Origin of the sequence: Flavobacterium hiemivividum, from assembly GCF_004349145.1 — a bacterium.
Classification (GTDB): Bacteria; Bacteroidota; Bacteroidia; order Flavobacteriales; family Flavobacteriaceae; genus Flavobacterium; species Flavobacterium hiemivividum.
The window spans coordinates 1-115343 of the sequence record NZ_SMFO01000010.1; the positions used below are offsets into that span (position 1 = coordinate 1).

General features: G+C 33.9%; 94 protein-coding genes, 1 tRNA gene and 2 pseudogenes (1 of these 97 running past the window's edge). 76 read left to right on the forward strand and 21 right to left on the reverse strand.

Annotated elements, in window-relative coordinates; translation table 11 throughout:
* The 5 genes from E0F98_RS12375 to E0F98_RS12395 all read left to right on the forward strand — a co-directional run.
* Window positions 1-3707, forward strand: a 3707-nt coding sequence (locus E0F98_RS12375; RefSeq protein WP_132111930.1) for a gliding motility-associated C-terminal domain-containing protein, incomplete at its 5' end; no start/stop codon positions are given.
* Between the two features lie 135 nt (window positions 3708-3842).
* The gene (locus tag E0F98_RS12380; protein ID WP_132111932.1) at window positions 3843-4751 is read left to right on the forward strand and encodes a PorP/SprF family type IX secretion system membrane protein; all 909 of its coding nucleotides are present in this window, start codon (window positions 3843-3845) and stop codon (window positions 4749-4751) included.
* Between the two features lie 8 nt (window positions 4752-4759).
* Window positions 4760-5701 carry a hypothetical protein gene (locus E0F98_RS12385; protein ID WP_165929316.1) on the forward strand — a complete coding sequence of 314 codons (942 nt, stop codon included), beginning with the start codon at window positions 4760-4762 and terminating at the stop codon, window positions 5699-5701.
* A gap of 27 nt (window positions 5702-5728) precedes the next feature.
* Window positions 5729-6097 (forward strand): tetratricopeptide repeat protein, encoded by a 369-nt coding sequence (locus tag E0F98_RS12390; RefSeq protein WP_132111936.1) that lies wholly within the window; start codon window positions 5729-5731, stop codon window positions 6095-6097.
* Between the two features lie 49 nt (window positions 6098-6146).
* Window positions 6147-8084 carry an OmpA family protein gene (locus E0F98_RS12395; protein ID WP_132111938.1) on the forward strand — a complete coding sequence of 646 codons (1938 nt, stop codon included), beginning with the start codon at window positions 6147-6149 and terminating at the stop codon, window positions 8082-8084.
* A 393-nt stretch (window positions 8085-8477) separates the two neighbouring features.
* Here E0F98_RS12395 and E0F98_RS12400 read toward each other — a convergent pair whose 3' ends face one another.
* Both E0F98_RS12400 and E0F98_RS12405 read right to left on the reverse strand, forming a co-directional pair.
* Window positions 8478-9188, reverse strand: coding sequence for a DUF3307 domain-containing protein (locus E0F98_RS12400; RefSeq protein WP_132111940.1), 711 nt, complete (start codon window positions 9186-9188; stop codon window positions 8478-8480).
* Complete coding sequence (locus E0F98_RS12405) at window positions 9182-9787, reverse strand: transcriptional regulator (RefSeq protein WP_132111942.1); 606 nt, start codon at window positions 9785-9787, stop codon at window positions 9182-9184. The genes E0F98_RS12400 and E0F98_RS12405 overlap by 7 nt, the downstream gene beginning before the upstream one ends.
* A 344-nt stretch (window positions 9788-10131) precedes the next feature.
* Here E0F98_RS12405 and E0F98_RS12410 point away from each other — a divergent pair, with 344 nt between their 5' ends.
* The 7 genes from E0F98_RS12410 (at window position 10132) to E0F98_RS12440 (ending at window position 22174) form a co-directional block, all read left to right on the forward strand.
* A complete protein-coding gene (locus E0F98_RS12410) occupies window positions 10132-10467 on the forward strand; it encodes a cupin domain-containing protein (protein ID WP_132111944.1) in 336 nt (111 codons plus the stop codon).
* A gap of 13 nt (window positions 10468-10480) precedes the next feature.
* On the forward strand, window positions 10481-12700 hold the full coding sequence (locus tag E0F98_RS12415) for a nitric-oxide reductase large subunit (RefSeq protein ID WP_207917106.1): 2220 nt from the start codon (window positions 10481-10483) through the stop codon (window positions 12698-12700).
* 235 nt (window positions 12701-12935) lie between these two features.
* Window positions 12936-15041, forward strand: a complete 2106-nt coding sequence (gene recG / locus E0F98_RS12420; protein WP_132111947.1) for an ATP-dependent DNA helicase RecG — start codon at window positions 12936-12938, stop codon at window positions 15039-15041.
* Between the two features lie 305 nt (window positions 15042-15346).
* The gene (locus E0F98_RS12425) at window positions 15347-16405 is read left to right on the forward strand and encodes an efflux RND transporter periplasmic adaptor subunit (RefSeq protein WP_132111949.1); all 1059 of its coding nucleotides are present in this window, start codon (window positions 15347-15349) and stop codon (window positions 16403-16405) included.
* A gap of 76 nt (window positions 16406-16481) precedes the next feature.
* Window positions 16482-19577, forward strand: coding sequence for an efflux RND transporter permease subunit (locus tag E0F98_RS12430; protein WP_132111951.1), 3096 nt, complete (start codon window positions 16482-16484; stop codon window positions 19575-19577).
* A gap of 4 nt (window positions 19578-19581) precedes the next feature.
* Complete coding sequence (locus E0F98_RS12435; RefSeq protein WP_132112122.1) at window positions 19582-20892, forward strand: TolC family protein; 1311 nt, start codon at window positions 19582-19584, stop codon at window positions 20890-20892.
* A 364-nt stretch (window positions 20893-21256) separates the two neighbouring features.
* Entirely contained in the window at window positions 21257-22174 is a 918-nt protein-coding gene (locus E0F98_RS12440) for an AraC family transcriptional regulator (RefSeq protein WP_132111953.1), read from the forward strand.
* 1 nt (window position 22175) lies between these two features.
* Here the strand turns inward: E0F98_RS12440 and E0F98_RS12445 are convergent, their stop codons facing one another.
* Window positions 22176-22550: a DUF779 domain-containing protein gene (locus E0F98_RS12445; RefSeq protein ID WP_132111955.1), complete on the reverse strand. Its 375-nt coding sequence runs from the start codon at window positions 22548-22550 to the stop codon at window positions 22176-22178.
* Between the two features lie 106 nt (window positions 22551-22656).
* On the reverse strand, window positions 22657-24162 hold the full coding sequence (locus E0F98_RS12450; RefSeq protein WP_132111957.1) for an aldehyde dehydrogenase family protein: 1506 nt from the start codon (window positions 24160-24162) through the stop codon (window positions 22657-22659).
* Window positions 24163-24455: 293 nt separating this feature from the next.
* On the opposite strand from E0F98_RS12450, the gene pheT reads away from it, so the two are divergent.
* On the forward strand, window positions 24456-26876 hold the full coding sequence (pheT, locus tag E0F98_RS12455; protein WP_132111959.1) for a phenylalanine--tRNA ligase subunit beta: 2421 nt from the start codon (window positions 24456-24458) through the stop codon (window positions 26874-26876).
* A 125-nt stretch (window positions 26877-27001) separates the two neighbouring features.
* Here pheT and E0F98_RS12460 read toward each other — a convergent pair whose 3' ends face one another.
* Window positions 27002-27556 (reverse strand): fasciclin domain-containing protein, encoded by a 555-nt coding sequence (locus E0F98_RS12460; RefSeq protein ID WP_132111961.1) that lies wholly within the window; start codon window positions 27554-27556, stop codon window positions 27002-27004.
* A 548-nt stretch (window positions 27557-28104) separates the two neighbouring features.
* Here E0F98_RS12460 and E0F98_RS12465 point away from each other — a divergent pair.
* The gene (locus E0F98_RS12465; RefSeq protein ID WP_132111963.1) at window positions 28105-28503 is read left to right on the forward strand and encodes a DoxX family protein; all 399 of its coding nucleotides are present in this window, start codon (window positions 28105-28107) and stop codon (window positions 28501-28503) included.
* 132 nt (window positions 28504-28635) lie between these two features.
* Here E0F98_RS12465 and glmM read toward each other — a convergent pair whose 3' ends face one another.
* Entirely contained in the window at window positions 28636-30039 is a 1404-nt protein-coding gene (glmM, locus tag E0F98_RS12470; RefSeq protein WP_132111965.1) for a phosphoglucosamine mutase, read from the reverse strand.
* Between the two features lie 98 nt (window positions 30040-30137).
* Between glmM and E0F98_RS12475 the strand changes: the two genes are divergently transcribed.
* From E0F98_RS12475 to uvrA, 6 genes and pseudogenes are all read left to right on the forward strand, one after another.
* Window positions 30138-30722, forward strand: a complete 585-nt coding sequence (locus E0F98_RS12475) for an acyl carrier protein phosphodiesterase (protein WP_132111967.1) — start codon at window positions 30138-30140, stop codon at window positions 30720-30722.
* A gap of 87 nt (window positions 30723-30809) precedes the next feature.
* A pseudogene (locus E0F98_RS12480) lies at window positions 30810-31079 on the forward strand (gamma-glutamyltransferase); the annotation flags it as partial.
* A 32-nt stretch (window positions 31080-31111) separates the two neighbouring features.
* Window positions 31112-32800, forward strand: a complete 1689-nt coding sequence (ggt, locus tag E0F98_RS12485) for a gamma-glutamyltransferase (protein WP_132111969.1) — start codon at window positions 31112-31114, stop codon at window positions 32798-32800.
* Window positions 32801-32883: 83 nt separating this feature from the next.
* Window positions 32884-33036, forward strand: a pseudogene (locus tag E0F98_RS16320) (DNA alkylation repair protein); the annotation flags it as partial.
* A 22-nt stretch (window positions 33037-33058) separates the two neighbouring features.
* Window positions 33059-34843, forward strand: coding sequence for a chloride channel protein (locus tag E0F98_RS12495; RefSeq protein WP_132111971.1), 1785 nt, complete (start codon window positions 33059-33061; stop codon window positions 34841-34843).
* Between the two features lie 100 nt (window positions 34844-34943).
* Window positions 34944-37775 carry an excinuclease ABC subunit UvrA gene (gene uvrA, locus E0F98_RS12500; protein ID WP_132111973.1) on the forward strand — a complete coding sequence of 944 codons (2832 nt, stop codon included), beginning with the start codon at window positions 34944-34946 and terminating at the stop codon, window positions 37773-37775.
* A 153-nt stretch (window positions 37776-37928) separates the two neighbouring features.
* On the opposite strand, the gene E0F98_RS12505 is transcribed toward uvrA, so the two are convergent.
* The 4 genes from E0F98_RS12505 to E0F98_RS12515 form a co-directional block, all read right to left on the reverse strand.
* The gene (locus tag E0F98_RS12505) at window positions 37929-38138 is read right to left on the reverse strand and encodes a hypothetical protein (protein WP_132111975.1); all 210 of its coding nucleotides are present in this window, start codon (window positions 38136-38138) and stop codon (window positions 37929-37931) included.
* A 130-nt stretch (window positions 38139-38268) separates the two neighbouring features.
* A complete protein-coding gene (locus E0F98_RS16060; protein ID WP_165929317.1) occupies window positions 38269-38430 on the reverse strand; it encodes a hypothetical protein in 162 nt (53 codons plus the stop codon).
* 5 nt (window positions 38431-38435) lie between these two features.
* On the reverse strand, window positions 38436-38909 hold the full coding sequence (locus E0F98_RS12510) for a hypothetical protein (RefSeq protein WP_132111977.1): 474 nt from the start codon (window positions 38907-38909) through the stop codon (window positions 38436-38438).
* A gap of 150 nt (window positions 38910-39059) precedes the next feature.
* Window positions 39060-40079, reverse strand: a complete 1020-nt coding sequence (locus E0F98_RS12515) for a hypothetical protein (protein ID WP_132111979.1) — start codon at window positions 40077-40079, stop codon at window positions 39060-39062.
* A gap of 536 nt (window positions 40080-40615) precedes the next feature.
* Here E0F98_RS12515 and porX point away from each other — a divergent pair.
* The 34 genes from porX (at window position 40616) to E0F98_RS12685 (ending at window position 74306) form a co-directional block, all read left to right on the forward strand.
* Window positions 40616-42169: a T9SS response regulator signal transducer PorX gene (gene porX / locus E0F98_RS12520; protein ID WP_132111981.1), complete on the forward strand. Its 1554-nt coding sequence runs from the start codon at window positions 40616-40618 to the stop codon at window positions 42167-42169.
* Window positions 42170-42216: 47 nt separating this feature from the next.
* Entirely contained in the window at window positions 42217-42624 is a 408-nt protein-coding gene (gene tsaE, locus E0F98_RS12525; protein WP_132111983.1) for a tRNA (adenosine(37)-N6)-threonylcarbamoyltransferase complex ATPase subunit type 1 TsaE, read from the forward strand.
* A 15-nt stretch (window positions 42625-42639) separates the two neighbouring features.
* Window positions 42640-43110, forward strand: a complete 471-nt coding sequence (locus tag E0F98_RS12530; RefSeq protein WP_132111985.1) for a GNAT family N-acetyltransferase — start codon at window positions 42640-42642, stop codon at window positions 43108-43110.
* Between the two features lie 95 nt (window positions 43111-43205).
* Complete coding sequence (locus E0F98_RS12535; protein WP_165929318.1) at window positions 43206-44405, forward strand: alanine dehydrogenase; 1200 nt, start codon at window positions 43206-43208, stop codon at window positions 44403-44405.
* 35 nt (window positions 44406-44440) lie between these two features.
* Complete coding sequence (locus tag E0F98_RS12540) at window positions 44441-44815, forward strand: DUF4258 domain-containing protein (protein ID WP_132111987.1); 375 nt, start codon at window positions 44441-44443, stop codon at window positions 44813-44815.
* 516 nt (window positions 44816-45331) lie between these two features.
* Window positions 45332-46060, forward strand: a complete 729-nt coding sequence (locus E0F98_RS12545; protein ID WP_132111989.1) for an LOG family protein — start codon at window positions 45332-45334, stop codon at window positions 46058-46060.
* 198 nt (window positions 46061-46258) lie between these two features.
* Entirely contained in the window at window positions 46259-49006 is a 2748-nt protein-coding gene (locus tag E0F98_RS12550) for a gluzincin family metallopeptidase (protein WP_132112128.1), read from the forward strand.
* Window positions 49007-49192: 186 nt separating this feature from the next.
* Window positions 49193-51601 carry an alpha-ketoacid dehydrogenase subunit alpha/beta gene (locus E0F98_RS12555; protein WP_132111991.1) on the forward strand — a complete coding sequence of 803 codons (2409 nt, stop codon included), beginning with the start codon at window positions 49193-49195 and terminating at the stop codon, window positions 51599-51601.
* Between the two features lie 68 nt (window positions 51602-51669).
* Window positions 51670-51936: a hypothetical protein gene (locus tag E0F98_RS12560; protein ID WP_132111993.1), complete on the forward strand. Its 267-nt coding sequence runs from the start codon at window positions 51670-51672 to the stop codon at window positions 51934-51936.
* Between the two features lie 96 nt (window positions 51937-52032).
* A complete protein-coding gene (locus tag E0F98_RS12565; protein WP_132111995.1) occupies window positions 52033-52713 on the forward strand; it encodes a peptidoglycan DD-metalloendopeptidase family protein in 681 nt (226 codons plus the stop codon).
* A 2-nt stretch (window positions 52714-52715) separates the two neighbouring features.
* Window positions 52716-53231: a hypothetical protein gene (locus E0F98_RS12570; RefSeq protein ID WP_132111997.1), complete on the forward strand. Its 516-nt coding sequence runs from the start codon at window positions 52716-52718 to the stop codon at window positions 53229-53231.
* A gap of 460 nt (window positions 53232-53691) precedes the next feature.
* Window positions 53692-55056 (forward strand): NAD-dependent succinate-semialdehyde dehydrogenase, encoded by a 1365-nt coding sequence (locus E0F98_RS12575; RefSeq protein WP_132111999.1) that lies wholly within the window; start codon window positions 53692-53694, stop codon window positions 55054-55056.
* 478 nt (window positions 55057-55534) lie between these two features.
* The gene (locus E0F98_RS12580; RefSeq protein WP_132112130.1) at window positions 55535-56095 is read left to right on the forward strand and encodes a helix-turn-helix domain-containing protein; all 561 of its coding nucleotides are present in this window, start codon (window positions 55535-55537) and stop codon (window positions 56093-56095) included.
* A gap of 14 nt (window positions 56096-56109) precedes the next feature.
* Window positions 56110-58761, forward strand: coding sequence for an ATP-binding protein (locus tag E0F98_RS12585; protein ID WP_132112001.1), 2652 nt, complete (start codon window positions 56110-56112; stop codon window positions 58759-58761).
* The gene (locus tag E0F98_RS12590; protein ID WP_132112003.1) at window positions 58761-59198 is read left to right on the forward strand and encodes a response regulator; all 438 of its coding nucleotides are present in this window, start codon (window positions 58761-58763) and stop codon (window positions 59196-59198) included. The genes E0F98_RS12585 and E0F98_RS12590 overlap by 1 nt, the downstream gene beginning before the upstream one ends.
* Window positions 59199-59680: 482 nt before the next feature.
* Window positions 59681-59851, forward strand: a complete 171-nt coding sequence (locus E0F98_RS16280; RefSeq protein ID WP_317126202.1) for a Thivi_2564 family membrane protein — start codon at window positions 59681-59683, stop codon at window positions 59849-59851.
* A 61-nt stretch (window positions 59852-59912) separates the two neighbouring features.
* A complete protein-coding gene (locus E0F98_RS12600) occupies window positions 59913-60107 on the forward strand; it encodes a hypothetical protein (RefSeq protein WP_132112007.1) in 195 nt (64 codons plus the stop codon).
* A gap of 224 nt (window positions 60108-60331) precedes the next feature.
* Window positions 60332-60544, forward strand: a complete 213-nt coding sequence (locus E0F98_RS12605; protein ID WP_132112009.1) for a hypothetical protein — start codon at window positions 60332-60334, stop codon at window positions 60542-60544.
* 50 nt (window positions 60545-60594) lie between these two features.
* Window positions 60595-61038, forward strand: a complete 444-nt coding sequence (locus E0F98_RS12610) for a hypothetical protein (protein WP_132112011.1) — start codon at window positions 60595-60597, stop codon at window positions 61036-61038.
* A 300-nt stretch (window positions 61039-61338) separates the two neighbouring features.
* Window positions 61339-62241, forward strand: coding sequence for a YihY/virulence factor BrkB family protein (locus tag E0F98_RS12615; protein WP_132112013.1), 903 nt, complete (start codon window positions 61339-61341; stop codon window positions 62239-62241).
* Between the two features lie 256 nt (window positions 62242-62497).
* Window positions 62498-62881 (forward strand): hypothetical protein, encoded by a 384-nt coding sequence (locus E0F98_RS12620; protein ID WP_132112015.1) that lies wholly within the window; start codon window positions 62498-62500, stop codon window positions 62879-62881.
* 222 nt (window positions 62882-63103) lie between these two features.
* Complete coding sequence (locus E0F98_RS12625) at window positions 63104-63553, forward strand: PA2169 family four-helix-bundle protein (RefSeq protein ID WP_132112017.1); 450 nt, start codon at window positions 63104-63106, stop codon at window positions 63551-63553.
* Between the two features lie 94 nt (window positions 63554-63647).
* A complete protein-coding gene (locus E0F98_RS12630; RefSeq protein ID WP_132112019.1) occupies window positions 63648-64406 on the forward strand; it encodes an MlaE family ABC transporter permease in 759 nt (252 codons plus the stop codon).
* Window position 64407: 1 nt separating this feature from the next.
* Window positions 64408-65187, forward strand: coding sequence for an ABC transporter ATP-binding protein (locus E0F98_RS12635; protein ID WP_132112022.1), 780 nt, complete (start codon window positions 64408-64410; stop codon window positions 65185-65187).
* A 23-nt stretch (window positions 65188-65210) separates the two neighbouring features.
* On the forward strand, window positions 65211-65954 hold the full coding sequence (locus E0F98_RS12640; protein ID WP_132112024.1) for an MlaD family protein: 744 nt from the start codon (window positions 65211-65213) through the stop codon (window positions 65952-65954).
* A 231-nt stretch (window positions 65955-66185) separates the two neighbouring features.
* Window positions 66186-66371, forward strand: a complete 186-nt coding sequence (locus E0F98_RS12645; RefSeq protein WP_132112026.1) for a hypothetical protein — start codon at window positions 66186-66188, stop codon at window positions 66369-66371.
* Between the two features lie 161 nt (window positions 66372-66532).
* Window positions 66533-67165 (forward strand): porin family protein, encoded by a 633-nt coding sequence (locus E0F98_RS12650; protein ID WP_132112028.1) that lies wholly within the window; start codon window positions 66533-66535, stop codon window positions 67163-67165.
* Between the two features lie 55 nt (window positions 67166-67220).
* Window positions 67221-67373, forward strand: a complete 153-nt coding sequence (locus tag E0F98_RS12655) for a lmo0937 family membrane protein (protein ID WP_132112030.1) — start codon at window positions 67221-67223, stop codon at window positions 67371-67373.
* 47 nt (window positions 67374-67420) lie between these two features.
* Window positions 67421-67726: a YtxH domain-containing protein gene (locus E0F98_RS12660; protein WP_132112032.1), complete on the forward strand. Its 306-nt coding sequence runs from the start codon at window positions 67421-67423 to the stop codon at window positions 67724-67726.
* A gap of 41 nt (window positions 67727-67767) precedes the next feature.
* Window positions 67768-68124, forward strand: coding sequence for a hypothetical protein (locus E0F98_RS12665; RefSeq protein ID WP_132112034.1), 357 nt, complete (start codon window positions 67768-67770; stop codon window positions 68122-68124).
* Window positions 68117-68446 (forward strand): hypothetical protein, encoded by a 330-nt coding sequence (locus E0F98_RS12670; protein WP_132112036.1) that lies wholly within the window; start codon window positions 68117-68119, stop codon window positions 68444-68446. Before E0F98_RS12665 ends, E0F98_RS12670 begins: the two co-directional genes overlap by 8 nt.
* A 680-nt stretch (window positions 68447-69126) precedes the next feature.
* Window positions 69127-70917 carry an Ig-like domain-containing protein gene (locus tag E0F98_RS12675; RefSeq protein ID WP_132112038.1) on the forward strand — a complete coding sequence of 597 codons (1791 nt, stop codon included), beginning with the start codon at window positions 69127-69129 and terminating at the stop codon, window positions 70915-70917.
* 72 nt (window positions 70918-70989) lie between these two features.
* Window positions 70990-73020, forward strand: coding sequence for an OmpA family protein (locus tag E0F98_RS12680; protein WP_132112040.1), 2031 nt, complete (start codon window positions 70990-70992; stop codon window positions 73018-73020).
* Between the two features lie 197 nt (window positions 73021-73217).
* Complete coding sequence (locus E0F98_RS12685) at window positions 73218-74306, forward strand: alkene reductase (protein WP_132112042.1); 1089 nt, start codon at window positions 73218-73220, stop codon at window positions 74304-74306.
* A 193-nt stretch (window positions 74307-74499) separates the two neighbouring features.
* Here E0F98_RS12685 and ccsA read toward each other — a convergent pair whose 3' ends face one another.
* Window positions 74500-77688: a cytochrome c biogenesis protein CcsA gene (gene ccsA / locus E0F98_RS12690; protein ID WP_132112044.1), complete on the reverse strand. Its 3189-nt coding sequence runs from the start codon at window positions 77686-77688 to the stop codon at window positions 74500-74502.
* A 477-nt stretch (window positions 77689-78165) separates the two neighbouring features.
* Between ccsA and E0F98_RS12695 the strand changes: the two genes are divergently transcribed.
* The 12 genes from E0F98_RS12695 to E0F98_RS12750 all read left to right on the forward strand — a co-directional run bounded on the left by E0F98_RS12695 (window position 78166) and on the right by E0F98_RS12750 (window position 91356).
* On the forward strand, window positions 78166-78939 hold the full coding sequence (locus tag E0F98_RS12695; protein WP_132112046.1) for a Rossmann-like and DUF2520 domain-containing protein: 774 nt from the start codon (window positions 78166-78168) through the stop codon (window positions 78937-78939).
* Complete coding sequence (locus tag E0F98_RS12700) at window positions 78923-79450, forward strand: KdsC family phosphatase (RefSeq protein WP_132112048.1); 528 nt, start codon at window positions 78923-78925, stop codon at window positions 79448-79450. The genes E0F98_RS12695 and E0F98_RS12700 overlap by 17 nt, the downstream gene beginning before the upstream one ends.
* 192 nt (window positions 79451-79642) lie before the next feature.
* Complete coding sequence (locus E0F98_RS12705) at window positions 79643-80569, forward strand: geranylgeranylglycerol-phosphate geranylgeranyltransferase (protein ID WP_132112050.1); 927 nt, start codon at window positions 79643-79645, stop codon at window positions 80567-80569.
* Window positions 80562-81146 (forward strand): Maf-like protein, encoded by a 585-nt coding sequence (locus E0F98_RS12710; RefSeq protein ID WP_132112052.1) that lies wholly within the window; start codon window positions 80562-80564, stop codon window positions 81144-81146. The genes E0F98_RS12705 and E0F98_RS12710 overlap by 8 nt, the downstream gene beginning before the upstream one ends.
* Before the next feature lie 11 nt (window positions 81147-81157).
* Window positions 81158-81688, forward strand: a complete 531-nt coding sequence (locus tag E0F98_RS12715) for a mechanosensitive ion channel domain-containing protein (protein WP_132112054.1) — start codon at window positions 81158-81160, stop codon at window positions 81686-81688.
* Window positions 81689-81863: 175 nt separating this feature from the next.
* Complete coding sequence (locus E0F98_RS12720; protein ID WP_132112056.1) at window positions 81864-83060, forward strand: AI-2E family transporter; 1197 nt, start codon at window positions 81864-81866, stop codon at window positions 83058-83060.
* Between the two features lie 110 nt (window positions 83061-83170).
* The gene (locus E0F98_RS12725) at window positions 83171-84991 is read left to right on the forward strand and encodes a BamA/TamA family outer membrane protein (RefSeq protein ID WP_132112058.1); all 1821 of its coding nucleotides are present in this window, start codon (window positions 83171-83173) and stop codon (window positions 84989-84991) included.
* A 168-nt stretch (window positions 84992-85159) separates the two neighbouring features.
* Window positions 85160-85462: a hypothetical protein gene (locus tag E0F98_RS12730; RefSeq protein WP_132112060.1), complete on the forward strand. Its 303-nt coding sequence runs from the start codon at window positions 85160-85162 to the stop codon at window positions 85460-85462.
* Between the two features lie 159 nt (window positions 85463-85621).
* Window positions 85622-86107: a hypothetical protein gene (locus E0F98_RS12735; protein WP_132112062.1), complete on the forward strand. Its 486-nt coding sequence runs from the start codon at window positions 85622-85624 to the stop codon at window positions 86105-86107.
* A 172-nt stretch (window positions 86108-86279) separates the two neighbouring features.
* Window positions 86280-86834, forward strand: a complete 555-nt coding sequence (locus tag E0F98_RS12740; RefSeq protein WP_132112064.1) for a hypothetical protein — start codon at window positions 86280-86282, stop codon at window positions 86832-86834.
* Window positions 86835-86987: 153 nt separating this feature from the next.
* Window positions 86988-89519, forward strand: a complete 2532-nt coding sequence (locus tag E0F98_RS12745) for a PIG-L family deacetylase (RefSeq protein WP_132112066.1) — start codon at window positions 86988-86990, stop codon at window positions 89517-89519.
* Window positions 89520-89640: 121 nt separating this feature from the next.
* Complete coding sequence (locus tag E0F98_RS12750; protein WP_132112068.1) at window positions 89641-91356, forward strand: sodium:solute symporter; 1716 nt, start codon at window positions 89641-89643, stop codon at window positions 91354-91356.
* A gap of 215 nt (window positions 91357-91571) precedes the next feature.
* Here E0F98_RS12750 and E0F98_RS12755 read toward each other — a convergent pair whose 3' ends face one another.
* The 5 genes from E0F98_RS12755 to E0F98_RS12775 form a co-directional block, all read right to left on the reverse strand.
* The gene (locus tag E0F98_RS12755) at window positions 91572-92414 is read right to left on the reverse strand and encodes a DUF2911 domain-containing protein (RefSeq protein WP_132112070.1); all 843 of its coding nucleotides are present in this window, start codon (window positions 92412-92414) and stop codon (window positions 91572-91574) included.
* Window positions 92415-92488: 74 nt separating this feature from the next.
* Window positions 92489-93142, reverse strand: a complete 654-nt coding sequence (locus E0F98_RS12760) for an HAD family hydrolase (protein ID WP_132112072.1) — start codon at window positions 93140-93142, stop codon at window positions 92489-92491.
* Between the two features lie 113 nt (window positions 93143-93255).
* Window positions 93256-93972, reverse strand: a complete 717-nt coding sequence (locus E0F98_RS12765) for a tRNA threonylcarbamoyladenosine dehydratase (protein ID WP_132112074.1) — start codon at window positions 93970-93972, stop codon at window positions 93256-93258.
* Between the two features lie 32 nt (window positions 93973-94004).
* The gene (locus E0F98_RS12770) at window positions 94005-94667 is read right to left on the reverse strand and encodes a TatD family hydrolase (protein WP_132112076.1); all 663 of its coding nucleotides are present in this window, start codon (window positions 94665-94667) and stop codon (window positions 94005-94007) included.
* Window positions 94667-95269, reverse strand: a complete 603-nt coding sequence (locus tag E0F98_RS12775; RefSeq protein ID WP_132112078.1) for a DUF1684 domain-containing protein — start codon at window positions 95267-95269, stop codon at window positions 94667-94669. The genes E0F98_RS12770 and E0F98_RS12775 overlap by 1 nt, the downstream gene beginning before the upstream one ends.
* Before the next feature lie 516 nt (window positions 95270-95785).
* On the opposite strand from E0F98_RS12775, the gene E0F98_RS12780 reads away from it, so the two are divergent.
* The 8 genes from E0F98_RS12780 (at window position 95786) to E0F98_RS16210 (ending at window position 102788) form a co-directional block, all read left to right on the forward strand.
* Window positions 95786-97003 (forward strand): MDR family MFS transporter, encoded by a 1218-nt coding sequence (locus E0F98_RS12780; RefSeq protein WP_132112080.1) that lies wholly within the window; start codon window positions 95786-95788, stop codon window positions 97001-97003.
* A 298-nt stretch (window positions 97004-97301) separates the two neighbouring features.
* Entirely contained in the window at window positions 97302-97670 is a 369-nt protein-coding gene (locus E0F98_RS12785) for a BlaI/MecI/CopY family transcriptional regulator (protein WP_132112082.1), read from the forward strand.
* A 34-nt stretch (window positions 97671-97704) separates the two neighbouring features.
* The gene (locus E0F98_RS12790; protein ID WP_132112084.1) at window positions 97705-99489 is read left to right on the forward strand and encodes a M56 family metallopeptidase; all 1785 of its coding nucleotides are present in this window, start codon (window positions 97705-97707) and stop codon (window positions 99487-99489) included.
* Window positions 99490-99549: 60 nt separating this feature from the next.
* Entirely contained in the window at window positions 99550-99690 is a 141-nt protein-coding gene (locus tag E0F98_RS12795; protein ID WP_132112086.1) for an SsrA-binding protein, read from the forward strand.
* A 329-nt stretch (window positions 99691-100019) separates the two neighbouring features.
* Window positions 100020-100093 (forward strand) — tRNA-Arg (locus tag E0F98_RS12800).
* Between the two features lie 826 nt (window positions 100094-100919).
* Entirely contained in the window at window positions 100920-101180 is a 261-nt protein-coding gene (locus E0F98_RS12805; protein ID WP_165929320.1) for a hypothetical protein, read from the forward strand.
* A gap of 49 nt (window positions 101181-101229) precedes the next feature.
* Entirely contained in the window at window positions 101230-101730 is a 501-nt protein-coding gene (locus tag E0F98_RS12810) for a (R)-mandelonitrile lyase (RefSeq protein WP_243699241.1), read from the forward strand.
* A complete protein-coding gene (locus E0F98_RS16210; RefSeq protein WP_243699242.1) occupies window positions 101730-102788 on the forward strand; it encodes a carboxymuconolactone decarboxylase family protein in 1059 nt (352 codons plus the stop codon). Before E0F98_RS12810 ends, E0F98_RS16210 begins: the two co-directional genes overlap by 1 nt.
* A gap of 382 nt (window positions 102789-103170) precedes the next feature.
* Here E0F98_RS16210 and E0F98_RS12825 read toward each other — a convergent pair whose 3' ends face one another.
* A complete protein-coding gene (locus tag E0F98_RS12825) occupies window positions 103171-104067 on the reverse strand; it encodes a DUF6607 family protein (protein ID WP_132112090.1) in 897 nt (298 codons plus the stop codon).
* 106 nt (window positions 104068-104173) lie between these two features.
* Here E0F98_RS12825 and E0F98_RS12830 point away from each other — a divergent pair, with 106 nt between their 5' ends.
* Entirely contained in the window at window positions 104174-106318 is a 2145-nt protein-coding gene (locus tag E0F98_RS12830) for a TonB-dependent receptor plug domain-containing protein (RefSeq protein WP_132112092.1), read from the forward strand.
* Window positions 106319-106329: 11 nt separating this feature from the next.
* A complete protein-coding gene (locus tag E0F98_RS12835; RefSeq protein ID WP_132112094.1) occupies window positions 106330-107742 on the forward strand; it encodes an HmuY family protein in 1413 nt (470 codons plus the stop codon).
* A gap of 1351 nt (window positions 107743-109093) precedes the next feature.
* On the opposite strand, the gene E0F98_RS12840 is transcribed toward E0F98_RS12835, so the two are convergent.
* The 4 genes from E0F98_RS12840 to E0F98_RS12855 all read right to left on the reverse strand — a co-directional run.
* Entirely contained in the window at window positions 109094-110008 is a 915-nt protein-coding gene (locus E0F98_RS12840) for a glycerophosphodiester phosphodiesterase family protein (protein WP_132112096.1), read from the reverse strand.
* Between the two features lie 100 nt (window positions 110009-110108).
* The gene (locus E0F98_RS12845; protein ID WP_132112098.1) at window positions 110109-111683 is read right to left on the reverse strand and encodes a calcineurin-like phosphoesterase C-terminal domain-containing protein; all 1575 of its coding nucleotides are present in this window, start codon (window positions 111681-111683) and stop codon (window positions 110109-110111) included.
* 18 nt (window positions 111684-111701) lie between these two features.
* Window positions 111702-113135, reverse strand: a complete 1434-nt coding sequence (locus tag E0F98_RS12850) for a SusD/RagB family nutrient-binding outer membrane lipoprotein (RefSeq protein WP_132112100.1) — start codon at window positions 113133-113135, stop codon at window positions 111702-111704.
* Window positions 113136-113146: 11 nt separating this feature from the next.
* Window positions 113147-115343, reverse strand: the 3' portion of a protein-coding gene (locus E0F98_RS12855; RefSeq protein WP_132112102.1) for a SusC/RagA family TonB-linked outer membrane protein. It continues 1253 nt past the right edge of the window; the window shows 2197 of its 3450 coding nt (coding positions 1254-3450); the start codon falls outside the window, past its right edge; the stop codon is at window positions 113147-113149.

Genomic DNA, 115343 nt, shown 5'->3' on the forward strand with positions numbered 1-115343 from the left:
GTACCGATGCAAGTATTAGCATTGCGAAAACAAATGACATTACTGTAGGGGAAAACGGATGTGCAACACTTGTTGTTGGAGATCTAGTGACCTATACCTTTACTGTGAAAAATTCTGGTAATGTGAGTTTGAATAATGTGAATGTAGTTGATAATCATATTGGCTTATCTGCTATCGCATTGATAAGTGGAGATACCAATAACAATAGCATTCTAGAAGTTACCGAAACTTGGGTTTACACTGCAACATACGCTGTGAATCAGACCGATATTGACAATGGTAGAATCACCAACCAAGCTTCTGTTAATGCGGCTACTCCTGATGCGTCAAGTGTAACGGCACAATCAAATAACAATATCCCGGATGTGATTACTATTTGTACCGATGCAAGTATTAGCATTGCGAAAACAAATGACATTACTGTAGGGGAAAACGGATGTGCAACACTTGTTGTTGGAGATCTAGTGACCTATACCTTTACTGTGAAAAATTCTGGTAATGTGAGTTTGAATAATGTGAATGTAGTTGATAATCATATTGGCTTATCTGCTATCGCACTGATAAGCGGAGATACCAATAACAATAGCATTCTAGAAGTTACGGAAACCTGGGTTTACACTGCAACTTATGCGGTAAATCAATCCGATATTGACAATGGTAAAATAACTAACCAGGCTTCTGTTAATGCGGCTACTCCTGATGCATCAAGTGTAGCGGCACAATCAAATAACAATATCCCAGATGTGATTACTATTTGTACCGATGCCAACATTAGTATTGCGAAAATAAATGACATTACTAAAGGAGAAAACGGATGTGCAACACTTGTTGTTGGAGATGTGGTAACTTATACTTTTACTGTGAAAAATACCGGTAATGTGAGTTTGAATAATGTGAATGTAGTTGATAATCATATTGGCTTATCTGCTATCGCACTAATAAGTGGAGATACCAATAAAAATAGCATTCTAGAAGTTACGGAAACCTGGGTTTACACTGCAACATACGCTGTAAATCAATCCGATATTGACAATGGTAAAATAACTAACCAGGCTTCTGTTAATGCGGCTACTCCTGCTGCGTCAAGTGTAACGGCACAATCAAATAACAATATCCCAGATGTGATTACTATTTGTACCGATGCCAACATTAGCATTGCGAAAACAAATGACATTCCTATAGGAGAAAACGGATGTGCAACACTTGTTGTTGGAGATCTAGTGACCTATACCTTTACTGTGAAAAATACCGGTAATGTGAGTTTGAATAATGTGAATGTAGTTGATAATCATATTGGCTTATCTGCTATCGCATTGATAAGTGGAGATATCAATAACAATAGCATCCTAGAAGTTACGGAAACCTGGTTTTATACTGCAACTTATGCGGTAAATCAATCCGATATCGACAATGGTAAAATAACTAACCAAGCTTCTGTTAATGCGGCTACTCCTGACGCCTCAAGTGTAACGGCACAATCAAATAACAATATCCCAGATGTGATTACTATTTGTACCGATGCCAACATTAGCATTGCGAAAATAAATGACATTACTATAGGAGAAAACGGATGTGCAACACTTGTTGTTGGAGATGTGGTGACCTATACCTTTACTGTGAAAAATACCGGTAATGTGAGTTTGAATAATGTGAATGTAGTTGATAATCATATTGGCTTATCTGCTATCGCATTGATAAGTGGAGATACCAATAACAATAGCATTCTAGAAGTTACGGAAACCTGGGTTTACACTGCAACATACGCTGTCAATCAATCCGATATTGACAATGGTAAAATAACTAACCAAGCTTCTGTTAATGCGGCTACTCCTGATGCGTCAAGTGTAACGGCACAATCAAATAACAATATCCCAGATGTGATTACTATTTGTACCGATGCCAACATTAGTATTGCGAAAACAAATGACATTACTATAGGAGAAAACGGATGTGCAACACTTGTTGTTGGAGATGTGGTGACCTATACCTTTACTGTGAAAAATACCGGTAATGTGAGTTTGAATAATGTGAATGTAGTTGATAATCATATTGGCTTATCTGCTATCGCATTGATAAGTGGAGATATCAATAACAATAGTATTCTAGAAGTTACGGAAACCTGGGTTTACACTGCAACTTATGCGGTAAATCAATCCGATATTGACAATGGTAAAATAACTAACCAGGCTTCTGTTAATGCGGCTACTCCTGATGCGTCAAGTGTAACGGCACAATCAAATAACAATATCCCAGATGTGATTACTATTTGTACCGATGCAACTATTAGCATTGCGAAAACAAATGACATTACTATAGGAGAAAACGGATGTGCAACACTTGTTGTTGGAGATGTGGTAACTTATACATTTACTGTGAAAAATTCTGGTAATGTTAGTTTGAATAATGTGAATGTAGTTGATAATCATATTGGCTTATCTGCTATCGCATTGGTAAGTGGAGATATCAATAACAATAGCATTCTAGAAGTTACGGAAACCTGGGTTTACACTGCAAATTATGTGGTAAATCAATCCGATATTGACAATGGTAAAATAACTAACCAAGCTTCTGTTAATGCGGCTACTCCTGATGCGTCAAGTGTAACGGCACAATCAAATAACAATATCCCAGATGTGATTACTATTTGTACCGATGCTAAAATTACTGTTACTAAAGATGGAATTTATGTTGATACAAATAACGATGGAATTACAAATGTAGGAGATCATATTAATTACAGTTTTGTAGTAACTAACACTGGAAATTTGACCCTTTCGAATATAATTGTAACTGATAATCGAGTAACGGTTATTGGTGGTCCTATTACATTAACTGCTGGTATGAGCAATGGAACTGCATTTACGGCTAGCTACACCGTAACCCAAGCAGATATTGATAAAGGTTACGTTTATAACTTGGCAACAAGTACTGGAACCCCACCATCCGGAGATCCTGTAAGCGCTACCTCTACAGACCCAACCCCCTGCTCTAGCTGTCCAGTTGATCCAAGTTGTACAGATTGTACAATAACTCCTTTAACACAAACGCCAAGTCTTACAGTAGATAAAATTGCCACTCCTGACAGTAACTATACTTTTGTAGGAGATGTAATAAATTACACAATTCAAGTAACTAACAGTGGTAACTTAATTTTACATAAAATTGAAATAAAAGACCCTTTAACTGGATTGAATGTGACTATTGAGAGTTTAATTCCTGGGGCATTCCAAATCTTTAATGTAAGTTATACGGTAACTAAAAACGACCTAGTTGTGGGTTCTGTTACAAATATTGCAACAGCAACTGGATTGACACCGAAAGATGTGCCGGTAAATGCTACCGACACTGAAGTAGTTGATAAATCAGAAGTATTTGGCTGTAGAAGTATCTTAGTCCATAACGCCTTCTCTCCTAATGGAGATGGAATTAATGAATCTTTTGTTATTGACAATATTGATGATACAGATTGCTATCCTGATAATACAGTTGAAATATACAACCGTTGGGGAGTACTTGTTTTTGAAACCAAAAACTATAGTAACACAAGCAATAACTTCAATGGGTATTCAAGTGGTAGAACAACAGTAAGCCAATCATCAGGACTACCATCTGGAGTTTATTTCTATATCCTAAAATATACTTCAGTTGATGACCTAGGAAATACCCGAGTTAATCAAAAAGATGGTTATTTATACCTAACGAGATAAAGTATTAATGACATTAGTATTAATGATTTAAACGTTATTACTCTTAAATGGAGAAAAAACATATATTTTTTAATCTGACCTGCCGAACTAAAAAATAACTCGTTCGAAAGATAATTTATCTAATAAATATCTACTATGAAAACAATTATATACACAATCGTTTTACTGTTTACTACAATTGTGAGTCTAGCCCAGCAAGATGCTCAGTTCACACAATATATGTACAACACGATTAATATCAACCCTGCTTATGCAGGATCCAGAGGTGCTTTAAGTATTTTTGCGCTTCATCGGGCTCAATGGGTTGGGTTAAATGGTGCACCAGTTACCAATGCGTTATCAGTAAACACACCTTTAAAAAATAGCCGCGTTGGACTGGGGTTAACCATAATAAATGACAAAATAGGACCTGTTCAAGAGAATATGATCTCAGGAGATTTTTCATACACAATACCAACCTCTGATCAAGTTTCTTTATCATTTGGTATAAAAGCCACAGCAAACTTATTTGATTTAGACGTAGCCAAATTAAACCCTGTGGATGACGACCCTGCCCTACATGACTACAACAATAAATTTTCTCCTAATATTGGTGTTGGTGTTTATCTGCATTCACAGAAGGCTTATGTGGGATTGTCCGTTCCTAATTTTATCGAAACCAACAGGTATGATGATAATGAAGTTGCTATTTTTAAAGAAAAAATTAATTATTATTTAATCGCGGGATATATTCTCGACTTAAATAGTACTCTAAAATTTAAACCTGCTTTACTAACTAAATTAGTAGAAGGAGCTCCACTACAGGTAGATCTCTCAGGAGCTTTGATGTTCAATGAAAAATTAACGATCGGTCTATCCTATCGATGGAGTGCCGCTGTTAGTGCTATGGTTGGATTTCAAATTTCTGATGCCATATATATTGGCTACGGTTATGATTTAGAAACTACACGCTTAGATAACTACAATTCGGGATCACACGAAATATTTTTACGATATGAATTATTCAAAAATAATGATAAAATAACTACTCAAAGATTTTTCTAAAAACTTCTATGAAACCGCTAATTCAAATAGTAATAACTTTAGTTAGTTTGATTTACATTAATATGTATAGTCAAAGCACGACCTTGAATACTATAGATAGTGCAATTAAGTTTAAAAATCAAAAAGATACTACATCTGAAATACCTATAAAGACTCGAATAGTGAAATCATATTATGTCGAAGAGAAAGTAAATATGAAATTTGGAGGTTATACAACAACGTATAAAGTTTCTAAACTAAGCATGGTAAACAAATATGATTTAGGGCCAAATAATACTAGGGTCGTTACTCCTACATATGTAAATGTTTATGTAACTCCTGAACATTTGAAAAAATTAAAATTAGACTCCATTAATGCAATTTCAAAACCGATTGTTGTAAAAAAAACAAAAATAGCATCACAAGATTTAAAAATTAATAAAGCTGCGGTACTTCCAAAACCCCCAAATTTAAAAAAAAACGAAGTATCAATTAAAAATTCTGCACCCGTATTACTATCAAAAAGCGTAGTTGCAAATATACCTGAACCTATAATAAATAAAGAACAAAATTATCAGGAAGCATTAAATTCAAGTGCAGCAAAAAATTCAACAGGATTAGCTAAAAATAAATTAGAAGAATTACAAATCAACAATCCGGTTAAAACTACTATTAATACCTCAATTACTGTAAATAAGCCCAGTGGTGTTGCTTATGTATATTATTTAAAAACATATGAAAGAATTGCTGAAAAAGGATATCGATCCGAAGAGATGCTAAAGAAAATCGGGAATGCTTTTTTTTATGATGGTGAGTATGAAAAGGCGGCAAAATGGCTAGGCGAGTTATTTGAACTGAAAACTATTTTAGAACCTGAGTATTACTATAGATATTCTAAATCATTATCTGTTATTCATGAAAATGAAAAAGCAGAACGAATGATGGAGCTTTTTAAGGAAAAACAAAGATAAAATTCGTCAATTAATAAATTATAAATTATGAAAAAGAGTCTACTTCTGTTAATATTCCTTTTCTGTTTTATTTCGCACAACATCTACTCACAGCTTGCATCAGAATATATTGCAGATAAAAATCAGGACAGTTACGTAAGTGTTGATGTTTTAAAAACTTATGAAAGAGTCTCTGATAAAGGATATAAATCCATAGATATGTTAAAAAAACTAGCTAATGCTTCTTTTTTTAATTCCAATTTTATAGAAGCAGCCAAATGGTATGATCAATTATTTTCAATGACTTCTGATTTTGAAACGGTATACTATTATCGCTATGCACAATCTCTAAAATCAGTTAATAATCCAAAAAAGGCTGATGAAATGATGAAAATATTTATAGAAAAATCGAAATAAAGGAATATAAAAAACGAAAATTAATTGATTCATTATAAAAACAATTATTATGAAAAATAAAATACTTTTTTACATAGCTATAATAAGCGTTTTATCAATCAGCATGTATTCACAAGAAGCTAGAGTAGCGAAAGCAGAAAAAAAATACGATAACTATGCTTATGTAGATGCTATAAAAACATACGAAAAGCTTGCTAACAAAGGCTATAAGTCTGCCGATATGTTTAAAAAATTGGGAAACGCATATTACTTTAATGCAGAACTTGAAGATGCCGCTAAATGGTATACCGAGTTATTTACTATGGAGGCAGAAATCGAACCAGAATATTACTATAGATATGCTCAAACATTAAGATCCATTGGCGAAAATAAAAAAGCAGATGAAATTATGGTCAAATTTAATGCTTTTGCACAAAATGATGATAGAGGAAAACTGTTTATGGAAAATAGAGATTATTTGTCGGAGATAAAAGCAAACTCTGGCAGATATGACATTGAACCAACTTCTCTTAGCACCCCTTATTCTGATTATGGAACGGCTATTTATTTAAATAAATTAGTATATGCTTCAGCAAAAGATACCGGCAGTATACAACAAAGAAAACACTCTTGGAATAATCAATATTTCACTGATTTATATACTGCTGAGTTAGGAGATGAGATGGTAGTAGGTAAAACGGCTAAATTTGATAAATTAGTAAATACTAGGTTTCATGAATCTACTGCCGCCTTTACCAAAGATGGAAAAACGATGTATTTTACCCGTAATAATTTTAATAAAGATAAAAAAGGTTTTGATGGTAATAATATCACACTTATAAAAATATATAAAGCCACTTTTGAAGATAATAAATGGATAAATATTACTGAACTTTCTATCAATAGTGACAATTATAGTAACGCTCACCCAGCCCTAAGTCCAGATGAAAAAACGTTATATTTTGCTTCAGATATGCCTGGTACAGTTGGTTTATCTGATATATTTAAAGTAGCGATAAATGAAGATGGTAGTTTAGGCAATCCCGTTAATTTAGGAAATTTGATAAATACGGCGGGGAGAGAAACATTTCCTTATACCAGTGCTGATAATGAACTTTATTTTTCTTCTAATGGACATCCTGGTCTAGGAGGTCTTGATGTATTTGTCTCTAAAATAAATTCCGAAGGCAACTTTAATAAAGTACAAAACGTAGGTGCTGATATTAACTCTCCGCTAGATGATTTTGCCTACATGATTGATTCTAAATCAAGACGTGGTTTTTTTAGTTCGAACAAAGACGGAGGTCAAGGGTTAGATGATATCTACCGTTTCCTCGAAACAAGGAGGCTAACTTGCGAGCAAGAACTCTTTGGAAAAATAACAGACATTGAAACTCATGAAGTATTATCAGATACTAAAATAACTGTTTTTGACAACATGTTTAATGAACTAGGAACAACACAATCAGACAAAGACGGAAACTATTCTTTAATAGTGGAATGCGACATGAAACTATATGTGCGAGCTGAAAAAATGGATTATACCACCAAGGAAGTGAAAGCAACTACCTTAGATGAAAACGGAAAAACAGAACTAAATATTGAGTTAGAAAAAGCCCGATGCAAAGTGGTTGTAGGCGATGATTTAGGGAAATGTTTCGGGATTACAAATATTTATTTTGATTTCGATAAATCCGATATCCGCTATGAAGCAGCTATTGATTTAGAAAAAATATTAGATGTATTGATAGAGTACCCAGCGATGAAACTAGATATCCGTTCGCATACTGACAGTCGAGGATCTTCAAAATATAATGAGGCTTTATCAGACAGAAGAGCAAAATCGACTATCAATTGGCTTATAAAAAATGGTGTAGCTAAAGACCGATTAACCGCTAAAGGATATGGGGAATACAAACTCATAAACAAATGTATTGATGGCGTAGAATGTACTGAAAAAGAACATCAACTAAACAGACGTAGTGAATTTATAATTACGGACTTATAAAAAAAAACCAAGGTATCATTTAATACCCTGGTTGTTTCAAACCAAACAAACTTAATAATTTTAGTTAATGTGTCCTTGAAGAATTTAAGATTAATAGAAAACTACTAAATTAGGTACATAATGTAAATTTGCGCTCATAATTTAGTAGTTTAAGTTTAAAGTAGATTGTGGGGCAAAATTCTTTAAATATGGTTTTAACAATTATCTAATTCTTTTCGAATATAAAAACAATTCCGTTAAAACAACAAAAATAATCGACAAAATACATAGTATTTAAAATAAAATAGTATTTAACTTACTTTATTGTTCTTTTTTAAGTTGCAGGTAAATAAAAAAGACTGAAGTAGGCTAAATAGAAATAATAGTATAAATAAATTTATCTTTCTACCCTTGTTAGATCAAATATTTAAAGGCCATCGCACACAAAATACCCAGCCCAAAACTCAATAAAGTCCCTATCAAGATATATTCAGTAAGTTTGACATCCTTAGACTCTTTAAGGTCTCCAAATCTGAAAATAGATTTGGCTGCCAATAAAAAACCGATTCCTTCCCAAAAATTAATTACCACAAAAAAGAAAATAAACAAGCGTTCCAGAATCCCAATAAATTTTCCAGCATTATTTGTGTCATCCCTATTATTTTTAGTGATTTGATCACTCCATTTGGACAGTAATAATTTTAAAACTATTGCGCTCACATAAGTTACCGTGATTAAGGCTGTAAATAACGCAAGGCTTTGGGTTGAATACAGTATTTCAAAGTCAATTTCGTACGGATAATAATTACGCACCACGGCTGCAATCACTGACAAGTGTAATATTTGGTCGATAAAAAACCATGTTTTTAGCGTTTTCTTTTTCTCGAAATATAATTTGGCACAATCAATAGTAAAATGACTTCCAACAATAACAAACAATGCAAAGAGGTATTCTTTATTAAATTTTGTGATCAACAATAAGAGTACAAAATGCACTAACAGATGAAGATATAGGTATTTTGATTTTATTTTATTTTTCTTTTTATCCTTAACCCAAGATGTGGGCTGCAACAAAAAGTCACCTACTAAGTGAGCTAAAACAAGCATGAAAGATAATTCTACCATTGGTTTTTAATTTCTTGTTTATAATATTCAATCACATTTTTTAACTCCTCATACCCTGCCCTCTTAAGGGATGCACTTATCGAACTTTGGCTTTTTCTATTTAAAGCAAGAGCCAATTCCTTTTGATTAACACCTGGATTTTCTAACGCTTTTTTTATGATTTCGGCAGAGGTCGTGGTCCAATTATCAGCAAACAAAACAATTAATTGAAAGATAATCGTAAAATTCTCATTAAATCCAGACCAAGGCGATTGTATTCCCAAAGTCTGCTTTTTTAATCTTTCAAAGCATTCCCCTGAGTTTACAAAAGCAATTCCGTTAGATTCTGTTACCTTGTCAGCAGTATAATCGACGGTGCCTATTCCTATTGCAATACGCACATCTAGTTTTTTGTGTTGTTTGATGGTGGCCTTGATTAATAAGGCGATTTCGACTGTATCAATAGGATCGACAAGCAACTGAAAACTGTCACCTCTATATATTTCCCAATGCTTGGGTTCATTTCCGTAGGTGCTTAAAATGCCTTTTAAATCCCCCATCCATAATGCCGAAGCTACTTTTCTAGAGTTTATTATATCACCAGTGATTACTGCCTTCATATCTTGAAATTTTAAGCAAGATACTAAAAATATCGCTTAATATAACGATATATTATATTATCGTTAAATAAAGCGATAATATATATAATCGCCTTATTAGACGATATAGTAAATTATCGTTTAATTTACATTTTTCGTGGGGCAAATTACAAATCATTATGATCAGCCTAAATAAAAAAATAATAAAGGACATTATTGTCCGTTATTATTTTTTTTTACTACTTTTGTGCTATATTTTATTTAGATCAAGTACAAATAACATTACTTGGACTTTAAAATTATCAGAATAATATTTTAACAAAAAAGCGAAACTTTTGTTTCACACAAATTAAACACCCAAACTCATGCAAAAAGCATCTCTATTTGAAAACCTAGAATTTAATGAAACTAAGGTTGCAGTAAGCGTATTATTAAAAACTTCTAACTCTAGCGAAGTACGGATTTTACTAAAAAAAGATCAAGTGATGAAGGAGCACCAAGCACCATTTCCGATAGTTATTGAAGTTTTTGATGGCGTCATACAATTTGGAGTCAACGGAGAAAACCAAACTCTTAATCGAGGAGATATAATCTCGTTAGACGCCTCAGTTCCTCATGATTTAAAAGGTATTTCTGATTCCATAATCCGTCTTACAATCCACAAGAATGATACTATTGAACGCATAAATTCTATAAAATAATATAAAAAACAAAATGAAAAAAACTTGGTTAGCATTTATAAGTGTGGTGGTAATCTCATTTATAGTCCTTATTGGTGTTGGTGTAGAAGTGTATCAAACGCAACCTCCAATTCCAGAAAAAGTAATCATAAAAGGAACCGGAGAAATAGTTTACACAAAAGAAGACATACAAATTGGTCAAAACGTATGGGAATCCATTGGCGGAATGGAAGTTGGTTCCATTTGGGGACATGGGAGTTATGTAGCACCCGATTGGACTGCAGATTGGATCCACAAAGAAGCCGTCTTCATGCTAGACACTTGGGCAAAAGAATACAACATGCCTTATTCTGAATTGGATGTTGAAAAGAAAGCGGCTCTAAAAGCACGTTTGATTCAAGATATTAGAACCAATACATTTGACGAAACAACTAAAACAATTAGTATTTCACCAGAACGTTTAAACGCGATTAATGAAAACATAACGCATTATACAAAAATTTTTTCAGAAGGTAAAGAAGAGTACGCTATTCAAAGAGGCGCTCTAACAGATACTAAGAAATTATCACAATTGAATGCCTTTTTATTCTGGACTTCTTGGGCGGCAAGTACAAACAGACCGAATGAAGATTATACGTATACCTCAAACTGGCCACACGAACCTTTAATTGACAATAATATTACGGATAGTTCTATTATTTGGTCCGGTTTATCTATCGTTTTGTTGTTATTATTTATTGGAATATTGACTTATTACTATCTTCTTAATCATGAAAAAGGAGATTTATTAACCAAGCCTGAATCGGATCCTTTAGAGAATATGAAATTATTGCCTTCGCAAAAAGCCGTATTAAAATATTTCTTAATCATTTGTTTCTTAATCGCATTACAAGTTGTTTTAGGGATATTAACGGTGCATTATACCGTTGAAGGACAATCTTTCTTTGGTTTCGAATTATCACAATATTTACCTTATTCTATTACGCGAACTTGGCATACCCAATTGGCGGTTTTCTGGATTGCTGCAACTTGGTTGGCTACCGGATTATTCTTAGCGCCAATGATTTCGGGTAAAGAAATCAAAAACCATATTTTAGGAATTAATTTCCTTTTTATAGCCTTATTAGTTATCGTTTTGGGTTCTATGTTTGGTGAGTGGTTGGGAGTACACCAATTTTTAGATTTAACGACTAATTTTTTCTTTGGACACCAAGGATATGAATACATGGATTTAGGCCGTTTCTGGCAGATATTATTGGGTGTAGGTCTTGTTTTATGGGTATTTATGGTTAGTCAACACATTTTGTTTGCTATTCGTAAAAATGATAATTCTAAATCATTGTTAATCATATTACTGATTTCGGTTATGGCAATCGGAATGTTCTTTTTCTCTGGTTTAATGTATGGAGAAAACAGTAGTTTACCTGTAATTAATTACTGGAGATGGTGGCTGGTTCACCTTTGGGTTGAAGGTTTCTTTGAAGTTTTTGCCACGGTTGTTATCGCTTATATTTTCTCTCAATTAAAGATTATTTCTGCTAAGACGGCTGGTAGAGTTTCGGTAGCATCGGCTACTATCTTTTTGGCTGGTGGAATTTTGGGAACTTTACATCATTTGTATTTTTCTGGAACACCGGTAAAAGCAATTGCTCTTGGTGCTACGTTCAGTGCGTTAGAAGTGGTGCCTCTTACTTTAATGGGTTTTGAAATTAGAGAAAACTGGAGTCATTTAAAAAGCACTCCTTGGATGCAAAAATACAAATGGCCTATTTTCTTCTTTATCGCAGTCGCTTTTTGGAATTTCTTAGGAGCTGGAGTATTCGGGTTTATAATTAATCCGCCTATTGCTTTGTACTATATTCAAGGATTAAACACAACTGCAGTTCATGCTCATACTGCACTATTTGGAGTTTATGGAATGTTAGGAATGGGATTCATCTTAATTTGTTTGCGTTTTTATTCTGATAGAGTTTGGGAAGAAAGTAAATTGAAAAAAGCGTTCTGGGCATTAAATATTGGTCTTATCGCAATGGTAGTGTTGAGTTTATTGCCAATAGGAATTATTCAAGCATATACTTCTATCACAAAAGGATATTCGTTTGCAAGAGAGTCTGAATTGTTATATTCACCTACAATCCAAACATTAAAATGGATGAGAATGATTGGAGATATTATTTTTTCAGTGGGTATTTTTTACTTCTGTTGGTTTACAGTAAGTGAAACTATTTATAATTTAAAGAGAAAAAGTATTTAGTTGTTATAAACATTGACTCATAAATAAAGCCTGTTAGAAGATGTGAAAATCTTTTTACAGGCTTTTTTTAAAGCATAATTTAGGCATTCTGCAAATTTATAAAACGACTCATTTTCTAAATTCCCAATTAAAAACTATCTTCGTCTTTTTAAAAGAATAAAGAAATTCGAAGAAAATGTAAAGAGTTCTGAGGTCTATATTCTATTCTCTTGATTCTGTTTTCTAAAAAACCCAAATGAGCAATCTCCTACTTACTCCTATCGAATACCTAAAAGGCGTTGGCCCTAACCGTGGCGAATTGTTACGAAAGGAACTAGGGATTCATAAGTACAAAGATCTAATCAATTTGTACCCGAACCGCTACATTGACCGAACGCGTTACTACAAAATCAACGAGCTGCAAAACAATGTTGCCGAGGTACAAATCATTGGGAAAATCATCAATATCAAAACTGTCGAATTTGGTAAGGGCAAGAAACGTCTCGTTGCCACTTTTGTGGATGATACAGGCCAAATGGAATTGGTATGGTTTCAGGGACAAAAATGGGTTCGGGAATCGTTGAAACTAAACGAAATTAGCGTAATTTTTGGAAAATGTACTTCTTTTAACGGCGCATACAATATGGCGCATCCTGAAATCGAAGCGATGAGCGAGCACGAAAAAAGTTTGCGTTCTGCAATGCAAGCTGTCTATCCTTCGACAGAAACGCTGAACAATCGCGGAATTTCAAATCGGGTAATCAATAAATTAATGCAGCAGCTGTTTCTAGAAACCCAAACCTTATTTACAGAAACACTTCCGGATTATCTATTGCAGGATTTACAATTAATTCCTAAAAAAGCAGCCTTATTCAACATCCATTTTCCCAAAAGCGCAGAAGCTTTGGCAAAAGCCCAATTCCGATTAAAATTTGAAGAATTATTCTTTATCCAATTGCAATTAATCACTAAAAATCTAGTTCAAAAACACAAAATAAAGGGACATCCGTTTACTAAGGTGGGCGAACTTTTTAATGATTTCTACCAAAATCACCTGCCTTTTCAGCTCACCGGAGCTCAAAAAAGAGTGATTAAAGAAATCAGAACAGATATGGGAACTAACGCCCAGATGAACCGATTATTACAAGGTGATGTAGGATCTGGGAAAACGATTGTGGCTTTTATGAGCATGTTACTAGCACTTGATAATGGCTTTCAAGCTTGCTTGATGGCTCCCACAGAAATCTTGGCCAACCAGCATTTTATCGGGCTTTCAGAATTAGCTAACAAATTGAATATAAATATAAAAATACTGACTGGTTCAACTAAAACTTCAGCCCGAAAAATTATTTATGAAGAGTTAGAAAATGGAAGCTTACAAATCCTAATCGGAACACATGCTTTATTGGAAGACAAAGTGAAATTTCAAAATTTAGGTTTAGCTGTAATTGACGAACAGCACCGTTTTGGGGTCGAACAACGTTCTAAATTGTGGAAGAAAAACGAAATTCCACCACACATTTTAGTAATGACCGCAACTCCTATTCCGCGAACGCTGGCAATGAGTTTGTACGGTGACCTCGATATTTCGGTTATTGACGAACTGCCTCCGGGCCGGAAACCCATTCAAACTGTACATCGTTTTGACAGCAACCGTCTGAAAGTTTGGAAATTTATTCGAGATGAAATCGGTTTAGGACGCCAAATATATATTGTTTATCCGCTGATACAAGAATCAGAAAAAATGGATTTCAAAGATTTAATGGATGGTTATGAAAGTATTTCTCGTGACTTCCCTTTGCCAGATTATTCCATTTCTATTTTGCACGGAAAGATGAAACCAGCCGATAAAGACGCTGAAATGAAACGTTTTTCGGATGGGAAAACCAATATAATGGTTGCTACAACCGTAATTGAAGTTGGGGTAAATGTTCCTAATGCCTCAGTAATGATTATCGAAAGTGCTGAGCGCTTTGGACTCTCGCAACTCCACCAACTGCGCGGTCGTGTGGGTCGTGGTGCTGATCAGAGTTACTGCATCCTGATGACGAGTCACAAATTAAGTTCTGACAGCAAAACTAGGATGGAAACCATGGTGAGTACTAATGATGGATTTGAAATTGCCGAAGTTGATTTGAAACTTCGCGGCCCAGGAAACCTCATGGGAACTCAGCAAAGTGGTGTACTTAACCTTCAAATTGCCGATATTGTTCGCGACAGAGATATTTTGGCCTTAGCCAGAGAGAAAGCGATAAAAATCCTAACCGTGGATGCCCCTTTACAAAAACCAGAACACGCTACTTTAAGAAGTGTTTATATCGAGTTGACTAAAAAGAAAAACATTTGGAACTACATCAGTTGATTCCTTTTTTATAAAATTTGACTTTTTTTCAAATCCAATTAAACCTTTGCCCTTTTTTACGGTCTTATGTCAGAGACTTTCAGTCTCTGGAAAACTTATTTGCTAGAATTTTCAGTTTTATTATTTGATAGAATTCCCTAATCGTTAGTAAATGAACGCTTAGGAGTTTTTATGTGCTATTTTCGAAATAGTTGTATGTACAACTGTTAAATAAAAACAAACCTATTATTTATTCCAATTGTAAAACCTAAATTTGTCATTTAACAAAAAATATTGAAAACTAATCCTACTTCATAAAAATAAACATGAAAATAAAATACATCGTTTACGGCTTACTCATTGTTGGTTTTGGTGCCTTTATAAGCTACCGAATAATCGAAAATAAAGGAGATTCAAAAGCAAACAACAGCAAATCAGGAAAACCAGCGGCGATGCGTTTAGCTGGAATTGTAGTTCAGCCTCAAACTTTTGAAAATAATTTATCCCTTTCTGGTTCTATTGAAGCAAATGAGCAGGTAGAAATTCGTTCTGAAGTTTCCGGTATTGTAGAAAGCATCAACTTTCAAGAAGGAAGTAATGTTAGTAATGGACAATTACTTTTTAAAGTAAACGACAGAGAATTAAGAGCCCAATTGAGTCAGGCAAATACTAAGGAAAGTTTAGCATCAGAAAATGAAAGACGAGCCAAACTTTTACTGGCAAAAGAAGCTATCAGTCAAGAAGAATATGATGTTGCTAGAGCAGAATATGCTTCGATGAAAGCACAAAGCCAGTTAATAAAGGCGCAAATTGCCAAAACGGCTGTAAGGGCTCCGTTTTCAGGAAGAATTGGGTTGCGTTCTATTTCTGTGGGAACCTACATCACCCCTGCTGTGTTAGTGGCTAATTTAGTTAATATTGGGAAGTTAAAAATCACTTTTTCGATTCCTGAAAAATATGTAAATGAACTAAAAAACAAAACTACTTTGAGTTTCAAAGTAGCGGGATCTACTGAAAAATATACTGCTACTGTCTATGCAATTGAACCTTCAGTAGAGATTTCGACTAGAACCTTAAAAGTTCGTGCCATTGCCGAGAATAAAGATGGAAAATTATTACCAGGTACTTTTGCAGATGTTGAATTACCACTAGCTGTTATCAAAGACGCCATTGTAGTACCAACACAAGCTATAATTCCGGTTCAAAACGGAAAAAAAGTATTTATTTCTGATTTTGGCAAAGCCAAAGAAGTCATGGTCGAAACGACTACAAGAACAGATGCTTCACTCTTGATTTTATCTGGACTAAAAGCAGGAGATACATTAATCACAACAGGTGTTATGTCTTTGAAAAATGAAACTCCCGTTAAAGTAATCATCAAGTAATTTAAAGTTATTTAGAAAGGAGAAATTATTAGCATACTCCTAACCCCATAACAATATTTTATTAATCCCACAAAAAATGAGTTTATCTACATTAAGTATAAAAAGGCCAGTATTGACTATTGTTATGAATTTAGCAATTGTACTATTTGGTATTATAGGATATTCCTATCTTGGCGTTCGTGAATTTCCCTCGATAGATCCTGCGCAGGTTTCGATTAGAACTAATTATACGGGTGCCAACTCTGATATTATTGAGTCCCAAATCACGGAACCTTTAGAAAAAGCGATTAATTCCATCGACGGAATAAGGAACATAACTTCCTCTAGTTCTCAGGGAAGCAGTTCGATAACTGTAGAATTTAACTTGGATAAAAACCTTGAAGAAGCCGCAAATGATGTTCGTGATAAGGTGTCGCAAGCCATCCGAAGTCTACCGCAGGATATTGATGCTCCGCCAGTAGTTTCTAAGGCTGATGCCGATAGTGATGCGATTATTTCCATGACCGTGCAAAGTGATACACGCAGCCCGCTAGAACTGAGTGATTATGCTGAGAATGTGATTTCGCAAAGACTAGAAACCATTCCTGGTGTGAGTGGTGTTCAAATTTGGGGACAAAAAAAATACGCCATGCGTTTGTGGATTAATCCTGTGAAACTAGCTTCCTATGGACTGACTGTAGCCGAAGTACGAACTGCATTGGGAAAACAAAATGTAGAGTTACCCTCTGGAAAACTGACTGGAGCTAACACAGAATTAACCGTAAAAACAGTAGGGAACTTATCTACTGCCGAAGAATTTAATAACATCATCATTCGATCTGAAGGAGAAAAGATTGTCCGCTTAAGCGATATTGGTTCTGCCGTTCTTGGTCCAGAAAATATTGAAACTAAATTAAGTCAGTCCGGACTTCCACTTGTTGGTCTGGCAATTGTTCCTCGTCCGGGTGCAAATTATTTAGACATTTCAAAAGCTTTTTATGAGCAATACGAAGACTTAAAAAAAGACCTTCCCAGTGATATCAAGTTAAATATAGCGCTCGACAATACTATTTTCGTAAAAAAATCAGTACTTGAGGTAGCTGAAACACTTGGAATATCTATATTCTTGGTAATTTTAATTATCTATTTATTCTTTAGAGACTGGGCGATTGCTTTCAGGCCATTAATTGACATTCCAGTTTCTTTAATAGCAACCTTTTTTATCATGTGGTTGTTTGGTTTCTCCATCAACGTTTTAACGCTTCTAGCAATTGTTCTTGCTACCGGTTTAGTAGTCGATGACGGAATCGTTGTAACCGAAAACATTTATAAAAAAGTAGAAGAAGGCATGTCGCCAATGGAAGCAGCGATCAAAGGCTCTAATGAGATATTTTTTGCCGTAATTTCGATCTCTGTTACACTAGCAGCAGTATTCCTACCAGTTATTTTCCTCGAAGGATTTGTGGGACGTTTATTTAGAGAATTTGGCGTCGTCATAGGTGCTGCCGTTTTGATATCGGCTTTTGTGTCCTTGACATTAACACCTATGTTAAATGCCTATTTGATGAAAGGCGGCGAGCAAAAAAAATCAAAATTCTATAATTTAACTGAACCTTATTTCCAAAAGCTAAACAGCACTTATGCCGATGCATTAGCTCGTTTTATGGATAAAAAATGGTGGAGCTTCCCTATCCTATTCGCTTGTTTTGGATTGATTTTTGTCTTTTATAATTTGATCCAAAAAGAGACGGCACCATACGATGACCGAAGCTCTTTGACGCTAAGAATGACAGCTCCAGAGGGATCTAGTTATGAATACACTGATCGTTTCATGCAGGAAATTTCGCGATTAGTTGATGATTCTATTCCAGAAAAAAAAGTAAGCTTAGTGATTACCTCTCCAGGTTTTGGATCATCGTCTGTAAATAGTGGTTTTGTGAGGTTGTCTTTAAAAGAATCCAGTGAACGCGAGTTATCTCAAGCAGAAATTGCGGAGAAACTTACTAAATGGACCAAACAATATCCAGATGCTAAAACATCTGTGACCCAGCAACCAACTATTGCTGTAAACAGACGTGGTGGTTTACCTATACAATACATAATTCAAACTCAAAGTTTTAGTAAATTAGAGGAGAAAATTCCGTTATTTATGGAAGAGGTAGATAAAGACCCTACTTTTTCAATGTCAGATGTAAACTTAAAGTTCAACAAGCCAGAGCTTAACGTAACTATTGATCGTGAAAAAGCAGAAAGCTTAGGAATATCTGTTATTGACATTGCACAAACCTTGCAACTGTCATTAAGCGGACAACGTTTTGGTTATTTTATGAAGTCAGGAAAACAATACCAAGTAATTGGACAATTTGATCAAGCAGATCGTTCAAAACCATTGGACTTGACTTCTATGTATGTTAAGAACAACAAAGGAGAACTAATTCAGATGGACAATATTGTAAGTATTGAGGAACAAAGCAAGCCACCGCAGTTGTACCACAACAACCGATTCATGTCTGCTACCGTTTCTGCAGGTCTTGCTCCTGGAAAAAGTATCAATGACGGAATTGACGCTATGGAAAAAATTAGAGCCAAAGTCCTTGACGATACATTCACAACTGATTTGGGCGGAGAATCAAGAGATTTTGTAGAAAGTAGTTCTAATACTACTTTTGCATTTGGACTAGCCTTATTATTAATATTTTTAATTCTAGCAGCACAGTTTGAAAGTTTTATCGATCCATTTATCATTATTTTAACCGTTCCTATGGCTGTTGCCGGTGCATTATTTTCATTATGGTTGTTTGATCAAACTTGGAATATCTTTAGCCAAATTGGTACCGTGATGCTAATTGGGTTAGTTACCAAAAACGGTATTTTGATTGTAGAATTTGCCAACCAGCTGCGAGAACAGGGCAAACCGAAACTAGAAGCCGTTCTTGAAGCTTCAGAGGCACGTTTAAGGCCTATATTGATGACCAGTTTAGCAATCTCACTTGGGGCATTGCCTATTGCACTTTCGCTTGGAGCTGCTTCTATAAGTAGAATTGGTATGGGAGTCGTTATTGTTGGAGGAACTATTTTCTCTTTAGTTTTAACATTATTTGTTATACCAGCACTATATTTTATGTGGTCTAAAGCTAAAAAACACTATCCTGAATTTGATCACATCGAAGAATATGAAAATGAAAGTAAATAATACTATGACAACTAAAACACTATTTCAAAGTATGTTAGTCTTCTTTTTGTGTATTCTAAACGGAAATGCACAAGAACTATTAACACTTAAAGATGCAGTACAAATAGCTTTAGAAAACAATTACGAGATTAAGATTGCCAAAAACGAATTAAAGATTGACGAAAGTAATGTCACGCCTGGAAATGCGGGAATGTTACCTAGTGCAACAGCTTCCATTACCAATAATAACAGTATTCAAAATCTTTCACAAACACGTGCAGATGGTACAGTAAACAGTCTAGATAATGCTAAAAACAACAGCCTAACTTATGGAGTGAGCTTAGGTTGGACTATTTTTGACGGCTTGAGAATGTTTGCGATGAGAGATCAACTACAAGAGTTACAAAAACTTGGTGAAAACCAATTGAAGCTTACGATCATTACAAAAATTAGCGATGTACAAGTGGCTTACTTTGATTTGGTACAGCAGCAACAGCAATTGATTGCGCTCGATAGTACCCTTGTTATTTCGAATCAAAGAGTAAGCTTGGCACATAATAGATTTACCATCGGGAAAGCATCAAAACTAGAAGTATTAAATGCGCAAGTAGACATTAATACTGATAAAGTAAGCCTATTGAGACAAAAAGAAAGATACATCAATGCTAAAATTTTACTGAATCAAATTCTAGCCAGAGATATTACTCTTGATTTTAAGGTAGCAGATAACTTTATCATGGAACAGCAATTAGATTTTACTGAATTGAAATCTTTGGCCGAACAACAAAATCCACAAGTGGCAGCTTTAATTATAAGTAAAAAAGTAGCAGAATTAGAACTCAAAAAAATAAAATCAGGTCGATACCCTACCGTAAGGCTAAACACAGGATATAACTTTTCTGATAGTGAGTCAAGTCTTGGATTTACAACACAATCGGCAGCTAGAGGTTTTAATTACGGCTTTACTGCTGCTTTGAATCTCTTTGATGGTTTCGCTCAAAAACGCAATGAAAAAATTGCAAACTTGCAAATTGACAATTCTAGTATTTTAATTGAGCAACAAAATCTAGAGTTAAATGCACAGCTAGCGACAGCGTATCAAACGTATGTGACAAATTTAGAATTAATTGAATTAGAAGAAAAAAATGAGGCTATTGCCAAACAAAATCTCAACATTACCTTAGATAAATTCCGAATTGGTACTATAACAACATTAGAGTTTAGAACTGCACAGTTGAATTATGTGAATGCTACAGTACGATATAGCAACGCACAATTTCAAGCAAAACTATCAGAAATTACTTTAAGAGAGTTGGCTGGAACTATTACCTTATAAATCCAACATTTTAGACTCAACAATATATCGATTTGTTTTCGAATTAATTTTGTTTAGTTTGTAGGATGAACAAGAGTGTCTAGTCCTACATAAATGATACAGATTATTAGATAAAAATATTTAATTAAACACTTGTAAAAACGTTTTTACAAGTGTTTTTTATTTTATTTATTCTCATTTTAAGTTGATTCTGTAAAGGCATTGATTTGGAGTTAGCATATGTTTCCACTAGCACAATTATTGAAATAATATATTGTGTAATTTTATCCTGTTGATTAAAATTATATCCTTTTTAACAAAGTAAGATTTAACTAATTAGTATATTTTCATTAAGTTTATAACTCTTTCTTTATAAACTATTTCTATGAATCGCAACTACATCAATCCTCCAGATTTATCGAGTGAAAAATCGTTAAAAACCTTAGTCGAAAATAGAACTGTTTACAATTTGAATCATTGTGAATTAAATCTGTTTGAAACGTACAAAGAATCACAATTAGTTCCTTTGAAATTCAATGATTTGGTAGTAACCAGCATGTTGCGAGGAAAGAAAGTAATGCACCTTTTTGAAGACCCAGCTTTTGAGTACTTGCCGGGTGAAACTGTAGTGATACCTTCTAATGTGGAAATGAAAATTGATTTCCCTGAAGCAACTAAAAATAATCCTACGCAATGTTTGGCATTAGCGATAGACCAAACCAAAATAAATGACACTTTACAGTTTTTAAATGAACGCTATCCCAAAGAAGGTCAAAATCAATTTTGGCATTTAAACTACCAGAATTACTACTTCTATAACAATGTAGAATTAGCCACAACCATCAATAAATTGATAAAAGAATGCATGAGTACTTCCATAACAAAAGACGTTTTAGCTGATTTGACCTTACAAGAATTGCTCATTAGAATTGTGCAGACACAAACGGCTAAATCTATTGAAGACGGTCTCTATTCAGATCCTAATAGCCCTATTACACAAGTATTAGAATACATCCGAGTAAATATTAAGGAGAATATAAGTCTCAAAAACTTGAGCGAAAAAGCTTGTATGAGTACAACCTCTTTTTATCGTTTTTTCAAAAAAGAATTAGGTATGACTCCAATAGAATTTGTGATTAGAGAAAAAATAAAATGTGCGAAGCAATTATTAAAAAATCCAGCGATTCAAATTAATGAAGTATGTCATTTATCTGGATTTGAAGATAGCAATTACTTTATTCGTTTATTTAAAAAACACGAAGGCATCACGCCAAAACAATACCAGTTGCTGTGCGTCAATTAACTTATTCAATATATTTCAAGGGTTCTAAATCTTTTTCTTCCTCTGGAGTAAAAATCCTATATTCGATTCGGAATGTCTTTTTCAATGGCGTTTCTAATGAAAATCCGCCTACTCCGAAAGCATCTATTACATCCAAAGTAAAGTGCGTATGTTTCCAATATTCGAATAAATCCTTGTCTACCCAAAATTCAGTATTTTCGATAGAGCCAATGCAAACATCACCCAGTCTTTGATAGAAACCGCCTTTTTCAAAACATTGCGGCTGCGTTCCTTCGCAACAACCTCCGGCCTGATAAAACATCAAGTCGCCGTGTTTTTCTTGCAATATTTTTATTAATTCTACTGCCTTTTCAGTTGCATCAATTCTTCTTATCATCTTTTTTTTTGTATAACGTGAATATTACTTCTGTATTTATTTTTTTTCCCTTAAAATAAAAAAGGCAAGTCTTTCAACTTACCTTCTCTATTTCTAGTTTCAAATTCTAAAAGAAACCTAACTTCTTCTTATCGTATGAAATTAACATGTTTTTAGTTTGTTGATAGTGAGCAAGCATCATTTTATGATTTTCACGACCAATTCCCGATTGCTTATACCCTCCAAACGGAGCTCCTGCGGGATAAGAATGATATTGGTTAATCCAAACACGACCCGCTTGAATCGCTCTAGGGACCTGATAAATCTCATGTGCATCACGTGTCCAGAGTCCGGCACCTAAACCATACATGGTGTCATTTGCGATTGCGATGGCTTCCTCAGTTGTTTTAAAAGTGGTAACCGCCAAAACAGGCCCGAAGATCTCTTCCTGAAAAATCCGCATTTTATTATTCCCTCTAAAAAGAGTAGGCTTGATATAATACCCTGTGGTAAGATCTCCTTCTAAGTTATTATCCATGCCACCAGTCAATACTTCAGCACCTTCTTCTTTTCCTAACTTAATATAGTTAAGAATCTTCTCTTGTTGAACAATTGATGTTTGAGCTCCCATCATCGTAGTTTTGTCTAATGGGTTACCCATTTTTATAGCCTCAGTTCTTTCAATAACTCTAGCTATAAATTTATCATATATATCTTCATGTACTAATAATCTTGAGGGACAAGTACAAATTTCTCCTTGATTCAAAGCAAACATTACCGCGCCTTCAATAGCTTTATCGAAGAAATCATCGTCGGCATCAGCAACAGATTTCATGAAAATATTTGGTGACTTCCCTCCTAATTCTAATGTTACAGGTATAATGTTTTCTGTGGCATATTGCATCACTAAACGTCCCGTAGGAGTTGAACCTGTAAATGCAGCTTTTGACACTTTTTTGTTTGTAACTAAAGCTCTTCCCAACTCTGCTCCAAAACCGTTAACAATATTAATAACTCCTGGTGGAAGTATATCTCCTATCAGTTCCATCAAAACTAAAATTGATATTGGGGTACTTTCCGCTGGTTTCAATACCACAGTATTTCCTGCCGCCAAAGCTGGTGCTAGTTTCCAAACCGCCATTAAAATTGGGAAATTCCAAGGAATAATTTGCGCTATTACTCCTAATGGTTCGCTTAGCGCTATGGAAACCGTTTGAGAATCGAGCTCAGCAATCGAGCTCTCTTCAGCACGTATAACTCCTGCGAAATATCTAAAATGGTCAATTGCCAAAGGAATATCTGCTGCCAATGTTTCTCTTATCGCTTTTCCATTATCAACTGTCTCTACTGTAGCGATATACTCTAAGTTATCTTCTATTTTCTGAGCAATTTTATTTAATAAATTGCTTCTTTCAGTAGCCGAAGTTTTTCCCCAAGTTTGAAAAGCTTCATGGGCACTATTTACCGCTAACTCTAAATCTTCCTTAGTCGAATGTGCCGCTTGTGTAAAAACTTTTCCGTCAATTGGGGATACAACATCAAAGTATGTTCCTTTGACAGGTGCTACAAATTTTCCACCTATATAATTATCGTACTTTGCCTTAAACTCAGGTCTTGAAACTATGTTACTCATATCTTGCTATTTTTAATTTTATCAAAAATAATTTAATACTTTCCATCACTATAGCACTATTCTACCAATCAATAGCATTAAATTTTCATATCTATTTTTTTATAGTTATTATTCTGCATAATTAACAAAATATTTGTTTTATAGTGTCAAATCATCAGAATCATTTCTTTCAAAATATGTCAATTCTTCGGTAAAAAACAAAAAAAATAGTTTCTTACTACAAACTGCAATCCTTATATTTGCACCCGACACCAAAGTTCGAACTAACGAAGTAATGTTATTAAAATTGACAGATGAAAATATCCTATAATTGGTTAAAACAATTCATAAAAATAGACTGGAAATCAGAAGAAACAGCTGCATTATTAACAGATCTAGGTCTGGAAGTAGAAATTGTTGAAAAATACCAATCTATAAAAGGCGGCTTAGAAGGTATAGTTGTAGGACACGTACTTACTTGTATCCCACATCCTGATGCCGACAGACTAAAAATAACGACTGTTGATTTAGGAAATGGCGTACCTGTACAAATTGTATGTGGCGCGACTAATGTAGATGCAGGACAAAAAGTCCCTGTAGCAACTATAGGAACCGTTTTATATGACTCCACAGGAGTAGCTTTTACCATAAAGAAAGGAAAAATTCGTGGACAGGAAAGTCACGGAATGATTTGTGCCGAAGATGAGTTAGGTCTTGGACACAACCATGACGGTATCATGATATTAGACAATGAAATTGCGGCTGGAACAAAAGCAGCTTCTGTATTTAAAATAGAAAATGATGAAGTTTTCGAAATCGGACTTACACCTAATCGTGCCGATGCGATGAGTCATCTAGGAACAGCGCGTGATTTAAGAGCGGGTTTAATACAAAGCGGAGTAAACGTAGAACTTATCACGCCTTCTGTCAGCAATTTTAGAGTTGACATGAGAACGCTTAGAATTGATATAAATGTAGAAGAAACCACGCTAGCACCGCGTTATTGCGGTGTTACAATATCAGGAATTGCTGTAAAACCATCTCCTAGCTGGTTACAGCATAGATTGAAAGCAATAGGAATTACACCTAAAAACAATGTCGTAGACGTTACTAATTATGTAATGCATGAATTAGGGCAGCCATTACATGCTTTTGACGCTACAAAAATTAACGGGAAAATAATCGTAAAAACATTAGCTTCAGGAACTAAGTTCACAACATTAGACGATGTGGAGCGAACACTTCATGAAGAAGACCTAATGATTTGCGATGAAAAAGGACCTTTGTGTATTGCCGGTGTTTTTGGCGGTAAAAACTCAGCTGTTTCAGATCACACTACTTCTATTTTCTTAGAAAGTGCTTATTTTAATCCCGTAAGCATACGAAAAACAGCAAAAAGACACCAGCTAAATACTGATGCTTCTTTCCGTTTTGAAAGAGGAATTGATCCTACCATTACAGCATATGCTTTAAAACGCGCTGCTCTTTTAATTCAAGAAGTGGCTGGTGGTGATATTACATCTGATATAATTGATGTTTACCAAAAGAAAATGGAAGATTTTGCCGTATTCTTAAATTTCGGTAATGTTGCCAAAATTATTGGGCAAGAAATTCCAAAAGATACGATCAAACAAATCTTAGTTTCTTTAGACATTAAAGTAAATAGTTTTTCAGAAACAGGACTAGGCTTAACAATACCAGCTTATCGTGTTGATGTACAACGAGAAATTGACGTAATCGAAGAAATCCTAAGAGTTTACGGCTACAACAACATCATTTTTTCTAAAAAACTAAATGCAACAGTATCAAATTCTCCTAGAAATGAAGATTATAAATTACAAAATATAATTGCCGCACAATTGAATTCGCAAGGATTTAATGAAATAATGGCAAATTCATTGACAACGGCTTCTTATATTGAACTTTCTGAAACATTAAAAGAAGAACACAATGTGACAATGCTAAACCCATTAAGTAATGATTTAGCAACCTTGAGACAATCTTTATTATTCTCAGGGCTTGAAGCAATATCTTATAATATCAATCGTCGAAATAGTGACTTGAAATTATTCGAATTTGGGAAAAGCTATCATAAATATTTAACGGGTTTTGAAGAGCACAAACACATGACATTATTTCTTACAGGAAACAAGTCTAAGGAAAGCTGGACTAATGCACAAAAACCTTCCGATTTCTTTTTGTTCAAAGGTTACGTAGATGCTGTTTTGGCTAGGTTTGGAATTCAAAAAACACAAAGTACTCCTGTAACATCAGATATTTTTTCAGAAGGAATTGCAATTGCTACTGGTCATAATGCCTTGGTTGAATTTGGAATTGTAAAAAAATCAATCCTTAAACACTTTGGAATCAAACAAGAAGTATTTTATGCTGATTTTAATTGGACTGTCATTATTAAAATGATCTCCAATAAAATTAAATTCACTGAAATTCCAAAATACCCAGAAGTAAGAAGAGATTTGGCTTTGTTGATTGATCAAAATGTGTCTTATGACAGTATCTATGCGATTGCAAAACAAAGCGAAAAAAGCCTTTTGAAAGAAATCAATTTATTTGATGTTTATGAAGGAAGTAATTTACCCGAAGGTAAGAAATCATATGCATTAAGTTTTATCATACAGGATAATGCAAAAACTTTGACCGATGCTCAAATTGATAAAATTATGGGTAAACTTCAAAAGAATTTTGAAACAGAACTAGGAGCCACTCTTAGATAAATAATTCCTATTATCCATAAATTAAGCCCAATTCTAAAGTTTAGAATTGGGCTTTTTTAATATAAAAAAAGTCCTGTGAAACACAAGACTTTTTAATAAACAAAAAACCAACCTCTTATTTAATACTATGATTTAGGTAATACTACAGTATCTACAACATGAATTACACCGTTTGATTGGTTCACATCGGCAATTGTAACTTGCGACATTGATCCGTTTTCATCAGTAATGTATAATTTTTTCCCTTTCATCCAGGCAGTTAATGTACCACCACTTACTGTTTTCAATTTTGCTATTCCGTTTCCAGCTTTAATTGCTTTAGCAATATCCGAAGCATTCATCTTTCCAGCTACAACATGATAAGTAAGTATTGTTTGTAGCATTTTTAAATTTTCTGGTTTCAATAAGGTTTCAACAGTTCCCATTGGTAATTTAGCAAAAGCTGCATTTGTAGGTGCAAAAACTGTAAAAGGCCCTTTCCCTTGCAATGTTTCTACTAAGCCAGCTGCTTTAACTGCCGCTACTAATGTAGTATGGTCTTTTGAGTTTATTGCATTCTCAATAATGTTTTTCGAAGGATACATTGCTGCTCCACCTACCATTACTGATTTTTGAGCGAAAGAAGTTGCTCCAAATACTAATGCCAAAAAGGCTACTGATAAAAATTTTTTAGTTTTCATAATTCTATTTATTAAGTTATATAAAAGCATTTACGGAGATTAAGAACAAATAGTTTTAAATTATTATAATTATTTTTGTGAAAATCATTTTATAAAATACTAATCACTGATAATTAGTTATTTATATAATAATTGAATGTTATTTTATTTATTTTATAGAGGATTTTAAATCGTGACTATTAACTAAACCACTATCGAGTGAAGTTTCATAGATTTGGTTTGACTGACTGAAAATCGGCGAGGTTGGGAAACAGATATCGACCACAAATTCGAAAATTATTCAAGATATAAGTGTTTTTAAATTTATGAATTTGTGGGCTAAAGTTTTTAGAATTTAAAGCGAGATAGACCTAAAGTATATAGTTTCAAAATGCAAAAATCTAATAAATAAACTTTGAGAATAGTTCTGCTGCCTTAAAAATCATTCTAACTAAATTTATAAGTAAAAAATTACATCTGCTTTAATAAATAGAATATATTTGAATAGTAAAATAGGATCTACGCTTTCCTATAATTACATAATCATCCAAAAAATTAAAACAAAAATTATGAATAAAAATAATGATTTGGGATTGTTAATCCTTCGTATTGCAATTGGGGCAATGATGTTACTTCACGGAATCGCTAAATTAGGAGACGTTTCTTTTATAGAAGGTATGTTAGCTGGAAAAGGAATTCCTTCATTTATTGCTTATGGAGTGTACATCACTGAAATTGTTGCGCCAATACTATTAATTATTGGATACCGAACCCGATTAGCGGCTGTTGTTTTTATTATCGGTACATTAACAGCTCTCTTTTTAGTTCATTCAGCAGACCTGTTTTCATTAAACGATAATGGCGGTTGGAAAATAGAATTGTTGGGCTTATTTACTTTTGCTGCATTGACATTATTCTTTACTGGCGGTGGAAAAATAGCGGCGTCTTCATCCAATAAATGGGATTAAATACCTGATAATCATTTGCAAAGCAAATTTTACTTGCATCATATATTGTGCACTTTAATACATGAATAGCAAAACAAAACCCCTTTCAAAGATTTTCTTGAAAGGGGTTTTTGTCTATTAAATACAGCTAAATTAAATTCCAGCGATTTCTTTTATTTCATCAATTATACGCAATGCCAACGTATCAGCTTGCTCTTGCGTAGGTGCTTCAGTATAAATTCGAATAATAGGTTCTGTATTAGATTTTCTTAAATGAACCCAGTCATTTTCAAAATCAATTTTCACTCCGTCAATCGTGGTGATATCTTCGTTTTTATATTTATCAGTCATAGCAATCAAAATCGCATCAACGTCAATTTGTGGCGTCAACTCAATTTTGTTTTTACTCATATAGTATTGAGGATAGGAAGCACGTAAAGCCGAAACCGACATTTTTTTATTGGCCAAATGTGTCAGAAATAAAGCAACTCCTACCAAGCTGTCACGACCATAATGTGACTCTGGATAAATGATTCCTCCATTTCCTTCACCTCCTATAATTGCATTATTCTTTTTCATTAAATGTACCACATTCACTTCACCTACAGCGCTAGCTTCATAACTTCCGTTGTGTTTGTTAGCAATATCTCTTAATGCACGAGAAGAAGACATGTTAGAAACAGCATTCCCAGGCGTTTTACTCAAAACATAGTCTGCACAAGCCACTAATGTATATTCTTCACCAAACATTTCTCCGTCCTCACAAACAAAGGCTAAACGGTCAACATCTGGATCAACAACAACTCCTAAATCAGCTTTTTCCTTAACCACTAATTCTGAAATATCGGTTAAATGCTCTTTTAATGGCTCTGGATTGTGTGGGAAATGACCTGTTGGGTCACAGTATAATTTCACTACTTCGACACCCATTAATTCTAATAATTTCGGAATAATAATCCCTCCCGAAGAGTTTACACCGTCCACAACTACTTTGAATTTGGCCGCTTTTACGGCATCTACATCCACTAAAGCTAAGTTTAAAACCTCGTCAATATGAATGTCCATGTAGGCATCATTTTCTGTGATTTCGCCTAAACTATCCACATCTGAGAAATCGAATGCTTCTTCTTCAGCGATAACAAGGATCTTCTCTCCTTCGATACTATTAAGAAATTCCCCTTTTTCATTTAATAACTTTAAAGCGTTCCATTGCTTCGGATTGTGTGAAGCCGTAAGGATAATTCCACCATCTGCTTTCTCCAAAGGAACAGCAACCTCAACTGTTGGTGTTGTTGACAAACCTAAATCAATAACGTCAATACCTAAACCAATTAGAGTATTCACCACTAGATTATGAATCATAGGTCCAGATATACGAGCATCACGCCCCACTACAACTTTTAATTTTCCAGTTCTAACAATTGAAGAATCTTCATAGTTTTTTAACCATGTTCCATAAGCCGATGCAAATTTGACAGCATCTACTGGTGTCAAGTTGTCTCCTACTTTCCCTCCTATTGTACCACGTATTCCTGATATTGATTTTATTAGAGTCATTCGTCTAGTTTTTATTATTTAGTTAGTTCCTTTTAATTTCTCACAAATATAATAATTGAGATTTTAAATAAGTCGTTTAGAATTCATAATTTAGGCGAATGAACTTCTTAGCACACATCTATCTTTCTGACGACAATGATTTAATAAAAATTGGCAATTTTATGGCCGATGGGATTCGCGGTAAACATTATTTAAATTACCCTCCTGATGTTCAGAAGGGAATTGTGCTTCATCGCGCAATTGATACCTTTACTGACGCCCATCCCATTTTTAGACAAAGCACTAAAAAACTACATGCCAGATACCATCATTATGCGGGTGTGATTATTGATATTTTCTATGATCATTTCCTGGCAAAAAACTGGGTTAATTACTCGAATGAAAGTTTAGAAAACTATGTTACAGCCTTTTATAAATCTTTATCAGACAACATTCCCATTTTGACCGAAAAAACAATTGGTATGATGCCTTATATGTTAGAAGAAAATTGGTTACTTATTTACCAAACTGTTGAAGGTATCGAACATATATTGACACAAATGGATAAGCGAACAAAGAATCAATCCAAAATGCGCTTTGCGACAGAGGAACTCACAGAGTTCTATACTGAATTTGAGCAGGAATTCACAGTGTTCTTTGAGGAATTGAGAGTACATGCGCAACAAAAATTAATAGAGAAATGAGTTTTATTTCTTTCGAAAAACACTAAGATCAAACCTATTTCTGATATGACTTAAATGTTTAAATAAAATTGCAACAACTAATAAACCAAAACAACCTACAATGTTGAAAAAGATATGAGCATGCAGGAAGCTGTAAATACGCCTCGTTTTCATCATCAATGGCTTCCTGATGAAATCACTTTTGAACCTAATTCTTTTTCAAAAAAAACTATAAAAGAACTAAAAGAAAAAGAGTACAAAATAAACGAAGCTAACAAATAGATAATCAGGCAGTTTGATGCTATCTTAGTCATTCCAAATGGTAAACTGGAAGGTGGTGCTGCTAATAGAAATGACAATAAAGCGGTAGGTTTCTAGAATAAATTATTCCTTTATAAATTGAAAGAAAGATGAAAAAAATCGTTTTACTGTCGTGTGCCGTTATTATTTTTAGCTGTAAATCAAAAAATAGTATTGTCAAGCCTACAGGACTAATAGCAAATAAGGCAATGGTTGTTTCGGCACGTGAAGAGGCTTCTGCAATAGGTGTCGAAATCATGAAAAAAGGCGGAAATGCATTTGATGCCATGATCGCAACCGAATTGGCATTGGCCGTAGCCTACCCCTACGCTGGAAACATTGGCGGTGGCGGATTTATGGTCTATAGAAAAGCAAATGGCGAAAAAGGAACTTTAGACTATCGTGAGAAAGCGCCATTAGCAGCCACAAAAGATATGTTCTTAGATGCAAATGGAAACGTTATTCCAGGAAAAAGTACTAAATCTCCATTAGCTATAGGAATCCCTGGAACAATAGCTGGAGTTTTTGAAGTTCATAAAAAATTAGGTTCTTTACCAATAGCTGTAATTCTTAAACCAGTCATTGAACTGGCAGAACGAGGCGTTGTGGTTACCCAGAAACAAGAAGAGCGCTTGAACAGCTTCCGTAAGGAGATTAATGCAGTTAATGGTCCGAATTCGGTTTTATCGAAAGTGTATATAGAAAAAGACACTATAAAATATCCAGCACTAGCCGCAACATTAAGAAGGATTGCCAAAAATGGCCGCGACGAATTTTACAAGGGCGAAACTGCAAAAACACTAGTGAATTATCTTCAAGAAAAAGGAGCGATTATCACAATGGAAGATTTAGCTCAATATGAAGCGAAATGGAGAACGCCGCTTAGTTTTAAATACAAAGATTTAAACATCATTTCGATGGCACCTCCTAGCAGTGGCGGAATTTGTCTGGCGCAAATATTTAATATGATCGCTCCTTATGATTTGGCTGCAATGGGACATAATTCCTCACAATCGATACAAGTAATTGTGGAAGCAGAACGAAGAGCCTATGCTGACCGAAGCTACTTTCTGGGAGACCCTGATTTTGTCAAAATACCTTTAAAGGCATTAATGGACGACAATTATCTAAAGCAAAGAATGTCTGATTTTAGTTTTGACAAAGCCACTTTATCATCAGATATCAAGGAAGGAAACGTGAATTATAATGAAAGCATGGAAACCACCCACTACTCTATTGTAGATCAATATGGGAATGCTATTGCTGCTACAACCACTTTAAACGCAGGTTTTGGGTCTAAATATTACTGTGATGAGTTAGGCTTTTTCTTAAACAATGAAATGGATGATTTCAGCGCAAAACCGGGAGTACCTAATATGTTTGGACTCGTAGGAAATGAGGCAAACAGTATTGCCCCGCAAAAAAGAATGTTGAGTTCCATGACACCAACTATTGTAGAAAAAAACGGTAAACTATTTATGACTGTCGGCTCTCCTGGAGGTTCGACCATTATCACATCCGTTTTGCAAACGATCTTAAATGTTTATGAATACAATTTAAGTATGCAAGAAGCGGTCAATGTGCCCCGATTTCACCATCAATGGCTACCGGATTTGATCACATTCGAGCCTAATACTTTTAGCACACAAACCTTCGATACATTAAAATCGAAAGGCTATCTAATTAATGAAAAAACAACTCCCGTTATTGGAAAAGTGGATGCTATTTTGGTACTTCCAAACAATAAACTGGAAGGTGGTGCCGACTATAGAGGAGATGATACTGCAGTTGGATTTTAGAAAAATGGGATTCATGAGTGATTTAGAAACTTTATTACAAGAAAACCGCAACGGTGATACAGTAATAATCATCATCCAAATTCTTTATTAGGAAGGCAATTAGATGGGTATTACGGGAATACATAAAAACAAAACTTAGTAAAGTAAAAGAATTTCAAGCTACGCCAAATCTAAAGCTTTTAGGCAGAAAAGAAGCACTTAAAATTTATGGGATCATTAAAATAATAGTAATTTAGCATTTTCAAAAAAAAAAAATTAATGTTCAAAAAGTACCTCACTAAATTAGAAAATATTATTGGCTGGTCGCAATCGATGCTAACCGAAAAGCAATTCATTTTCCTATCAAGTGTATTAGTAGGTATTTCTTCAGCATTTGCGGTGATTGTACTTAAAACATTTGCCCACCAGGTTTACGTATTTGCGACATATATAAATGGAATTTTAAAACTAAGTTTCATAAACAGTGTCTTACCTATTGCGGGTTTACTTTTAACTGTATTTGTGGTAAAACGATTGTTAGGCGGTTCTATCGAAAAAGGGACTTCCCAAATATTATATTCCGTTGCCAAGAAAGCCAGTATAGTTCCAAAAAAACAGATGTATGCCCAGATTGTAACAAGTTCGCTTACTGTTGGACTTGGAGGATCGGCAGGTTTAGAGAGTCCAATTGTTATTGCTGGTGCCGCTTTTGGCTCAAATTATGCACAACGTTACAAACTGAGTTACAAAGACAGAACGCTACTTATAGGTTGTGGTGTTGCAGCCGGAATAGCTGCGGCATTTAACGCTCCCATTGCCGGTGTTCTATTTGCTGTCGAATTCTTACTAGTAGATGTAAGCATCGCTGCTTTTACACCAATTATGATCGCTGCCGCCACGGGTGCTTTGGTTTCAGAAATTATTTTGGATGAATCTATTTTATTAAATTTTAGACAACAACAAGTTTTCGATTATTATAAAATTCCTTTTTATATCCTACTCGGAGTGTTAACAGGTTTTATGTCTGTCTATTACACCCGATATTTTCAAAGAACAGAGCATTATTTTGCCAAAATGAAACTGGGGCCGTACAGAAAAGCAATGGTCGGAGCCTCTATTCTAGCCGTTTTAATTTTTATCTTTCCTACACTCTTTGGTGAGGGATATGAAAGTATTAAAATCTTATCAGAGGACAATCCCGGTGTTATGTTAGAAAACACACTCTTTAGTAGTTTTAAAGACAACAGCTGGGTTTTATTGGTATTTGTTGGTTTAACGATGATGGTAAAAGTTTTTGCGACTGGAATTACATTAGGTGCTGGTGGAAACGGAGGCAACTTTGCGCCGTCTTTATTTATAGGATCCTATCTAGGATTTGTATTTTCGAAAGCAATAAATCTTACTGGATTAACCCACCTACCCGTTAGTAATTTCACTATAGTAGGTATGGCCGGTATTTTGAGCGGATTATTCCACGCTCCACTAACCGCCATTTTCCTGATTGCGGAGATTACCGGCGGCTACAGTTTAATGCTTCCCTTGATGATTGTGGCATCGATAAGTTTTGCCATTTCAAAACGATTTGAAAGACACTCTATGGATGTCAAAGAACTGGCTAGAAAAGGACATGCTTTCACTAGTAATAAAGACACTAACATCCTGGTTACCTTAGATACTAGCTCGATTATCCAAACGGATTATTTAACGGTTACACCTGATGAAAATTTAGAGAAATTAGTAGATTTAATTTCGCATTCGAATCAGGTCATTTTTGCGGTTGTCGATACAGATAAACACTTATTAGGCGTTGTTCATTTCAATAATATTCGGGAAATAATTTTTAATACCTACCGAGTAAAATATACTTTGGTCAAAAATATCATGACCGTTCCTACTGAAATCATCTATCCATTCAATACAATGGAAACGGTGATGAACAAATTTGAACGCTCTAAAATGGCCTTTTTACCTGTGGTGAAAGATGATAAATACTTTGGTTTTATATCTAAATCCGTAGCGCTAGAAGCCTATCGTACCAAATTGAAATCAATGACAATAGAGTAGAAAAACAGCCTACTTTTAACATAAACTTCTACATTGTTCTATCGAAAGAATAAATCAAAATGGTAACTTTGCTTCCGACTATTCGGAATTTGCAAAACTTATGTTAGATAAAGACAATACCATTGAGGTTCAAGGCGCTCGCGTTCACAATCTAAAAAATATAGATGTTTCAATTCCCCGCGAAAAACTAGTAGTAATTACTGGTCTTTCAGGGTCTGGAAAATCATCCCTCGCATTTGATACTATTTACGCCGAAGGACAGCGTCGCTATGTAGAAACTTTCTCTGCTTATGCCAGACAATTCCTTGGAGGCCTAGAACGTCCAGATGTCGATAAAATTGATGGACTATCGCCTGTTATTGCCATCGAACAAAAAACGACCAGTAAAAGTCCGCGGTCAACTGTGGGAACTATTACTGAAATATATGATTTCTTGCGTTTACTGTACGCACGAGCAGCCGATGCTTACAGTTACAATACTGGAGAGAAAATGGTCAGCTACTCTGATGAACAAATCAAAGACCTGATTATTGAAGATTTTACGGGAAAACGAATCAATATCCTAGCTCCCGTTATTCGAGCTAGAAAAGGACATTACGGAGAATTATTTCAGCAAATAGCTAAGCAAGGTTTCTTAAAAGTGCGTGTAAATGGAGATGTTCTCGACATTACCCCAGGAATGAAGTTAGATCGTTACAAAACCCATGATATTGAGATTGTTGTGGATCGTATGGTAATCGAAAATACTCCTGATAATGAAAAACGATTAAGCGAAAGCATCAATACTGCCATGCATCATGGTGAGAATGTATTAATGGTCCTAGATCAAGATTCGCAGGAAGTTCGCTATTTTAGTAGAAATTTGATGTGTCCCACAACCGGAATATCCTATCAAAATCCAGAACCGAATTTATTTTCTTTCAACTCTCCAAAAGGAGCTTGCGATCATTGTAAAGGACTGGGAACAGTAAACGAAATCAACACCAAGAAGATTATTCCAAATCCTAAATTGTCTATAAAAGCGGGTGGTTTTGCGCCTTTGGGCGAATACAAATCGTCCTGGATTTTTAAGCAATTAGAAATCATTGGCGAGAAATATGGTTTCAAAATCACTGATGCTATCGAAAAAATTCCGGAGGAAGCAATGGAAATGATTTTGAATGGAGGGAAAGAAAAGTTTACCGTAAACTCTAAAGATTTAGGTGTTGCCCGAGATTACAAAATTGACTTTGAAGGTATATCCCATTTTATAAAAAACCAGCACGACGAAAGCGGTTCTACAACTATCAAAAGATGGGCTAAGGAATTCATGGACGAAATTCCATGTCCTGTTTGTGATGGTTCTCGTTTGAAAAAAGAAGCACAATTCTTTAAAATCGACGAGCAAAATATCACCGAATTGTGTGCGATGGACATTTCTGACCTGACCGCATGGTTTCATGATTTAGACAGCCGACTATCTGATAAACAGCAGCGTATCGCCACTGAGGTAATCAAAGAGATTAAGGACAGACTAAACTTTTTAATGAACGTAGGTTTAGATTATTTGGCTTTAAGCCGAAGTTCAAAATCACTTTCTGGTGGTGAAGCACAACGTATTCGACTAGCAACTCAGATAGGTTCTCAATTAGTAGGTGTCTTGTATATTTTGGATGAACCAAGTATCGGTTTACACCAAAGAGACAATGAAAAGCTGATTCATTCACTCGAACAGTTACGCGATATAGGGAACTCAGTTATTGTGGTCGAGCATGATAAAGACATGATTGAACAAGCCGATTATGTTATCGATATTGGTCCGAAAGCCGGAAAATATGGAGGCGAGATTATCAGCATTGGTACACCAGCCGAAACTTTGGCTTCTGATACTATCACAGCTCAATATCTGAACGGAAAAATGAAGTTTGAAATTCCGAAAAAGCGACGAGAAGGTAACGGAAAATTTTTAAAATTATCGGGTGCCACAGGAAACAACTTGAAAAATGTTACTATCGAGCTGCCGTTGGGGAAAATGATTTGCGTTACTGGAGTATCGGGAAGCGGCAAATCGACCTTGATCAATGAAACGCTCTACCCTATTTTGAACGCCTATTATTTTAATGGCGTAAAAAAACCGCAGCCCTATAAAAAAATCGAAGGTTTAGAACATATTGATAAAGTTATCGATATTGACCAAAGCCCAATAGGAAGAACACCGCGTTCTAATCCTGCTACTTATACTGAGGTATTTACCGAGATCAGGAAATTGTTCACCATGACTTCAGAGAGTATGATTCGTGGCTACAAAGCGGGACGTTTTAGCTTTAATGTAAAAGGCGGACGATGCGAAACTTGTCAGGGTTCTGGTGTGCGTACCATCGAAATGAACTTTTTACCAGACGTTTATGTAGAATGTGAAACCTGCCAAGGAAAACGTTTTAACAGAGAAACTCTGGAAATTCGTTTCAAAGGAAAATCCATTTCTGACGTGTTGAATATGACCGTGGATGAAGCAGTTCCGTTTTTCGAAATGATTCCGAAGATTTACCGCAAAGTAAAAACCATCCAAGATGTAGGTTTAGGATATATCACTCTTGGCCAGCAAAGCACCACACTTTCGGGCGGGGAAGCACAACGTATCAAATTAGCAGGAGAATTATCCAAAAAAGATACGGGAAATACCTTTTACATACTGGACGAACCCACTACTGGACTACATTTTGAAGACATTAGAGTATTGATGACTGTTATCAACAAATTAGTTGACAAGGGAAATACCATCCTGATTATCGAACATAATATGGATGTAATAAAACTAGCGGATTATATTATAGATATTGGTCCTGAAGGCGGAAAAGGCGGCGGAAAAGTCGTTGCTAAAGGAACTCCCGAAGAAATAGCAGACAATAAAAAAAGCTATACGGCGAAGTTTTTGAAAAAGGAATTGCAGTAAGAGTTTTTAAACACAGCATTCACAGATTTTTTAGTTAAAAACTAATCCATAAAATTTTATTCCATATTCCGATAGCGATCGGAATATGGAATTTTACCAAGTGTTAAGTATCTAGATTGTTTAAGATAACTTCTTCACTAAAATCAGATAAAATTAATCCGCCGTTTTCTTCTCCTCTTTTTTCATATCTAAGTAGGATTTCATAAATAGCACAGCTACCGCCAACCTAAACAGTCGATAAACCCAAATATTCACTTCCCAAAAGAAGATTTTAGGAGTGATTCTAGCATCAAATAAGGATTGAATAAAAGAGAATAAAAAGATAAGCGCTAATATTAAATATACGGTCTTAGAGATTTTCATAGTGAAATAGTTAGGTGTTTTTTCTTTCTATTGTTTTTAATATACCCCCGCAAACCTGGCCTCCGAAAGCTGCAGGAAGAAGGGATAGTATTTTTTTTTGGTTAGAGATTACTTTCATAGTTTTTTCTATTTAGTTGGTCTTTTTCAATTTAAATTGTCCAGTAAATAACAAAGTTACTCCACCGCCAACAAAAGCTCCAGTTAAAAAATCAATTCCGTCATTCTCGAAAGAAAGGTGCAATATAATTCCAATTATCACCAGAACTAACCCAATAATTCTAACTCTATTCATATTCTTTATTTTTTAATTTTCTCATACATAATTCCTTCACAGTTATCTCCGTCACCAATAGTTATCGATATTGCAAAATTATTGTTTTTTTCAAATAAAGGCTCTACAGTCAGTCCTTCAAGTTCAATCAAGCAATACTTGTCTTTTTTGTTAAAATAAGTTGACCATTTACCTATAACATTCTTTTTAGTTTCATTTAAGTCTCTATCATTTGAAAAGATTGTGTCTCCCAAACTACTCGGATTTTCTTCAAATAATAATTTGTATTTCATATTTTCAGTAAGTTCAATTCTTACTGGCCAAACGTCGTAGCTATCATTTAAAAATGATTTAGATTTCCTGCTTAGCTCATATTTCCCGATTAAACTTTCCTTAGTTGGTTCCTCGATTAATGCGGAATATCCGTTTTGCCACCTACAAAATAATGGATGGCAACTTGTAAATAAAAACAATAATACAATTACTACTCTGAATTTCAAATCTGTCTTTTTTCTAGCATTTCTGCCAATGGTTTGCTATTTTTAGATAGTTTGTGATTGGCAAATTCTAAATTTTCGGCTTTAAGAAAACTTGATGTGAAATACTAATTTTATTAAACCCATAATTTACCAAACGAAGGGTGAACGTTCTTAATTTTTTAAAATAAGTTCAAGTATAAATCCGATTAAAGCAGTCAATCCATTAATTGATAAACCAATTAATAATGTTACAAATAATCCATTAATCAGCTGTTTGTTTTCTTTTCTAATTTCTGTAAACCTATTTTTATCACCTTTGGTAAATTCAAACATAGGATTTCTTTTCAATTTATTTATTTGCTTATGCATCATTCTATTTGATAATAGTTGACCGAATTTATAAAACATATAAAAAACCCCTATAGAAAGAGTGATAAAAAAGAACATCTTCTGATTTATATCCTTTGGTAATATTTCAATTTCATTATTAATACTTATGCTAAATAAATAATTAAGTAATATGATGGCTGAAGTAAGGAAAGAGAAAACTATTAAATTCTGAAATTTGACTTCATGTTTTAATATAAATTTAATTAATTTATGCTCTTCGCTGTTTTTTGGCAAAGCTTCATACCACTCACTTACTGTTATTTTTAATTGATTACAAATTTGAGCATTTATAAAATCAATTTTACAAGACATTTGCGCTTGAGCTTCTTCTAATTCATATTCATCACCACCTTGGAAAACTACTTGAATCATTTCACTTGGTTTTAAACTATTTCCAATTCTAACTCGCATTGTATGAGTTTGAGGAACATTATGAAATTGATTTTGAAATAATAAATTAAAGTCCCATTCTATACTAATGTATTTTGTTCTTGCAGAAATATTCCAATCTGTATTTTTAAATTCGTTCCAATTGCCAAATGTTTTTATTTCTTTATTTTCTAAACCTACATTTACATTTACGATATCTGTAATCAATTTATGCACTTCTAATATTTTGTAAACTTTATCATTTAATTCTAAGACATCTTCAAATGAAAATTGCTTAAATTCTGTAAACAGCTTAATATCAGTGTCTCTTTTTCCTTTTATTAAATAATATAACGATTGAAATTGTTTAATTTGCGATTCATCAATAATCGCTATATCATTTGCAGCTTGACTTGGTGTACTGTTTTTCATTTATTAGTTTTTTTTATAAAATTGTTTACAAATTTTCTATAACATCAAATATATACTTCTTTTTCACTCCGTCAACTTAGTAATTATGTTTTTTCTTACTATTTTTTTTTAAGACTTATATAGATCTGGCGTGTCCCAGAGTTTCGCGAGACAATCCTTCATTGTGTTATTTAATCTAAAAAGATTGTAACAACCGGATAATATATCAAGAGCCACTGCCGTTGTGATTAAAGAAGTAGAACAGTGCAATCACAAAGAAAACGTTGTTAGAATTTAGTATAAAATCAGCTGAAAGACGTCATCTTTTTTCATTATAAACAGTTTTAATTTCTAAATTTATCGCCCAATAAACTCCCCTCCTTTGGCCGTATAATTTATCAAGAAAAATTATCATAATATTAGCAAGTTAAAGCTTCAAAAATCTGTAAATTGGCAGAATAAAACTGCGGTTATAGCGTGCTAAAGCAATCAATTGTGAGCTTCCTATTTCTTAGTGATGACAGCAAAATAACAAGACAAATACGAATTATACATATATGGATAAGATAAAAATACTTTGGGTAGACGATGAAATCGATTATTTAAAACCACACATATTATTCCTAGAAAAGAAAAATTACAGTGTTACGACCTGTAATAACGGCCGTGATGCCATTGATATTTTCGATAATGAAAATTTTGATATCGTTTTTCTAGATGAAAACATGCCCGGAATGAGCGGTCTAGAAACACTGTCTGAAATGAAGGAGAAAAAGTCGGCTGTTCCCATGATTATGATTACTAAAAGTGAGGAAGAGTACATCATGGAGGAAGCAATAGGTTCTAAAATTGCCGATTACCTGATTAAACCAGTGAACCCAAATCAGATTTTATTGAGTTTAAAGAAGAATCTCGATCACTCGCGACTAATTTCGCAAAAAACCACTTTAGACTATCAGAAAGAATTTCGTAAAATTTCTATGGAAATGGCGATGGTGAATTCTTATGAAGACTGGGTGGAATTGTATAAAAAATTGATTTTTTGGGAGCTTAATCTCGAGAATATCAACGATCATGGGATGATTGAGATTTTAGAATCTCAAAAAGCGGAAGCTAACTCGCAGTTTGGAAAATTCATCGAGCGCAATTATGAAGATTGGTTTTTACCAAAGGCTGACAAACCCATTCAATCGCATACTTTATTCAGAGAATTAGTCGTTCCTGAAATTGTAAAGAAAGAGAAACCCATTTTGTTTGTGGTGATTGACAATTTGCGCTACGACCAGTGGAAAACATTTGAAAGCGAAGTCGCTAACTATTATAAACTGGAAAAAGAAGTGCCTTACTTCTCTATTCTTCCCACCGCAACGCAATATGCTCGAAACGCTATTTTCTCTGGTTTGACACCACTGGAGATGGAAACTAAGTTTCCACAATACTGGAAAAATGATCCGGAAGAAGGCGGTAAAAACCTATATGAAGCTGAGTTTTTATCAGCACAATTAAAACGTCTTGGATTAAACATCAAAGAGGATTATTTCAAAATAACCAACTTGGCTGCCGGTAAAAAGCTGGTAGAAAATTTCAAAGGACTTAGAGACAACGACCTGGTTACCGTAGTTTATAATTTTGTAGATATGTTATCCCACGCCAAAACCGAAATGGACGTGGTAAAAGAGCTCGCTTCAGATGATAAGGCGTACCGCTCTTTGACATTGAGCTGGTTCAAGAATTCTCCACTGCTAGAAATCATCCAGCAAGCACAAAAACTAGGTTTCAAACTGATTATAACCACAGACCACGGAACTATAAATGTAAAAAACCCGTCCAAAGTCGTGGGCGATAAAAACACCAGCCTTAATTTGCGTTACAAAACTGGACGCAGCCTGACCTATGAATACAAAGATGTTTATGCGGTAAAAGATCCAAAAAAAATAGGTTTACCTACCATTAATATGAGTAGTTCTTATATTTTTGCAAAAAACGATTTGTTTCTGGCCTATGTAAATAACTTCAATCATTATGTGAGTTATTATAGAAATACCTATCAACACGGTGGAATTTCATTAGAAGAAATGATTATACCGTGTTTAATTTTTAATCCGAAATAGTCAATTCAAAAAAACTTGAAACCTTAAACTTTAAACAAATTTTTAAAATGGAAATTACTTTTTCATTAGATGAAATCGAAAACGCTGCACAAGCCGTTGTTGCTAAAAAACCTAATAAAGTGATCCTTTTTCACGGAGAAATGGGTGCTGGAAAAACCACTTTTATCAAACAACTAGCCAAAGAACTTGGGGTTACAGAAGCGACGAGTAGTCCAACCTTTTCTTTAGTTAACGAGTATCATACTACTAACAATCAGGTTGTTTACCATTTTGATTTTTACAGATTAAAAAACGAAGTGGAAGCACTAGATATGGGTGTTGATGAATACTTATATTCTGGAAACTGGTGTTTTATCGAATGGGCCGAAAATATCCCAAACCTAATCCCAGATTCCCACTCTGTTATTACAATCCAAGAACTAGCCGGCGGCAAACGACTATTAAAATTAAGCTAAAGAAATACAAAAAATATGAACGCCGAGAATACAGTTGCAATCATCCCTTTTTCTTCAGATTTGAAGGAACCTATAAAAACTTTAAACCTAGAATGGCTTAACAAATATTTTAAGGTCGAGCCCAAAGACGAGCTCGTGCTTTCTAATCCGCAAGAAGAAATCATTGATAAAGGTGGAATGATCTTTTATGCTAAATACAATGATAAAATTGTAGGTACTGTTTCCTTGCTAAAAATGAACGAATCTGAATTTGAGCTGAGCAAAATGGCCGTTACTGATGGCGTTCAAGGTCTAGGAATAGGAAAAAAACTCATGGAACACTGCGTTAAAACTGCCGAAGAAAAGCAACTTAAAAAGATAATTATCTATTCGAATAGAAAGCTAGTTCCCGCCATCACTTTGTATGAAAAATTCGGTTTTAAGGAAATTCCTTTAGAAGCTGGTGTTTATGAAAGAGCCGATATAAAAATGGAAAAAATAATTTAAGGTTTCAAAATCATTCTTGTTCGAATATTTAAACCCGTTTAAAGCCTGTTTTTTAATCTTTTTACGTAATTTTACCTCTAATAATCACTTTATCAATGTCAATAGCAATAACTCCTTTCACTAAACAACAGTTGTTACCGCAGGAAGAAAAACTCGAGCTAAGCCGAAGAAAAAGCGATCTTTTTATTGGTATCCCAAAAGAAACCAGCTATCAAGAACGCCGTATCTGCCTGACTCCAGATGCTGTTAACTCATTAACTTTCAACGGACATCGCGTAATGATAGAATCAGGAGCGGGTGAAAGTTCTAGTTATTCTGATAAGGAATATAGTGCTGCTGGTGCCGAGGTGACACAAGATACCGCCAAGGTTTTTGGTTGTCCAATGGTTTTAAAAGTTGGTCCTCCTACCCTCGCTGAGATTGCCTTAATGAACAATCAAACTATTCTTATCTCATCGATTCAGTTAAAAACGATGAAGAAAAATTATTTTGAAGCTTTGAGCAAAAAAAAGATCACCGCCTTAGCTTTCGAATACATAAAAGATGAAGACGATAGCTATCCGGCAGTAAGATCTTCTAGTGAAATTGCAGGCACTGCTTCAATTTTAATTGCCGCAGAACTGATGATTACTAACGAATTCGGAAAAGGATTACTGTTTGGGAACATCACCGGAGTTCCACCTACAGATGTCGTTATTTTAGGCGCTGGAACGGTGGGAGAATTTGCCGCTAAAACCGCCCTTGGATTAGGAGCAAGTGTAAAAGTTTTTGATAATTCAATCACTAAATTACGAAGATTACAAAACAATCTGAACCAACGTATTTTTACCTCCACCATACAATCTAAAGCCTTACTAAAAGCATTAAGACGTTGTGATGTCGCCATTGGCGCGATGAGTGGCGTAGAACGCTGTCCAGTTATCGTAACAGAAACTATGGTCGAACACATGAAAAGCGGCGCGGTAATCGTCGATGTCAGCATTGATACTGGAGGTTGCTTTGAAACCTCAGAGGTTACCACTCATGAAAAACCAACGTTTATAAGAAGTAATGTCGTTCATTATTGTGTTCCTAATATTCCTTCGCGTTATCCAAAATCTGCTTCATTGTCTATAAGTAATATAATCTCGCCCTTTTTAATGCAAATTGCTGCCGATGGAGGCATTGAAAGCGCCATTCGATGCGACAGCGGATTAAAACACGGCGTTTATTTTTACCACGGTATTTTGACAAATAAAGTCATGGGAGATTGGTTTGATTTACCTAACAACGACATCAATTTAATTGTGTTTTAAGTAAACTTCCGCTACCTTTGCACAAAAAATAATTCATGAAATTCTTCCATCGTTTTGCCTACTATTTAGTGGGATTAGTTATAGGTCTTTTTTTTGTATCCATGATATTTAGCGGAAAAGATACCCGCTGTAATTATTTTCCAAATGCCAGAGTTTTAAATGATTTGAGAACAAAGCCTTTTCACTATTCTGATAAAGCAACTCAGATACTAGCCGAAAAATGGATCGATACCGCTGATATCAAAAACACACTTGAATTTGGAGATGTTGATTTTGATAATAGCAACACTGAGTTTAGAAAAGCAAAACTTTATGTAATCGAAGGTAAAACAACTAAAGGACAAGAGATTATATTAAAAATAAGCAACCGGGAAGACAGAGCTACTCTAGAAGATATTATCAAAAAATAGACAGCTTAAAAAATAAGGCAGATTCATTATTTGGGCGTGCCACCATCTTTAAAAAGGGCTCCTTACTTTGCGGTAAGGAGCCCTTTTTAAATATGCTGTCGGGCTTTACGCTCCGCTGTGGCGGACTGCTTCAATCCCTCACGCGGTCCAGAATTACATCAAAAAAACAGCAATAAACAAACCCTTATAGACTGCAAGTCTACACCGCTCGATTACGGATATTGACCGCAAATTCAAAAATTATTACTATTTATAAATTTGCGAATTTACGTTTTGAACATTTTAGCTTCTAAATCCAGTACAGGCGACAACTTCGAGAAATTAATTAAAATAAAACCACTATTCACTTACATATTTGAAAAAAGAGTTACATTAGTATCACGGATTGCTAGACCAGATAGAAGCGGTATCCTTTTTAATTTTTATCTTTAAAAAAATTAAAAAGATAGAAGCGTCCCGAAGCATCGGGAGCTGGAGAAAGCTCCAGAAAATAATAGTTAAAAATAAATTACCATTATGAGATTAGAAGATTTTGACAATGACGAGGATAAAATAATCCAAGACCGCTTAAAGCAAAAGAACTGGAATGAGATCAGGACTAATGACAGCTGGGCGATTTTTAAAATTATGGCCGAATTTGTAAATGGTTATGAGGCGATGGGACGTATAGGTCCCTGTGTATCCATTTTTGGATCAGCGCGAACAAAGCCCGAGGATCCTTATTATTTACTTGCCGAAAAAATAGCTTTCAAAATCAGTAAAGCCGGTTACGGTGTTATTACTGGTGGAGGTCCTGGTATTATGGAAGCGGGTAACAAAGGCGCACACCTAGGCGGAGGAACTTCGGTGGGATTGAATATTGTATTGCCATTCGAACAACATTTCAACCCTTACATTGACGCCGACAAAAACCTGAATTTTGATTACTTCTTTGTTAGAAAAGTTATGTTTGTCAAATATTCCCAAGGATTTGTGGTCATGCCAGGCGGATTCGGAACATTAGATGAGCTGTTTGAAGCGATGACTTTGATTCAGACGAAGAAAATTGCAAAATTCCCGATTATATTAGTCGGAACTCAATTCTGGTCTGGATTAATTGATTGGGTCAAAAAAGTGTTAATCGAAAGAGAAAAGACAGTGAGCCCAGAAGATTTAAACCTAATAAAAATTGTTGACACCGAGGACGAAGTCGTTCATGTTTTAGATAATTTCTATAAAAAATACAATTTGAAACCAAATTTTTAAAAACGAAAGCTGTTCTGAGGAGCAGCTTTTTTTTTTGTCCTAAAAAAATTATTTCTTTTTTACCCAAGTAAATGGATTAAGTGTATATTGTAGACTACTAACGAGTTGAATTTACAATTGAGAGTATTTTATAAAATTACCTTTTGTATTTTAGTTTTATTGACATCAATAAAGCAGTATGCCCAGCACCATTCCCAAATGTTTGTTGAGGTAAATACTGTGGAAAAAACCTTGAATATACAGCAGGAACTAACCTTTTTTAATGAGTCTAATGACACTCTGACTTCAGTTACTTTAAACGATTGGAACAATGCTTATGCTAATGTGAATACGCCTTTAGCGAGACGATTTTCGGACGAGTTTTATCGCGGTTTTCATTTAGCTAAAGAAGACGAACGCGGTAGCACTAAAAATTTAACAATCATTGATGCCGATAAATTATTCCTTTCTTGGATAAGAACTGATGAAAATCCTGATATTATTAGCGTAAAACTAAGAGAAAAACTAGCCCCCAATCAAAAAATAAAACTGCAACTCACCTATACCGCAAAAATTCCAAGTGATGCCTTTACTAAATTTGGTTACAATGCAACGGGCGGTATGAATCTAAAAACATGGTACCTCACTCCTGCCCGCTATGAAAACCATTCTTTTACAAAATACAGTAATGCCAACTTAGATGATATCGCAAACGCCGTCTCAGATATCGATATCAATTTAAAAGTTCCAAAAGGCTTTGAAGTGACAACTGATTTAAATACCGCGGAAACAATTGAAAAGGAAAATCATTCCATTTATAAATTATCAGGAAAAAACAGAACTAATTTCAGTCTTTTTATCGAACCCAAATCCAGTTTTTATAGCTATAGATCTCATGATCTTGAAGTAATAACAAACGTAAAGGAGGATAAAGTAGGTGTCAAGAAACAAGCGTATGCAATTGATTGCATTGTTAATTATGTCGATGGTTTAATAGGGAAATACCCCTTTGATAAAATTGTTGTTTCTCAGGCTGATTATGAACGAAATCCTTTTTATGGATTAAATCAGCTGCCCTCGTTTATCAGTCCTTTTACAGATGAATTTACTTATGAGATTAAGTTTTTAAAAACCTACTTAAATGCCTATTTGAAAAACAGTTTACGACTAGACAGCAGGAAAGACAGCTGGATTTATGATGGAATTCAGGTATATGCTATGATGAAGTATATTGACGAGAATTACCCAAACACCAAGATGCTAGGGAGCGCTTCTACCTTTCTACTGCTGAAAAGCTATAATCTCACCAATCTAGATTTTAACCAGCAATACAGCTATTTCTATATGTTGATGGCTAGAAAAAACCTCGATCAACCGCTAGGAGACCCGAAAAACTCACTGATAAAATTCAATGAACAAATCGCCAGTAAATACCGTGCGGGACTAAGCTTTAGGTATTTGGACAAGTTTCTAGGACACGATGTAGTTACGAATAGTATTCGTCAATTCTATACAGAAAACAAGGAGAAACAAGTATATAGAAACGATTTTGAATCCATTTTAAAAAGCAATACAGACAAGAATATCAATTGGTTTTTTAATACAATTATTGATTCTCGGGAAATTATTGATTTTAAATTTGGTGACGTCATAAAAACCAAAGACAGTATTTCTTTCAGTCTTAAAAACAGAACCGGAGTAATTGTTCCCGTACCTGTTTATGGAATTAGTAAAGGTGAAATTGTATTTAAAAAATGGTTGGATCCTCAAGTAGCAGACAGTGTGTTTTCTTTCGAAAGACAAAATGCTGATAAGATTGTTTTGAATTATAAAAATGAAGTTCCTGAATACAATTTAAGGAACAACTGGAAATCACTAAAGCCTTTCTTCCCAAACAACCGTCCCATTAAATTTGTTTTTATGAAGGATTTAGAAGATCCTTACTACAATCAGGTTTTATACGTACCTACCTTAGGCTACAATTTATATGATGGCCTTATCCCAGGATTGCGTTTACATAACAAAACAATTTTAGACAAACCTTTTATTTTTGATGTCAATCCAGCCTATTCCACAAATGCCAAAACTTTGTCTGGATCTGGTTCTGTTGTCGTAAATCAAAATTATCGAAACAGTGCCCTTTATAACGTGCGTTATTCTTTTTCTGGTTCCTATTTTCACTACGCACCAGATGCTGCTTATTTAAAAATTAATCCAACGGTGCAGTTACGATTCAGGGAAAAAGACTTTCGAGACAACAAAAAACAATTAATCTTATTGCGCCAAGTATTTGTGAACAGAGAAAAAAGCAAAATAATTACGGACAAGTCCACAGAAAACTTTTCAGTATTTAATGCCAAATACTTCAACACAACGACAGAAATCACAAAGCATTTCAGCTTTTCATCTGATCTTCAACTAGCAAGTAAATTCGGAAAAATGGCCGCAGAAGTCGAGTATAGAAAGCTTTTCGAAAATAACCGCCAAATAAGCTTGCGTTTTTATGCTGGAAGTTTTCTATACAACAAAACTAATTCTGATTATTTTAGTTTTGCATTAGACCGGCCAACAGATTACTTATTTGATTACGGCTATTATGGCCGATCTGAAAGCAGCGGTTTTTTTAGTCAACAGTATATTGTTGCCGAAGGCGGTTTTAAATCAAAACTCTCCATTCCTTATGCTAATCAATGGATAACAACAGTGAATGGAAGTTATACAATTTGGAATTGGATCGAAGCCTACGGAGATGTCGGATTCTTGAAAAATAAGTCCCAAAACGAGAAATTTGTATATGATAGTGGAATCCGATTAAATTTAGTTCCTGACTACTTCGAAATGTACCTTCCACTCTATTCTTCTAATGGCTGGGAAATTAGCCAAGGCAATTACAATGAAAAAATTCGATTTGTTATTACTTTATCGCCAAAAATATTAATCAATTTATTTAATCGAAAATGGTTTTAATCGAAAGAAAAAATATAATTGCATTAAACTATTCTCTATAATTCACTTATTTAATTACGAATATCTAATTTTATAATAAATTTAAAGTGATTTAATTGACAATCCTTAAATTATATTTCTTTCAATGAATTATGATAATAGATTGTTTTTGAGTAAATTTGTCTCCTTAAGTGATACCTTTTAATTATGATAAAAGAAAAAACCAATACAACACTGACATTCGACGATTTTAAAACCGAAGTCTTAAACGATTACAGAATCGCTATGATAAGTAGAGAATGTAGTTTATTAGGTCGTAGGGAGGTTTTGACTGGAAAGGCAAAATTCGGAATTTTTGGCGATGGAAAGGAAGTGCCTCAATTAGCGATGGCTAAATTTTTCAAAAACGGTGACTTTCGCTCTGGATATTATCGTGACCAAACATTTATGATGGCTATCGGTCAAATGACGGTTGAACAGTTTTTTGCGGGGCTTTATGGCAATACCAATTTAGAACAAGAACCTATGTCTGCCGGTAGACAAATGGGAGGCCATTTTGCTACTCATAGTTTAAATGAGGATGGTTCTTGGAAAGACTTAACAAAACAAAAAAATTCTAGCGCTGACATTTCTCCTACCGCAGGACAAATGCCTAGATTATTAGGATTAGCGCAAGCATCAAAAATATACAGACAAGTAAAAGGAATTCCCAATAAAGCAAATTTCTCTGTAGAAGGAAACGAAATTGCCTGGGGAACCATTGGAAACGCAAGTACTTCTGAAGGATTGTTTTTCGAAACAATAAATGCAGCAGGAGTTTTACAAGTACCTTTAATAATCAGTGTTTGGGATGATGAATATGGTATTTCAGTTCATGCAAAACATCAGACTACTAAAGAAAGTATTTCGGAAATTTTAAAAGGATATCAAAGAGATGCTACAGGAAAAGGATATGAAATACTGAGAGTAAAAGGATGGGATTATACCGAACTTATCGCTACATATGAGAAAGCATCTACTTTATCACGCGAACAACATGTTCCCGTACTAATACATGTAGATGAACTTACTCAGCCTCAAGGACATTCGACTTCTGGATCACATGAAAGATATAAAGATGCTGACAGACTAGCTTGGGAAAGAGATTTTGACTGTATCAGACAAATGAAATTATGGATGATTGCAATTAATATTGCTTCTCCGGAAGAATTAGCTGAAATAGACGCAAACGCTAAAAAACAAGTTCTAGAAGGAAAAAAAGCCGCTTGGAATGCTTTTATCGGACCTATTGTCGAAGAACAAAAAGAATTAGTTTCCTTATTGAAAGAAATTGCAGATTCTAGTACTCATAAAGAGGCGATATTAAAATATGCAACGAGTTTAAGCAGTGTAAAAGATCCTATTAGAAAGGAACTTCTAATTGCAGCGCGTAAATCTTTACGTCTTGTAATCAACGAAGATGTAAAAAACGAACTTTCAAACTGGATTACTGCTTACACTAAAAAAACGCAAGAAAAATTTAGCAGCCATTTGCATTCTGATTCTGATCTAAATGTATTTTCAGTAAAGGAGATTCTTCCAGAATATACTGAAAATGCAAAAGAGGATACAGACGGCCGAATGATTCTACGTGATAACTTTGACGCAATATTCACAAAATATCCTGAAACTTTGATTTTTGGAGAAGACGCTGGAGCCATTGGTGATGTAAACCAAGGTCTAGAAGGAATGCAAGAGAAATATGGAGAATTGCGTGTAGCCGATGTAGGAATACGTGAAGCCTCTATAATAGGACAAGGTATCGGGATGGCATTAAGAGGTTTACGTCCTATTGCCGAAATTCAATATTTAGATTATTTACTTTATGCCATTCAAATCATGAGTGATGATTTGGCAACCTTGCAGTACAGAACAGTAGGAAAACAAAAAGCACCATTAATCATACGTACCAGAGGTCATCGTTTAGAAGGTATTTGGCACTCCGGTTCTCCTATGGGAATGATTATCAACGCCATTAGAGGAATTCATGTATTAGTTCCAAGAGATATGACAAAAGCGGCAGGTTTTTACAATTCGCTTTTAGAATGTGATGAACCGGCTTTAGTTATCGAATGTTTAAACGGATATCGATTAAAAGAGAAAAAACCACTTAATTATGGAGAATTCAAGACACCTATTGGAGTTGTTGAAACCATGAAAGAAGGTGCTGACATTACTTTGGTTTCTTATGGATCTACCTTAAGACTAGTGGAACAAGCCGCTACAGAACTTCTTGAAATAGGTATTGACTGCGAAATTATAGATGTACAATCTTTACTTCCATTTGATATTAATCATGACCTTGTAAAAAGTATAGCTAAAACAAATCGACTTTTGGTAATTGATGAAGATGTTCCAGGAGGAGCCTCAGCTTATATTTTACAACAAATTATTGAGCAACAAGACGGTTACAACTATTTAGACAGTAAGCCGCAAACCTTAACAGCAAAAGCGCACAGACCGTCATACGGAACTGATGGTGACTATTTCTCTAAACCATCTGCTGAAGATATTTTCGAAAAAGTGTACGCTATGATGAATGAGGTAAACCCAACTAAATATCCAAGTTTATACTAAAAAAAGTATTGTAATAAAAAAAACAGTATATTGTCAGTTAATTAGTTATAAACTTAAATACAATAAAAATGAAAAAAATATCAATGTTAGTAGGCGTTTTATCAGTTATGGCAATCGTTTCTTGTAAGGAAAAAGAAGAAACTCCAGACACTACCACAAACCAAACAATTGAAGTTACAAATGAGGCTCCAGCACCAGAAGTTGAAGAAAAAAATCCTGATGGAACATCGGTAAGTGTTGGTTCTGATGGTATCGATGTAAACACTAAAAACGGCGAAAACCAAACGAAAATTAATGTTTCTGGCGGTGATGCAAAAGTTGAAGTTAAAAAATAATTCTATTTTTTAATTCTTATAACCATAAAGCCAATCTGAACTAGTTCGGTTGGCTTTTTTTTATTAAATTGAAATTAAAATACAAAAAAGGAATAAATGACAAGTTTAGAAACCATTTTAATAAACATCCAAGATGCGAAAGTAATTGCCGATTCTATTACTTTAAAACAATATATACCTTTAGATTTATCGGTTTCAAATCAAAATCTAACTAAGGAATCTTTAGCTAACGCGGCCACATTCGAAAATTACATTGAAAATTATTTGACTTTAAATAATTCGAAAGTTGCTTATGGAGGCTACAATGAGGAACGAAACCTTTATAAACGTAGTAGTATGTTTAAAGATTTAGAAACAGAAGAGCGAAACATGCATATAGGTTTAGATCTATGGATTAAGGCCGGAACACCCATTTTGGCAGCTCTCGACGGAACCGTTCACAGCTTTAATTTCAATGCTGGTTTTGGTGATTACGGTCCCACTATTATCCTTGAGCACCAAGTAGAAAATCATCTCTTCTATACTTTATACGGACATTTGTCGTTAGACAGTCTAGAAAACATTGCAATTGGTAATGTAATTAATAAAGGGCAGCAAATAGGTCTATTGGGAAATTCAACCGTGAATGGTGATTATTCTCCGCATTTGCATTTTCAAATTATAAAAAATATAGGTACAAATCTGGGTGATTATCCTGGCGTTTGCACTAAAAGTGATTTGGATTTTTACTTAGACAATTGCCCAGATCCTAACTTATTACTAAAAATAACATCTTAAAAATGAAAAGAATTATTCTCCTACTCAGCTTAATTGTACTTATTGGATGTAAGTCAAAAAAAGTAGACCAACCTATTGAGACCAAACCAGAAGAAGCGAAATTCATGAAACTTGCTATAACAGGAGTTGACGCCGGTCAAAAGGCGAAAGCGTATGATTTAGGAAAACGAATTTTAATGACATGCAACACTTCTAAGTTCAAGCCTTTTAATGAAAGTGAAGCTACGAGATCAGTTATCAACAACATTACTTTAGAAAAGCTTTCGAAAACCTGTGCTAAATTCAGACGATTCTATGGTCCCTTTAAGGATCTTAAGTTAACAGAGATTTACAAAGACAATGAAACCCGTACAACTATTTTTCGCTACAAAGCTCTTTATACAAAACCTGTGGCCAATAAAGAACTTCGAGTTTATATGAACGATCAAAATCAAGTGTCAGCAATAAAATCGATGGACTGGTCAGATACTTTCGAAAGAAAATTATTTACAAATACCGATACAGATACTGACAAATAATTGCGCAAGCTAACTCAGTTTTCAATAGTAATCCAAATAGAAAAAGGACTTCATTCATTCTCTATTTGGATTTTTTATTTCCAATTCACTTTACTATAAAAACCATCTTCAATTCCTATTTCATAACGAGATAATTTCACGCACAATTACTATCCATATTTAAAACTTCATCTTTCACAATAAACATAATCCATTGAATATTTGAGCGATATATAATGATTTCTTAAAAATATTGAGCTAATTAATAGTAGAAAAATTTTATTTTAACTTTTATTTTCGAAGAGTTGACAAGAGTTGTTCTTAAATTTATGAATCTTAATTTAATCTACACTTTATCTGAATTGTAATCATCGAAACTGTCTTTTAGATAAAAATCAAATCACAGTGTTTGTTACTAATTATATTTTTTCAGTAAGTAAATAAGATTAAATCTATTTTTAATTTAAATAAAAATAATTCTATGTCTATTCAAACAACAAATCCTGCCACAAACAAAGTCTTAAAATCATTCGATGAAATGACTGACAAACAACTTGAAACTGCTATTGAAAAATCGAATTCCGTTTTTCAAGAATGGAAGAAAATTTCTTACGGTGATCGAGCGAAAATTTTGCATAAAGTAGCTGAGCTAATGCGGAAAAAGAAAAGTGAATTAGCTAAGTTAATTACCCTTGAAATGGGGAAAGTGATTGCACAAGCAGAATCAGAAATCGATTTAAGTGCTAGTATTCTGGATTATTATGCTGATAACGCAGCCGACTTTCTTGCGGACAAAAAACTAAACCCTGAATCTGGTGAAGCTTTTATTCGAAATAGCCCAATAGGTGTTCTATTTGGTGTCATGCCTTGGAACTTTCCTTTTTATCAAGTGGTTCGATTTGCTGCTCCTAATATTATGGTGGGAAATACTATTTTATTAAAACACGCTTCGATAGTTCCACAATGTGCTATCGCAATGGAAGAATTATTTAAAGAAGCAAAAGCTCCAGAAGGTTTGTATATTAATTTAATGCTTTCTGGAAAACGAAGTAGCGCACTAATAAGTGATGATAGAATTAAAGGAGTGTCCTTAACAGGTAGCGAGGGCGCCGGTTCCAGTATCGCTGCAGCTGCAGGTAAAAATTTAAAAAAATCAGTACTTGAATTAGGAGGTAGTGATGCTTTTATAATACTTGAAGATGCAGATATCGACACAGCAGTCGAAATGGCAATTGTAGGAAGAATGAACAATAACGGACAAAGCTGTGTTGCTTCAAAAAGATTTATTGCTGTGGAAGCTATAGCAGATGAATTTTTAGAAAAATTTGTCGCAAAAGTGGCTGCTCTTAAAGTAGGAGATCCTATGGATCGAGACACGCAGGTAGGTCCACTTAGTAGTGAAGAAGCTTTAATAAACATATTAGATCAGGTGAAAAGATTTGAAAAAGCAGGTGCTAAAATTCTAGTCGGTGGTAAAAGAGCGTTTGATACCGGTGCATTTATGCAACCTACAATTTTAACAAATCTAAAACGTGGAGTCCCTACTTTTTATGAAGAGTTATTTGGACCTGTAGCCTCTTTTTACAAGGTCAAAAATGAACAAGAAGCTATCGATCTTGCAAACGATTCTCCTTTTGGCTTAGGAGGGTCTATCTATACAAAAGATATAAAACGAGCAATACAATTAGCAGATCAAATTGATAGCGGAATGGTTTTCATAAATCAGCCTACTTCTACTCAACCAGACTTACCATTTGGAGGAACTAAAAATTCTGGCTATGGACGTGAATTATCTCAACTTGGAATTGATGAGTTTGTAAACAAAAAACTAATAAGAGTTAGCTAATTAGAGCATTGTAACTTATTCAAGTAGAAAAATAGTTAAAACTATAAGCAATCAGCCAGAATCTGATCAGTTACCTACCGCTTTAGTGGGTTTGTTTTAAAGTGATCATTCTGGAAAAATAATCGTGAAAGCTTAAGTTTTTCTTTATAATACAATTACAAGACTAAAAACCGTTAGTAGTATTTTTTTAATACTGTTAACGGTTTTTAAAGTATATTTTCGCATTTAAAAATTAGTAGCAACCCATTTGTCTATAAAGAGTAAACAACAATATTGAATAATAAAGCTTAAGTCCAAAATCTATATTTAAAACAGATACTCTTATCTCTTTCTACATTGTGTCTCTTTAAAAAAGAAGAATAAAATCTGTGAATTATACAACTTATTTAAAAGTTATGTAATTCATAATTGAGAAAAAAGTGCAAATTTTACACATTCAGTTAAAAAACAAAATAATTTGAAGCTATATATCAAATACATGGTCAGCAATCGCTGCAAACTAGCAGTTAAGGAGGAATTAAAAAAACTTGGATTGCATTTTATTGTTGTCGATTTAGGAGAAGTAGATGTCATGGAAAACATTACTATGGCACAAAGAGAACTTCTTAAAGCAGGGCTGTTAAGCGCAGGTTTTGAGTTGATGGATGATAAAAAGTCGATGCTCATAGAAAAAATTAAAAATGTTATTATCGAAATGGTTCACCATTCGAATGAAGTGATCAAAGTAAATTTTTCTATTTATTTAAGCGAGAAGCTAAGTCATGACTACACTTATTTGTCTAACTTATTTTCTGAAGTGCAAGGAACTACCATCGAGCATTTTATAATTTCTCATAAAACGGAGCGCGTAAAGGAATTGATTATATATGGTGAACATAATATTACTGAAATAGCATGGAAGATGGGATATAGTAGTGTAGCTCATTTATCAAGTCAGTTTAAGAAAGTAACAGGACTCTCTCCTTCCCACTTCAAAAATTTGAAAGATAAAAGAAGAATGCCTCTTGAAGAAATTGGGAATAAAATTAATAGTAAATAAGTTCTACATACATTATGAGATTAATTTCAGAAAAAAGATTTCAAATTTATTATATCCTAGTTGCGATTATCCTAGTCGCTGTATTGGGTGTTTTTTACTACAATAACCTAAAATTAAAGTCAACTAGTGACTCTGCAGTTCACGCGCACGAAGTTTTGCGTAAAAACGATAATATTCTTTTAGACATTCTAGATATTGAAACCGGCGTTAGAGGGTATATAATCTCTGAAAACGATCTTTATATTGAGTCTTACAACAAGGCAGTAAAGGCAATGAGTAATAACCTGTCTGATTTGTCAGTACTTACTCAAAGTAACACTGAGCAAAATATACAGGTAGATTCTTTAAAAATGATGACTGCCAAGAAGTTGTTTTTATTGCAAAAAATTATCGATGACAAAAAAGTAGACCTTTTAGCAGAAAATGAAAAAATCGCAATTCTTGAAGACGGTAAAGTGATCACTGATAGTATTAAAAGCATCATTTTTAAAATTAATGTTGACGAATATACTGCTCTTAAACTTAAAAAATCAGAAAATGAAAATAGTGCTCAATACTCGGAAATACTATTCTTTTTACTTTTGATTCTAATATTTGTAATTTTTACACTTGTCTTTATTATTGTTAAAAATTTAAAAATTAGAAATGACGAATTAGAACTATTTACTTCTTCACAAAAATTACTTTCTAATTACTCTCTAAGTCTTATCGAGGCCAGTTTAGACCCCTTGATCACAATAAATATAAAGGGTAAGATTACAGACATGAATGAGGCCACGGTTAAAATTACTGGCGTAGAACGCGAAAAATTAATAGGCTCTGACTTTTTCGAATATTTTACAGAACCAAAAATGGCACGTGAGGTATATAAAGAAGTATTTGCTGCAGGCTCTGTCGCTGATTCTCCATTAACAATTCGTCATGTAGATGGAAAACTTACCGATGTTTTATTTAATGGGTCAGTTTATAAAGATCCGCAAGGAAAAGTACTTGGAATCGTGATTGTTGCCAGAGATACCAGCGAGCAAAAAAGGATTGAAACCGAGCTAATAGAAGCAAAAGTATTTGCAGAACTTGCGACTGGAATTGCTGAAGAGGAAAAACGAATTGCTGAAAATGCTACTTTAATTGCCGAAAATGCTGTAAAAGCAAAACAGCAATTTTTGTCTAATATGAGTCATGAAATTCGCACACCTATGAATGCCATCATAGGCTTTACAAAGGTAGTTCTGAAAACAGATTTGACTACGAAACAAAAAGAATATCTCGATGCCATAAAAATGAGTGGCGATGCGCTAATTGTTCTTATAAACGACATTTTAGATCTAGCCAAAGTAGATGCGGGCAAGATGTCTTTTGAAAAAACACCTTTTAAAATGAAGGCTTCCATTGCTTCGATGCTTCACTTATTCGAAACAAAAATTCAAGAGAAAAATTTACAGCTTATAAAAGAGTATGATTCTAATATACCTACGGTACTAATCGGGGATCCGATACGTTTGCATCAAATCATTTTAAATTTGGTTAGTAATGCCGTAAAATTTACATCCAAAGGAAAAATAACAGTTAATGTGCGTTTAGTTGATCAGGATACTGAAAATGTCACAATAGAGTTTGCTGTTAGTGACACTGGAATAGGTATTCCAAAGGAAAAATTAACAACTATTTTCGAAAATTTTCAACAAGCTTCAAGTGGTACTTCCAGAATTTATGGCGGAACCGGACTAGGGCTGGCCATCGTGAAACAATTAGTAGAACCTCAAGGTGGTAGTATTAAGGTCGAAAGTATTGTGGACGAAGGAACTACTTTTAGTTTTAGATTGAAATTCGAAAAAACAAATGCCGAGGCAGAACTGGAAACAGAAATACTTGAGGTAGACAAACAGCCAAAAATTATTAAAGTTTTAGTTGTAGAAGATATTGCGTTGAATCAGCTACTGATGAAAACCCTATTGGATGATTTTGGGTTCGAACGTGATATAGCCGAAAACGGAAAAATTGCGATCGATAAACTACAAAACAATTCCTATGACGTAATTTTGATGGATCTTCAAATGCCCGAGATGAATGGATTTGAAGCTACTGAATACATTAGAAAAACAATGAATTCTGACATCCCAATTATTGCATTAACCGCTGATGTTACTACGGTAGATTTAGCTAAATGTAAGGCGGTGGGAATGAACGATTACATTGCAAAACCAGTCGATGAACGATTACTATACAGTAAAATAGTAAGCATCGTGAGAAAATATACGTCGAAAAAAGAAAAAGAAATTAAACAAATTACAATGCCTAAAACTCAAAAGTATGTTGATTTGAGTTATTTAGAATCTCGAACTAAATCAAATCCTAAACTAATGATGGAAATGATTGCTGCTTATTTACAGCAAACGCCGCCACTAGTTACTGCAATGAAAGAAAGCCTTGTAAACAAAGATTGGGCATTACTTCGTGCTTCGGCACATAAGATGGTTCCCTCCTTTTCAATAATGGGTATCAGTCCAGAATATGAGGAAATGGCAAAAAAAATCCAGAGCTACTCTGGTGATTTAGACAATCAAAAAGAAGAAATTGATAATTTAGTCTTGCAACTATCAACTATTTGCAATCAAGCGTGTGAAGAACTAGAAATAGAATTTAATTATATAAAAAACAAAAACTGATGGAAAACGAAGCAAAAATAAAAGTTTTTTTAGTAGATGATGATGCCGTTTTTCTAAAGTCCTTAGAAATCGAATTTATTCATCATACAGATTATATCGTAGAAACATTTGCAACTGGGGAACTTTGCATCGCAAATTTAGACAAAAAGCCAGATGTAATTATTCTTGATTACCAACTTGATGGAATAGATAAGAATGCAATGAATGGTATTCAAACTCTAGATCAAATTAAGCAATTCAATGCTGATATTCCGGTTATTATGTTGTCTTCTCAAGATAAAATTGAGGTAGCTGTGAGTTGTATGCACCATAAAGCATTTGATTATGTGGTAAAAAGTGAAACATCATTCTTACGACTTCAAAAAGCCATCACTGCATTTTTCAATTTCGAAAAAATAGAAAAAGAATTAAATTGGTATATGTCCAGAATGTCATAAACGAATTATAGTACAACTTTAAACTAAACCACTATAGACTGAAAGTTCATCGATTTACTTTGGTAGATTTAAAGTTGGCAAGTTTGTACTAGCTTTATTGACTGCAAATTCGCAAATTATTTAAAATATAATTATTTTAAAATTTCCGAATTTACGGTGTAAGAGTTTATAAAAGCTAAAGCGAGATGTACTAAAAGTATATCGTCTTAAACTCTCATTTTAAGACCCATAAAACAACATAAAAGCGCCAAGCCTTTCAAATTGAAAGGCTTGGCGCTTTTGTAAATACAGCTATTTCCAAATTTAAAAATAATAGGAAAAATCAAAATAAACCTTAAGTCTACTGACAACTAGTATTTTATTTTGTTAAAACGAAGTGTATTTATCGAAATGTGTGAATGATGAAACTTTTCTTTCAAATTGTGTAAAACATACTGTATATAAGATCTTTATCTTTGAATACAATACATTTACAAATTACTATGATATCATTAGTCAGCATACTGATTGTTGTAATTATTACTGGAGCAATTCTTTGGTTGATAAACACCTATGTTCCCATGGATTCAACAATAAAGAATGTATTCAATTCAATAGTTGTAATTGTTACGATCCTATGGGTACTTAATTCTTTGGGGCTATTTAGTTCTTAATTCAATACATTCTATCAAAATACGTAAGCTGTAAAAATTATAAATCTTAAAAAATAAAATTATGAATCTTAAAAGAATCTTTGGGGCATTACTTACAGCCCTTGGAATTGGCGCACTAATATATACTGCAGTATTATTCTCTGGTACTTCAGGTAGTAATCAAGATATTAAAGGCCTAATTATTTATGGAATACTGGGATTAGTGTTCTTTACTTCTGGAATTAGTTTAGTTAGAACTACAAAGGATGAATCTTAAATCAGATAAAAATTTGAATTACGCTTTCAGCAATAATCAAAAAAATAATTTAAAATCCCATTAATTACAATTAAGTCAAATGGGATTTGATTGCTATTCGAAATTTGCAACAAATACAATTATACAGTTGGTTCTATTTTTTTAGACCCGATTTTTAAATTATTAAAAAGCACATATCGAATAGATTATAAATAGTAACTATCAACTTTTAACATTAAAAAATTATGAACGCAAAAAACATAGGAATCTTATTAGTAGTTATTGGAGCCATTATGGTTTTTTACACAGGATTTAATTACGTGACTAAAGAAAAGGTTGTTGACATTGGTCCGATAGAGATAAACAAGCAAGAAAGTCATCCCGTGAAATGGTCGCCCATTGTTGGTGTCGTTTTACTAATAGGTGGAGTTGTTCTTGTGGTAAAAGATAAGAAATAATTATTTTTATAATTTTGATCTATTCAAATTACTAGATAAAAACAAAAAAAATGAAAAACATTACTGTAAATAGAATTACACGAAATCTGTTTTTAGGCCTATTCGTATTGGTTTTAACAGCGTCGTTTACTTCTTGTTCGAAAAAGGTGACTTTTCAAACTTCGACAATTGTTCCTGCAGCTCGTGGAGATGTAAAAATAACTAAGGATGAGAATAAGAACTATCTAATTGCTATTAAAATAGATAATCTAGCAGAAGTAAGCCGACTTGATTCATCAAAAAAGGCTTATGTTGTTTGGATGGAAACGGAAGAATCAATGGTTAAAAATATTGGGCAAATAAAAAGTGATTCCAATTTTTTATCATCAAAACTAAAAGCAACTTTTGAAACGGTGAGCCCAGTAAAGCCAACGAAAATTTTTATAACCGCCGAAAGAGATCCTCAAGTTCAATATCCTGATAGTGAAATAATTCTTACTACAAACAGATTATAATGTTTCTAAAAATTCAAATTATTAAGAATACGATAGGAAGACATTAATTTTTAATGATTGTTGTTCGTTTTCGATTCTATCACTTAGAAAGAAAACGTTTTTCAATAATTGTTATTTTGGTTTGGTTTAGTGAAAGGCTGTAGTGAAATACAGCCTTTATTTTTTTGGAAAAGAGTTTTTGAATCGAACGTATATTAGTAGGAACCAAAGAGATAAATATTTTAAAATACGATAGCAATTTCATAGAAAAAACTTTAAAATTAGAAATAGCGCTCTGAATAATTTAGATAAAAGATAAATATGCAATTTAAGACTAAAGATACAGCCACATTATTATCAAAAACTTTCTCTTCATGGAACGATAAAGATCCCTTTAGACAAAGTGCTGTTATTGCGTACTATGCCATTTTCAGTATTCCTGGATTATTGGTTTTAATTATTTCAATTGCTGGGTATTTCTTTGGCAATGAAACTGTAAATCAAAATATTTTAGAACAAATTTCTACTACAATGGGTTCCGAAACTTCGAAGCAAATCAGTCAGATTCTCATCAAATCAACCCAATCTAAATCGACCGTTTGGGGTTCAATCATTGGAGTGATCATCTTACTTGTAGGATCCACTGCAGTGTTTGTAGAACTCCAAAAATCATTAAACTTAATCTGGCGAGTGGAAATTGCTCCACAAAATGGATTTTTTACTATCCTAAAAGCGAGACTATTTTCATTTGGATTAATACTTGCTATTGCATTTTTATTATTGGTGTCGCTAGTTGTTAGTACGGCCTTATCCAGTATGGCAGATTGGGTGAAAGATCATACTGACGAATCTACAATCGTATTTTTCAACATTATCAACTTTGTATTTTCTTTTGCAGTAATATCAGTACTATTTGCTTTAATGTTTAAAATTTTGCCTGATGCAAAAATAAAATGGAAGCATGTTTGGCTAGGAGCTATTGTAACTGGAATATTATTCACTATTGGTAAAACGATCTTAGCCTTTTATTTCAGCACTGCCGATCCCGCCTCCATTTATGGCGTTGCAGGTTCTGTGGTTATTATTTTATTATGGGTTTCATACTCTTCAATGATTCTGTTTTTTGGAGCTGAATTTACAGCGGTTTACGCTAAATTTTACTCGGGTACTATTCCTCCTACCGAAATCGCAAAAAAGGAATCGGTTGCTAGTAGAAAAATTTAAATCATCTCAACAATCTGAACCTCAAATTATTTAAAACCAAAATCAAATTAGTAACTATTTAAGAGTAATTAACTAAATCGCGCTCAAATTTATTATCATGGTAATTCTTAATCTTAGTATTTCAAATGCTTAAATTACATAAAATTTCGCTAAAGTTCTATAACACAGATGTAGATTAAATAGTTCAATTTTAAGGTATTACAAAAAGAGCAATACAAATACTTGCTTTATAATTTCCTTAAAATACATACATAACATGAAGAGAGCAAAAAAATTAGGAATATGGATGGATCATTCTATCGCCTACTTAATGGAGTTCACGAACAATCCTTTTGAAATTAGAACAATTGAATCTGAATTTCCAGAAAATAAGAAAGAACTGAATTTTGATAAAGGAGCCAATCCATCTATTAATACGGACAAACATATTTTATATGCCTATTATAACAAAATAGGTGAAGCGATTAAAAACTACAAACAAATTGTTCTTTTTGGTCCCACAGATGCCAAAGTGGAGTTATTTGATGTTTTAAGCGAAGATCATCGATTTGTTAAAATAAAAGTTGAAATAAAAGAAACTGACAAAATGAATCTACACCAGCAGCATGAGTTTATCAGTAAATATTTTGCCAAAAATTAATAAAACAAGTAACGAGCTGTATTTGCTTTTAAACGTGCGTGAATAAAAAATGGATTGTGAAAAATTAATAATGAAATAGCATATTTATCCCAGCTTCATTCTTATAAAAAACCGTGAAAAATATAAAATTATTCAAAGATTATACAACAGTAATCTCCAAGATAGTAGAGACATTTACATTGTAATAAGTTAGATATTATTTAATTTTAAAAAAATATTGAAATGGATACAGAAAAATCAATTAACTTATTGAATTCGTTTATTATAATTAATAATGCTAGAATCAAACGTTATAAAAATGCTTCAAAAGAGGCAAAGCAAGCTTATTTAAAAAAAGTATTTGAAAATTTTCAGATTACAAGTCAGCGATGCAAATCTGAACTGAAACAAGAAATTATAAAATTGGGAGGAACTCCTGCTAAAGACAGAAGCAATCAAGGCTATTTTCATTCGATTTGGTATTATTTCCTTAATAAACTAATAGAAAAAGATTTACACGATGTGATTTATTCCTGTGTAAGAAATGAAACTATTGTTATTCAATCGTATTATGAAGCGATATACAATAATTTAGAATGTCTTTCTATACAGCAGCAAAACATGCTAAATGAACAATATTTACGACTAAATGTTGAGCGGGACAAAATGCAGTCCTATAGAAGTGCTTTCTAAAAATAGAAAAAAAAATAAAGTTAGCATAAGTCAGTTATTTATTTCCTAATATTACAATAGATCTTAATTATTAATCCACATAAAACATGAAGCTTTGACTGTGTACCTAAAAAATATTTTTAACGATGTGGGTAATGTAACATTATTTGCTTCAAAGTTTTTCAAACAGGTGTTTACGCCCCCATATGAATTTAAAGAATTCATAAAACAATGCTATGTTATAGGGTATAAATCTATTCCCTTAGTAGCTATAACTGGTTTTATAATGGGATTAGTACTAACGCTTCAATCACGCCCTACTCTATCTAAATTTGGAGCTGAATCTTGGTTGCCAGGTATGGTTGCTCTTTCCTTAATTAGAGAAATAGCACCAGTTATAACAGCTTTAATTTGTGCTGGAAAAATTTCCTCTGGTATAGGTGCTGAGTTAGGCGCTATGAAGGTAACAGAACAAATAGACGCTATGGAAGTGGCAGCTATTAATCCCTTTAAATACCTGGTGGTGACCAGAATATTAGCGACAACCCTTATGATTCCACTGTTGGTAATACTTGCTGATGGAATCGGAATGATGGGAGGTTTTATAGGTATCAATATGCATGGCGACATTAGTTTTTATAGATACCTAGCAAAGGTTTTCGACTCTCTGGCCTTTATCGATATTGTTCCAGCGACAATTAAAACCTTCTTTTTTGGTTTCTTTATAGGATTGATAGGCTGTTATAAAGGATACAACGCTGAAAATGGAACAGCCAGCGTAGGTCAAGCTGCAAATTCGGCTGTAGTAACGGCCTCATTGAGTATTTTTATTATAGATATGTTAGCCGTTCAAATAACTGATTTATTTTATTAAAATGGAACAAGAAACAATAACAATACTTCCGCAAGCTAAAATTGAAGAAAAAGGACCTGTTATAGAAATTACAGGACTTGTAAAATCCTTTGGTGAGAACAATCATGTTTTAAAAGGAGTTAATCTTTCTGTAAATAAAGGAGAAGATTTAGTAATATTAGGTAGATCAGGATCAGGAAAATCAATCACTATAAAATGCATCGTGGGTTTGGTTTTGCCAGATGAAGGCGAAATAAAAGTATTTGGTGAAAATGTATTGAACCTACCTACTAGCAAACTGAATGAAGTTCGAATTAGAATTGGTTTCCTATTTCAAAATTCTGCTTTGTATGATTCAATGACAGTCAAACAAAACTTGGCCTTCACCTTACAACGACATGCATCACATTTAACAGCAACTGAGGTTGAAAACGAAATCAACGCAGTTTTAGAAAGTGTAGGTCTAGCAGAAGCCATAGATAAAATGCCCTCAGAATTATCAGGCGGAATGCGAAAAAGAATTGCGCTTGCACGAACCTTAATCTTAAAACCTGAGATTATTTTATATGATGAGCCTACGACTGGTTTAGACACCATTACATCAAAGGAAATCAGTGAATTAATTTTAGATATAAAGAAAAACAATAATACCACATCGATTATTATCACACACGATATGGCTTGTGCTAGACTTACAGCCGATCGGATTATGATTCTAAAAGATGGTGTAATTCACGCAGAAGGCAGTTACCTAGAATTAGAAAAGAGTGAAGACGAATGGGTTCGTTCCTTTTTTATATAATTATTTAATTTAAGAAGTTAGTTATGAACAGTAAATCAACGGGCACTTGGAAAGTAGGAATGTTTGTTTTAATAGGACTATTGGCCTTTACAGCAACCATTTACTTTATTGGAAAACAAAAAAATATGTTTGGTTCTACATTTAGTATCAACTCCCATTTCAAAAATGTTAGTGGGTTGGAAATTGGAAACAATGTACTTTTTTCTGGAATAAATGTGGGTACAGTAAGCGAAATTCAATTAGTAACTGATACTTCAGTAGTTGTGCGATTAATTATTAAAAAGGAAGTGCAAAAATTTATTAAAAGCGATGCAGTTGCCAGTATTGGATCAGATGGGTTGATGGGTGACAAAGTCCTTGTTATATCTCCAGGGAATAATTCGAAAAGTATAGTAAAAGATAATGCGACTATCACATCAATTCAAGCAATTGAAATGGACGAAATTATGAGAAGCGTAAAAGTGAGTATGGATAATGCTGCTGTGATCACAAATGAACTTGCTGAATTTACCTATAAAATGAATAATGGCGAAGGTGCATTATCTAAATTAATGACGGATGAAAAATTTGCAAACAGTCTTACCAAAACAATGACCAATCTCCAAACTGGATCTAAAGGGTTAAGTGAGAACATGGAAGCGGCAAAATCTAATTTTTTATTGAAAGGTTATTTTAATAAAAAGAAAAAAGCAGAAGAAAAGAAAATTAAAGAGGCCGAAAAAGCAAAGGAAAAGGAATTGAAAGATAAGGAAGACGAGAAAAAGTAAATTAACTTAACGAATTATCAATCCTACACATTTGTTTTAAAACCATACTATATCAAAGACCTCAATTTAAAAAAATTGAGGTCTTTTTTTTTATTCTAAAATCTTCTTTACAGCTTACTTTATAAAAAACAAGTAAATCATATAACTTCTTCTAAAAGTTATGTAACACATTAAAGCTCAAAACGGCTCACCTTTGTATGGTACTTAATAGAAAGTATTAATTAGAATAAAATGAAAATGAAAGATCTAAAAAAGACATGGGGAGAGCAAAAGCAACATCTAAAATTAAAGTTTGCCGCATTAACAAATACTGACGTATTATTTCTTGAAGGCAAGGAAGAAGAAATGATGGCAAAGCTCCAAATAAAACTTGGTAAAACAAGACAGGAATTATACCAGATCATTACTGCCCTTTAATAAAGTAATAGTGTAAATAAGAATTACTACTCAAATTATTAAACAGCAATCATCTAACCGTAAATAATACAACATTTATTAAAAGTTATATAAGAACTCCCTTAATTATGTTGCCGACATTTGTAAGACAAAAGAATAAATATAAATTAAAAACAATTAAAATGAAAAAAACAAAACAACTTACGTTAGCTACTCTTTTACTAACATGCTTCGCATTTAACGCTTCCAACGCGCAAGACATAAAATCGAATACTCCAGCATTTGGATTCAAAGGTGGACTAAACTTTTCTAATATGTACACTGATAATGTAGACGACAATAATGTACTAACAGGATTTAATGCAGGTTTATACGCTAAATTCCCTATTGCGAATTCTGTTTCCATACAACCTGAAATCTCGTATACTACTAAAGGTGCTGAACTTACTTACGATAATGCTTTTGCAAATGGAACAGCAACATTCAATACAAACTACATAGAAGTTCCTGTACTACTAGTTTTTAATGTTACAGAGGCATTTAACTTACATGTTGGACCATATGCAGCTTATATGGTAAGCGGTAAAACAAAAAACGATTCAAACCTGTTTACCTCAGAAACTCAATTAGACACTGATGACTTCAATAGGTTTGACGCTGGTCTTTCAGGAGGTTTGGGTATTGATTTAGAAACAGTTAACTTTGGAGTACGATACAATTATGGTTTAACAAAAGTATTCAAAGAAGGAAGCTTCGGAGATTCTGATGCTAAAAACAGTGTCTTAAATGTATATGTTGGTCTTAGACTTAACTAAAATTAAAATAAGTTATACAAATTAAATTATCAATTAACATAAAAAACTAGAAATCATGGGCAATCTTCTTTACACAGTAGCAGTAATTCTAATCATCTTTTGGGCAATCGGATTCTTCGGTTTTGCAGCCGGTGGAATCATTCACATTCTTCTAGTAATTGCAGTAATTGCAGTTTTATTAAGATTAATCCAAGGTAGACGATTATAAATCGAGTTAATCAAAAAATATTAATAAATTTCTTAAAAAAATAAATTATGAAAACAGATAAAGTAATATTAGGAGTTTTAGGTGGAATCGCGGCAGGTGCATTAATGGGAATATTATTTGCTCCAGACAAGGGAGAGAAAACCAGAAAAAGAATTAAAGATGCAGGCGGAGATTATGCTGGTGATTTGAAAGGAAAGTTTGACTCTACAGTAGAAACACTTTCAAAAAAATACGATACCCTTAAAGACACTCTTAAACAAGAAGGACAAGGTCTTTACAATGAAGGGAAGTCAAAATTTGACACGGCTAAAAGAGACGTTGAAAATTTAGATATTAAAAATCTAAATTTATAACAAAAACAATTTTTAGACTTTAAATAGCTTAAAATAAAATTATGAGTAGCAAAGCAACAACAATAGAAATTCTTTTCGAAAAAGTAGAGGATTACACACGTACAACGGTAGAATTGGCAAAACTAAAAGTTATTGACACTTCTGCAGATGTCCTATCTTCTCTGCTTTCAAGATTAGCAATTGCTATTGTTTTTGCTATGTTTATTCTACTTCTCAACTTTGGTCTTTCCATTTGGCTTGGCGAAGTCCTAGGAAGCATGTATTACGGTTTTTTCATTATGGCCGCTTTGTATTTAATATTATCAATTGTACTATATTCTTATAAAGATAAATGGATAAAAATGCCGATCAGTAATTTTATTATTACCAAAATGCTAAAAAACCAAAAGCATGATTAAAATTAACTCAACAGAAACTTTGGCTCAAATGATCTCGTTACTAGAGCATAAAAAAGCCGTAGAACTACAAGCATTACGTCAACAATATAATGTTGTATATGAAAGTGTAAAACCTCTAAACATAGTAAAAAGTGCTTTAGACAACGTAATAAGCTCCCCAGATTTAAAACACAATATACTAAACACCGTAGTAGGATTAGCCTCTGGCTTTATATCAAAAAAACTACTAGTGGGCTCTACCAAAAATCCATTAAAAACAATACTGGGTACAGTACTTCAATTTGCAGTTACAAACTTTGTTGCAAAGCGCACCGATATCTAGGTGTCGTAAATTAAATTATTCTACAATAAATTACTCTGCTGTAATTTTAACAATCACGCTGTTTTTTAGCCCTTTCTAAATTCTCTAAAAAATCAGCCAACCCATTGGCCATTTTCTAGATACTCTTTGTATTTTATTTTTTGATCTTTCGAAAAAAACAAAGGCCGATATTAAACAAAATTTAAGTTTCTTAAGATTATCTCTTCACATCCTTTATCCTTTTACTAAGCAGCTTATTTCCTTCTCTCGTCAAAAATTTTTAGTCGAATGCAAAATTTATGCACCAATGAAACATTTAGTATCAACCTCCTACTCTAGAATTCATTAAAAATGAACACTTAGTATAATGAAACTATTTTTCTAAAAATAAGAAACTGACAATTCCTAGAGTAGATATTATATTTCAAGTTTCCTATTTCTTAAAATACCCCCTACTTTCCCTCTTTTTATTGATAGTTTCCTGACAATTTTTTATTTATTCCTCTTCCCTAAAATAGGCCAAATAACATCCCCTTAACAAACTTTATTCCGTAACAACTTACTGTAAAGTATCTTAAGTAAATTCTTAAGATTTCATATAAGTGAATTATACAAGTATCGCTTTTAATAGTATAATACTTCTACATGCTTTATAATCAACCTTTGCTTCATAAAATAATTAATCCCTAAATTTCAATAAAATGAAAACTAAAAAATTACTATCAACCTTTGCAATACTGTTTATTGCGTTACTATCAGGTTGTGCCACAGATGATTTTGTAGAAGTCGATGGCGTTTGCCCAATCGTGACAAATACCACACCCACAAATGGATCTACTAATGTTCCTTTGGATCGTGTAATAACAGTAACCTTTAATGAAGAGATGAATCCCGAGACTATCAATCAGTCTTCTTTTACTTTAAACGGTACTTCACAAGTAGCTGGTTTAATTACATATACCGCTAAAACAGCAACATTTCAACCGTCGGCTTTACTTACTCCTAATACCACTTATACTGCTACTATAAAGAGAACAGTAAAAGACCTTATGGGTAACGCTTTACAAACAGAAACAAATTGGACTTTTAGTACTGGCTTAACAGTTACTCCAATGGTAGCATCTACTGATCCAGAAAACAACGCTACTAACGTGTTTTTAAATAAATTAGTAATTGTAAACTTCAATATGGCGATGAAAGCATCCACTATAAATGGAACTACATTCACATTGAACCAAGGAACTAATACTATTTCAGGAATTATATCATATAGCGGAACAACAGCTATTTTCACTCCTGCAGTACCATTAGCACCAAATACAATTTACACTGCTACTGTTACAGCAGCTGCAACAAATCTAGACAACACACCTTTGCCTAGTGATTATGTATTCAAGTTTACAACTGGGGCGATAGTTGCTCCAACGGTAACTTCTCACGATCCTATTAACAATTCGACAGGAATTAGTCTTGACAAAACCATTACAGCTACTTTTAGTATGCCAATGGATGCTGCAACAATTAACGGTAATACTTTTACTTTGAAACAAGGTACAATCATTATTCCGGGAGCTGTTACATACTCAGGAACTACTGCTTCTTTTAAACCTACTAATATGTTATTAGAAGGTAAAATATATACTGCTACAATAACAACTGGTGCAAAAAATATTGCTGGAGTACCTTTAGCAAATGAATTTGTATGGAACTTCACAACTTTAGTTACACCTGTAACACCAGTTGTTCCAAGTACGTCAAATTTATTCTTCGGAATTTTTGGAGGAAATGCAGGAATAACAAATCAAGGACTTAATACTAGAGTTAACGGAGCAATAGGTACTACTGCAGCTTCTTCTTTAATAACTGGATTCACCGATACTATGGCTTCTCCGTTTGAAGTGTATAATATTACTCCTCTTAATAATGGTTTAGTTAATGGTGGTATTTTTGCTGCAGCTCCCGCACCAGGAAATGCTTTAAAAGCGCAAAAAGCACTAGAAGGATTGAATGCAGCAAGAGACTTGTTCAACAGTATTTCTCCAGCTAATAAACCAGGTGGTAGCGATCAAGGTTCAGGCGAGCTAGGAGCGTTAACTTTAGCACCAGGTACTTACAAATCAGCAAGTGGTACTTATAAAATTACCAATGGCGATCTTACATTAGATGCTCAAGGTAATCCAAATGCAGTTTGGTACTTCCAATCAGCCTCTTCATTAACAGTAGGTTCTCCAGCAGCAGCTAGAAGTGTTAAACTAATTAATGGCGCTAAAGCAAACAATGTATATTGGTATGTAGGTAGCACAGCAGTAATCAACTACGGAGGTGGTGGTGTAATGGTAGGAAACATTATTGCCGAGAATGGTGTGACTTTATCAGCACCGGCAAATAGTACCACATTACCTGGTCAAGAAACGGTACTAAACGGAAGAGCAATATCATTAGTTTCTTCAGTTACTATGGTAAATACCATAATCAACGTTCCTGCTAATTAAATAAAAACCCTAAGTTTTATATATCCCGTTTTAGGGCGGGATATATTTAATAAAACCTAATAATAAAAATAAATGAAATTAGAATCAATTTATACTGAAAAATCATGTACTCCATGGTGTCCTTCTCCACTTACAATGAAAAGCATCGGAATCGTTGCTTTGGCATGGTTAAGTCTTCAAACAGCTGTTCAAGCGCAAGAAACTATCGAAGTGAAATATGCAAAACCGTCTTGGTACTTTGGTGCCGCAGCTGGAGCGAACTTTAATTTTTACCGTGGTTCAACACAACAAATGAACGAAAGTTTTAGATCACCAAAAACATTTCATGATGGATTTGGAGCTGGACTTTTTATCGCACCACTTTTAGAATATCGTCCTGCTGATTCAAGATGGGGTGTTATGTTACAAGCGGGTTATGATAGCCGTAAAGGTGATTTTGACCAAGTACTTACAGCTTGTGACTGTCCTGCTGATTTATCAACTAACTTAAGTTATATTACAGTAGAGCCAAGTTTGCGTTTTGCTCCTTTTAAATCTAATTTTTATGTATACGGTGGTCCACGTTTGGCTTTCAACTTGGATAAATCTTTTACGTACCAATTAGGAGTTAATCCTGCGTTCCCTGAACAAGAAGCTAATGCGGCAGTAAAAGGTGATTTTGATAATATCGAAAAAACAATTATCTCAATGCAAATTGGAGCTGGTTACGATATTCCTTTATCAACAGCTGCAAACAAAACACAATTTGTATTGTCTCCTTTTGTCTCTTTCCAACCTTATTTTGGTCAAAATCCACGTTCAACAGAAACATGGAATAATACCACTGTAAGAGCTGGTATGGCACTTAAATTTGGACAAGGAAAAAACATCCAAGAAGCTACTGATATCAAAGCTGATAAAGAAGTTTCGTTTTCTGTAGATTCTCCTACTAATGCACCTGGAGAAAGTAGACTTACTGAGATATTTCCTCTTAGAAACTATGTGTATTTTAACACTGGTTCGAATGAAATTTCAAACCGTTATGTTTTATTGAATAAAGATCAGGTAAAAGATTTCAAAGAAGACCAATTGGAAGTTTATGCTCCAAAAAATTTATCAGATCGTTCGAAAAGACAAATGACTGTTTATTATAATATTTTAAACATTCTTGGTGATCGTATGCAGAAAAATCCAAATGCAACAATTACTTTGGTAGGTTCATCAGAGCAAGGACCAGCAGATGGTTTAGCAATGTCAGAATCAATCAAAACATACCTAGTTGATGTATTTGCAATCAATCCGTCAAGAATAAGCACTAAAGGGCAAACAAAACCAAATATTCCTGGGGAACAACCTGGTGCAACATTAGAACTAGAACTTCTTCGTGAAGGGGATCGCAGAGTATCAATCGAAAGTACTTCTCCAGACCTATTAATGGAATTTCAAAGTGGTGCTGACGCACAGTTGAAACCAGTAAAAATTGTTCCACTTCAAGAAGCGCCTACTTCTAGTTATGTAACATTCAATAATAAAGGAGCTGGTGAAGCTTTATCTACATGGTCATTACAAATGACGGATGAACAAGGTAAAACACAATCTTTTGGACCTTATACTGAAGAGGAAGTTAGTATTCCTGGAAAAGCGATTTTAGGTAGTCGTGCTGAAGGAGATTTCAAAGTAAAAATGATAGGTCAAACTAAAAGCGGTGTTGTTGTAGAACAAGAAGCTCCAGTACACGTAGTACTTTGGACACCAGCTAAAACTCAAGAAGGACTTAGATATAGCATTATCTATGAATTTAATAAAGCAAAAGCTATTGCCATCTATGAAAAATATTTAACTGATGTGATTGCGACAAAAATCCCAGTCGGAGCGACAGTTATTGTTCACGGTCATACGGATGTTATCGGTGGAGAGGATCACAATAGAGATTTATCATTAGCTCGTGCAAACGATGTCAAAAATATTATCGAAGGTGCACTTTCTAAAGCGAACAGAAAAGATGTGAAATTTGAAATAAATGGATTTGGAGAAGATGAAAACAAAGCTCCTTTTGAAAACAAAACTCCAGAGGAACGTTCTTATAACAGAACTGTTATAATTGATATTGTTGCTACAAAATAATAAGTGAAGTAAGTAAAAGCTTATTTTTAGAAGTAAGAAAGAGGATAGAAACTGAAAAGTGACTATCCTCTTTTTTTTGTTCAAAATGGGTTTCATATGCAATTATAATAAAATTACAATTAGCTTCACATCTATTTTTAAATTCGTAAATCAATAAATATAATTATCTTTATAATAACCATTTAACAGTTTAAAAGATGAAAAAATATCAATTATTTACTCCTGAAAATATAGGCTCTATCGAATTACAAAATAGGATTGTAATGGCACCTATGACGAGGTGCAGAGCTATAAAACACATTCCAACCGACATGATGGTCGACTACTATAAACAGCGATCTAATGCAGGCTTAATTATTACTGAAGGGACATCGCCATCGCCAAACGGTCTTGGTTATGCTAGAATTCCAGGTATATTTTCGGAGCAACAAGTCAGCCATTGGAAAAAAATAACTACTGCCGTACATGAGAATGGCGGAAGGATCATTGTTCAACTCATGCATTCCGGGAGAATAAGCCATCCTTTGAATATGCCCGAAGGAACAGAAATTTTTGGGCCTTCTGCCATCAAAGCTGCCGGTCAAATGTGGACCGATCAAAAAGAGCTGCAAGATTTTGTTGTGCCAAAGGAAATGAATCTACAAGATATCATTCATGCAAAAACAGAATATGTTAGTGCTGCACAAAATGCTTTGTTTGCGGGATTTGACGGCATAGAATTGCATGGAGCCAACGGTTATTTACTAGAAGAATTTTTATCACCTGTAAGTAATGTTAGGAACGATGATTATGGTGGGACTATTGAAAATCGATGCCGATTTGTAATTGAAGTAGTAACTGCCGTAGCTACGGCTATTGGAAAAGAAAAAACTGGAATTCGCTTCTCTCCTTATGGTGTTGCTAGCGATATGCCACATTATCCAGAAATAGACGAAACCTATGATTACTTATCAAAAGAGCTAAATAAAATTGGGATTGCTTATATTCATCTTGTAGATCATTCAGCCATGGGAGCACCTGCCGTGCCATTAGAAATAAAAAAGACAATTCGGAAAAACTTTAGAAATAAAATTATTCTTTGTGGTGGTTTCGACAAAGAAAGCGCTGAAGCAGCTATTGTTAGTGGACTAGCTGACGCAGTAGCATTTGGAAGACCTTTTATAAATAATCCAGATCTTGTAGAACGGTTTAAGAATGACTGGCCGCTTTCACAAAATTTAAATGCTGATTTGTTTTATACCGCTGATGAAAAAGGATATACAGATTATCCTGCATATAAATCATAAATGTGAATGACTGGAAATACTGGATTGTTATAAAAAGCGTTGACCTACAATACTAACTGGAATCATTCAAGATTTCAAAAGTGCATTTTAAAATAAAACGATATTAGACTTACAAAACTGTCACATTACTTTCGAATAGAAAACAAAAAAGGTCCAACTTAACAGTTGGACCTTTGTGTTATAATGAAAAATTTTATTTCTTGTAATACTTTCTATATTTCGGATATGAAATTGCGCCTATTAAGGTTATCGATCCTAATGAATACCAAATCCAATCTAATGAATGTGCTTCACCACTAGCGTAAGAGTGTAATCCTACCAAGTGAAAATTCACTCCATAATAAGTAAACAAAATAGAAATAAAAGCAAACATACTCATAAGGTTAAACACCCATTTTCCGCGCAATGCAGGTACAAAACGAGAGTGAATTACAAACGCATAAACCATGATACTGATTAGTGCCCAAGTTTCTTTTGGATCCCATCCCCAGTAACGTCCCCAACTTTCGTTAGCCCATTGTCCTCCAAGGAAGTTTCCAATGGTAAGCATAATAAGTCCTATCGTTAGAGCCATTTCATTGATATAGGTGATTTCCTGAATATTCAAATCCATTTTAGCCTTGTTTTTTTCATTGGTAAAAAAGATCAATAATAAAGAAACAAAACCTAATATCATTCCCAGTGCAAATGGACCATAACTCGCCACAATAACTGCAACATGTATCATCAACCAATAAGAATTAAGTACCGGCTGTAAATTAGCAATTTCGGGATCAATCCAGTTTTGGTAAGCAGCCCATAGAATCATAGCCGTTACAAAAGCGGATGAAGCAACAGTAAGTTTTGATTTTATATCGAAAGCCAAACCAAAAAACATTGTTGCCCAAGCAATATATATAATGGATTCATAAGCGTTACTCCATGGAGCATGACCTGAAATATACCATCTAGCTATTAAGCCCAAAGTATGCAAACCAAACAACAATCCTATAATTACATGCATTGTATTTATAGCATAAACTAATACTTTGCGTTCTTTAAATATCGCTAAAATTGTTAAAAATAGCATCACTATAGCCGAAAGAATATACCATAAAATCAGATTTTGAAAAACATCATATTTATTATATAATATCTCTGTAGTTACTTTCTCTTCGGTAGGTAATACGTTACTTCCAAATTTTCTCTGGAAACCGTGAATACTTTCTAGTAAATCATCGGCGTTTTTATAATCAGTCGAGATGGAAGCATTATTTAAAGAGCCAAAATACAATGGCAAGACGCTTTTAGTATAAGTAGAATCCATTCCTTTTAATCCTGAATTACCAACTTCTAAAGCCGAAATCCATTTGTGATTTGCATCATTAGGAATTGGGAAAATCTTTAAAATTCTTCCACTTAATGCAGATTCCATTAGGTTTACTTTCTTATCCGTTTCAATAAAGTCTTTCTCAAATTGATTCGGATTTGCTGCTTTGTAAGCGTTATCTAAAAATGGAGATAATTTATAATTCCCTTTTTCATCGAAAAATGAAATAAATGGAGCCGTCTTTGCTTTCACATCAACACCTATTATTTTTCGAATACTATCATTTCCACTTCTTAGATGTATTAATGGAATTTCAATCCAAAATTGTGCGTATTGCGACATGGATAAAAATACCTGATCAGAATTCATTCCCTTATAATCATTAGAATGACTTACTTTTCTCAATAATTCAGAAGAAAAAGTGTTAATAGGTTTCATTCTACCACCAGCATCTTGAATAATAAGTCTCCCAAATTTTGCAGCATGTTCTTTAGAAACTTTAAACTTACTTAGTAAGGAATCTATCTGTGTTTCTGTTGGAGCAATTCTAGTATGCATACCGTTTTCGGCATGATCGGCATGATCTCCGTTTGCATCATGCTCATGATTGTGTGTCTGAGCAAAACCACTCATACTGATCATCAAAACCAAAATTGTAATCAATTTTGATTTTTTATTTTTCACTACATCTAATTTTCGTTTCAAATCAGCAAAACGAGAATGCTTAGTAAACATAATCGCCATCATGGCAAAATATAATAGGAAGTACCCAATGTAAGTAATAAGTGATCCCCAGTAATCATGATTTACAGATAGTACGGTACCCTTTTCGTCTGGATCAAATGAAGATTGAAAGAATCTATATCCTTTATGATCTAAAATATTATTCATATAAATTCTGGCATCAAATGGTTTCTCGTCTTCAACTGTTACTTTACTCTCAAAAGAAGAGTAGCTTTTCTCAGTACCCGGGTATCTCTCAGCGATAAAATCATTTAGTTTAATCTTAAATGGTAAAACGTAAGCTTTACTTCCGTAGAAAAAAGTATAATCCATTTTTCCTATTTTAATCGTTTTAGGCTCACCTATTCGACCTTTAGAACCTAAAATCGTTATTTCTTTTTCCTCACCATCGGCAGTTAATTTTAATACTAAGGCATCTTCATGGTTCTTAGCTTTAAAATCATTTTCAGATTCATAAGCAATCACACCTTTTACAGCCGGATCAGGAAAAACAAATCGCATTTCTCCAATGCTGTAAAGCGATCTCATCATCAAAGGTTGTACGTTATCTTTAGTTACGGCTCCTTCTAACTTGTCAGCCATACGCATAAAATTTCCTTCAAATGGTGTTTTAATTGTGTATGAATCTCCAGTGGTGTTAATATTAATCGCACCCTCAGTTGGCACATTCAAAGCAAATAAAACATTGTGAATGTTTTGAACTTCGCCTTCTACTAGAAAGTGTTCATGACGTTCCCCTTCACCCGCTTCAACAATTTTTAAATGCAAAACCCCTTTAGGATCGGCCTTAACATATTCTTTAGCTCCCATTATAAAGTTTTCATACTCCACTTTAAAAGGAGTGTCAGCAAACTTCTCTGAGATAGAAAAATTATTATTGGTAACTGGCGAAAGCAACAAAGGTTTTTCAAAAACCCTACGTTTCATTTCCCCTTGATATTCTCCGTCCACAAAAACGGTAAGGAATGTTTTATCTGAATAAAATTGATTTTCAGCAGCACCTTCACGAATAGGCATCATTCCTTCATAGCTGATATAACGCGTTACGAAAGCACCTAAAAGGATAAACACAAAAGACAAATGAAGTATTAAAGTAGCCCATTTTTCTTTTTTCAATAATTGGTAACGCTTAATATTCCCAATAAAATTAATCAAGAAAAATGCCATTATCACTTCAAACCACCAGGCATTATAAACTAAAATTCGGGCTGTATCTGTATTGTACTTACTTTCGATGAAAGTTCCTACCCCCATGGCTATTGAAAAAGAAAGGAAAAGCACCGCCATTAATCGTGTAGAAAATAAAAAGGAGTATATTTTTTTATCCATTTGTAAGGAATTACGTTTTATAAAAGTGCGACAAAAGTACTTAAAATTGTTGACTTCCTTCCTGCATCAATTGTTAATTAAATCCAAAATTAAAGCTTCAAATCCAGTTACATTGACATTTTTTTTGGAGCCCTGCCAGTGTCGGCAAAAAAAACTATTTTAGTTTCAAGTTATGTTAGTTTTTTTCCAAAATTCACATGATTTCGACGCTTGACTACTTTATTGTAGTAAGCTGTACTGACTCGAAATTACAAACAATTAAAATGAGTTCGAATAGATAGAATATCTGTATCTAAAAGAAATCTTCACAGTAAAAATTCTCGAATCACTTCTAAAAGTTAAATAGTCATTTATATGCTATTTTACAGCGATCTCGTACTAAAGACTAGCTACCAATCCATTACAAGCTCTTTTATCAAAGAATCTTCTATCCCTTTATTTCCCGCGCCACTTCATTTTTTTTGCTAATTTTGCCAAATGGTTAAAGTTATTATTATAGGCTCCGGAAATGTAGCACAACATCTAATTGCCGCTTTTCAAAACTCCAAAAATTCTGGAGATGATATTGAATTAGTCCAAGTATTTTCAAGAAAAAAGAGTACGCTGGTAAACGTGCTAGATCCTGATCTCATCACGACGGACATAGCTGATTTATTGGAGGCCGATTTGTATATTATCGCCGTCTCAGATGACGCTATTGCCGCTGTTGCCGCACAATTGACTTTTAAAAACCGATTGGTGGTTCACACTTCAGGTAGTGTAGGACTGGATGTTTTATATGATAACAATCGAAGAGGTGTTTTCTACCCACTACAAACCTTTACTAAAAATAAAGCAGTCGATTTTAAGTCGATTCCTATTTGCCTTGAAAGCGAAAACTCCACTGATTTTCGACTATTAGAGAAAGTAGCCAAAGTGATTTCAGATAAAGTATTTGCGATCAACTCTGATCAACGAAAAGCATTGCACGTAGCAGCAGTTTTCGTAAATAACTTTACCAATCATTTGTACCAAATAGGCAACGAAATTTGTCAGGAAAACCAAGTTCCTTTCGATATTTTGAAACCTCTCATTATGGAAACGGCACAAAAAATAATGACAATTTCGCCAGAAGAAGCGCAGACTGGACCAGCAAAGCGAAATGATATATCTACAATTGAAACACATCAATTGTTTTTAACAGACAAGAATCAATCAACTATTTATAAAATCATAACACAATCTATACAAGATAATGGCAAAAAGTTATAAAGAAATAATGAACGACATCACCACTTTTATTTTTGATGTGGATGGCGTTCTTACAGACAGTTCCGTATTTGTAACCACAGATGGAGAAATTCTTAGAACAATGAATATCCGTGACGGTTATGCTATGAAAGCGGCTGTAGAAAGCGGCTACAATGTATGCGTTATTTCGGGTGGAAGTAATGAAGGTGTTCGTGTACGATTGAGAAACCTTGGAATCACTGATATTCATTTGGGAACACCAGACAAGGTAGAAACTTTTAAGGAATACACCGAGTTGTATAATATCAATCCAGAGCAAGTTTTATATATGGGCGATGATATTCCTGATTATCATGTGATGAAATTGGTAGGTTTGCCAACTTGTCCACAGGACGCTAGCCCAGAAATAAAAGGGATTTCGACCTATATTTCCCATGTAAATGGTGGAAAAGGAGCGGCTCGTGACGTGATCGAACAAGTAATGAAGGTACAAGGAAAATGGATGTCTCATTTTGATGGAAAATTGGATTAATTTTTTTGACTTGACAGTTACCAGTGTCCAGTTTACAGCAATCAGTACTATAATATAGTAACAAGTAAAAACAGTAAAGATACATTCTTGAATTATTCCATATGGAAAAAGCTAAAGGATGCGGGAAAAGAAGCCAAATCACATTCACGAAGGAAATATTTAACTGAAAACTGAATACCGAAAACTGAATAAATGAAATACCTAAAACTCATTCGATATAAAAACCTATTGATGCTTGCTTTTATGCAGTTCATCTTTAGATACGGATTTTTAGAATTGCAAAATATTCCTTTGGCGTTAAGCGATTGGCAATACGGATTATTAGTACTAAGCACCGTTTTAATCGCGGCAGCTGGTTATGTTATTAATAATATTTTTGATCAGGATACAGATTTAGAAAATAAACCTGAGAATGTAATTATTGGTAAACATATTTCTGAAGCCAGCGCTTATAACATTTATGCAGCTCTAAATATAAGCGGAGTCACAATAGGTTTTTATTTATCTAATGTAATTGTAAAGCCTTCTTTTGCTGCTATTTTTATTTTGATCGCTGCTAGCCTTTATATCTATGCAACCAGTTTAAAGCAAATACTGATATTGGGCAATGTAATTGTCGCGCTTTTGCTTTCCATAAGCGTGGTAATCATCGGTATTTTCGATTTGTATCCTGTAGTTGACGCTAGAAACCAAGCTTTAATGGCTAATCTGTTTTCTGTGCTTTTAGATTATGCCGTTTTTGCTTTTATTATTAATTTTATTCGCGAGATAGTTAAAGATTTAGAGGACATGAGCGGAGACACGAACCAAGGCATGAAAACTCTTGCTATAGTTTTAGGCGTCGAAAAAACTACAAAATTAGTTTTCGCATTAGGAATTCTGTCAATAATTGCGCTCTTTGTTTACACTAACAACTATTTTATAGCCAATAATTTATTTATTGCTACCCTTTACACCTATCTTTTTGTTTTGGCTCCGCTCCTACTTTTTATCATAAAAATTTGGACAGCAAAATCAAAAGAAGAATTTCGCATCTTGAGTACCCTACTGAAATGGATTTTGTTTTTCGGAATTGTATCCATACTAATTGTTACCTTAAATATAAAATACAATGCTTAGAGATAAATTAAAACAATACAAGCTGATACTAGCATCTGGATCACCTAGAAGACAACAATTTTTTAAAGATTTAGAATTAGATTTCGAAATTCGATTAAAAGAAGTTGAAGAAATATATCCGCCAAATTTAAAAAGAGAAGAAATAACAAATTTTTTAGCCGAATTGAAAGCCGGTGCTTTTGAAGGTGGCTTGCAGGAAAATGAAATTCTTATAACTAGTGATACCATTGTTTGGCATAATAATAAAGCATTAGGTAAACCAACGGATAAACAGGACGCGTTTGCTATTTTAAAATCACTATCAAGTGCTACACACGAAGTAATCACTTCTGTTTGTTTTAAAACTAATTCTACAACCCATTTGCTACATGAAGTAACAAAAGTTTCCTTCAACGAACTCAGTGATGAGGCTATTAGTTACTATATTGACAACTACAAGCCTTTTGATAAAGCGGGAGCTTATGGCATTCAGGAATGGATTGGCTTTATTGGTGTTTCAAAAATTGAAGGTTCTTATGCTAATGTAATGGGAATGCCCGTTGACAAGGTGTATGAATATTTGAGTAATTTACCTTAAAACAGAAAAACATGTCCTTTATCAATGAATATACAAAAGAGCTAATTGCAACCGGGATCCTACTTTTACTAGTTTTTGCGTTGCGATTAATCACTTCAAGCTTAGTACGCCGATTTGCAAATGCAACTCATATTGTCGAACATCGAACAAATTTAGTTGTTAAATACCTACATCTTCTAATCAATATTCTAGCCGTAATCGCTTTAATATTGATTTGGGGAGTTCAACCAAAGGATATTATTATCGCTATTTCCTCAGTCACAACGGTTGTAGGTGTTGCCATGTTTGCGCAATGGTCTATTTTAAGTAATATTACTTCGGGTATTATTTTATTCTTTTCGTTTCCATTTAAAATTGGAGATGTAATCCAAATTCATGATAAAGATTTTCCAATAATAGCCGAAATTGAAGATATTGCCGCTTTCCATGTATCTCTAAAAACCAAAGAAGGAGAAAGAATTATCTACCCTAACAACTTACTTTTCCAGAAAGGCATCTCAATCATGAAACATCATTTTGACGATAAAGAGTATGTCGATTAGTTTTAATTCATAAAAAGTTGAATTTTCCTTTATATTTATTCTAAATTTATAGTTTTCAGGTAGCAATTATATAACAAAAAATAAAAAACATATAACGCATCACTATTAATAAAACACCAAATTTGTCTGTAGCCAATTACCAAAGCAACAGTAGTATCTATAATTATTAAATAGTATGAACACCGTAATAAAACTTCCCTTTTATATTAGACTTACTTTCACATTAGTAAGTATGATTGCCATCACGTATATCATATATATGGGCAAAGATGTTTTAGCTCCAGTACTACTAGCTTTTCTTTTTGCTGTTTTATTGTTACCTATGGTTCATTTTTTAACTAATAAATTACGCTTCCCACATGTACTTTCAGTCTCCATAACCGTATTGTTTTTTGTTTCCTTAATCGTTGCAATACTGGCATTTATATCTTATCAAATAGGTGATATCGCAAACGAATTTTCAGATATTAAAAAGAATGTTGACTTATTTATTACAGATATCCAAAGATATATAAGGACCCAATTTAATGTAAGCATCTGGGAACAGAGAAAATACTTAGAAGACGTAACCCAGGATTCTGTAAAAAAGGGAAAAGAAACTATTGGAACTACCTTAATGTCCGTTACTAACGCACTATTAGACTTAACTTTAATTCCCATTTACACCTTTCTAATACTTTTATATAGAACCCACTTCATTGTGTTCTTAGCCAAGTTATTTAAAAAAGAGCATCACCCAAAATTGCGAGAAATATTAACTCAAATAAAAGGATCTATAAATAGTTATATTTCTGGCTTAATTATAGAGATGATTATCGTTTCTGTTCTAACAAGTATTGGACTCTATTTAATAGATGCCCCATACTATATATTATTAGGAATCTTAACGGGAATTCTTAATCTAATTCCGTATATCGGGATTTTAATTGCTGGAGTTTTGACAATTCTATCGTCCTTAACTGGAACCCCTGAACTATCGATGATTCTGGGGGTTATAGGAGTAAATGTAGTAGTTCAGATAATTGATAATAATATCCTTGTCCCCCTAATAATAAATACAAAAGTTCAGATTAACGCTTTTGTTTCTATTATCGGAATAATAATAGGCGGAGGAATCGCTGGGGTATCTGGGATGTTCTTAGCCATACCGTTGCTAGCCATCCTTAAAATAATTTTTGATAGGATTGATACTTTAGAACCTTGGGGGTATTTAATGGGCGATCATCTACCCAAAGGTTTTATTTGGAAAAAAAAACAACCATTAACACCCAAAAATTATTCTACCGCAGGCCAGGTCGAAATTACAACGACTGAAACAGTAAGAACTGATGATATTGTTGCTACAGCTGTTAGGGAGTCTAATTCAAACTAAAGCTTAATCACAGTTTTTTTGACAAATTCAAATTGGCATAAAACTTCAAAGTATTACTGCAGTAGACTTGAAAAACTGTTTTTATTATTCTTGATTTCAAATATTTTTAAATGTCTTTACAACAAAAAATAGGACTCTTGCTGTTGATGCTTTTCTGCTATCAGCTTTCTTTTTCGCAAATAAAAAAAACGGAGAAAGACAGTATTGACGTATATAAAAACATTCAAGAATATTCTAAAAAAAATAAAATTACTAAGTTTTTACACAAAGCTATTTTCAAATCTACAAGTCCGAAAAGAAAAATACAAGAAGTAAAAAGACAAAAGACTGCAGCTATCGAAGGTAAAATTATTCGAAACATTACTATAATAACATTAGATCCGTTTGGGTATTCAGTCACTGACACTCTTGCAAATCCAAAAAATTGGGCGGAAAGAACTGGAAATAGATTGCACTTAAAATCTAAAAACCTAGCCATAACAAATTTATTACTTTTCAAAAAAAACACTCCCTATAATGATTTATTAATATCAGAATCAGAACGTATTATTAGATCCCAAAAGTTTGTTAGTAGAGTAGCAATTGGAGTCACACCTCCTGCAGCAAAATCGGATTCTGTAGATGTTTTTATTCGTGTACTAGACTCTTGGAGTACTATTCCAAAATTTTCAATTTCTGGCACAAGAACGTCATTGGGCTTGAATGAAAGGAATTTTTTTGGTCTTGGTCATCAATTAGATTATCGAATCACACATCGAACCAGCGATGGAGAAAATGCTAACAATTTAGCTTACACTGTTCCTAATATTCGAAATAGTTTCGTTAAAACTGTATTTAAATATCAAAATGATTTAGACAACTATTATGCAAAAGGTATTGCGATAGAACGTCCTTTCTATTCTCCTTTGGCAAAATGGGCAGGCGGTATATCGCTAGATCAGCAATTCCGAAAAGACACCTTGCAAGGTCTTGATCTCACTTATCAAGAACAAAATTTTAAATTTAGTTCATATGATTTTTGGGCTGGAAAAGCCTTTCATATTTTTAAAGGAAATACTGATAATGACCGAACCACGAATCTAATCTTTTCTGGACGGTTTTTAGATATCAATTATCTAGAAACTCCAAGTCTTGAATATGACCCTATCAATTTCTATTCTAGAGAACAATTTATTTTATCGGGAATTGGTATAAATACGCGACAATTTATACAAGATAAATACATTTTTAGAAACGGAGAGATTGAAGATGTTCCCGTGGGAACTATTTATGGCCTAACTTTCGGGTATCAAAATAAAAATTCTCAGTGGAGGCCTTATTTAGGAGCGCAGCTGTCTTTTGGAAATTATCATAAATGGGGTTTTTTAAGCACTAATTTTGAGGTTGGTACTTTCTTTAATAACTCAAAAACGGAGCAAGCCGCGATTTCCTTTCAAGCAAATTATTTTACGAACTTAATGCAGCTGGGAAATTGGAAATTAAGACAGTTTATAAAGCCCCAAGTAGTCATTGGAACTCATCGTCAAAATTCAAATGGTGATCGATTGACCATTAATGAAAATTATGGAATTCAAGGATTCAACAGTGCAGTTTATGGAACTCGTAAAATGTTGCTGACTGTTCAAACTCAAGGCTATGCACCCAAAGATATTTGGGGTTTTAGACTAAATCCCTATTTTAACTACTCAATAGCCTTACTCGAAAATAAAGTCAATGGAGTAAATTCAAGTAAGTTTTACTCTAAAATTGGAATTGGAGTAATTATAAATAATGATTATTTAGTCTTTAAGTCCTTCCAACTCTCCCTTTCTTATTATCCTACAATTCCTTCTCAGGGAAATAATATTTTTAGTACAAATGCATTTGAAACCTCCGATATTGGTCTACAAACTTATGAATTAGCTAAGCCCCGACCAGTGATATATAAATAAGTTCGACCCATTAAACAGCGAATAACCTGTTTATACACTGGCTAACAAAGACTTATCTTTTATTAAAAGTGTGAATTTTATAAAAATATCGCCTAATTATACAACTGTGATTGCTAAAATCTCGTTATCTTTATACTTATAATCGTGTTAAATTAAAACCAAATAAAAATGAAAAAACTAAGTTTCTATTTAATGATAATGGTATTATCATTATGTGCTGTTCCAACTACAATGATTGGTGCTGAAAAAAATCCAACTCCGAAAGAAGTTCCTGCTGAAGTACAAACGATGCTTAATCGTTTAGAAGAAATCAAAGCAATGGATAAATCTTCACTGGAATCTTCAGAGAAAAAAGAACTGCGTAAAGAAGTTCGTGAAATTAAAAAAGAATTAAAAGCATCTGGAAACGGTGTTTACTTTTCTGTTGGTGCAATTATTATCATTATTCTTTTATTGATTTTATTATTGTAACAAATTAGTATCAGGTTAAAATAAAGAAAGAAGCGTATCCTACGTTTCTTTTTTTTTGATATCTATAATAAATGTGAATAGCGCTCTTTTGGCACAATTGTTGGCTAAAGCTATTCTATAAAAATACCACAAATCGAATATCAATTAAATAAAATGAAAATGAAAAATTTAAAATTATTTGCTCTAGGAGTCGTTCTACTTATAGCAGGCTCAGCAAGCGCACAAGTTTCGGTCAATGTTAATATAGGTAGCCCTCCTGCTTGGGGACCTTCAGGATATGCCGAAACAGAATATTATTTCTTACCTGATGTTCAATCCTATTACGACATTAGATCGTCTCAATTTATTTATTTTGGAAACGGTAAATGGGTTCGATCTCGATATTTACCAACGCAATATAGAAACTACGATTTATATAGCGGTTATAAAGTAGTATTAAACGATTACCACGGTAGAACTCCCTACACTCATTACAAAAGCCACAAAGTAAAATATCACAAAGGATATAAAGGGAAATATCAAAAAACAATTGGCAATAAAAACAGTAGCTCTAAAAATTACAGCAACAAAGGTCATAAAGATAATGGTCACGGAAAAGGAAATAAAGACAATGGCAATAAAGGTCATGGAAACGGAAAGCATTAATCCTGTTTCAGTATATAAAAAAAGAGAAACACCCGCTGTGTTTCTCTTTTTTTTTGATACTCATCAACATCTAATACATGTTAATAAAACCATCTTGGCACAGTTCTTGGTTTTAGCCAAATAGTATTGTGCTAGCCTCTACAATATTTATACAATTACAAAAAAATACAAGATGAAAACACTTAAACTATTAGCCGCTGGAATAATTTTACTAGTATCAACTTCAATGGAAGCACAGGTATCTGTAAATCTAAATATAGGAACTGCACCAAACTGGGGTCCTAGAGGTTATTCTCAAGTAGATTACTATTATTTGCCAGACATCCAAGCCTACTACGATATTAGAGCTTCACAATTTATATATTTTGGAAGAAATCAATGGGTAAGATCTCGATATCTACCGAGACAATATAGAAACTACGATTTATATAGTGGTTATAAAGTGGTATTAAATGATTACCATGGTCGTAGTCCCTACACCCATTATAAGTCACACAGAACAAAATACCACAAAGGGTATAGAGGTCAACACCAAAGTACTATAGGTCATCGCTACAACAATCATAGAGATGATGGTCACAGGTACTCAAATGATAGGAAAAACTATAGTAAAGAAAGATACTCAACTAATCGAAGATATTCTGACAATCATAGAAATTCAAACGATAAAAGGTATTCTAAAGATAAACATAGAAAAAATGAAAGAAATGGTCGTGATAGAGACTAACTAGCAATCGTACTAATTCAAAAAACGGGAACATTATAAGATGTTTCCGTTTTTTTTTTGATTTCCACTTATGCTAAAGATTTATTAAATCGATATTATTTAAAAATATATTATTACTACATTTGAGCTATTTGCGAATTAAATTTTATAAAAATGCCAAACAACAAATTTCTATTCCTACTAATTCTAGTTTTTTCTTTCCAAATAGTATCAGCGCAAAAGCCACAAAAACCTAATTCTGTTGAAATTTTCAACCAGATCCAGAAATTAAATTTCTTAGGATCTGTACTCTACATAGCTGCACATCCTGATGACGAAAATACACGCCTAATTTCTTATTTGTCCAATGAAAAAAAAGCAAGAACGGGGTATTTGTCATTAACACGTGGTGATGGAGGTCAGAATTTAATAGGTCCGCAATTAAGAGAGTTACTGGGCGTAATAAGAACCCAAGAGCTTATTGAAGCTCGTAAAATTGATGGCGGCGAACAATTCTTTTCACGTGCTAATGATTTTGGTTTTTCAAAAACTCCAGATGAAACACTTCAAATATGGGATAAAAAACAAGTTTTAGCTGATGTAATTTGGGCGATTAGAAAATTTCAACCAGATGTAATTATCAACCGCTTTGATCATCGTACCGCAGGCACAACTCACGGACATCATACCGCCTCCGCTTTACTTAGTGTAGAAAGTTTTGATTTAACAAATGACGCCTCTATTTTTCCAGAACAGTTAAAACAAGTTCAAACATGGAAACCAAAACGCCAATTTTTTAATACTTCGTGGTGGTTTTATGGAAGCCAAGCAAAATTTGATGCTGCCGATAAATCAAGATTAACAACTCTTGCAACTGGTGTCTATTATGCTAACACAGGGAAATCAAACCAAGAAATTGCAGCCTTAAGCAGAAGTAGCCATCAATCACAAGGATTTGGGGCTACGGGAGTCCGCGGTGAAGAATCAGAATATTTAGAACTAATAAATGGTGAAAAGCTAAAAAACACCACTGATATTTTTGAAGGAATTGATACCAGTTGGAATCGAATTCCAGCCGGAAGAGCTGTTGGCGAGTTGCTGAGCAAAATTGCTTTGCAATACGATTTTTCGAACCCATCAGCAAGTATCTCTGATCTCATAAAAGCCTACAAAATGATTCAGTCCATGGACGAAAATCAATGGAAAACCTTAAAATTAGAAGAAATAAAAAATATAATTGCTGCTTCCTCTGGTTTGTATCTTGAAGCTGTTTCCGCAACGCAGGAAGCGATTCCTGGTAACAGTTTGCGGTTAAAACTTGAGGCTATAAATAGAAGTGCCACTGCTATGCAATTAGAAAGTGTAACTAGCTTACCTGAACAAAAAAACACAATATTAAATACGCCCTTAGACAACAATATTCTAAAGAATATAAAGCTCGACTTGCAATTACCAATAACAATAGAATACACACAACCTTATTGGCTTAAAGACAAAGGAACTGTTGGTATGTACACTGTTGCTGATCAAAAAAACATTGGGCTTCCAGATATTATTCGAGAAGCAAAAGTTATTTTTAATATTCGAATAGATGACATAATACTGTCATTTGAGCGTGCTATTGTTTATAAATACAATGATAAAGTAAAGGGAGAAATGTATAATTATCTTGACATTGTTCCCCAGGTTACTTCAAGTATCTTAGATCAGGTTTCCTTTTTCAATGATGGTAAGAAAAAACCAATCGCTATAAAAGTGAAAGCAGGAAAAGATAACATTAAAGGGAATTTACAATTAGAATTACCTACAAATTGGTCTGTTTCACCTCAATCTATTCCATTTCAATTTGAAAAAGCAGGAATGGAGCAAGTTTTTTACTTTAACGTAACGCCACCAGCAAAGCCTTCTGAAGTTGTTGCTAAAAGTATCGTCATTATCGATAATAAAAGATATGAAAAAGAACAACAAATAATAGAGTACGATCATATCACAAAACAGCAAATATTAAAAACTGCTGAAGCCAAATTCATCAAGTTAGACCTTAAGATAAACAATCAAAAAATTGGATATATTATGGGTGCGGGTGACCAAGTCCCTGAAGGTCTTACTCAGATGGGGTATAAAGTAACTTTGATAACGCCAGAAGAAATCACTCCTGAAAAATTAGAATCTTTTGATGTAATTATGACTGGAATTCGTGCTTACAATGTCCTTCCTTCATTAGAACATAAGCAAAATATACTTTTTGATTTTGTTAAATCTGGAAAAACCATGATTGTCCAGTACAATACAGCGGACGAGTCAGTTCCTGCTAATATTTCGCCCTATCCATTGAAAATTTCTCGTGATAGGGTAACCGAAGAAAATGCTGAAGTGCGCTTCCTAACTCCAAATCATACGGTTTTAAATTACCCAAATAAAATCACCGCTGCTGATTTTCAAGGTTGGACTCAAGAGCAAGGCTTATATTATCCAAGCGAATATGACAAAGCCTTCACTCCAATTTTATCATCAAATGATACAGGAGAAACGCCTAAAAACGGAGCCTTACTAGTTGCCCCTTACGGAAAAGGATATTACATTTATACCGGTTTAAGTTTCTTTAGGGAATTGCCCGAGGGAGTTCCGGGAGCTTACCGTCTATTGTCGAATATGATTTCATTGAAATCACAACTAACAGTTCCTTCACAAACCTTAAAACCTTAAAGAATCAAACATGGAACCCAAAAAAACAAAACTTTGGAAAAGGGATTACACAATGGTACTGGTAGCTAATGCTATTTATATCCTAGCTTTTTATCTAATAATGAAATTATACTCTTAAACTATGCAGTTATTCGATTGGATTGTTCTTATAGGAACCTTGCTTTTTATTGTAATTTACGGTGCTTGGAAAACAAAAGGAAGTAAAAACGTTGAGGACTTTATTCTAGGTGGTAACGAAACCCCTTGGTACACTGTTGGGCTTTCTGTAATGGCAACCCAGGCCAGCGCCATCACCTTTCTATCTACTCCGGGCCAGGCTTATCACGATGGAATGGGATTTTTGCAGTTTTATTTTGGATTGCCTATTGCTATGATTGTTATTTGTTTAACTTTTATTCCAATATATCACAAATACAAGGTTTACACCGCTTATGAATACCTCGAGAAAAGATTTGATTTAAAAACGCGTTCGCTTGCGGCGATACTTTTTCTATTTCAACGTGGGTTAGGAACTGGACTGACCATTTATGCGCCAGCAATTATACTATCAGCTATTCTGGGATGGAATCTTACGTACATGAACATTGTTATCGGTGTGCTCGTGATTGTCTATACCTTTTCTGGTGGTACGAAAGCAGTGAATGTTACCCAAAAGCAACAAATGTTCGTGATCATGTCGGGGATGTTTATTACCTTTTTTCTGATTTTACATTTCTTACCAAATGAAATGACTTTTAGTAATGCTTTGCATATCGCTGGTGCAAATGATAAAATGAATATCGTCAGTTTTTCTACAGATCCAGAAGATAAATATACTTTTTGGAGCGGAATCACAGGTGGTTTTTTCTTGGCTTTAGCCTATTTCGGGACAGATCAATCGCAGGTGGGACGTTATTTATCTGGAAAATCTGTTCGTGAGAGTCAAATGGGATTAATTATGAATGGCCTTTTAAAAGTGCCTATGCAGTTCTTTATTCTATTAACTGGAGTTATGGTTTTTGTTTTTTTCCAATTTAACCCAGTACCTTTAAATTTCAATCCAAATAATAGAGTTAACGTTGATAAATCACAATATAAAGATGAATATCATGCTTTAGAGAAGAAACTAGAGGCACTTTCAGAAGATAAAAAAGTGATAAACTTACTCTATATAGATCAACTGAATCAAGATTATGACAATCCAATTCTACGAAAGGAATTAGTCGCATTATCTACAAAAGAAAAAGAGCTACGAGATCATGCTAAGGAAATTATCTTAAAAGCTGATAGTAGCAGTGAAACAAATGATAAAGACTATGTGTTTTTCCACTTTATCTTAAATTACCTACCTAAAGGACTCATCGGACTTCTATTGGCTGTAATCATGTCGGCTGCCATGTCCTCGACCGCTTCTGGACTTAATGCATTGGCCTCGACTACAGCGATTGATATTTACAAACGTAATTTAAAAGTAAAAAAATCAGATCGACATTATCTTAATGCAACTAAGTTCTTCACCTTATTTTGGGGAATTATCGCCATCTTATTTGCCTGTATTGGTACCTTATTCGAAAATTTAATCCAGTTGGTAAATATTATTGGCTCCATTTTCTACGGGACTGTACTTGGGATTTTCTTAGTAGGGTTTTATATCAAATTCGTAAAAGCTAGGGCTATCTTTTATAGTGCATTAATCAGTCAAATTACGATTTTCATCATCTACTATTATGCGATTTACATTTATCCAAGTGGCGAAGAAAAACTAGGTTATTTATGGCTAAACTTCATAGGTGCGATGCTTACCATTGTACTTTCTTCGTTATTGCAGTCGACTGTATTTAGAAAAGAAAAAGCTTAATATAATATTAGAATTACTAATACAAAAACGCTCCTGATAACGATTGGGAGCGTTTTTGTATTAATAGAATTAATAGTTTTTTTTTTATCTAGTGATGTGTCTAAAATATCTACAAGGTCTAAAGCCATAGCTATAAGACTGATTTTACACCAAAGAAAAATCCCGTCTCACTTTAATTGTCGAGACGGGATTTTTTATAATAAAGGAGAAACTTTTTATTTACTCCACTCAGAAATACTGTCCTTATTCATTTTTACATAATCTTGATTTCCAGCAGATTCAGAAGCAGCAAGTGATAATTTAGCTGTTTCAATAGCCGCTTTTTTATCTCCTTGTTTCGCTTCAATCAAAGACTTCAACCTCAAATAATAGAAAGGTTTGTTCTCAGTAGCTTCAAGTGCCTTATCGATATATGATTTTGCTTTATTTACATCTAGATTAGCTAAGTAATAATATTGAGCTGAAGCAAAGTAATCTCCGTTAGATGGACCCGCCATTGTTTTATTGATACTTTCAATTGCCATTTTTTTAGTAGGTACTTCAAATTTTAAAGCAGCATAGGAGTTCTCCCAATAGATTTCTAAATACGCAAAATCAGTATCGATACGGCTAATTCCAATGGTAAGTGTTTCTACCGGTTTAGACAAAGCTTCTTCTTTTACTGTTGTTCTTAAGGCAACATTTTCTTCTTTAAAATCCGCTGGTGTTCCCCAATTATCAGTTGTTTTGTAGAAAATTACTTCCCAGCTTTGAATATTTGGAACGGTATATAAAGCGTACTTTCCTTTTGCCAAGGTTTTACCACCAATAACCACATCATCACTAAAAGAAATTATCGTATTTTGGTTCGCTCCGGTTCTCCAAAGTTTCCCAAAAGGAACTAAATTACCAAAAACCGCTCTTCCTCTTGCCGAAGGTCGAGAATACACAATTTCCACATCTGTAAGACCTACAACCTGATTTATGGTCGTCTTCGGGCTTGACTCTGGTGTTCTTACCTGAGCTTCAATGGTAAAATTTGCAATAATAATTGCTACTAAAATAAGAAAGTTCTTCATCTTGTTTTTTTTTATTTTTTTCAAATTTACAAATTACAATGCTCCTAAATGTTAATTATTTAATAAACTCAAATTTAGAATTGAGCTACTTTTTCAAAATTCAATTCGTCAAAATGGTTGATGATCACGTCTGCTTCAGTTAAGTCCTGTGATTTCGAATGAATGCTATTATAACCTACACAATAAATCCCTGCAGCTTTGGCGGCTTTAACACCGTTTGTGCTGTCTTCAATTATGATACAATTTGATTTAGGAGCAATTGATAACGATGCAGCATGCACAAATATTGCCGGATCAGGTTTCGATCTTGGAAAATCCTCGCCACTCACGATATGTGTGAAATAGTCGTGCAACTTAAAACGCCCAAAAACACGTTCGATCGTAACCTTTGAAGCGGAAGAAGCTAAAATTAACTGCATTCCTTTTTCGTGAAACTCTTTGATTAACTTTTCTACTCCGTCTAATAATTCTAAATCTGCTTTATTATCAAAAGCGTCATTAAAAATAGTTCTCTTTCTCTGAATTAAATCTTCTACTTCCTGATCAATATTAAACATCAATTTCAAATTCTGAAAAACATTTCGTGTTGAACTTCCCGTAAAAGAAGTAAAAAGTTCGTCACTTACTTTAATATTCAATTCGTCAAAATGTTGAAAATAAGCATAACGGTGTACGGGTTCTGTATCGACTATTACACCATCCATGTCGAAAATTACTGTTTGTATCATTTTTTTTTGTTAGAAATTAGAATAAAGAAAATAGAATTTAGAGATTAGAATATAGAGTTTTGATTTTTAGAAACTGAACACTAAATTACTAAAAACAGAAAACTGCTCTCTAGTCACTCTCTTTTAAGCAAATAGCGAATCACAGTCTCTGCAGCATACAAACCGAAAAGTCCAGGCATATAACTGTTTGTTCCGTAAAAAGATCTTTTATAATTAGAACCATCTGTCATTTTTAAACTGGCGTCATCTTGAATTTCAGAGCTGTAAACCACCTTTAATTTATCTATTTTCACTTCTTTTAATCGTCTTCGAATTGTTTTTGCCAAAAAGCAATTCACGGTCGTACTGATATCGGCTACCTTTACTTTTGCAGCTTCCATTTTTCCACCGGCACCCATACTCGAAATGATTTTCACTCTTTTTCTTTTGGCTGCAATGATCAAATTTAGTTTAGGTGTCACACTGTCAATACAATCTAAAACATAATCAAATTCTTCAGTCACAACCTCAAACGCACGCTCTGGCGAAAGAAATTCCTCGATTCTCGTCAGTTTCAATTCAGGATTAATATCCATTAAACGGTCTCCAACAACAGTAATTTTGGGTTGGCCCACAGTAGAATGTAAAGCTGGTAATTGTCTGTTAATATTTGTAATATCGACTACATCTCCGTCTACGATTGTCATTGTTCCCACTCCTGCTCTAGCCAAAAACTCAGCTGCAAAAGATCCTACGCCTCCTAACCCCACAACCAATACATTGGCTTTTTGTAATTTTTCTAAACCTTCTTTTTTAAATAAAAGCTCTGCTCGCTCTGTCCATTCTGCCATCTTTTTTTGTTTAAAGTTCTAAAACCTCCTCATTATTCAATTTTAAAAACGTCTGCGACGTTTTTATTTATTTCTGCTTGCAATTCAGCAACTGTGCTATTCTTATAATTTGCGGCTAATTCATATACTTCACTTATCGTTTCGTCTACAGTATCTGTTTCTAAGAAAAAACGATTATTTGGAATACTTTTAAAAACCGATTCTAATTCTGTCCCGAGACTGCGGGAAAGCAGTAAATATTTCCCAAAGGAAAGATAAAATCCGTTATCTAATAGTTGTTTGGCTATTTGCTTATTCTTTGAAAAACCGTGAATAATCATTGGAACCGAAATATTCATTTTCTTCTTAGTTTCAATTACTTCCTGAAAAGCAGCCACACAGTGTATTACCACTGGTTTATTGTATTTTTCGGCCAAAATTAATTGCTTTTCAAAAACTATTTGTTGCAATTCGAATGGGATTTGAATTCTTTTGTCTAATCCACATTCGCCAATAGCGAGACAATTTGGTTCTTGTAATTTACTTTCGATTATGGCCAAATCAGCTTCCACTCTATCTTCAACAATATACCAAGGATGAATCCCAATGGAATAATGCGCAAGTGCAGCATCAAATTCCTGCGGATACTGGTTAACTAATTCTACAACATTAGCTTGATCTGTGAATTTATGAGTATGTAAATTAAAGAATTTCATTAATCATGGAATTTTTTAACTCCCGCTTTTATCTCGACATTCAAATCATTTTCCAGCGGTACTATCGGACAAGAATATTTGTGATTGTAGGCACAATAAGGATTGTAAGAAGTATTAAAATCAATGACAATGGTTTTTCCTTTTGGGATTTTGAAATCAATGTATTTCCCGCCGATGTAACTTTCATTACCACAAGTCAAATCTGAAAAAGGTAAAAACAAATAATCCTTATATTCTGGCTTCTCAGAAAGCGCAATGTTTCTATAGATATTCAGTTTGAGGTTTTTTCCTTCCAAAGTAAAATGAGCTTCGCCATATTTCACATACATTGGCGTCCTTGCGCCAGTGGTTTTCATCTCAAAAGGCTTTTCTTTTTTGGTCCGAACGAATTTAGCCGTTACAAAATATTTTTCATTTGCTGGATAAAAGTCTAAGGTTTTGAATGAAGCTAAATCTTCTTCCATTAAAGGAGATGTCGCAGGATCAGCGTATTCAGAGTTAATTTGCTGCTGAAATTTGGCTACGGCAGCAGGGTCAAATTTTTTTTGGGCAAAGCCAAAATTCAATTGTATTAAAAAAACAAAAAGCAGAATAATTCTCATTTGTAGATTTTTATGCAAAAATAGCTTAAAAGTTGTAAAGCCACAAAGTTTATATTTTGTCTACTAATACTGCAATTGATATTAAGGTAGCAAATATGATAATCAAAAAAAAGTTCAAAAGGAACGCGGATCATGCGGATTAAAGGGATATACCCGGATTTACAGCAAGGGTAATCAGAGCTAATCAGTTAAAATTCGTCTAATCCGTGGTCCATTTTTATTTTAGCGCAACTAATGAACAGGCCATAATACAATTATATTTTCGTGTAAAATCATTTCATAAAAAACTAAAAGTCCATTTTAAAATAGTCATTTCAGAAACAAAATCGAACTATTCACACATAATCCTAGCCCAGAGCTTTCAGCCCACGGGCAGATAGCCCCGAAATTTCGAGGTCAGAATCCTTTTCATTTTTTTCGAAAAAAAAGAAAATAATGGAATCTCGACTTTTTGGTCGAGACTGGAAGTAGCTCTTTGAAAAAACATTGTAAATTTGCAGTACAGAAATTCACCTCATGCTCAAAACTGCTTTTAGCCGCTACATAAATAATTACAAAGGATTTTCAAGAGAGATTTGGATTTTGACCCTAATCACTTTTATCAATCGTGCCGGTACGATGGTTTTGCCGTTTTTATCAAAATACCTAAAAGAGGATTTGAATTTCACCTACGCACAAGTGGGCTGGATCATGGTTGCTTTTGGCTTCGGATCCATGTTGGGCTCTTGGCTTGGAGGTAAATTATCAGATAAAATAGGGTTTTATAAAATAATGGTTTTCAGCTTGTTAACCAGCGGATTATTATTGTTTGCAGTACAATATGTACGTACATTTTGGGGATTGTGTTTTGCCATGTTCTTCATTATGACCGTTGCTGATATGTTTCGCCCAGCCATGTTTGTCTCTTTGAGCACCTATGCAAAACCCGAAAATCGTACTAGAGCACTGACTTTAGTACGCTTAGCAGTAAACTTAGGATTCACTGCGGGACCCGCTTTAGGAGGTTTGATCATCATGAATTTAGGATATAGTGGACTATTTTGGATAGACGGAACTTCCTGCATCGTATCCATTTTAATTTTTAGCCTACTTGTAAAAGAACGCAAAGTCCCAGCTGATTTAAAGGTTGCTAATAGTGAAACCGAAATACCACCCTCGGTTTTTAAAGACAAAGTTTTCTGGGTTTTTCTATTTGTGTGCTTCATTACGGCCATGCTTTTTTTCCAACTTTTCACCACTTTACCCTTGTATCACAATGAGCAATTTGGACTTAGTGAATTTCAAAGCGGACTTTTATTATCTCTAAACGGTTTGCTGATTTTCTTTCTAGAAATGCCAATTGTCAGCATTAGCCAACGAAAAAACATTGATAAACTCAAGATAATCCTGTGGGGAACCTTTCTTATGTCCATTAGTTTCTATGTTTTAATGATCAATATCTGGGCTGGAATTTTGATAGTAAGCATCCTTTTTATCACTTTTGGAGAAATGTTCATCTTCCCGTTCTCTAATTCTTTTGCTTTAAGCAGAGCTCCAAAAGGTCACGAAGGACGCTATATGGCATTATTCACGATGAGTTTTAGTTTGGCACATATTGCGAGTTCAAAAACGGGACTTGAAATCATTGCACACTTCGGCTATCAGACGAATTGGTTTGTAATGGGAACCTTAGGAATCCTTTCACTATCCGGTTGTATCTGGTTGCAAAAACTAGTTCGACAGGAAAAAAATTAATCTTATAATTTTACTTTGGGCGTGACCCCATTGAGAAAAGGGGCTAAATAACAATGCTGTTCATTAGCCCCTTTCCGCAATGCTGTCGGGCTATACGCGCTACTTTGGTAGCTAGCTTCTATCCCTCACGCAGACAAATTTCCATAAGAACTGTCAGTTGTTCAAGTACCTTTTTAAAGCCTAAAAATTCGATCTTTTTATAAAAAATACCTTTAAAACTACAATAATAGTTAAATAACTATAAAAATAGTTTGCAAACTACAAATATAGTTGTAAGTTTGATTCAAATAAAAAAATCATGCACAAGTTAACAAACAAAGAAGAAGAAATCATGCACATTTTATGGAAGTTAGAAAAAGCTTTTGTAAAAGAAGTCATGGCTGAAATTACTGAAGACCAACCGCATTACAATACGCTTTCGACCATTGTGCGAAACCTGGAAGAGAAAGGATATGTTTCCCATAACGCCTTTGGAAATACCCATCAATACTACCCAATAGTGCGTATTGAAGAGTATAGAAAACGTTTTATGAATACTGCTATTGATAATTATTTCAATAGTTCCTATAAAAATATGGTATCCTTTTTTGCCAAAGAAGAAAAAATTTCAGCCAAAGAATTGCGAGAAATTTTAGCTATGATTGAAGAACCAAATACAGAAAAATAATTTGTCAAAGCGCTTTCTTTAAGAAAACTAAATTATGGAAACACTCTCTATTTATCTAATCAAATCCAGTGGATTACTTTTGCTTTTCTTTTCAGCCTATCATTTTATGTTGCGAAAAGAAACTTTTTTCACCAGCAATCGTTGGTTCCTTTTGGTTGGCTTAGTTAGCTCGGCATTTTTACCGCTATTGTTTTTCACTAAAATAATTTGGGTAGATCCAACGCCGAGCACGATAGACTGGTCCAATATTCCTATTACGAGGGCTACAGATAAAGATTATATAAAAGAATACTTGTACGTGGCTTTAATCGCAGCTTATTGTATCGGAATCCTAGGTCTATTAGCAAAATTTTGTTTTGAATTTTATAGTTTAAGCGGTGTTCTTAAAGGCAAAGTAGTCCATAAACAATCCGCTTTTAAATTTATTGACATCAAAGAAAACCTCGCGCCTTTTTCTTTCTTTAATACCATTGTGTACAATTCATCTTTATACAGCCCAGAGGAACTTCAAAGTATAATAGAACATGAAAAAGTCCACAGTGAACAACATCATACCATAGACGTATTGATTTCGCGCCTATTTTGCATATTGTTTTGGTTCAATCCCATCATTTGGCTCTACAAAAAAGCAATCCTACAAAATCTAGAATTTATTGCAGACAGCGAAGCTTCTAAAAAAACATCCGATAAAAAGGCCTACCAAATCACGCTTTTAAAAATAACAACACAAGAGAATTGTGTTGCCATCACCAATCATTTTTATCAATCATTAATCAAAAAACGAATCGTTATGTTAAACAAAAATCAATCAAACAAAAGGAATTCCTGGAAGTATGCTGCTGTGATACCAGGATTAATTGCCTTTGTGTTATTGTTTCAAATCGAAGTTGTAGCACAAGAAAAGATGACAGAGAAAATCATTAAACTCAGTTCAAATGAACCACCTAGCACAAATGATGTAGAGCAACAGGAAAACGACAGGACTAATAAAATTAAAACAATCATAGTAAATACTGACAATAATAAAGGGATTGACGCCAATACTGAAATTTTTATCGACGGCAAAAAAGTAAGTAAAGAAGAAATGGATCGCACTAATCCTGCTACTATTGCAACGATCAATGTATCTAAAAACGGTACTAAATCTACAATTCAAATTATTACAAAGGATAAAGAAACTAGCTCTTCAAGTATTTTTGAAAGTAACAAACCTGCAGAAGATTTGGATTTAGAAAAAACGGATCCTACCAATCTGAATGGATTGAAGGGGAACAGAGGCACTTATACCGTAAGAACGGTCTACACGACAACAGAAAAAAACTCAGCTCCTCAAAATCCCGAATACTATGTTAATGGAAAAAAAATAAGTCCGCTAGAAGCTGAAAGTTTAAGTCCAAATACGATAAGCACAGTTAATGTGCAAAAAAATGGTGTAGGTGGTAAAAATTCAATTCATATTGTAACCAAAAACTACGTAGACAACAGACAAACTATACCAGAGCCTCCAATACCTCCTACTCCACCTACTTTTAACTTCAAAACGCCAAAAGTACCTAATTTTCCAAAGGCTCCTAAAGCACCAAAAGGAGATCCCATAAATGGTGACAAAAAAGCGTGGGCAGACTTTAATAAAAAAATGGAAGAGTTCGAAAAGAAAATGAAAGCTATGGAACCTGAAATGACAGCTTTTGATAAAAAAATGTCCGAGTTTGATAAAAAGATGGAACCTTTCAATGCTAAAATGGAAGCTTTTGAAAAGGAGATGAAAATATACGAAAAGAAGATGGAAGACTACCAATCAAAATTAAATTCGAACTAAAATAGCAAAAAAGTCGGTCATTATCATGATCGACTTTTTTTATATCTTTGAAAAAAACATATGTATAAAATTTTAGCTCAAATCAATAAACTTATCTTACCTAGTTTCACTAAACAACGCCTCGATTTGGCTAAAGCCAAAAAATGGCAAATGGCAATCATTGGTTTCCGCTATTACGTAACTAAAAGAGCTTTGGGATAATTCAAATTACTTTATCTAAAGAATTCCATAGAATCAAAAAAAGCAATAACTCCCTATTCGATTAAGTACTTGATCTATTCAATTTGTATACTTTGATTGACTTTTCCGCAGTATTTGCATTTTATTGAGGCATTCTAAAGGAGCTCCGGCTTCAAAGCAAAATTTATTTTACAATTAATTAAAATTATTTATTTTGGAAATCACTGGATATCAAATATCTAATTCAAAGCCCTAATATTTTTTTATTTTTATTTTGATTTACACTTGCACAATACACATTTATCCCTATCTTTGCACCCGCAATCAGGTTATTAAAACCACTTGCAACTGGCCTTGTGGCGCAACTGAATAGCGCACTTGATTACGGCTCAAGAGGTTACTGGTTTGAATCCAGTCAAGGTCACAAAACCCCAACAGATGTTGGGGTTTTTTTATGTTTTACAGTCAAAATCCGCCTAAAATCAACTAATTAGAGCTAATATAGCAAAAATCTATCAAAATACCATATAGTTCTTAGTACACACTTTTACGCACACTTTTATACACACTAATTTACACACTAAAAAGCGTCCCTAAATCACCATTTTTACATTAGCTCCTACCCCCTTAAAAGTATGACTATCAATTGTAGCCAATGATAAACGGAACTACCCAAAAAACAAAAATACCCAATATACTATCTCTACGGTACAAAATTGAGTAAAAAAACAATTTCACTAGTACACCTACCTTGTGAATCTTAAAGATTCTACTTCTTTTTAGAAACAAACAAGTAAGCTAACGGGCATTACATTCTTATATAATAAAGTTGATTCAGTACTACTTAATACAAGATTTAATGCACAAAACAATCGAGATTCCGGGAAATTTACAAATTAATGCTATTTCTGTTTTATGGGATGAAATAATTTATACTTCAATAAAGCATATTGATTGGAACATTTTTAAATTTCATTGTATTCTTAATTGTGATTTGACGCAGTAATACTTCTACTGGAAAAAATGGTCATATTGACCACCTCTTTCCAGTTTCTATTGATCAATGCAAACTATTGATTAACACAACTACGACAAACCGCTTAATCAATTAAAAATAAATCTATTACACAGAACAATATCCTATTGGATATATTAGAATTCAATGTTCACTTTAAATTGGAATTGGGTGGTCAATACAACTGGAATTTGCAATCTGGGCTACCGGGGATTCCAGATTGATGCCTGATCATTTGAATCTGCCCACTCCTGATGCTATATTTTTCGATTTTTCTGATAGTCAATGGCATTTTACTCTGGAAGGAGCTGTCAAAATAGCCAATGCTTACCCCGATACACCACTATTGTTATGTCATTGGGGATCCGTAGATTCTCCTGATTTTGTTGAGTTTAATGGCAACCCTGAAGATTTGAAAGATTTGGTGAAAAATCCGGAACGTATCTACGTTTTAGCTCCAGGCGAACCCTTTATTTTAAAGAAATTAAGTAAGTAGTTCGTTAGAACAATCATAAATCAACAGTAATTTTAAAATTTCATCGATAATGAAAATAGTAAAATCAATAAAGTTTTTAATACTAATTGGCGCAATAGTAATCGCCTCATCTTGTAACAATTTAAAACAAAAGGAAATGACAACAGATCATAACACTTCGATTTTCCCCAAAGGGGAAAGTGTATCTAGCGAATGGTTCAGCGGTAATGCTTTCTTGACGCCCCTTTTGGCAAAAGATAAAAACAACGATTTTGCAATGGCAAACGTAACTTTTGAACCCAATGCTAGAACCCATTGGCATACGCATCCCAGAGGTCAGGTTTTATTAATAACCGAAGGCGAAGGTTGGTATCAAGAAAAAGGAAAACCTGCACAGCTCATCAAAAAAGGAGATGTCATCAACATTCCCGAAGATGTAGAACATTGGCATGGTGCTTCGGCAAATTCCAACATGGTGCATATCGCCATTACAAATTATCAGGGAGACGTAAATGTAATTTGGATGGCTCCTGTTACGGATGAAGAATACAAAGATGTAAATGAACAATAATGGAAAAAATAAATTTCCCAAAATGGGTATTGCTCTTCGTTTTACTTTTAAGTATCAATACGATGAATGCACAAAATAAAGAAAATTTAGTTTTGAATGCCCAGCAAGAAAGCATTGTGAAAATCTCAGCTTTAACCGCTGTTGGAAACTTGGAGGACTTGAAAATCCAGTTAAATAAAGGATTAGATGCTGGCTTAAGTATTAACGAGATCAACGAAACGTTGGTGCAGTTGTACGCCTACTGCGGTTTCCCAAGAAGTTTGAACGCCATAAACGCTTTCATGACGGTTGTAGAAGATAGAAAATCCAAGGGAATTAAAGACCTTAAAGGTAAAGAAGCAGGTCCGATTAAAAGTAATTTGGACAGATATGAGCGTGGCAGAAAAACCTTGGAAGAGTTAACCAAAGTGCCTCAAACAAAACCTGCACCAGGATTTGGAGAATTTGCACCACGTGCTGATGCTTTTTTGAAAGAACATTTGTTTGCAGACATTTTCGATAATGATGTGTTGAATTTCCAGCAACGGGAACTTGTGACGATTGCTGCATTGTCAGCGATGCAAGGTGTAGAATCTCAATTGAAATCTCACGTCGGTATGGGCAAAAATACTGGAATTACCGACGAACAATTGAAAGAAGTTGCCGATTTAATCGAGAAAAATATCGATAGAACGCAGGCAAATATTTTGAGAAACATGATTGCTGTTCCAACCGTTCCAGTCATCGAAAGAGATATGATTGTTCGGATGTCTGAAATTGATATTCTACCTGAATATTTAGATGAATACAAGAAGATATTAAAAGAAGAAGCTTCCGCATCTGTTCATGTTGAACCAGGTGTAATAGCCATTTTTCCGATGTATCAAATAAAGAATCCTACTCAAGTAAGGATTATTGAAATTTATGCTAATAATGCCGCTTATCAAGCGCATTTAAAAACGCCTCACTTTCTGTTTTACAAAACAGAAACGCTGAAAATGGTAAAAGATTTAAAATTGGTGGATATGGACAATATAGACCATGAAACGATGATAGAGATTTTTAAAAAATTGAAGTAAACATGAGTTTAAATGATAAACAGTTATAAGCAAGCCTAAAAGACGACAATGTAGAAACAAATTAAAAGTTCGGTAATAATTGATTAATTACCCACAATTTATTTTCGTGGACTAGATAACCTTATCGCAACCGCCTGAAGTAATAAAGTTGCGGTATGTTTGGGCTTTGACCCGTGTAAACTAATGTTCAATAATCCTTTGAATATACAATCATAGTTTTTAAAATCAAATTATTACGATTAAACTATACTTATTAAATGCATTAAAACTCAATGATCATCATAAATTGGATTAGATGGTCAATGATATTGGAATTTACAACTATAAAGCTAAAAAGCCTCAAATTCAGCAGAATTTGAGGCTTTTTATATTTTTATACCTATTATCTTTTGACAAAAGTATCAATAATTTTATCCGTTTCTGCTTTTGGTGTATCTGCTTTTAAATCGAATAAATACGAATATAATGGTTTTTTATTCACCCTGTTTTCTAAATTCAGATCCAGTTTACGATTAAAAACGGTTTGCCATTTATCACGTACGTTTTTCCACATTGCTGCATTTTCTTTCCAATATTTTTGACCAGCAAGACATTTTGAATCGGCTACCTTTTTGTAATAATCAGTTCCTTTTTCTTTTGCGATCGCTACGTCAGTACTATTTTCACTACGCAATAATTTTACGTTGTCTTGGTCGTGAATCCATCCGTCTTTGGTGATTTCATGTACATTTGTACGATTTAGAACATTATAATCTTTACGAATCGTTTGTTCTCGTCTTGGAAGTGGTGCGTCAGTATTGTCTTCCCAGTAATGTCGGCCGTCAACGTGTACCCAACTTGCACTTCCCTCATAACGCGGGCTGTCGTCTACTTGGAAAACACGTTGTGTCCATTGTCCTTTGACGTCATCTTTTGCAAGAGTTTGGTACTTCCATGATTTGTCTTTGTAAAATTGGTAGAAAGAGGTGTTTTCAAATTCCCAGTCTTGTCTCCAGTGTTTTACTAACATCGTGTCATTGACAATTAAAATATGTTGTAATACTAATTTGTTTGGCTGGTCTTCAACAAGTTCAATCCATTCTAATCCGCGGTCATATTTAGTTTCAGAAGGCACATAACTTTCGTCTTTACTGTACTGAAATGTTTCGGCAAAATTGAATTCTACTTCATAACAGCCACACATTGATTTGATGGCTTTTACATCTTCTTTCTTGTTAATTTGTGAATTTCCGGCAATACAAAAGCTAAATAAAATAGCTGTTGTGAATAATTTGTTCATGTTTAAAGGTTTAAAAATTTATTCCGCAAAAATACTAATTTTATTTAGATTAAATAAAAATAACCCATATATTTGCATAAAAAATTATAAAGAATAAATCTAAATAATGAATAATAGGCTTATAACATTATGGTTAACACTGGTTTCAATCAGCATATTTGCACAAGAGCAGCAAAAAGATTCGATAGTTAATCCGCTTACAGAAGTTATCGTAACTGGACAGTTTGAAGCACAATCACTAAAAAAGTCGGTTTACAACGTGCGTGTAATTACCAAAGAAGACATTAAAAAATTAGCAGCTAATAATTTAGGTGACGTACTCAATCAATATTTGAATATTTCTATAAAAACCAGTGGAAGTGATGGTCGTTCTACGGTTTCGATGTTTGGTTTAGATGCGCAATATTTTAAAATATTAGTGGATAATATTCCGTTGGTCAGCGATACCGGTTTGGGAAATAATATTGATTTGACGCAAGTAAATTTAGATGATATCGAGCAAATTGAGATTATAGAAGGTTCGATGGGAGTGACGCACGGAGCGAATGCGGTTTCGGGAATATTAAACATTATTACTAAAAAGCGTTCCCACTATAATTGGGAAATTGCAACAACACTTCAAGAAGAAACCGTTTCTGATGAATTTGCGTTATTCAATAAAGGACGACACATTCAATCGTTGAAGATTTCAAATAGTATTTCAAAGGAATTTTTTGCAACAGTAGGAATTAATCGCAACGATTTTGCTGGATTTTTTGATGACAGACAAGGAAGAGACTATGCTCAAAACGACGGTTTGCGCGGTTATTCTTGGTTACCCAAAGAGCAGCTGACTACCAATGCTTTTATTGGCTACAGCAAACCGAATTATAAAGTGTTTTACAAGTTTGATTATTTTGGTGAAAATGTCGATTTCTACAACCAAATTGTAGCGCCAAAAGATAATTATCCCTTTCCTAATACTAATTTTTCGCAAGACAGACGCTACATTTCTAGTCGGTTTTACCATCATTTGAACTCATATGGAACGATTTTTTCGACCATTAAGTACAATATTTCTCTTTCGCATCAAAAGCAAGAACGCGATATCGAAAAGTTTAATTATGGTTTAGAAACGCATCAAGAAACGCTGAATAAACTGGAAACTTTTCAATCCAAAGAAGTTCTTTATTCTACAGGAACTTTAAATAATTTTTTGAATACTAAAATGTTCAATCTTCAATTGGGTTATGAGTTAGTGAATGAAAACGGCTTCTATGACGCGACTGCAGGAACATTTAAAAACGACCAGCAACAGGCAAATGACATTCGTAAACGTTTTGAAAACTACGATTTGTTTGCTGTATCTGAACTAAATGTAACCGAACGCTTTTCAATTCGTCCTGGATTTAGATATTCTTTTCAATCCCAATTCGACAATCAATTCGCAGCTTCGGTAGGATTCAGATATAATTTTAATCAAGGCATTCAAGTAAGAGCATCAGTAGGTCGTTCGTATCGTACGCCAAACTTTGATGAATTGTACACGTATTTTGTGGACTCCAATCACAATTTACAAGGAAATCCTTATTTGACTCCTGAAACTAGTTGGTCCTATGAAGCGAGCGTAAAAAAAGTAAGTTATTTGACTTCTGGATTGCAACTTTCTCATAATTTATCAGTTGCTTTTATGAATGTGGACGACCGAATTAATTTAGTTTTAGAGCAAGTGACGCCTACTCAAAATTATAAGTACTTAAATATTGATACTTATAAAATGTGGAATATTTCGACTTCACATCAAGCGGCATACAAAAATTGGAATGCTAGTTTAGGAATGGCTTTGGTTGGTATTTCGCAAGAAATAGATTTAGCCGCTTTAAATGTTACGTCAGATGATAATTTTTTATACGCATTTCAACTGAACACTTCTGCATCTTACAAATTACCTAAATGGAATACTTTATTTTCGGTTTACTACAAATTCAACGGAAAAGACCGACAGTATATCTCTTCAAGCGATGCTGCAGGAAATGCCACATTTATTTTGTCAGAAGTAGCTTCGTATGGATGGATGGATGCTTCGATAAGACAATCTTTTTTCAAAGAGCAGTTTGAAGTAACCCTCGGAAGCCGCAATATTTTTGATGTAACCGAATTGCAAGCTTCGCAATCTGGAAGCACCGGAATACACGCTGCGAATTCAGGAATTTTATTAGGCTACGGCCGCTCGTATTTTCTTAAACTCACTTATAACCTTAATTTTAATTAATATTTACAATCATGAAAAAAAATCTAATTTTATTTCTTTCGGCAATTACGCTTGCATTTACTTCGTGTAGCGACGATGATAATTCTAAATCAGCAACAAGTTCAGTAGCTTTTTCAGTAGCTTCTGCTAATTTGACAGACGCAACTACACCTGTTCAAATCTTGTTTTCTGAACCAACAAGTAAGGCGGGAACGGTTACTTTATCTTACACCACTACAGCAGTAACTTACGGAACTGATTTTACTACCAATCCTGCTGCAGAGGCAAATACACTTGTAATTCCTTTTGATGCAAATGCATCTTCAGTTAGTTTTACCTTTACTAAATTGGCGGAAGCCGTAGAAGGCGAAGTTAAAAATGTAGTGTTTAAAATTACAGCAGTTTCAATCGATACAAGCATTACAGGAAATACAACTACGCAATTAAACTTTAACGAAACAGCTTCTTCTGGTCAAGCTTTAGCACCGGAAACCGGAGGTGCAAATCAAGAAAATCAGGTTTTTGTAGATTTGAGCAGCGGCATGATGACAACAGTTCCACGTGTTTCTTGGGATTTAGGATTTTACGCGGGTAGCGAATTTAGAGTCGCTTTAAACAGTTCTGTGAAAATGTCTGTAAAAGAATTGGAGACTACTAATATTGATGAGGTTCAAATAGAAGATACGTCGATGTTTATTATGACGGGGTCTGGTTCAGTAGACCAAATTGATGCACCAGAAGGGCTTATTACAGGAACAGCTATCAAAGCGATTTCGGATAATAACGACAACAATAAAGTATATTTATTGAACCTAGGAAGCAATCCAAGTCGTACTGCACCAGCTGTAGGAAGTGAAGGAAGTGGTTCTGGAACGCATAGAGGTTGGAAAAAAGTGCGAATTTTGAAAAGCGGAAACGATTATAAAATTCAATATGCTGATTTAGCTTCAACTACACACCAAGAAGTGACAATTACAAAAGATGCGGCTTACAATTTTACATTTTTTAGCTTCATAACTAATAATACAGTAAAAGTAGAGCCTCAAAAAAATCAGTGGGACATTAACTTTACGACATTCACAAATATTGTAAACATGGGAACTGTTGCTCCTTATCACTATGCAGATTTCGTCGTTACCAACTTAAAAGGAAGTGCAAAATCATACCAAGTATCGACTTCAGAATTTGCATTTGATAAATTTACAGCTGGAAATGTAGTGGCTTCAAAATTTACAGAAGACCAAAGAAACATTGGTTCAAACTGGAGAGGTACTTCAGTACCTGGAGCTGATGGAAACCCTACTTCTCAATTTGTATTAAGAACAGACCGTTTTTATGTAATTAAAGATGCGTCAGGAAATATTTATAAGTTGAAATTTACAGGAGGAAATAATGAAGCAGGAGAAAGAGGTTTTCCTAAATTCCAATATTTTTTAGTGAAGTAATTAAAGTAGATCTTACTTTATTTTATGCAGTTAAAAATCAATAACTTGCTAAGTGTACGTCCTTATAAAATGCGGAGATTAAGTCAAGAAAAAAATGTCTTAAATTTTGCTCTTATTTAGGTTGCAAATCTGAAATATATTTTATGATTTATAAATATAGAGTCTCTCTCCTAATTAAATAAACACCTCTTCCCTATCTAAATTTTTATGTAATTTTTTCTAAAAACATTTGCATAACTTTACTTAAAACTAGAAACAGATTTATAATTCCTATAAAGGTTCCACATAGCTAATTTCTTCAAATCTTGCATATAATGGTTTGTAAATTGTTCAGTAAGGATCACAAAATAAAAAGCTCAATTCAATACGAATTGAGCTTTTTTTATACCCGTCATTTACTAATTAACAAGATAATATTTATATATTTCCGTTGGTTTGGATATTTATTGAAGTTACCTTGACTGGACTAAAACCAGATAATAACGAAAACCTGTGGAGTAGTAAAAATTTATTTTTGCCAAGTCTAAGTTTACGGGTGAATTTGGTTCAAATCCCGTGATGTTTTTTTAATTAACTGACAGAATAATTATGATTCGAATGTTGGCTTTAAAAGATTACAATTTATATAATACATTCTTAATTCTATCTCCAATATTCATTTAGATGTCCAAAATGCAGTTACACGCAAAATTCACATATTAAGTTAAGAATAAGTAATAATGTTATTATTACCACTTATGATAATTACATATCTCTGAAAAGAAATAATCCAAATAATTCTTTAGGACTTAAGGAGTTCAAATCAAAAATTATAGGATGTGGACATACTTGACTGTAAGCTGTAAATTCGAAATCATTTATTCTAACCACAAAAAAGTTCCAAAATCAATAACTTTGAAGGTTTTTTAATAATTAGTGGCCGATAAGTAGTTCGAATTAGAGAATTTTAACATCCTTTTCCACTTAAAATTTTCAAATTTCCTATGAAATGGTTCGAGAATTGTCCCGTTAGTACTACACAAACAAACCCTTAAAAATCAATTGTTTAAGAGTTTATTATTGGGGTTAATCCCTCGCTTAATGAGAAACTGGAGTGAGAAATTTAAAATACACCACAATTATATCTCTGATAGTGTGAACAATGTAAATATAGGCCTCAGGTTTAGTAGCACTAGCCTTTTTTTGTTAACATTTTTATATCAAAAAAAAGTAGCGAAATCCGGCATAAAAAACTGAATTAAAAACAGTACCATAATAGAAATATTAAAAAAAATAACGGCGATTATCACCGTCAATAAAACATTTCACAAACAAAGTAGGACACAGCATCTTTTCATGATGAAGAATAGAATCATCTGACCCGTTCTGGATAATCTGTGATAATCCCATCAACTTTAAGATTGATCATCTCATCAATGTTAGCTTTTTCGTTTACCGTCCATGGGATTAACCTCATCTTCTTTTGTTTTATGGAATCTACAAACGCTTTATTTTTGACCAATTTAAAATTGGGGCTGTAAATCTCCGGTGTAAAATTCAGTTTAGCCATATTCTTAGAAATCCCTTCATCAGAAACCAAATACGCCAGTTCCACTTTTGGATAAATTCTGTTCATTTCATTTAGAATGTTTTCATCAAAGGACTGAATATTTATTTTATTCACAATTCCCTTTTCCTGAATAACATCCATCACCATTTTAATAAATTTTAAAGGCTTTGGTTGCGATTTGTCATACTCCGATACAATTGATTTTATTTCAATATTGTATTTTACTGGTGGAATATTCTGTGATTTTACATAAGTTTCAACACTATCAATCACTTCAGAAAGTAAGGGCTTATAACTTTTTATTTTTTCTTGTTCCGGAAAGTTTCTGTTTCCTTTAGACCCAATATCAAACATCCTGATCCTATCATAAGTCATTTCATAAAAATTGAAATTTTTCTCTTCTGCTTTAGAAATAGATTTTCCCGAAGGTGTTAGTACATATAATGAAGACATATAAGGCTCATGCGAAACGACTACTTTTTCATCTTTCGAAATCACTACATCCATTTCGATAACATCCACTCCTTTTGCTATCGCCTTTAAAAAAGCAGAAATACTATTTTCTGGGGAATGTCCGCGCTGACCACGATGGCCTTGAACTTCAATTTTAAAAGAATCTACTCTCTTTTCATTGACTGCTTTTTTGTCTTCAGTAATTGATTTGCAGGATGTGCCTGCAATAATCATACAGACTAAAAATAATTTATAAAATTTCATTTTTTTGATTTTATGGTTAATTTGTCAACCTGAACTTGATATAAAATTAAACAGGCTCAGGTTGACTATTAAAAATGCTTTAAATAAAGATTACTATTCGTTATTTTGTATTTTCCAACCTATAACTACTGTTTCCTTCGAATGTTTTTCCGAACATATTCGTGGCTTTTATTTCGATACGGTGGTCACCAGGTTCTAGATTAGTTGGAATTTTCCCTCTCCAAAGATGCTTGCTTGCTATAGGATTAGAAGAGCGTCTTCCTGGAATTAATTCTTCAGAAAGATCCCACTCATAAACATCAGTCGCATAGGTTGGATCTATTTCTTCTACATACTCCATCACTTTCCATTCGCCTTGGTCTACACGATATTTTACAGCATCATCCTTACTTCCCATAAAGAAATTTACATAAACACCCGCTTTGGTTCCTCGACCTTTAGCTACTACTTTAGGTGCGAAAATTTCCATCTGGTACTCTTTCGACTTCCCTGCTACTTTGTAATCAAGGCTGTATTTGTTTCCGTTGAAACGAATAAAAGCATAGCCTTTGGGGGTACCATCGCGCATGGTCGAAACTGGAATTCCCGCTTCATTGAGTTTTCCAGAATACCAATCTCCAGAAGTTGTGCCAACATTATACTCATGATGCTGTTTTTCCCGTTGCCATCCTTCTTTTTTGTTGAAAAAATCCTGACGCTGAATGTGGGTATGTGCCGATAGCGAAACGGTATTTGGAAAATCTTTCAAAATTTCAAATAATCGTGCACGGTCTTCATCCCTGAACGTATCTTCTTCGGCAGGCTCTGTTAACGGAATATGGAAAGCCAAAACAATCAGGTAATCTTTAGGCACCTTGTTAAGATCATTCTCAATAAACTTTAGTTGATCTTCCGTGAATCCGCCCCAATACCCTTTTCCGTCTCGAGGATCAGGATACAGAATATCGTCTAGAATTATAAAATGAGTTTTTGCATAATTAAAGGCATAATTTGCAGGTCCAAAATGAGCCTCGAAAGTTTCATCGGCCATTTTATCATTTTTTGCATCAAAATTCAAGTCGTGATTTCCAAGGACATTATACCAAGGAATCCCTATTTTTTTTACCGTTTGAATATAAGGCTTGAACAAGTTCAGGTCATTTCCGACCAAATCTCCCAAACTTAATCCGAAAGGAACATTTTTAATTCCTTCTACCTCGGCAACAATTCCTTTTGCGAAAAAGGCCACTTCCTCTTCTGTATAAGGCTGAGGATCTCCAAAAATAAGTGCCGTAAACTCCTCCTTTTCTTCCTGTTTTATTAAACTAAAATCTACTGATTTTGGAAGTTTTCCAGTAGGTACAATGCCCTTAAATTTTAATTCGGGAGAACCCTTAGGTTTATAATTGTAAAAGAATTGGGGTAAATTGTTTTCACTCACATTAATTCTATAATTTGATGGTTTTATTACCGAAATAATTTGATCGTCCGTAAGAGGTAATTCATATTTACCTTTTTTATCTGTAAGAACGACCTCGACACCATTGGTAACAGCTACATTGGGAATTCCATTTTCCTTACGATCCTTTTTGCCGTTTTGATTTGCATCCTCAAAAACATAACCCTGAACATTTGATTGCGCTACAATTCCTATTGAAAATAGCAAAACGCAAATTGATACTATTGATTTCTTCATTTACTTATTTTTAAAATATTAGTTATCCCACCAAACTTTGGTATTAATATCGTCACTGCCGCCCAAGAGTTCCAGCGCTTTGAGATAATTTTCAGTATTATTTATTTGAACATCCGTATTATATGTAAACCTTGAAGGCATTTCACCGTTGTTTTCCATAGCCGCTGTTTTGGGAAGGACTGGAAATCCAGTTCGTCTGTATTCAAACCATTGCTGATAATCAACAAAATAAAGAGCATAATACTTCTGAAGCATTATTCTTTCTAAAGTTCCATTATAAGATGCCATTGGGTTGTCAAAATAATTTGCTGGCACTACTGCATCCAGTTGCTCCATTGCCGCTTTTACTCCTTTGATGTAATGCTCTTCTGGGTTTGCAATAAATCCTTTTTGAGCGACTTCTGCTTTAATAAATTCCACTTCAGAATAGGGTAAAATAACTATTTTCATAGGATTTGTCACTTGTGCTATATTGAAAGTCGAAGCGTCATATTTAAATTGAGATTCGGCTCCTTCATAAGCGCTAGGAATTCCTTTGTAACCAATGGGCTTACTTTTAAAATCACTGGCAGTAGTAGCAATAATAGGTCTTCGCGGGTCTTCTAGAAGGTTCAGGTTGTCAATAAAGAACTCCCCTATTTTTACACTCAACCTGAAATCCTGCGGCCTTCCCCAAGGAGATACATTTGGTGTAACGCCCGTTACCTGAAGTATTGCCGATTCTTGGGTATTTACAAAAACAGGATATTGGGTCGGATTCTGAATCATGCTGGCAAGTTTTTGAAAAGCATTCGTTTCCGTTCGATTCGAGATTCTTAATAATAATCTTAGATGCAATGAGTTCGTGAATTTCTGCCACTTTTTAACATCGTTTTTAAAAAGAATATCATCGGCATAAACCATTGAAATCTTAGAATTATAGAGATTATTTGCTCTTTCTAAATCGGCAAGAATGGTCTGATAAATGAATTCCTGTGAATCAAATTTTGGATAAAAATTTCCTTCTTCACCATTTACCGCCTCTGTCATAGGAACAGGCCCAAATATATCAGTTAAATTGGCGTATGCCAATGCTTGCAAAGTGAGGGCAATTGCTTCGTAATTGGGATCCTCAGCTTCAACAGATGCTAATCGCATTTCCTTTATATTGTTTAACCAACGGTAATACCAGTACCAAGAAGAATTCCCAATACTTTGACTAACATCATATCTATGTAACCCTCCTGAAACACTTGGGAAAGGAAGGGAAACTTGCATTAAATCGAAAGTAATACTTGCGCTTCTGTCGGCATTATGAGTCGCTAATCCATAAATAATAGGATTAAGCAAGGTGCCAGGACTAGTTTGAGCAATTCGGTTTGGGTCCTCGTTGATTTGTTCGAAATCCTTAGTGCAAGCAAGACTCATAAAAAGTAGCGTTAGACTAAGTGATAAAATTTTAATATTTTTCATCTTTATGTTTTTTAAAAGTTCACTTTTAAGCTCATTCCGTATGATGCAGGAGAAGGCATTTGTCCCATTTCAATACCAGGTAAAATAGTATCTCCATTTAAGGCAGCAGTTTCGGGATCATAAATTGGAAAATCCGAAATTACAGCCAAATTTGATCCGAATACAGAAATATCCATACCCAATACTCCCGAGTTTCCTAAAAACCGCTTTGGCAAACTGTATTTTATACTTATCTCGCGTAATTTAAGAAAAGACGCATCAAACGAATTCGATTCTATATTTGCTCTTCTGTAATAACGGGCATACCAGTCAGGCGTAATCGCTGCTGTGGTATTAGGAGAATAACTTCCATTCGCATTTAACACCACTCCTTCGCCAATTATTACGCCTTCTTCACGCCCTTTTAAAGTCGAGTTCAACTTTCCTTGTTCGGTCAATTTATGGTGCGTTTGAGAATATATTATTCCCCCATATTGTCCATCTATCATTACATTCAAAGTGACATTTCCTAGTTTAAAACTATTTAAAAGTCCCGCTTTCCAGTCTGGACTAGCATCGCCAATCAGTTGTATTTCATCAGGATATGCGGGTAGTCCTTTACTATCATAAACAATTTCACCCTCTGGAGATCGAACAAAACCATAGCCATAAATAGCAGTTGTTGTACCTCCCACTTTTGCAATAAGAGTTGCTGTACCTCCCGAACCAATTTCCTGTTGCCCATTAATCCCATCGGCCAATTCTAAGACTTTATTCCAGTTTTTAGACCAAGTTAAAGTAGAACTCCAGCTAAAATTATTTGCTTTAATTATTTTTCCAGTCATCGTTAATTCTACCCCCTGATTTTTAACGACTCCAGAATTTAAAACTCCAGAACTGTAACCCGTCGTAATATCAAGTGGTACGGAAATAATTTGATTTTTGGTAAGCGTTCGGTATACTGTAGCATCAAAATTTAGTCTGTTATGAAACAACTTTGATTCCAAACCAGTTTCATAACTAGTGGTGATTTCTGGTTTAAAATTTGCATTATATAATGTGGTGGGCACTGTGGCAGAACTAGGAAAAGCATTTTGACTGTAGTATTTACTTGTCTTATACGGATCTGTATCATTACCAACTTGAGCAAAGGAGAACCTATATTTTAGATAATTTACGGCAGAAGGTAAATTAAGAATCTCAGAAAGAATAAAACTTGTATTTATCGACGGATAAAAGAAGGAGTTGTTTTTCTCAGGAAGTGTGCTCGACCAATCATTCCTTCCTGTTAAATCCAAGAATATTTTTTTATCAAAAGAGAGGGAAAATAAACCATATAAACTATTCACTTTTTTATTCCTGTCATTAGTTGTAATAATAGGATTGCTTACCCCATTTGCCAATTTATAAACTCCAGGCACAACTAGCCCTTCAACAGATGCGTCTGTGCGGCGGTACTTATAAGTCATGGTGTTTCCTCCTGCTGAAAATGACAAACCTAATTTCTTGGTTAAATCTTTATTATAAGTAAGTAAGAAATCCGAATTAACCTCAACTTTATTGATGTCTTGAGATTGATAATATCCCTTAGCATATCGGTTGATACTATACGGTCTTTTTTGTTCCCTATCCTGACTATACGTATTTAAAGAAGTCCTTAACATTAACTTCAGATTGGTAGAAAGATCTATATCGGCAAAAACATTTCCAACAATTTGATCGCTTAATAAAGGGTTTGTTGCTTCATATGCTATGAGGTACGGATTATCAATATAAGAACTAAAAGGTGCTATTTTTTGAATGTCCTTTTGTCCTTCTAACCATATTGGGCGGTACCAATCCAAATCGATATTTGGATTTTGAAAGATCATAAAATAGGCAGCTGAACCATTATTATATCCCGTTCCAGGTAGATTATTACTATTCCTATTGTTGTAATTAATAACAGAACCAATTTTAATTTTTTCAGAAATTTGATAATTAGCATTAATAGAAGCAGTGATCCTTTCGTACCCAGTATTAGGCATAATCCATTCGTTTTTTTGATATCCGATAGAAGCTCTCATTGAACCATTTTTATCACCTCCTTGTAGCGTAATATTGTTGTTGGTCGTAATTCCTGTGCGCCAAAAATCCTTTCTATTGTTTTTATAAGGCTGCCATAATTGTCTTTCTTTAGATTGACCTTGTAGTTCAGGATCGTATTGGTAGAAATATTGCCCTTCAAAT

What these genes read in the sequence shown, in the direction of transcription:
- E0F98_RS12555 (WP_132111991.1), top strand. Translation starts at nt 49,193, where the DNA reads ATGATAAAAGAAAAAACCAATACAACACTGACATTCGACGATTTTAAA.
- E0F98_RS12850 (WP_132112100.1), bottom strand. Translation starts at nt 113,135, where the DNA reads ATGAAAAATATTAAAATTTTATCACTTAGTCTAACGCTACTTTTTATG.
- E0F98_RS12380 (WP_132111932.1), top strand. Translation starts at nt 3,843, where the DNA reads ATGAAAACAATTATATACACAATCGTTTTACTGTTTACTACAATTGTG.
- E0F98_RS12405 (WP_132111942.1), bottom strand. Translation starts at nt 9,787, where the DNA reads ATGAAGGCAGTAATCACTGGTGATATAATAAACTCTAGAAAAGTAGCT.
- E0F98_RS12565 (WP_132111995.1), top strand. Translation starts at nt 52,033, where the DNA reads ATGACAAGTTTAGAAACCATTTTAATAAACATCCAAGATGCGAAAGTA.
- E0F98_RS16060 (WP_165929317.1), bottom strand. Translation starts at nt 38,430, where the DNA reads ATGAATAGAGTTAGAATTATTGGGTTAGTTCTGGTGATAATTGGAATT.
- ccsA (WP_132112044.1), bottom strand. Translation starts at nt 77,688, where the DNA reads ATGGATAAAAAAATATACTCCTTTTTATTTTCTACACGATTAATGGCG.
- E0F98_RS12675 (WP_132112038.1), top strand. Translation starts at nt 69,127, where the DNA reads ATGAAAACTAAAAAATTACTATCAACCTTTGCAATACTGTTTATTGCG.
- E0F98_RS12785 (WP_132112082.1), top strand. Translation starts at nt 97,302, where the DNA reads ATGCACAAGTTAACAAACAAAGAAGAAGAAATCATGCACATTTTATGG.
- E0F98_RS12760 (WP_132112072.1), bottom strand. Translation starts at nt 93,142, where the DNA reads ATGATACAAACAGTAATTTTCGACATGGATGGTGTAATAGTCGATACA.
- uvrA (WP_132111973.1), top strand. Translation starts at nt 34,944, where the DNA reads ATGTTAGATAAAGACAATACCATTGAGGTTCAAGGCGCTCGCGTTCAC.
- E0F98_RS12610 (WP_132112011.1), top strand. Translation starts at nt 60,595, where the DNA reads ATGAAAAACATTACTGTAAATAGAATTACACGAAATCTGTTTTTAGGC.
- E0F98_RS12600 (WP_132112007.1), top strand. Translation starts at nt 59,913, where the DNA reads ATGAATCTTAAAAGAATCTTTGGGGCATTACTTACAGCCCTTGGAATT.
- E0F98_RS12640 (WP_132112024.1), top strand. Translation starts at nt 65,211, where the DNA reads ATGAACAGTAAATCAACGGGCACTTGGAAAGTAGGAATGTTTGTTTTA.
- E0F98_RS12660 (WP_132112032.1), top strand. Translation starts at nt 67,421, where the DNA reads ATGAAAACAGATAAAGTAATATTAGGAGTTTTAGGTGGAATCGCGGCA.
- E0F98_RS12695 (WP_132112046.1), top strand. Translation starts at nt 78,166, where the DNA reads ATGGTTAAAGTTATTATTATAGGCTCCGGAAATGTAGCACAACATCTA.
- E0F98_RS12750 (WP_132112068.1), top strand. Translation starts at nt 89,641, where the DNA reads ATGCAGTTATTCGATTGGATTGTTCTTATAGGAACCTTGCTTTTTATT.
- E0F98_RS12515 (WP_132111979.1), bottom strand. Translation starts at nt 40,079, where the DNA reads ATGAAAAACAGTACACCAAGTCAAGCTGCAAATGATATAGCGATTATT.
- E0F98_RS12415 (WP_207917106.1), top strand. Translation starts at nt 10,481, where the DNA reads ATGAAAAAAACTTGGTTAGCATTTATAAGTGTGGTGGTAATCTCATTT.
- E0F98_RS12540 (WP_132111987.1), top strand. Translation starts at nt 44,441, where the DNA reads ATGAAATTCTTCCATCGTTTTGCCTACTATTTAGTGGGATTAGTTATA.
- E0F98_RS12810 (WP_243699241.1), top strand. Translation starts at nt 101,230, where the DNA reads ATGAAAATAGTAAAATCAATAAAGTTTTTAATACTAATTGGCGCAATA.
- E0F98_RS12725 (WP_132112058.1), top strand. Translation starts at nt 83,171, where the DNA reads ATGTCTTTACAACAAAAAATAGGACTCTTGCTGTTGATGCTTTTCTGC.
- E0F98_RS12825 (WP_132112090.1), bottom strand. Translation starts at nt 104,067, where the DNA reads ATGAACAAATTATTCACAACAGCTATTTTATTTAGCTTTTGTATTGCC.
- E0F98_RS12700 (WP_132112048.1), top strand. Translation starts at nt 78,923, where the DNA reads ATGGCAAAAAGTTATAAAGAAATAATGAACGACATCACCACTTTTATT.
- E0F98_RS12530 (WP_132111985.1), top strand. Translation starts at nt 42,640, where the DNA reads ATGAACGCCGAGAATACAGTTGCAATCATCCCTTTTTCTTCAGATTTG.
- E0F98_RS12710 (WP_132112052.1), top strand. Translation starts at nt 80,562, where the DNA reads ATGCTTAGAGATAAATTAAAACAATACAAGCTGATACTAGCATCTGGA.
- E0F98_RS12770 (WP_132112076.1), bottom strand. Translation starts at nt 94,667, where the DNA reads ATGAAATTCTTTAATTTACATACTCATAAATTCACAGATCAAGCTAAT.
- porX (WP_132111981.1), top strand. Translation starts at nt 40,616, where the DNA reads ATGGATAAGATAAAAATACTTTGGGTAGACGATGAAATCGATTATTTA.
- E0F98_RS12505 (WP_132111975.1), bottom strand. Translation starts at nt 38,138, where the DNA reads ATGAAAATCTCTAAGACCGTATATTTAATATTAGCGCTTATCTTTTTA.
- ggt (WP_132111969.1), top strand. Translation starts at nt 31,112, where the DNA reads ATGAAAAAAATCGTTTTACTGTCGTGTGCCGTTATTATTTTTAGCTGT.
- pheT (WP_132111959.1), top strand. Translation starts at nt 24,456, where the DNA reads ATGAAAATATCCTATAATTGGTTAAAACAATTCATAAAAATAGACTGG.
- E0F98_RS12680 (WP_132112040.1), top strand. Translation starts at nt 70,990, where the DNA reads ATGAAATTAGAATCAATTTATACTGAAAAATCATGTACTCCATGGTGT.
- E0F98_RS12830 (WP_132112092.1), top strand. Translation starts at nt 104,174, where the DNA reads ATGAATAATAGGCTTATAACATTATGGTTAACACTGGTTTCAATCAGC.
- E0F98_RS12685 (WP_132112042.1), top strand. Translation starts at nt 73,218, where the DNA reads ATGAAAAAATATCAATTATTTACTCCTGAAAATATAGGCTCTATCGAA.
- E0F98_RS12605 (WP_132112009.1), top strand. Translation starts at nt 60,332, where the DNA reads ATGAACGCAAAAAACATAGGAATCTTATTAGTAGTTATTGGAGCCATT.
- E0F98_RS12590 (WP_132112003.1), top strand. Translation starts at nt 58,761, where the DNA reads ATGGAAAACGAAGCAAAAATAAAAGTTTTTTTAGTAGATGATGATGCC.
- E0F98_RS12460 (WP_132111961.1), bottom strand. Translation starts at nt 27,556, where the DNA reads ATGAAAACTAAAAAATTTTTATCAGTAGCCTTTTTGGCATTAGTATTT.
- E0F98_RS12425 (WP_132111949.1), top strand. Translation starts at nt 15,347, where the DNA reads ATGAAAATAAAATACATCGTTTACGGCTTACTCATTGTTGGTTTTGGT.
- E0F98_RS12720 (WP_132112056.1), top strand. Translation starts at nt 81,864, where the DNA reads ATGAACACCGTAATAAAACTTCCCTTTTATATTAGACTTACTTTCACA.
- E0F98_RS12390 (WP_132111936.1), top strand. Translation starts at nt 5,729, where the DNA reads ATGAAAAAGAGTCTACTTCTGTTAATATTCCTTTTCTGTTTTATTTCG.
- E0F98_RS12545 (WP_132111989.1), top strand. Translation starts at nt 45,332, where the DNA reads ATGAGATTAGAAGATTTTGACAATGACGAGGATAAAATAATCCAAGAC.
- E0F98_RS12835 (WP_132112094.1), top strand. Translation starts at nt 106,330, where the DNA reads ATGAAAAAAAATCTAATTTTATTTCTTTCGGCAATTACGCTTGCATTT.
- E0F98_RS12780 (WP_132112080.1), top strand. Translation starts at nt 95,786, where the DNA reads ATGCTCAAAACTGCTTTTAGCCGCTACATAAATAATTACAAAGGATTT.
- E0F98_RS12735 (WP_132112062.1), top strand. Translation starts at nt 85,622, where the DNA reads ATGAAAAATTTAAAATTATTTGCTCTAGGAGTCGTTCTACTTATAGCA.
- E0F98_RS12560 (WP_132111993.1), top strand. Translation starts at nt 51,670, where the DNA reads ATGAAAAAAATATCAATGTTAGTAGGCGTTTTATCAGTTATGGCAATC.
- E0F98_RS12740 (WP_132112064.1), top strand. Translation starts at nt 86,280, where the DNA reads ATGAAAACACTTAAACTATTAGCCGCTGGAATAATTTTACTAGTATCA.
- E0F98_RS12535 (WP_165929318.1), top strand. Translation starts at nt 43,206, where the DNA reads ATGTCAATAGCAATAACTCCTTTCACTAAACAACAGTTGTTACCGCAG.
- tsaE (WP_132111983.1), top strand. Translation starts at nt 42,217, where the DNA reads ATGGAAATTACTTTTTCATTAGATGAAATCGAAAACGCTGCACAAGCC.
- E0F98_RS12615 (WP_132112013.1), top strand. Translation starts at nt 61,339, where the DNA reads ATGCAATTTAAGACTAAAGATACAGCCACATTATTATCAAAAACTTTC.
- E0F98_RS12625 (WP_132112017.1), top strand. Translation starts at nt 63,104, where the DNA reads ATGGATACAGAAAAATCAATTAACTTATTGAATTCGTTTATTATAATT.
- E0F98_RS12620 (WP_132112015.1), top strand. Translation starts at nt 62,498, where the DNA reads ATGAAGAGAGCAAAAAAATTAGGAATATGGATGGATCATTCTATCGCC.
- E0F98_RS12790 (WP_132112084.1), top strand. Translation starts at nt 97,705, where the DNA reads ATGGAAACACTCTCTATTTATCTAATCAAATCCAGTGGATTACTTTTG.
- E0F98_RS12845 (WP_132112098.1), bottom strand. Translation starts at nt 111,683, where the DNA reads ATGAAGAAATCAATAGTATCAATTTGCGTTTTGCTATTTTCAATAGGA.
- E0F98_RS12435 (WP_132112122.1), top strand. Translation starts at nt 19,582, where the DNA reads ATGACAACTAAAACACTATTTCAAAGTATGTTAGTCTTCTTTTTGTGT.
- E0F98_RS12585 (WP_132112001.1), top strand. Translation starts at nt 56,110, where the DNA reads ATGAGATTAATTTCAGAAAAAAGATTTCAAATTTATTATATCCTAGTT.
- E0F98_RS12445 (WP_132111955.1), bottom strand. Translation starts at nt 22,550, where the DNA reads ATGATAAGAAGAATTGATGCAACTGAAAAGGCAGTAGAATTAATAAAA.
- E0F98_RS12440 (WP_132111953.1), top strand. Translation starts at nt 21,257, where the DNA reads ATGAATCGCAACTACATCAATCCTCCAGATTTATCGAGTGAAAAATCG.
- E0F98_RS12745 (WP_132112066.1), top strand. Translation starts at nt 86,988, where the DNA reads ATGCCAAACAACAAATTTCTATTCCTACTAATTCTAGTTTTTTCTTTC.
- E0F98_RS12645 (WP_132112026.1), top strand. Translation starts at nt 66,186, where the DNA reads ATGAAAATGAAAGATCTAAAAAAGACATGGGGAGAGCAAAAGCAACAT.
- recG (WP_132111947.1), top strand. Translation starts at nt 12,936, where the DNA reads ATGAGCAATCTCCTACTTACTCCTATCGAATACCTAAAAGGCGTTGGC.
- E0F98_RS12450 (WP_132111957.1), bottom strand. Translation starts at nt 24,162, where the DNA reads ATGAGTAACATAGTTTCAAGACCTGAGTTTAAGGCAAAGTACGATAAT.
- E0F98_RS12550 (WP_132112128.1), top strand. Translation starts at nt 46,259, where the DNA reads ATGTTTGTTGAGGTAAATACTGTGGAAAAAACCTTGAATATACAGCAG.
- E0F98_RS16210 (WP_243699242.1), top strand. Translation starts at nt 101,730, where the DNA reads ATGGAAAAAATAAATTTCCCAAAATGGGTATTGCTCTTCGTTTTACTT.
- E0F98_RS12410 (WP_132111944.1), top strand. Translation starts at nt 10,132, where the DNA reads ATGCAAAAAGCATCTCTATTTGAAAACCTAGAATTTAATGAAACTAAG.
- E0F98_RS12400 (WP_132111940.1), bottom strand. Translation starts at nt 9,188, where the DNA reads ATGGTAGAATTATCTTTCATGCTTGTTTTAGCTCACTTAGTAGGTGAC.
- E0F98_RS12430 (WP_132111951.1), top strand. Translation starts at nt 16,482, where the DNA reads ATGAGTTTATCTACATTAAGTATAAAAAGGCCAGTATTGACTATTGTT.
- E0F98_RS12655 (WP_132112030.1), top strand. Translation starts at nt 67,221, where the DNA reads ATGGGCAATCTTCTTTACACAGTAGCAGTAATTCTAATCATCTTTTGG.
- E0F98_RS12575 (WP_132111999.1), top strand. Translation starts at nt 53,692, where the DNA reads ATGTCTATTCAAACAACAAATCCTGCCACAAACAAAGTCTTAAAATCA.
- E0F98_RS12840 (WP_132112096.1), bottom strand. Translation starts at nt 110,008, where the DNA reads ATGAAATTTTATAAATTATTTTTAGTCTGTATGATTATTGCAGGCACA.
- E0F98_RS12755 (WP_132112070.1), bottom strand. Translation starts at nt 92,414, where the DNA reads ATGAAGAACTTTCTTATTTTAGTAGCAATTATTATTGCAAATTTTACC.
- E0F98_RS12795 (WP_132112086.1), top strand. Translation starts at nt 99,550, where the DNA reads ATGTATAAAATTTTAGCTCAAATCAATAAACTTATCTTACCTAGTTTC.
- E0F98_RS12705 (WP_132112050.1), top strand. Translation starts at nt 79,643, where the DNA reads ATGAAATACCTAAAACTCATTCGATATAAAAACCTATTGATGCTTGCT.
- E0F98_RS16280 (WP_317126202.1), top strand. Translation starts at nt 59,681, where the DNA reads ATGATATCATTAGTCAGCATACTGATTGTTGTAATTATTACTGGAGCA.
- E0F98_RS12665 (WP_132112034.1), top strand. Translation starts at nt 67,768, where the DNA reads ATGAGTAGCAAAGCAACAACAATAGAAATTCTTTTCGAAAAAGTAGAG.
- E0F98_RS12570 (WP_132111997.1), top strand. Translation starts at nt 52,716, where the DNA reads ATGAAAAGAATTATTCTCCTACTCAGCTTAATTGTACTTATTGGATGT.
- E0F98_RS12715 (WP_132112054.1), top strand. Translation starts at nt 81,158, where the DNA reads ATGTCCTTTATCAATGAATATACAAAAGAGCTAATTGCAACCGGGATC.
- E0F98_RS12775 (WP_132112078.1), bottom strand. Translation starts at nt 95,269, where the DNA reads ATGAGAATTATTCTGCTTTTTGTTTTTTTAATACAATTGAATTTTGGC.
- E0F98_RS12475 (WP_132111967.1), top strand. Translation starts at nt 30,138, where the DNA reads ATGAACTTCTTAGCACACATCTATCTTTCTGACGACAATGATTTAATA.
- E0F98_RS12650 (WP_132112028.1), top strand. Translation starts at nt 66,533, where the DNA reads ATGAAAAAAACAAAACAACTTACGTTAGCTACTCTTTTACTAACATGC.
- E0F98_RS12495 (WP_132111971.1), top strand. Translation starts at nt 33,059, where the DNA reads ATGTTCAAAAAGTACCTCACTAAATTAGAAAATATTATTGGCTGGTCG.
- E0F98_RS12465 (WP_132111963.1), top strand. Translation starts at nt 28,105, where the DNA reads ATGAATAAAAATAATGATTTGGGATTGTTAATCCTTCGTATTGCAATT.
- E0F98_RS12635 (WP_132112022.1), top strand. Translation starts at nt 64,408, where the DNA reads ATGGAACAAGAAACAATAACAATACTTCCGCAAGCTAAAATTGAAGAA.
- E0F98_RS12580 (WP_132112130.1), top strand. Translation starts at nt 55,535, where the DNA reads ATGGTCAGCAATCGCTGCAAACTAGCAGTTAAGGAGGAATTAAAAAAA.
- E0F98_RS12765 (WP_132112074.1), bottom strand. Translation starts at nt 93,972, where the DNA reads ATGGCAGAATGGACAGAGCGAGCAGAGCTTTTATTTAAAAAAGAAGGT.
- E0F98_RS12670 (WP_132112036.1), top strand. Translation starts at nt 68,117, where the DNA reads ATGATTAAAATTAACTCAACAGAAACTTTGGCTCAAATGATCTCGTTA.
- E0F98_RS12385 (WP_165929316.1), top strand. Translation starts at nt 4,760, where the DNA reads ATGAAACCGCTAATTCAAATAGTAATAACTTTAGTTAGTTTGATTTAC.
- E0F98_RS12395 (WP_132111938.1), top strand. Translation starts at nt 6,147, where the DNA reads ATGAAAAATAAAATACTTTTTTACATAGCTATAATAAGCGTTTTATCA.
- E0F98_RS12730 (WP_132112060.1), top strand. Translation starts at nt 85,160, where the DNA reads ATGAAAAAACTAAGTTTCTATTTAATGATAATGGTATTATCATTATGT.
- glmM (WP_132111965.1), bottom strand. Translation starts at nt 30,039, where the DNA reads ATGACTCTAATAAAATCAATATCAGGAATACGTGGTACAATAGGAGGG.